This window comes from Aquimarina sp. EL_43 (genome assembly GCF_943422735.1).
GTDB lineage: Bacteria > Bacteroidota > Bacteroidia > Flavobacteriales > Flavobacteriaceae > Aquimarina > Aquimarina megaterium.
The window spans coordinates 1,384,116-1,499,458 of record NZ_CALSBR010000001.1; the positions used below are offsets into that span (position 1 = coordinate 1,384,116).

The window sequence follows — 115,343 nt, forward strand, 5'->3', positions numbered from 1 at the left end:
TGTGTTTTGTTTCATTACAAATACAAGCGCAAAAAGTAATCCAAAAAGAACTTACCACTTCTGCTGATCTAATCAAGGTAGAATTTAAATTTGCCCAAGACATCGTTATCAAAACATGGGATAAAAGCAACGTATCATTAAAAGCCAATGTAAGTATTAATGGCGGGGAATTTGACGACTATTTTAACTTAAAAATAGACAACACTTCATCGGTTCTGGATATATCATCAGACTATGGTGACCTATTCGACAAGTGGAAGAAAGAACGAGGATCAAACGATAAAAACAATTGGGGTCCTTGCAATAATTTAGACATTGATGCAACATATACCATGTATCTTCCGAAAAATTCTACACTAAGAGTAAAAAGTATTTCTGGAAATGTTGAGTCTGAAAATTATCAGGGAGAACTAATTGTAGATATCATTAGCGGAAATATCGATATCAAAAACTATAACGGAGATCTTAATCTTAAAACCGTAAGTGGTGACATTGATATTAATGTTTCAAAATCGAGATTAAAAGCAGAAACGGTTACTGGAATGATTTATTCTGATAAAGACATGAAATTTGATCATGGTAAAAATAGGATAGTAGGGAGCAAAGTAACCGGTACTTTTGGGGATGCAAGAAGTGAACTAAAGCTTGGAACCGTGAGTGGTAGCATATTTATTAGAAAACAATAGCTAAGTACTTAAAATAACATAGAAATAGTTGCCTTGCTTCTATGGCAGCTATTTCTTGTTGTAAAACTTAAACCTATGAAACTTGATTCAACTAGGCTAATTTATTAAAATGCAGGTGAAATAAATAGTAGGTGAATCAGAATACGAGAAATTATTTATAAATCTAGAATTGTTACAGATAAAAGTAAAAAAATAAAAGCCAACTTGTAACAAACTATATGATTAATAGCTACCCCATCGCGATGACTACATAATCCTATAGCAAGCGTTCTGCAACATAAACAGATACAAAATGAACAGAATACATTTAATAATTTTACTTTTAATTCAAAACATTGCTTTATTTGGTCAAGAGTTATCCGAAATTGAAAAAAAATATGATTTTGTAGAAGTCTGGGGATTAGAAAACCAATCAAAAAAAGACTTTTTAACAGAAATAATGTCTTATCCCGAAGGAATTTGTGAACAATCTTTAATTAAAATGGAGATTATGGAAGGTAATAAATTACCAATTCCATTTTCAAATAAAATAATAATTACCATTAGAAATACTCCCAAATATGTTTCTAAAAATAATATTAAGCCCATTAACAATAAAGAATTAAAGAAATGGAAAAAATTCAAGTCTGTTTATGAAAAACTTGGATTTTATGAAAGACAGCAAGTACCTATTTTTAAAAACTCATTTATAGATAATAATGAACCGAAAATAGACAGTTTGTTTAATAATTTACATTCTGAATTTAAAAGTTATGGAATAGATTTAAAAAAAGCCAAAATCCTTCAATCACTAGATGTCTATAAAAAGTATTCAAATCAATTTTCTAAAATAGATGTTTTATCTGCACTTTATCACTCCAAAAATAAAGATTCTATTCGTGAAACGGCAATGTTTATTGCTCCTAACTATCTTAAAAACCATAATGATTTAATAGAATTTTTACCATTACTTTTAAAAAAAAACAGTGGAGTTCAACCTCTCCTTGCTTCATTCATAAAAAAATACAACGGGAAAATTGATTGGAATAGTAGGATGGACTTGCTTACAAAATTGGTAAACAACCCAAATCCATATCAAAGTATATTAGCACTTCGTATTGCTGACAAAACTGGGTTTACAAAAAATAATATGAAAATTCTTTTATCTTCTGAAATGAAAACAATAAAAGAGATACTTCAATCAAAGTATTTACCAAAAGAACAAATAGATTTTCTTATTGTTTTTCTAAATAAATATTCAGATGTACCGATCGAGCAAAACAAAGAAATGTTAATTAAACAATTGGATTAAATACGTCACACAACACTTTCCGTTTCTTTTCAAATTAGATCTGGTCATTTAGGGTATTGACACATCAATGGATCAAATAGGTTGAAAAAATACTAAAAGAAGACTAGTCATAATTTTTATCTTAATACTGAACAAAAGTTCATAAATCTTGTAGCTAAAACAATAAGTATCTATAAAACAAAATAAAACACTATTTTTGTCCGTCGCTTTTAACAGCCAAGCAAATTAATACTTATATGTCTTTAAAGAAATCTATTTTAGTTATAATTTTAGTGTTACTTATTGATCAGATCACCAAAATTTATATTAAAACTCATTTTACTCTTCATGATAATGTAGAGGTATTTGGTTGGTTTCGTATCATATTTGTAGAAAATAAAGGCATGGCCTGGGGATTTGAACTTCCTGGGAATTATGGCAAACTGGTTCTTACCCTATTTAGATTGGTAGCCATCACTGGTATCGGATATTGGTTGTATGATTCTGTTCGTAAAAACAGTCCCACTATTCTTACTTTTTGTATTGCATTGATTTTTGCCGGTGCTTTTGGAAATATTATTGATTCTATATTTTATGGTATTTTATTTAGTGAAAGTACACCTGTAGAGATTGCAACTTTCTTACCAGAAGGCGGTGGTTACGAAAGTGTTTTTTATGGTAAAGTGGTCGATATGATTCAGTTTACTTTCTATGATGATATTTTACCAGATTGGATTCCGTTTATGGGAGGCAAACATTTTTCATTCTTTGATCCTGTATTTAATATTGCCGATTCTGCAATAAGTATTGGTGTATTTTTATTGATTGTTTTTAACAAAAAAGCATTTCCAAAAAAATAAAACAGATCTTAAACTCTAATTAGATCAATATCCTCTCGAAGTCATTTAGCTTAATAGGTTTGGTAAGATAATCAGATACTATATCAATAGATTTGGCACGTTCTATATCTCTAGAGTCTATTGAAGAACTCACTACATAAAGGTCAATTTTTTTTCTAATTTGATTTTTGATTTTAGAAAACTCATTCAAAAATTCCCATCCATCCATCACTGGCATGTTAAGGTCTAAAAAGATAATCTGTGGTATATCTTCGTTTTCTTCTTGCTGCAAAGATTGTAGAAAAAAATCTAAAGCTTCTTTACCATTGTTAAAAACTAAAACAGATTCTGATAGTTTTTTTAGTTCAATGATCTTGCTTACTAGATTAATATAAATAAGATCATCATCAATGATACAAACACTTTCTATATTTTGGGGCATTTTTTATAGAGTACAAAATTAAAGATATCGAAATATACAAAAGTATTTCTTAATTCAGTAAACCTCTATTTATTTCTTAATCGAATACACTTTTGTTGGAGTAACACAAAAATCCAGCGGTATATCTGCAGTAGTTACATTTTCTATTTCTTCTTCAGCAGAAAAAAAAGAAAGACCAATTTTTAAAGTATTGGGATTACATTTTGCCAAAAACTTATCATAAAACCCTTTTCCGTAACCTACTCTATTTCCATTTTGATCAAATGCAAGTAATGGTACAAAAACTACTTCTATTTTATCTTCGGGAATCGGGATGCCATCAACTGGCTCAGGAATTCCCCAAGAATTTACTTTTAATGCAGTAGTATCTGTGAGTAAAAAATGCTGCAATGTATTGTCTTTAAAATTACTTTTTGACACGATTACGTTTTTATCCTTTCCCAGAAGAATATTCAACAAAAACTCTGTATTGATTTCTTTCTTTTGATGAATAGATAGAAAAATATGATAATACGACTTTTCCCAAACAGGTAGCTCGAGTAATCGGTTTGCTATATCAATGCTTAAGTTCTCAACTTCTTCGTTACTTAAATGAGATCTAAGGGCTTTATATTTAGCACGCAGTTCTTTTTTATTCATTTACTAATTCTTTGGTTATACGAAAAATAGCATCTCCTTTATACACAATTGAGGACTCATTTACATTTATAATATATCCTTCATTATTTGCTTTAACCACATGTCTCATCTTACCATAAGGATCTGTAATTGTTGCCATAACCTCTCCTTTTTCTATATGTTTACCAATGGGTACTTTAATATGTAATAAACCACTATATTTTGCGCGCATCCATACACTTTTTATAACAATCTGAGTGTCAGAATCGCGAACTGGAGCTTCGAATTCTGCTTTGAGCATTCCCAGATAGTCCAAGATTCGCATGGTCCCCTGCACTCCTTCTCTTGCTATTTCTTTGCTACTATTTTGAGATTTTCCTCCTTCAAACAATAATATGTCTTTTCCTTTCTTGGCACAAGTAGCTCGATATGACCCCTCTAGATTCTTAGAAAAAAGAGTAAATGGAGCATTAAAAATCTTTGCTAATTCTATCAATCTTTCATTTTTGGGATCCACTCTAATGTGCGGAGCATTAAATCTACTGGCTCCCCCAGTATGAAAATCCAAACAAAAATCTACTGCAGGTAAAATATCATTTATAAATTGATAAGCAAAACGACTTGCTAGAGACCCATTTTTGGTTCCTGGAAAAACCCTGTTAAGATCTCGACCATCGGGAAAAAAACGATCCATACTTAAAAATCCAAATACATTAAGTACGGGGATACATATAATACTACCTTTTGCGGGCTTATTAATTTTTCTTGCAATGATTTGCCTCACAACTTCTACTCCATTGATCTCATCTCCATGAATTCCTGCCGTAATAAGTACTGTAGGACCTGGTTTTTTTGATCTTTCTATAATTATTGGTATTTCTACTTTGGTAGAAGTATATAACTTGGCGATATTAAAATTTATAGTTGTACTCGTGCCAGGCAATACGTCTTTGCCAAGAATATTAAGTATATTTTTTTCTGTTACTTTGGTCATTGTGTTATAAACTTCTTTCAATATAACGAATAATGGTTTTTGCTATATCTTTTCCTGTAGCGTTTTCTATACCTTCTAATCCGGGAGAAGAATTAACTTCGAGAATAAGAGGTCCTCTATCACTTTGTAGCATATCTACACCTGCCACGCCCATTTTTAAAGCTTTGGCCGCCTTTATAGCTGCCTGTTCTTCTTCTTCACTAAGGGTAATCACTGATGCACTACCTCCTCTATGCAAATTAGATCGAAATTCACCTTCTTTCCCTTGTCTTTTCATAGCTCCAACGACTTGTTCATCAACAACAAGAACTCTAATATCTGCTCCTTTGGCTTCTTTTATAAATTCTTGTACAATTACACGAGCTTGTAGCCCATTAAAAGCTTCTAACACAGATTCTGCAGCTGTCTTCGTTTCAGCCAATACAACTCCTAATCCCTGAGTACCTTCTAGTAATTTAATAATTAGAGGGGCTCCCCCTACGTGAGATATCACCTCAGAAACATCTTTAGAATAATTGGTAAATACTGTTTTGGGGAGTCCCAATCCCGCTTTAGATAATATTTGTAAACTTCTTAGTTTATCTCTCGATTGCAGTAATGCTTGTGACTTAAGTGTGGTAAATACATTCATTAACTCAAACTGGCGTACTACTGCAGTCCCATAAAAAGTGATAGAAGCACCAATTCTGGGAATCACAGCATCTACATGATCTAATTTTTTACCTCGATAATAAATTTCAGGCTTTTGTTTTTCAATAATAATATCACAATTAAGAGGGTCTATCACTTGTACATTATGCTTGCGCTTTACTGCTGCTTGAACCAAGGCATTAGTAGAATACAAACTCGTACCACGAGACAAGATTTTAATGTTCATTACAAATTTTGATTATAAGACTGATTTTCTAATTGGGGGTCAACTAAAAACTTACCGCTTAGAAATTTACGTCCAATCAATACCGGAAAACGCATATCATCGCGGGAAGATAATGTGAGGGTTATGGGGTATGTTTTATCAAATACAATAATCTGCGTTCTAATGGCATATCGTACTTCTACTTTTCCAATATTACTTTTTACTGCAGTAATATCGTAATTTTTAAATGTAAATTTTTTACCGTTATATTCTGAATGCGTTGCATCAAGAAGATTGCATTGCAATGTTTGATCAACCTCTCTTATATCGATACAATGAATAGACGAAGTATATGCTCCTGTATCGATTTTGGCATCGATACCTTTTAGCTCTAAAAGAGGAAAATCCACTTTATCAGTTCTGCCAATTATTTTCTTTTCTTTCTCCAAAAGATATGATTGATATTCGCTACTAATGTAATAAAAATCAATAAGCATTGTATTACATCCTCTCTATTTAATAGAAAACCATAACACGAACAGTAATTAACAAAAATTTAAACCCCTAATATTTGCATTACAATTCAGGTAAACCCTTAACTTTACCATTAGAATATGCAAGAAGCTACTTTAGACATACAAATTAAAATATTACCTACCAGTCCTGGAGTGTATCAATATTATGATAAAGACAACACATTACTTTATGTAGGAAAAGCAAAGAACTTAAAAAAAAGAGTCTCTTCTTACTTTACAAAAAATCATGATAACTATAAAACCAAGGTTCTTGTAAAGAAAATTCATACCATAAAACATATTGTTGTCGAAACAGAAACAGATGCTCTGTTACTAGAAAACAATCTGATTAAAAAATATTTGCCCAGGTTTAATGTCATGCTCAAAGATGATAAGACGTATCCATGGATTTGTATCAAAAAAGAGCGTTTCTCAAGGATATTTCTTACTCGCAATCTTATCAAAGATGGCTCAGAGTATTATGGCCCTTATACTTCGGTAAAAACAGTACATGTGCTTTTGGATCTTATCAAGGAACTTTACCAGCTTAGAACTTGCAGTTATGATTTATCTCAGGAAAAAATAAACAATGGAAAATATAAAGTTTGTTTAGAATATCATCTGGGTAATTGCAAAGGGCCTTGCGAAGGATTACAAGATGAAAAAGAATATCTCGAAAACCTTGAAGCTATTCGTCAAATTGTGAAAGGAAATTTTAAAGATTCTCTAAATCGTTTTAGGAATCAAATGATGGTTCATGCAGAGAAAATGGAGTTTGAAGATGCCCAGCGGATTAAGGAAAAAATACAAATACTAGAAAACTATCAGGCAAGATCAACTGTAGTGAATCCAAAGATAAGTAATGTTGATGTGTTTTCTATCATATCAGATGAATCCTATGGGTATATAAATTTTCTTCAACTGTCCTATGGTGCTATAATTAGATCTCATACTACAGAAGTTAAAAAGAAATTGGACGAATCTGATAAAGAACTTTTAGAACTTGCCATTATCGAACTCAGACAACGTTTTAACTCTACATCTAAAGAAATATTTGTTCCTTTTAATGTAGAAGTAGGAGAAGGTCTAAAAATCACAGTCCCACAATTAGGTGATAAAAAAAAGATCGTAGACTTATCTCTAAGAAATGCAAAATACCATAGACAAGAACGTTTTAAGCAAATCAAGATCATGGACCCAGATCGGCATATAAAACGTCTGATGGCACAAATGAAAAAAGACTTAAGACTACCAGAAGAGCCAAGACATATCGAATGTTTTGATAATTCGAATATTCAGGGAACTAATCCTGTTGCCGCCTGTGTAGTATTTAAAAATGGAAAACCCAGTAAGAAAGAATATAGAAAATTTAATATAAAAACAGTAGAAGGTGCTAATGATTTTGCTTCGATGGAAGAAGTCGTATATCGACGTTATAAACGATTAACCGAAGAAGATCAACCATTACCACAACTAGTAATTGTAGACGGAGGAAAAGGGCAGCTTTCTTCAGGATTAAAAGCTCTGGACACATTAGGTTTAAGAGGAAAAATAACTATTATTGGTATTGCCAAGCGACTAGAAGAGATTTATTATCCCGGAGATTCTATACCACTATACTTAGATAAAAAATCAGAATCCTTAAAGGTTATACAACATTTACGAAATGAAGCACATCGATTCGGAATCACCTTCCATAGACAAAAAAGAAGCAAAGCTGCTTTAGATACCGAATTAGATTTAATTCCTGGAATTGGAGAAAAAACCGTTATAGAATTATTAAAAACCTTTAGATCTGTAAAAAGAATAAGTGAAGCTTCTAAACACGAATTAAGTGAAGTGATTGGAGATTCGCGCGCAACCAAAGTGTACAATTATTATCTTTCTAAAAAAGAATAAGCGTGGCCAGACACAATACATTAAGATTTTTTTTATCTGGGATACTACTTTTAGTGTTCCTTATTCCTGATATAATTTGGTCGCAAGAAAAACAACTCTTAGAGACTCATGATGATCCCGCTATAGAAGATATAAAAATAGGATTAGTCTTAAGCGGAGGTGGTGCAAAAGGACTTGCTCATATTGGCGCTCTAAAAATAATAGAAGATGCGGGAGTACGTATCGATTACATTGGTGGTACCAGCATGGGAGCTATTGTAGGAGGTTTATATGCTTCTGGATATCGTGCAGCAGAACTCGACTCTATCTTTAGAGCTGTTGACTTTGATGCATTTATACAAGATGAACTTCCTAGAAGTGCCAAAACTTTTTATGAACGAGAAGACTCAGAAAAATATGCAGTAACTCTTCCTTTTGATAAATTTAAAATCGGTTTACCCAAAGGGTTATCTAAAGGGCAGAATTTTTATAACCAATTCTCGCGATTTACAGCTCATGTAAGTGAAGTACGCGATTTTAACAATCTCCCAATCCCTTTTTTCTGTATGGCTACTAATATTGAAACCGGAGAACAAGTACTTCTGGACAAAGGATACTTGCCCGATGCTGTTGCTGCCAGTGGTGCATTACCTTCTGTTTTTAGCCCAGTAGAATTAAATGGAATTTTAATGACAGATGGAGGAGTGACCAACAACTATCCTGTTAAAGAAATTAAAGAAAAAGGAGCCGAAATAGTTATAGGAATTGATGTACAAGACAGTTTAATGTCTAGAGACCAACTAACTTCGGTAACTAATATCATGCTTCAAATAAATAACTTCAGAACTTATGAAGCTATGAAAAATAAAGTTCCTGAAACAGATCTATACATTAAACCTTCGATAACAGATTTTTCGGTAATATCTTTTGACCAGGCTGATAAAATCATTGCCAATGGAGAAAAAGCTGCATTTGCAAACTATGAAAAACTCAAAGCAATTGCAATGCGTCAAAAACCTGGACCAAAGAGTCCTGTAATTGCTAAAAGCTCAGAAAACATATTGGTGAGCAGTTTAGCCATTTCGGGAAATGAAAGATACACAAGAGCCTACATCAAAGGGAAGCTAAAACTAAAAACCCCTAGTATTACCACCTACAAAAAATTAAATGAAGGTATTAACAACTTATCTGCAACAGGAAACTTTGATCGTGTAAGTCACAAACTCATTGATACTAAAGACGGTAAACATCTAGTACTTAATGTAAAAGAGAGTGACAACAAAATGTTACTACGTTTTGCACTTCATTATGATGACCTATATCAAACCGCAGCCTTAATTAATGTTACCAGAAAAAGTCTATTATTTGACAATGATGTATTTTCTGCCGATGTAGCTTTAGGTGATAACATTCGTTATAACCTGGACTACTATATTGATAAAGGTTTTTATTGGAGTACTGGAATAAAATTTCGTTATACTAATTTTAAAAAAGCAATTGATTTTGATTTTATAGGAAGATTTGGAGAAATCCCGGATTTAGATATTAATACCATTGATGTAGACTATACCGACTATAATGCGCAAATCTATGCAGAAACCTTATTACAACAAACCTTTTCTGTTGGCTTGGGTGCAGAATATAAACGCCTTAGTATTATTTCTGAAACATTTGGAGAAGACGAAAATCAAATTCCAAGAACTGTATTTGATGATAGTGATTATTGGAGTGCCTTTGGGTATATTAAATTAGATACATATGACAATAAATATTTTCCGAAGCGAGGATTTTTATTTGAAGGAGATATCCACACTTATCTTTTTTCTTCTGACTTTACTGAAAGTTTTGATGAATTCTCAATTACCAAAGCGCAACTAGGGTTCGCTACACCTTTATATAATACACTTTCTATGAATATTAGCCTGGAGGCGGGTACTAAAATTGGAAATACTTCCCTAAGTTCTCTCGATTTTCTACTTGGAGGTTTTGGCGCTAAAACTATTAATAATTTTATTCCTTTTTATGGATATGATTTTTTCGGAATGACAGGGCAAAGTTTTGTAAAAGCTTTACTATCTGTAGATTATGAGATATTTAAAAAGAACCATATTAACGCATCTGCCAACTTTGCAAATGTAGGCAATAAACTATTTAGTACCGGAAAATGGTTTGAAGATCCAGAATTTTCTGGATATGCCTTGGGGTACGGCCTGGATACCTTTGCCGGACCAATACAAGTCAAATATTCTTACTCTCCAGAACTAGACGAAAGTAACTGGTTTTTTAGCATCGGTTTTTGGTTTTAAAAAATTATACTGCAAAAGAATAGAAATATTTACGATATTTGTAATGTTATGAACTTGTTTTGGCAGGATTTATTATTACTACTACACTACCTTATTAAGCGTAATCCCGAATAAGGTAGATCTGCTGTTTATTATTGTCTTATTAAAAAAAGTAGTTAATATTTTAAATTTGCAACATCATGCCTTTTTATCATACTCTTGGGGAAATCCCTCCGAAACGTCACACCATCTTTAAAAAACCAGATGGTAATTTATATTATGAACAATTATTTGGAACAATAGGTTTTGACGGAATGTCAACCAATTTATACCATTGTCATAGACCAACACAAGTAAAAGAAATTAAAGGAAGTTATAGTGTAGCTCCCAAAGTAGCTATAAAAAACAATATCAAATCTTATAGATTTCACGGTTTCAAAGTGGACCCAGAAAAGGATTATCTACAAAGTAGAAAAAATGTATTAACCAATAGTGATGCAAGCATTATTTTATCTGCTCCGCAGGAATCCACTACCGATTATTTTTATAAAAATACTGATGCCGACGAATTAATTTTTATTCATCGTGGAAGTGGAAAGTTTCGAAGTCATTTAGGTAATCTCGATTTTAAATATGGAGATTATATATTAATTCCCAGAGGAACTATTTACAAACTCGATTTTGATACTTCTGATAATCGTTTGTTTATTGTAGAATCAAGAAGACCAATTTATACTCCAAAAAGATACCGTAACTGGTTTGGGCAATTATTAGAACATTCTCCGTTTTGCGAACGTGATATCAGAGCTCCTTATGAATTAGAAACTAATGATGAAAAAGGAGATTTTCTAATTAAGGTAAAAAAGCAGGACGAAATTTTTGATATGATCTATGCGACACATCCATTTGATGTAGTAGGATATGATGGATTTAATTTTCCTTATGCTTTTTCAATACACGACTTTGAACCTATTACTGGTAGAATACATCAACCACCACCAGTGCACCAAACATTCGAGACCGATGCTTTTGTAATTTGTTCTTTCGTACCAAGATTATATGATTACCACCCAGAGAGTATTCCTGCACCCTATAATCATAGTAATATAGATAGTGATGAAGTGTTATACTATGTAGATGGTGATTTTATGAGTAGAAATGATATTGATGCAGGGCATATTTCCTTACATCCTGCCGGGATACCACACGGTCCTCATCCCGGGGCAGTAGAACGAAGTATTGGAAAAACCAAAACCGATGAATTAGCTGTTATGGTAGACACCTTTAAACCTCTTATGGTTACCGAAGAGGCTATGAAAATAGCCGACGAAGATTATCACAAATCCTGGCTTGAGTAACCATTAGAAAATGTTTTATAACCAAAATAGCTTTAAAAAAGATAATTTGTTATGCTAAATTACAGGAAAGATATTACAGCGCATCTAAGAGCCATGTGGTAATGTTTTTAAACTAACCTATTCGAGAAAATTATAAATACCTTTTTCTCATTGATTTATTTTTTAACTATATTATTTAAAAACATTATGTCGACCAATATAACACCTCAGAACTTAGAAAAAGTAGTTCCTCAAGCAGAAGATTTTTTACCGCTATTAGGAACAGATTATGTAGAACTCTATGTAGGTAATGCCAAACAAGCTGCCTATTATTACCAAGCAGCATGGGGTTTTCAAATTATAGCCTATTCTGGATTAGAGACAGGGCGCAAGGATAGCGTTTCTTATGTACTACAACAAGATAAAATACGATTGGTTCTTACCTCTCCTCTACAACCAGATGGAGATATTAATAAACATATAAATGCTCATGGTGATGCCGTAAAAGTAGTTGCTCTATGGGTTGATGATGCTACCAAAAGCTATCAAGAAACTGTAAAAAGAGGTGCTAAATCTTATATGGAACCCACCGTTGAAGAAGATGAAAACGGTCGTGTTGTATTCTCAGGAATCCACACTTACGGAGAAACTGTACACGTTTTTGTTGAACGAAAAAACTATAACGGAGTATTCTTACCCGGGTATATAGCCTGGAACAAACCCTACAAAACAGAAACTACAGGTCTTAAATACATAGATCATATGGTAGGTAATGTAGGATGGAATGAGATGAACAAATGGTGCGAGTTTTACGCCAAAGTCATGGGGTTTGCACAATTAGTATCTTTTGATGATAAAGATATTTCTACAGAATATACAGCCTTAATGAGTAAGGTAATGAGCAACGGTAACGGACGTATAAAGTTTCCTATAAACGAACCTGCCGAAGGAAGAAAAAAATCTCAAATTGAAGAATATATCGATTTTTATAATGGTGCCGGAGTACAACACATAGCATTAGCTACCGATAATATTATTGAAACCGTTTCTGCACTTCAGAGTCGAGGAATAGAATTTCTTACTGTTCCTGCCAGTTATTATGAAACTGTTTTAGATCGAGTTGGTGAAATCGATGAAGATCTTGCACCGCTTAAAGAATTAGGAATTCTTATCGATCGGGATGATGAAGGATATCTGCTTCAGATTTTTACCAAACCAGTCTTAGATCGCCCAACAATGTTTTTTGAAATTATACAGCGTAAAGGAGCTCAATCCTTTGGTAAAGGTAATTTTAAAGCATTGTTCGAAGCTATCGAGAGAGAACAAGAGCAAAGAGGTACCCTATAGAATACTTTAACATCACATTTTAAGAAAATAGACTTATTATTTTCTTGCCATTTATATACCAATTATTTAGAACTCATCTTTTAATTGGTGTATAATGTATGGTATAATATCTCTAAAAATCAAACAAAAGTTTCTCATAAAAATAGCTTTCTGAAAAGTAAATTATTATGAGTTATAAACTTTCAAGAAAAACAATACAATGAAATTAGCAACAATAAAAAATAATAGCCGAGACGGACAACTAGTTGTAGTAAGCAGAGATCTAACCAAAGCTGTAAAAGTTCCTGAAATTGCTCAAACCATGCAGGAAGCTTTGGATAATTGGGATGATATCTCTCCTAAACTAGAAAAGGTGTATGACCAGTTACAAAATAATACATTACCAAATACTTTCGATTTTGATTCTACAGAAGCCATGGCTGCAATCCCCAGAGCGTATCATTGGGCAGATGGTAGTGCCTATGTTACTCACGTAGAATTAGTAAGAAAAGCAAGAAATGCCGAACTACCAGAGACGTTCTGGACTGATCCCTTAATGTATATGGGCGCTTCTGATGCATTTATTGGAGCAAATGAAGATATCAAAATTGAAAAAGAAGAATGGGGAATAGATTTTGAATCTGAAGTCGCTGTAATAACAGATGATGTTCCTGCTGGTGTAAGTGCAAAAAATGCTCAAAAGCACATTAAACTTGTGGCAATCATTAATGATGTTTCATTAAGAAATCTAATTCCTAACGAGTTAGCTAAACAATTTGGATTTTATCAATCAAAACCATGGACTACATTTTCTCCAGTAGTAGTTACACCAGATGAACTAGAGGATGCCTGGAGTAATGCTAAAGTACATCTACCATTAATCTCTACACTAAACTCTAAAGTTATAGGATCACCTAATGCAGGAATAGATATGACTTTTGATTTTGGTCAATTAATTGCTCATGCAGCCAAATCAAGGTCTTTAATGGCCGGATCTGTAATAGGGTCTGGTACTGTTGCAAATCAAGGTAGTCCTAATGGATCAAGCTGTTTGGCAGAAGTTAGGTGTTTAGAAATTATAAAAAACGGGGAACCATCTACTCCTTTTATGAGTTTTGATGATCGTATAGAAATCGAAATGAAAAATAAAGAAGGAGAGACTATTTTTGGAAAAATAGATCAGGTAGTAAAACAATACGAGCCTATAAATTAAGTAAATTATAGATATACTATTTTTAATCAAAAAATAAATCAGTCTATCCTGTGAGAAATAGATCAAATCTTTTTTCAGATGTATAACAGTTATTGGTTAAAAAAGCAGCCGAAATATACTTTTTTTATTGATTAAAGCTATTTTTTGATTTTTGAGAAAAATGCATTTTTCACAGCAAACGATATAAACTTTTGTTAAATTTCATAATAAAAAAACGTTTTCGTTTGATAATTATTCAAAAAAAGTTCATTTTTGCATTTATAGGTGGAGTGGTTACTGCCTATATCTAAAACAATAATTATTCTCATAATTTAAGTTTTTAGTTGGTTAATAAAAGTAAAGAAGAGAGCTGTGGTGGCTCTCTTTTTTTGTTTATATTTTTAGATTAGATAACAACATTCATTTTTATCTCTTCATATTAAATAGTATTTTTGGAATGGATATTGTAATTAATATGTATATCAAATAATAACAATGCCCTAAACTATGAAAAAGTGTATTATCATATTGCTTTTGATAACAAGTATAGTTCCTGCTTTTGCTCAAGATAGCCATAAAGCATTCGATTCTGGAGAATGGTTTAAGTTTAGAATTCATTATGGCCTTTTTACAGCTAGTTATGCTACACTTGAAATTAAAAAAGAACAGTTAAATGGTAAACCGGTACATCATATAATTGGTACAGGTAAATCATCTGGTTTTTTAAGCGTCTTTTTTAAAGTAGAAGACTATTATGAAACTTATATTGATATCGATAGAGTAAAACCTTATCGTTTTATTCGAAAAATAAATGAAGGAGGACATACTAAGAATATAGAAATTAACTTCGATCATAATGAAAATAAGGCATTAGTTTTCAACAAAAAGCACAATACAAAAAAGTCTTACCCTATACAATCTGATGTACAGGACATGATGTCTTCTTTTTACTACTTGCGTAATAATATTAATACATCTTCTCTAAAAAAAGGAGACGAACAGTATGTAAATATGTTTTTTGATAATGAAAGCTATCGTTTTAAGTTAAAGTTCTTAGGACGAGAAGTAATTAAAACCAAAATGGGTAAAATTGCATGTTTAAAATTTAGACCCTATGTTCAAGCAGATAGAGTTTTTAAAGAAGAAGAAAGTATGACTGTATGGGTTAGTGATGATGACAATCGAATGCCTGTAAGAATAAAAGCTGATATCCTAGTTGGCTCGATAAAAGCAGATTTAGATGCATTTAAAGGACTTAAACACCCATTTAAAATTATAGTAGATTAATGAATGAATCTATACAACCAGAGATCGCCGAAAAAATAAAGCAACTAGAAAAAAAATTTAAAAATTCTGGCCAGGATTTGGGATCATATTTAGATGGCCTGCTTCATGATCGATATTTAACCTATTGGGATTATATACATTTAGACACTTTATTAAGTTTACAAATCCCTAGAACACATTTTCCCGATGAAGAAATTTTCATCACTTATCATCAAATTACAGAGCTCTATTTTAAATTAATCATACACGAGCTAAAGCAAATTATTGATGATAAATTACAAAATGCAGCATTTTTTACTGCTAAAATTGATCGGGTAAATCGTTATTTTAGAGTCCTGATCAATTCTTTTGATGTTATGATTAGAGGAATGGACAGAGAACAGTTTCTTAAATATCGAATGTCTCTTCTACCTGCAAGTGGTTTTCAATCTGTGCAATTCAGGTTGATCGAGATATATTCGACCCCTCTGGCAAATCTAGTGAGCACAAAGGAAAGAAGTATGTTTTCTGAAAAAGACGTTCTCGAAGATGTATTCGAACATTTATACTGGAAATCTGGTGCTACCGATAAAGAAACCGGTGAAAAAACACTTACACTTAAGCAATTCGAATATCGATATACACCAAGAATGATGCGTATTGCTCACCAGGTACAACACAGCACTATTTTTCATAAATATCTCGAACTACCAGAAAAAGAGCAAAATAATGTGCTCCTTATCGAAGCATTACGTACTTTTGACACTAATGTGAATGTTAATTGGTTATTAATGCACATGGGTGCTGCCTATAGGTATCTCAATAAAGAGAAAGGTGAAGTTTTGGCTACAGGAGGAACGAACTGGAAAAGTTTCTTGCCTCCAAGTTTTCAAAGGATTATGTTTTTTCCTAATCTTTGGACTAAGGAAGAAAAAGAAAACTGGGGTCAACAATGGGTTACTCATCAATTTAATACCGCAAAATAAAATAGTCGTCAGTTGAAGCAAATAGGTTATTTACTACTTATAGCGGTAGTATTATTTTCATGTAAGAAAGAAACAAAAGAAGCAAAAATTATTGTTCCCGAAGTTATCGAGGAAGAAAAAGCACCCCCTATTATAACCGAATTTGGTTATGTCCTAAATGATTTTAATGTTGTGAAAGACACCATACGTCCCGGAGATAGTTTTGGTGCTATTATGGATACTCATGGCATAAGCAGAACTAAAGTATTCGAGATCACCAATACAATTAAAGACACTTTTAATGTAGCCAGGATTCAGGCAGGAAAACCTTATATGCTTCTTAAATCAAAAGATACTACAGAAAAAGCCCAGGTATTTGTATATCAAAATAATAAAATCGATTATACTGTGATCGATTTTAGAGATAGTATTATTGCTAAAAAAAGCAAAAAACCGGTTACACTGGTTGAAAAAACTGCTTCAGGAACTATAAACAGCAGTTTAATGCAAACATTTGATGATATGGATCTCAATTTTCTGGTTGCATATAACATGGCAGATATTTATGCCTGGACTATTGATTTCACAAGATTACAAGCCGGAGATAGATTTAAGGTAGTTTATACAGAGAAATTTATTGATGACACTATTCCTGCTGGAGTTGACCAAATTAAAGCATCATATTTTGAGCACAGAGGTAAACCAATCTATGCTTTTAGATTTATAGATGATTCTATCAATAATTCTGCAGACTACTATGATGAAGAAGCTAATAATTTGCGTAGAGCATTTCTTACTGCTCCTGTGAAATTTAGTAGAATTTCTTCTCGATACAACCTTAAACGTAGAATTAAATACTATGGCTACAAAATAAGACCACATAGAGGTACTGATTTTGCTGCTCCTATAGGCACTCCTATACTAGCCACCGCAGACGGTATTGTAACCAAATCCGAGCGCAAAGGTGGAAACGGTAAATATGTAAAAATAAGACATAATGCCACTTATGACACTCAATATCTACACATGAGCAGACAAGCTGTAAAAGTAGGTGAATTTGTAAAGCAAGGAGATGTTATAGGGTATATTGGAATGACCGGTAATACAGGAGGTCCCCATGTATGTTACAGATTCTGGAAAAACGGAAAAGAAGTAGATCCATTCAAACAAGATTTGCCAGCTTCAAAACCATTAGCCGACAGTCTTAGACAAGGATTTTATAACCACATCGAACCTTTAAAGACCGAACTAGATAGTATTTCTTTTAAACCACAAAAACCACTGGAAATTTTATAAATCATGACATTACCAACCATTAACCCAACCACCACAAAAGCCTGGGAAGCATTACAATCTCATTATGAAACTATAAAAAAAACACATCTTAAAGATCTTTTCGAACAATATCCAGATCGTGCTACTGACTTGTCGATTGAATGGAAGGATTTTTATGTAGATTATTCTAAAAACAGAATAGATAAGACTACAAAAAAATTATTATTAGATCTGGCTAGAGAAGTAAAACTTGATGAAGCCATACAATGTTATTTTGACGGAAGCACTATCAATGAAACAGAAAATAGAGCTGTTCTACACACTGCTCTTAGAACACCATCAACACATCAAGTCACCATTGATGGGAAAAATATAATTTCGGAAGTTACAAACGTAAAAGAAAAAATAAAGTCCTTTAGCCACCAGGTTATTTCAGGAAATCTTAAAGGATATACAGGTAAAGCTTTTACAGATATTGTAAATATTGGTATTGGAGGGTCTGATCTTGGCCCTGCTATGATTACAGAGTCCTTAGCTTATTATAAGAATCATCTTAACCTACATTTTATTTCTAATGTAGATGGAGATCATGTTCATCAAAACTTAAAAAATTTAAACCCAGAGACTACTTTATTTGTAGTTGTATCTAAAACTTTTTCTACTCAAGAAACGATATCCAATGCTACAACAGCAAGAAATTGGTTCACCAAAAATGCACCAAAAGAAGCTGTAGGAAGCCATTTTGTAGCCGTGTCAAGTAATATTTCTAATGTGACCAACTTTGGGATTGCAGAAGAAAATATCTTCCCACTATGGGATTGGGTTGGGGGTCGCTTTTCTTTATGGAGCGCAGTTGGATTATCTATATGTTTATCTATAGGTTATGAAAATTTTGAAGCTCTGCTAGTAGGTGCTCATGAAATGGATGAACATTTTAAGAACACTCCTTTTGAAGAAAATATTCCAGTAATTTTAGGAATGCTTAGTATATGGTATAATAATTTTTTTAATGCAGAAAGTGAAGCTATCATCCCATATTCTCAATATTTGCATAGATTACCGGCATACCTGCAGCAAGGTATTATGGAAAGTAACGGAAAAAGTATCGATCGCAATGGTAACCCTATTAACTATCAAACAGGTACAATTATCTGGGGCGAACCAGGTACCAATGCCCAGCATGCCTTTTTTCAATTGATTCATCAAGGGACAAAATTGATTCCAGCAGAGTTTATTGGCTTTAAGCACTCTTTATTTGGAGATCAGGATCATCAAAATAAATTAATGGCCAACTTTTTTGCACAAACAGAAGCCTTGATGAATGGTAAAACACAAAAAGAAGTGCTTCAGGAATTAAATGCAATAAATACTTCTGAAGAAACACTGAAAAAACTATTGCCTTTTAAAGTTTTTGCAGGTAACAAACCTACTACTACTATTTTAATTGATACCCTTACCCCAAAAAGTTTAGGAGCACTAGTATCAATGTATGAACAACGTATTTTTGTTCAAGGTATCATATGGAATATTTTTAGCTATGACCAATGGGGTGTAGAATTAGGTAAGCAATTGGCTACTACGATCTTATCAGAAATCGATACTCATGAGGTTAAAAAACATGATTCGTCAACAAATACGCTTTTACAACGGTATTTAAAGAAATCTGAATAATAAATCTATTTTCAGAAAATAAAAAAATAAGTTTCAAATCAATTTATGATTACAAATTGATTTGAAACTTATTTTTTGGTGCCAGTAATATGTTAATATTAATCTATTTAGCATCTATTTTTCATACTCTGGACGTTTTTTTTACCCAATGTTGCAAGATTCTATCAATTTTTAATTAACAATTTCTTAGTTAATAACTTTTTAATATCTTCAATTAATTAATAATCAATCTGGTACAAAAAAAAATTATCTTAAAAACTATAATACAAATCTGTATAAAATTTAACATTTTAATAAACTATGCACGCATAAAGATTCGTTCTTTTGCGAAGATTATTAACTCTATCAAATATTTACGAAACTGGATACGATTTAAATGATTTTTAAACCTTATAGTGTTATTATTTTAATCGTTAAGAGTTTCATGAGACAATTAAAAACAACTAAAACACACTCATGAAAAAGATTACATTTTTATTTGTTGTAATCCTTATGGCAGTCGTTGGGGAAACGTTTGCGCAAGGGGTAACCAAATCTTCCATTAATGGTAAGATAACTGATAATACAGGACAAGCTCTTCCTGGTGCCAATGTAGTTGCGATCCACACTCCATCTGGAACAAAATATGGTGCAATTACCGATTTTGATGGCTTTTACAGAATAGCAAATATGAGAACTGGTGGACCATACAAGGTTACTATTTCTTATGTTGGTTTTAAGGATTATGTAAAAGACAATACTTTTCTTCAATTAGGAGATTCGCAAAATATCAGCACTCAAATGATTGAAGAGGCTAGTGCTCTTGAACAAGTTATAATTACAGTAACTAACAATAGTGTTTTTGATTCTGGTAAAACAGGTACAGAAACTACGGTGACAGAGAGACAAATTAATTCTTTACCTTCGGTATCAAGATCTGTTGCCGACTTTGTAAGAATTACACCTCAAGCTCAAATAACTGAAGGAGACGATGGTTTTTCTGTTTCTTTAGCTGGGCAAAATAACAGATACAATGCCTTATATATTGACGGAGGGGTAAGTAATGATGTATTTGGTCTTGCCGGATCAGGTACCGATGGTGGACAAACAGGGGTAAATCCATTCTCAATCGATGCGATTGAAACTTTTCAAATTAACATAGCTCCTTTTGATGTAAGACAATCAGGATTCTCTGGAGGTGCTATAAATGCAATCACTCGATCAGGAACAAATACCATAGAAGGATCTGCCTATACCTATTTTAGAAACGAAAGTCTTGCAGGAAAAACTCCTCCAAGTTTAGTAGGAACTGGTGAATCAAGAGAAAAATTATCTGATTTCTCTGCAAAAATTTATGGAGCTCGTATTGGTGGTCCAATTATAAAAGACAAATTATTTTACTTTGTTAATTACGAGAGAGAAGAACAAGAAACTCCACAGCCATTTAATTTTAGCAACTACCAAGGAAATGCTACTTTGGCTGATATCCAAAATCTATCTAATTTCTTACAGACAACATATGGTTATAATCCTGGTGGGTTTGACAATAATACAAGAACATTAGACAGTGATAAATTAACCGTTAAATTAGATTGGAATATTAATGACAACCATCAATTAAGTCTAAAGCACAATTTTGTAAAAGCTGAAAATTTAGAAGCAAGAAATAGTGGTAACAGAAATATTGGTTTTATTAATGGTTCTGAGCTTTTTGAAAGTACTAAAAACGAAACTACTTTAGAATTTAGTTCTTCTATAGGAAGTTGGGCTTCTAACAACTTACTTATTGGTTATAAATCGGTAAGAGATGATCGTGATCCTTCTGGTAACCCATTTCCAACTGTTGATATTCGTGATGGTGGAGGAACAATTTCTTTTGGAGCAGAACCTTTTTCTACTGCAAACCTATTAGATCAGGATATTGTTAATATAGCCGATAATTTTGAGATTTACAGTGGTAAACACACAGTAACTATAGGTACTCAACATGAGTTTTCAAAAATTAAAAACTTATTTTTTGCTTTTAATTACGGAGATTACACCTTTAATAGTTTAAGTGATTTCTTTAATGGTATTATTGATGAATATCAAAAAGGATATTCTCTAGTAGGAGGTAATGCCGTAGGTGATGAGTCTTCTGGAGCATCTGAATTTAAATTATATCAACCAAGTTTTTATGTTCAAGATGAAATAAGTGTAACTGATAATTTTAAATTAACAGCTGGACTAAGAGTTGATGTTCCTATTTTTGATGCGGGTGCCGAAAATGCTGATTTTAATGATAGAACTATTCCTCTTCTTGAAGCTGCAGGAAAAGATCTTCAAGGTGCAAGAGTAGGTAAAAAAATAAGACCTTCTGCACATTTATCTCCTCGTGTTGGATTTAACTGGGATGTAAAAAATGATAAGACTACTCAAATACGCGGTGGTTTTGGTATTTTTACTTCAAGAATCCCATTAGTATGGCCAGGTGGTTCATATAACAATAATGGTATTACTGGTGGATTTACTGGTGGATTTAATCTAGATCCTTCTACAATAACTTTTAACCCAAATATCAATCAACAACCTGTAGCCGTAGCACCAGGAACTGGAGAAACAGCAGGAAATATCGATATTTTTACTCCTGATCTAAAATTACCTCAGGTAATGAAATATAATATCGCCGTTGATCAAAAATTACCACTTTGGGGATTAATTGCAAGTGCAGACTTTTTATACACAGATGTTATTACCAATATTTATTATCAAAACTTAAATATTCGCGGACCAGAAGGAACTTTAAATGGTGCTGATAACAGACCATACTATAGTGATAGTTTCGGAGATCGAATCGATAACACTTATGGAAGAATAATTCTTGGAACCAATACTGGTGAAGGATTCTCTTATAATACATCTTTTACCCTAAGAAAACCTTTTGATAACGGATTTCAAGGAAGCGTATCCTATTCTTATGGTGAATCAGAATCTATTTTTGATGGTACTTCTTCACAAAACAGTTCACAGTGGAGAAATATTCAAACGGTAAATGGTAAGAACTCTAACATCCCAAGATCAAGATCTGATTTTTCACAAGGGTCTCGTTTTTCTGCTAATGTTAGTTATGAAAAAGAATACCTAGGGTTTATGAAATCGACAATTGCATTATTTTATGAAGGTACACAAGGTACACCTCACTCTTTTGTTTACAGAGAAGGTAGAGACCTTTTAAATGATGATTCTAGAGATAATGCTCTTATCTACATCCCTTCAAACGCAAGTGAAATTAACCTTGTTCCTTTTAGAGATCGCGACGGAAACATAATCCCGGGATCAGCTACTCCTGCAGAACAGTGGGCTTCATTAGATGCTTTTATAGAAGGAAATGATTATTTAAGAAAAAGAAGAGGTGGATATGCAGAACGTAATGGAGATAGAGGTCCTTGGAGTCATGCTATTGACTTAAAATTCTTACAGGATTTTTATATCAATACTGGTGATAAGAAAAATACGCTTCAGCTTTCTCTTGATATTTTCAACTTTACTAATCTTTTAAATAAAGATTGGGGAAAACGTAAATTTATCCCTGGAAATATTGCATTAATTGAAACAGTAAGAGGAGGAACAGCAGATCCTGAGTTTACTTTTGACGCTAGTTCTTTTGAAGACGGAATTGAACAAATAGATGACAATGGTCTTCAATCATCTAGATGGCAAATGCAAGTAGGATTACGTTATATATTCAATTAAGAGAATTTATAAAACAAATATCAAAAACCTCATTCGAAAATCGAATGAGGTTTTTTTATGCTCTCAATTTCTGGTCTTTATTATCTATACTTAAACGAATAATAAACCATCATAAACTTCGTTGTAAATTTCTGATATTTAAGAAATTACAGCGGCTTATTTTTTTCAAAAAAAAACACTGTTTTATTTGTAAGTATCCCTATATGATAACGACAGTAAAAAATCCAACTTTAACATATATATATTAACACAAAAACAATACTATGAAAAACTTACTTCAATGGGGGTTAGTCCTTGCAATATGCGTAGGGTGTAAAAACGATTCTAAACAAAAAGATAAAGATTACATTCCTGTTTCCTCAATCGGAAATAAAGCGGTTGCAGTATCAGAACTTGACAAAACAGCTCGAAAAACTTTTGGTGTATTACCCAAAATAGCAGAAAATCAAGAAAATCCTATAACTCATGAGAAAGTAACTCTAGGTAAAACACTTTATTATGACAAACGACTTTCTAAAGACAATACACAAAGTTGCAATACCTGCCATAATCTAAAAACATATGGAGTTGACAATCAACCTTTTTCGATAGGTAATGATGGTAAACCAGGAGGACGTAACTCTCCTACAACTCTAAATGCCGCACTACATATGGCCCAATTTTGGGATGGGCGAGAACCCGATGTAGAAGCACAAGCCGGAGGCCCTATATTAAACCCAATAGAAATGGCAATGCCCAGCGAAACAGTAGTAGTAGATCGAATATCAAAAATCGAAGAATATGTTGAGCTTTTTGCCAAAGCTTTTCCAGAGGAAAAAACTCCTATAACCTACAGAAACATAGAAAAAGCCATTGGTGCTTTTGAACGAAAGCTAATCACTCCTTCTAAGTTTGACAAATATATGGCTGGCGATGGTTCTGCATTAAATAAATATGAAAAGAAAGGCATGGAAACTTTTATAAGTGTTGGTTGTATTACCTGTCATACAGGAGCACTACTAGGAGGTAATATGTATCAAAAATTTGGGCTTACTGTAAATTATTGGGACTACACAAACAGTGAAAAAATAGATAACGGTAGATTTGATCTCACCAAAAATGAAACCGATAAATATGTCTTTAAGGTTCCTTCGTTACTTAATATTGAAAAAACAGCACCTTACTTTCATGATGGCAGTGTTAAAGATCTTAAAAAAGCCATTTCAATTATGGGAGAAACTCAGTTAAATCAAAAATTAAATCCACAGCAAATTAACGAGATTCATTTATTTTTAGAAACCTTAACAGGAGAGGTTCCGCAGGAAGCTTTAGAATAAAACTGATATATCATATGTATCTAAACTTATTATGAGTAACAATAAGCACAAATAGCTCATACACTTCGTAGAATAAGTCTAAATAAAGACTCCTATCCTACTAGGGTGAGGCTTTTTTATGCATTATATGTACCTTTGAATAAACTAAACACATCATTATGTACGAAGCTATTCAAATCGTCCATTCGTATTGGGCTTACCTTGTTGTTCTTATCGTTACACTAGCAACTATTAATGCCCTTGCTGGGTTTTTTGCCAAAAGAGAATATGCTCCTAAAGACTTTAGAGTCTCTCTATTTGCACTTATTGTTACTCATATTCAGCTTTTAATAGGTATTATTATTTTCTTTGTATCTCCTCTGGTCGTTTGGTTCTCAGGAACTCACAAAATGGGAGAAATTATGAAAGATGCTACGTTACGATTGTATAATGTAGAGCATCCTACAGTGATGATCCTAACCATTGTTTTTATTACAATGGGATATTCTAAACATAAAAAGAAACTTACTTCTACACCTAAATTTAAAACATTGGCTATTTTCTATACCATTGCCTGGATTCTTATGCTATCGAGAATACCTTGGGCACAATGGTTTTAGGATCGTAAAGTATTTTAGTTATAATACTAGATTAGACTCATAAAATCTATGATGCTTGTCATTCTGGTTTGCACTAGAATGGCAAGTTTAATTCGTATAAAAGCAAAATCGTCTTTTATATAATCTCTATACTCCATAAACTGTTAAAACCAGTTTTCTCGGGCCTCCGTAATCTCTATGCTCACAGAGATAAATACCTTGCCATGTTCCTAGATTTAATTCTCCCTTAGTAACAGGAACCAAAACAGAAGTACCCATCAATGAAGCTTTAATATGAGCAGGCATATCATCAGGACCCTCATAGGTATGTATATAATAAGAAGCATTTTCTGGAACCATAACATTCATATGACTTTCAAAATCCTGTCGTACCGTGGGGTCTGCATTCTCATTTATAGTAAGACTAGCAGATGTATGCTTAATAAACACCTGTAACTGACCTATCTGTATTTCTTTTATTTCATTTATTTCGGCAAGAATTTTAGGCGTAATCAAGTGAAATCCTCTGGGATATGACGGTAATTGTATCTCTTTTTGAAAAAATCTCATGGTATTATCCCGGTACAACTCGGGGTTCCTTTAATTAATATTCAATCTGTTTTGAAAGGTATTATCAAACCGATCAAAGCTCTTTATTTACCAGCAATTTAATACAAATTTTACAGTTATAATACCTTGTATTTACCCTAACTCTAATACCTTTACAATTTAAAATTATAAATTACTATGGATCTATCACAAATCAAAATGGTTGCTACAGATATGGATGGCACACTTCTTAATACTAATGGTGAAGTTAGCCGTCGTTTTTTTGAACTTTTTGAAGAGCTAAATAACCTGGGTGTAACCTTTGTTGCTGCTAGTGGAAGACAATACTATAGTATTATTGACAAACTAAAACCAATTAAAGATGATATCTATGTCATTGCCGAAAACGGAGCTTTGACTATGCAACAAGACAAAGAACTCCAGACTACAGAAATCGATCGCGAAACGTATCTGGAATTACTTGATATCTCTAAAACATTACAAGGTTCTCAGGTAATAGTTTGTGGAAGAAAACGAGGGTATATTGAAGATTACGGGCAAGATTTTATCGATATGTTTAATGAATATTATTATCGATATGAAATTGTAGAAAATCTTGCAGAAGTAATCGATGATCAATATCTCAAAATTGCGATTTGTAATCAAAAAGGAGCAGAAGAATACCTCTATCCTGCTTTAAAACATCTAGAGAACAAATTGAAAGTCAAAGTATCTGGAGAAATCTGGCTAGACCTTTCTCATAACCTTGCCAATAAAGGCCATGCACTACAACAATTGCAAAAAAACAATAATATATTACCAGAAGAGACTATGGTTTTTGGAGATTACAACAATGACCTCGAAATGATGACCAGAGCAACGTATAGCTTTGCTATGGAAAATGCCCATCCAAACGTAAAAGCAATTGCCAATTACTCAACAAAAAGTAATAATGATAATGGTGTAGAATATATGCTACACAAGATGATTGAAGCTAAAAAAGCTAGTTAAAATTAGCTATTTTATGTCTTGCTGCGAGATTTCAATCTCAAGCGTAGCTCTTTCTCCTGTCGCCTGCCAAAAGTTAAAGAAAAAACTACCCCAATCAGGAGTTCCTTTTTTAGTAAAATTATCTAAATCTTTATTGATAGATGTAACCTTTTCATCATCTAATTTCGAAGTAGAAATAACCACTGTAATTCCTTTAAAGCTTTTTTGAGAATTCTCTTCAGAAGGTACACGAGCTCCATTTTTTGTAATTAAATCTGCCGCTGTAAAAGTTGTGACTTTATCTGCCGTAAACTTACCTCCGGCTGCAACTGCCTGCGGGTTTTCTGCTACCTGAACCGATTTAAGTTCACTTTCTTTTATTAGTCCCATAAGGTACAATTCTAAATTACCATACGCAAGCGTGTTTCCTCCATTGGCAAAAGTGCCAAACCCATCTTCACCATCTATCTTTCCTTGATAATTACCACCTCCTAAATCAATAAGCTCATCAAAACCACCAAGTTGCCCTCCTACACTAGAATACCCCCAGTGACCACCAACTGTGGTTGGGATAAAATCATAATTTGCCCAATAATGCATGATTTCATGTAAAAAAGGGCCATTTTTAATATATTCTGCTCTAGGCATGTGAATAACACTCTTTAACACACCTTTAGAACCATATGCCGCGGTATTATCATAAATAGATGACCCTACACCCTGAACATCGTTTTTAACTTTCTGATTTACTCCATAATACAAACCATTAGGTTGTTCGGTTTCAACAGAGAGTATAAAAATAAAATCAAAATTGTCATTTAAATACTCATATACCTTTTTAGACACCATAGCAAAATCACCATTCCCGGCAATAAACTTATTGTAATCTGCTTCCGATAAAACATAGTTTATAAGCTTACTGTCTTTACCTAAAATAAAATCTTCTGCAAAAACAGTCTGTTCTCCCGAGGGATCCGGGTCAACTCCAGTATCAGTAGTATTTGTAGTATCATCATCTTTGCTACAAGAAAGAAAACAAAAAACAAAGAAAGCTATAAAAGATAAGACCTTTAGACTCTGCTTTAATTGGGGCTTTAGCATGGGTATATATTCTTAGATTATAAAAAAACAACGCTATAATAAGCACTTTATTTGAATTGCACAACAAATAAATTAAACCTATCATAAGGAACTAATAATCAAATCTCTAATCATTTAATTTTAATACCGCCATAAATGCTTCCTGAGGAATCTCTACATTACCTACCTGGCGCATTCGTTTCTTTCCTTTTTTCTGCTTTTCTAATAATTTACGTTTACGAGAAATATCACCACCATAACATTTGGCTGTTACATCTTTACGAAGAGCTTTTACGGTTTCACGAGCAATAAATTTTGCTCCAATTGCTGCCTGTATTGGGATATCAAATTGTTGGCGAGGGATCAGTTCTTTTAATTTCTCACAGATCTTCTTACCTATATTATAAGCATTATCTTTATGTAATAATGCCGATAATGCATCTACAATATTTCCATTAAGTAAAACATCTACTTTTACCAGCTTAGAAGAGCGCATACCAATAGGTGTATAATCAAAAGATGCATATCCTTTTGATACTGTTTTTAAGCGATCATAAAAATCAAATACGATCTCTGCCAATGGCATATCAAAGGTAAGCTCTACTCGCTCTGTAGTCAAATAGGTTTGGTTTGTTATTTCTCCTCGTTTCTCGATACATAAAGACATTACGGATCCTACAAAATCAGATTTGGTAATAATAGAAGCTTTGATATACGGTTCTTCTACTCTGTTCATAGAAGAGGGATCCGGTAAATCAGATGGATTATTTACAATTATAATATCATCAGGATTTTTATTGGTAAACGCATGATACGACACATTGGGTACTGTAGTGATAACGGTCATGTTAAATTCACGCTCCAATCGTTCCTGAATAATCTCCATATGTAACATCCCCAGGAATCCACATCTAAAACCAAAACCTAGTGCTGCCGAACTCTCTGGTACAAACACCAAAGAAGCATCATTAAGTTGTAATTTTTCCATAGAATTACGAAGCTCTTCATAATCTTCTGTATCTACAGGATAAATCCCAGCAAATACCATAGGTTTTACATCCTCAAAACCTTCAATGGCATTTTGTGTAGGTGTTTTGGCATCTGTAATAGTATCTCCTACTTTTACTTCGCGTGCATCTTTAATACCTGTAATAAGATATCCTACATCTCCTGTTTTGATTACCTGTTTAGGTTCCTGATTTAATTTCAATGTTCCTACCTCATCAGCAGAATAGTTTTTCCCGGTAGCCACAAACTTAATCTGTTGCCCTTTTTTAATTTCACCATTAACTACCTTAAAATATGTTTCTACACCTCTAAACGAGTTATAAACCGAATCAAAAATCAGAGCCTGCAAAGGTTCTTCAGGATTTCCTTCTGGTGGAGGAACACGTTCTATAATGGCAGTAAGAATTTCTTCTATACCTATCCCTGTTTTAGCACTTGCAGGAATTACTTCTTCGGCATCACATCCCAAAAGATCTACAATATCATCGGTCACTTCTTCTGGATTAGCACTTGGTAAGTCTACTTTATTGAGTACCGGAATAATTTCCAGATCATTTTCGAGAGCCAGATATAAATTAGAAATTGTCTGCGCCTGTATACTTTGTGCTGCATCTACAATTAGTAGTGCTCCTTCACAGGCTGCAATAGAACGAGAAACTTCATAAGAAAAATCAACATGACCAGGAGTATCAATAAGATTAAGGATATACTCCTCTCCTTTGTGTTTATATTCCATCTGGATCGCATGACTCTTGATCGTAATCCCACGTTCACGCTCCAAATCCATACTATCAAGTAATTGTGCTTGCGCTTCACGAGCGGTTACTGATCCGGTAAAGTCCAATAATCGATCTGCCAGTGTACTCTTACCGTGATCAATATGTGCAATAATGCAAAAATTTCTAATATTTTTCATGTAGTCTCTCTCTTGTATACCATCAAATCAAACATAATCATTTATAAAGGTATATCAATCATTTTTAAATACCCATTATGGGTTCCATTCTTCTTTTTCAATACGTTTTGGGGCGTGACCCGTCATTACATTATGGGTCGGACTATTCGCGCTACACGGTAGCTCGCTTCTATCCCTCACGCAATTTTCATGCTCTTAATGACTTGCAAATATAATTGATTTTAGAAGCTTTATACTATCTCTCCCAGTATTTTTAGATTTCGTTCATTTCAAAAAAAATTAGACCTCACAGGTCATAGAGATCTGCGAGGTATTAAAGAATTTGTATTTTTGCCAAAAAAAAGATTCGCCGTGGCCAAGATAGGAGATATAGATGTAGGAGAATTCCCATTATTATTAGCCCCAATGGAAGATGTAAGTGATCCTCCTTTTCGTGCATTGTGCAAAGAGCAAGGTGCCGATGTAGTGTATACAGAATTTATTTCTAGTGAAGGGCTAATTCGTGACGCTGCCAAAAGTGTTATGAAGCTTGATATTTATGAAAAAGAACGTCCGGTTGGTATTCAGATTTTTGGAGCCAACCTGGATTCTATGCTTAAATCTGTTGAGATTGTAGAAGCATCGGGCCCTGATATTATTGATATTAATTTTGGGTGCCCTGTAAAAAAAGTAGTAAGCAAAGGTGCCGGAGCAGGGATTCTTAAAGATATTGATCTTATGGTTTCTCTTACCGAAGCTATGGTTAAACACACCAAATTACCCGTTACTATAAAGACACGATTGGGTTGGGACCATAACTCTATTAGAATTGTAGAAGTTGCAGAACGGCTACAGGATGTAGGAGCCAAAGCTATTTCTATTCATGGTCGTACCCGGGCACAGATGTATAAAGGTAATGCAGATTGGAAACCCATTGCCGAAGTAAAAAACAACCCGAGAATGCACATTCCTGTATTTGGTAATGGCGATGTAGATACTCCCGAGCGTGCTATGGAAATGAGAGATCAATACGGTCTTGATGGTGCTATGATTGGTCGTGCCAGTATTGGTTACCCCTGGTTTTTTGCAGCAGTAAAACACTTCTTTAAAACCGGCGAGCATTTACCACCACCAACCATAGAAGAACGAGTAAATGCAGCTCGCAGACACTTACAAATGGCAATCGATTGGAAAGGCGAAAAATTAGGTGTTTTTGAAACCCGCAGACATTACACTAATTATTTTAAAGGAATACCTCATTTTAAAGAATACCGAACCAAAATGGTAACCAGTGATCTCTCCCAGGATGTATTTGCTGCTTTTGATGAAGTGCAATCAACATTTTCTGGATTTGAATTCGTATGATTTTTTTGTTACTCCGAACTTAATTTATGAAATATTTTAGTTTACTTGTATAGTATAGTTATTCAGAAAAATACAACCGTATTACTTTAAACCCAAGAAGAGTCAACTCACTAACTTCTGATTAATTCTACTAGAAGCCAATAAAGAAGCTATAAAACCAATAATAGTAATCGTAAAAAACACTACAACAAAGCTAATTAGAGTAATACGAGTCGGATACGGTAATGAGGGCGTAATCATTAATAATCCAAATTGCTGTTGTAATATGATAACAATGAACCCTAATAATAAGCCTAATACCGTGCCTAAAACAGTCATAAGCGAACCTTGAAACAGAAATATTTTTCTAATACTCGGTAGAGAAGCCCCTACATTATAGAGTGTTTTTACATTGCTTTTCTTATCGATAATCATCATAATAATTGCTCCGGCAACATTAAACAAAGCAATAATAGCAATTAACGTGATCACCAGGTAGGAGACTAAATTCTCGGTATTTAACATTTTATACAATGTATCATTAAGCTGCATCCTGTTTTTTACAATCACATTATGATCAAAAATCTGTTGTAATCCTTTTATCACCACTTCTTCATTAGCTTGTGGTAATAGTTTAAGCTCTATATGAGTCACTTTATCTTCTGGTAATTTCAACAATTTGCGTACTAATCCTGTAGTTGCAAAAATGTATTTTTTATCAAGTTCTTCATTTACGCTATACACCCCAATATTTACAGCTTTCTCTGATCTAAATGCTTTTGAAGGATCACTGGGAATACCTTTACCTGGCTTTGGCACATAAATACTAAGCAGATTTGTATAGGCTTGCTCTACTCCCATATTAAGTTCTCTGCTAATTCCATTACCCGCAACGATCTGGAAATCATTATCGGTTAACCAATCTCCAAATACCAGTATACTATCGGTATGAATAACATTGTGATAATTAGCATCTACCCCTTTGATATAGGACATCTTTTGTTTACCCACAAACTCTAAGAAAACACGTTCTTCTACTATTTCAGAAAAATGAGCAACTCCTTCAAGTTTAGCTAGCTTTTCTTTTTGAGTATCGGTGAATGTAAATGTCTTTCCGCTTGACGGAAAAATCTTAAGATCGGGATCAAAATATGAAGAAAATTGAAGGCTAAAATCCTTAAGCCCCGCAAATCCTGATAACACAAGAAATAATGCCATTGCTCCTATAACCACGCCAGTTGCAGCAATAATTGTAATAATATTAATGGCGTTGCTACTACCAGGAGAAAACAAGTATCGCTTTGCGATGTAGTATGAAAAATTCAAATCCTTATGATGAGCATTAGATGTGTATGAAATTTTAATTCTGCAATAAAGATAAGAGAAAAGAAAATTCTATTTCTTCTACTTTCTATGATTTTTCTATTTGTAAGGACCGCTAAAGATTACTTCTTTTTACGTTTTTCGAGAAGTTCGGGATTATTTATAGGATCTTCTTTACCCTTTACAGCTTCTTCTATATTAGAAATATACTCAAGAGAATCATCAATAAAATAGGATAACTCTGGCATACGGCGTAACTGATTTTTGGTGCGCTGCGCTACCTGATGTTTTATTTGTGATTTTACCTGGTTTACTTCTTTTAATACTCTTTCTCCTTCCTGATGCGGGAAGACGCTCATATATACTTTTGCAATAGAAAGATCTGTAGTTACGCTTACTTTGGTAACGGAAACCAAAATCCCCTGTACTCCCGCTTCACGTAATGCAAGTTGTATCACATCGGCTACATCGCGTTGTAATACTCCTCCAATTTTTTTCTGTCTGTTTGTTTCCATGGTGCAAAAGTACAATTTATATGTATTTTTGCGACATAGTGATAAAAGTATATTATGAACCACATCAATAAAATAGAACACCTGGGTATTGCAGTCAAAGATATTGAGCAAGCAAATACATTATACGAGAAACTTTTGGGAGTTGCTCCTTATAAGCAAGAGGCCGTAGAAAGCGAAGCTGTAATCACTTCTTTTTTTAAGGTTGGAGATAGTAAAATAGAATTACTGGCCAGTACCCGAGAGGATGGACCCATCGGAAAATTTATTGCCAAAAAAGGAGAAGGTATTCATCACATCGCTTTTGATGTCGATAATATCGAATTAGAACTGGATCGATTAGAAAAAGAAGGGTTTCAATTAATCAATAAGGTACCTAAACCTGGCGCTGATAATAAATTAGTTGCTTTTTTACATCCTAAAAGTACAAATGGGGTCTTAATAGAGTTATGCCAGGAAAAACCTATTGATCAGGTTATTACAAAATAAATTTTATCGTTTTTATAGCTCTTTTTTCCTTTTTTAAAGAAGAATCAAAGCCTTTATACGGCTTAAGAATAAAAGACAATTAAAATAATAGAAAAAAATGTTGGCGCGTTTATATCAAATCCTTAAATTTGCCCTCCGTTTTAGGTCCCATAGCTCAGCTGGTTAGAGCACCTGACTCATAATCAGGGGGTCCTTGGTTCGAGCCCAAGTGGGACCACCTAGTTAAAAAGCTGTTTCTTGTATTAGAAACAGCTTTTTTTGTTCACTCAAGATACTACATCGTTATTTTAATCCAATTTCGATATCAAAATCACATTACACTAATTTCATCTCCCACAGCAATAGTATAATCTTTGCTATCAATAAGCTTAAGATATCTTCCAAACCAGATTTTTCGCTCTGATAATCGATATTGTGATAAGGTTTTTAAAGGTTCTTCACCTTTTTCTCCCGTTTCTTGATTTACCGTTGTTACTGTACACCGAGCACATGATTTGGTGATTTCGAAAGTAGTCTCGTTAATTTTAATCTTTTTCCATTGATCTTCAATAAACGGGCTTCCTCCTGTAAAAACAATATTGGGTCTAAATCTGTTCATTTTAATAGGAGAAGGCAACTTACTATTTAAATCATCCAAAGAACTATCTCCTATAATCAAGTACTGAGCACCATCCTGAAAAAGAATTCGTGCCTCATTATTTTGCTTAACCCATCTTTTTTCGGTACTCGATTGCCGAACCAGGTATACTTGTTTTCCTAAAAGGTCCGAAAACCATTCATTCACCACCTGTTCTTCTTTTATAGCCTCTACTTTTTCTTTAAAAACAGAAACCAAAATTGGTTCTTTTAACGTTGGATTCTCTAGCTTAATCTCAATAGTGCTTTCTTTATAGGTAACCAATAATGAATCCTGTGATAATGCTACCTGAAACAATGCCAATTTAGGTTCTTCTCGTTGGGTAATATGTTTTCCGTTTTTATCGGCCAGCATCCAATACCGGTCATACTCAAAACCTGTTTCGGATAAAGTAGCACTTTGTAATTCAATTCTGCCCAGTGATTTAACCGGGTACACATATAATTCTGAGATTTTTAGCATCTTTTTGCTTTTAATATTTGTTGTCTATCGATTTAGAAACAGTATTATTTTGTAAAGTTCAGCTTTTCTTTTTAGTAAACCCAAATAATAACAGGCCAATAATTACCACACCTCCTCCTATTAGTTGCTCGGCATACAAAGTTTCCCCAAAAGGAAATGCAAGTAACACCGTAAAAAACGGAATAAGATTCATAAACAAAGTCGAGGTTGTTGCTCCCAATTTAACGACACAGAAATAAAATGCAGTATATGCGATTCCGGTTCCTAGTATCCCCATAAATAAGATACTACTCCAAAAAGATATATCGGCAGGAACATCGGTTGTTATAAATTCTGGTAGTGAAAAAACCGCAAACAAAACAAAGGCCATGAGCGAAGTAATCGTGGTCATCACAACAGCATCTACATGAGGAAGGTATTTACTTACAATGACCTGAGAAAGCGAAAATACAATAGCCATACCCATGATATAAACATCTCCAATTTCGAACTGCAATTCTGCCAGCTTCCCAAAATCTCCTTTTACCAAAATAATGGCCACTCCAAAAAAGCTAATCGCAATAGCAATCCATTGTATTAATTTCACTTTTTTTCTTTGCAATAAAAAAGTGAAAACAGCAGTAATTGCCGGGCTAGTTGCAATAATAAGAGATCCATTTACAGCACTGGTAGTTTTTAGGCCTAGATTAAAAAAGTATATGGTTAAAAAGATTCCGAAAAAGGAAGTAAGAAACATATACCACCATTCTTTTGCAGAAAATCTGAGTTTGAATAATGAATTACCAAACCTTATATACACAAGAAGAAATAACGAGAGAACTCCAAAGAAAAATCGCAAAGCAGCCACACTTACAGGAGAATAAAACTCTAAAGTTATTTTTACCACATGAAAATTAGCTGCCCAAAAAAGCATGGTTAGTATTAAAAACAGAAACGTAATTATTTTAGTCATTATAGATATATATTATTTATGGTTCGGTTCATTAAGAAGTTTTTTAATCTGAAATCATCCTTTATTTTAAAAAACAAACGTTTCAAAATGTTGCACTTCTTCTTCAAATTCAAGAAGAAAATCCTTATCTCTATCATAATATTTCGCTTTGGCATAGTTTTCTCCAGCGAAAGTTTTAATACTCTCATAATCTTTCCATTTGGTCACTGTCCATAAATGGCAGATATCATCTTCAAATCTTCTTAAAATTTCTACACCTAGTATTCCATCAACAGATTTATAATCTGCAACACCACTTTCTATTAAGTATCGCAAATATTCCTCGGCATCTTCGGCATTAATTTTCCCATGCCATTTTCTTGTAACTATACTCGATTTACAATTCATACTACTAAAATTAATTACACTGGTGCAAATATAAGATAATATTTTTACTACCAAAACTTGTTTTACTGGTTATAATTATTTTACTTTGCACCATGAATAATGTAGAACATATACAAAACAGCCTTTTAGACGGAGGAAATCTATCTCTCAATTTTATCAATACGATTAAAGACAGACTGGTTGCAGATCCTATAGACTACCTTACCGGGAAAGAGGAATGGATTACCTGGTTAAAACACGTTGATATTTTAGAAAATGAAACATCAAACTTTGATGAAGCTAGTTTTAATCTAAAGGAAGTTATAAGGAAAAGAGAATTTTTGCATCGTGTATTTCAAGGACTTGTTTTTCAAAGAGAAATCAAAGAAAAAGACCTTAAATGTTTTGACACACTTTTACAAAAAATCAGAAGATCCACTAAAATTTTTGTAGTAGACAATAAGCCTCAAGAACACTTGGAGATAGACCCAAATGATCTAAATAGCTATATCTTAAAAATTGGAAAAGCAGCTCACGAACTATTGATGTCTGAAGAAATAGACCGAGTAAAAGAGTGTGGCAATTGCGGATGGATTTACTTTGATTCTAGTAAAAACAGATGTAGAAAATGGTGCAATATGGATACTTGTGGTAACGAGGTAAAAGCCAGAAAGTATTATGAAAGTAAAAAAAATAAAGTATAAAACCATATAAAAATGAAAAACAGAAAAAATGTTTCATCTGGTAGCCCATGGGAAGATATCGTAGGGTATTCTAGAGCCGTAAAAGTAGGGAATATCATCGAGGTTTCTGGTACTACTGCTACCGGTAAAGATGGTAATATTATCGGTATAGACAATCCTTATCTTCAGACCAAAACAATTATAGAAACTGCTAAAAATGTTCTAGAAGAGATGGGGTATAGCTTAGACAATGTTATACGAACAAGAATTTATACTACAGATATATCTCAATGGGAAGCTATAGGAAAAGCACATGGAGAATATTTTGGCACCATAAAACCCACTACCGCAATGGTAGAAATAGCCAAACTAATTAATCCTGATATGCTAGTAGAAATAGAATTTACTGCTATAGTGGATTAATTATAGGAAAATGAATTAAAAATTATTACTAATCTTTAAATACTTATAGTTATGAATTGTAATGTAGAATGTTTACCAAATGATTGTTCAGAAGTAAGAGAAAGGAGTACTATCAAAATTTCTACTCAATCTATTACTGATTGGTTAAAAACCTTTAGTATCCCGGGAGCCGAAGATGCCTCGAGGTTTAAATAACATCTATTTCAATAATCTGTATGATATGAAATAGACCACACAAATCATCTTAATTTATAAAAAAAGAGATCAAATAGATGGTCAAAAATTAGAGATCATGAATCTGCCGAGTCATTATATTTTAGAGATCCTGATAAAAAATTTAACTGAAACAAGTATTTATGAAAGATAAAATCTACAGCTCAAAAACTCTATTATACAGGTCAGAAATGATGGCAGCATACAAGAAAGAGATCTCACTACCATATCTGTCGGATTTTGATATAGTATTAACTTCAGATCAAGCCTATCAGATTCAGAAACATTTGGTGCAGGAAGCATCAGAAAATGATGCTATTATTGCTTACGAAGCAGGTATGACTTCTAAAGGTTCTCAGAAAAAATTTGGTGCAACTCAACCACTTGCGGCAGCACGATTTGCTTCTGGACTTTATTTCGACACTACAGAAATTAAACTCTCTGAATTTCAAAATCCAATTCTCGAAACAGAAATCGGTTACCGAATGAAATCAGCAATCACAAAAAAAGTAACCTTAGGTAGCGTAAAAGAATTGGTAAAAGAAATTATACCTATGATCGAAATCCCGGATATTAAACATCCAGATATGTCCAGGTTAACTCAGAAAGATATGATAGCTACCAATGGTGCTGGTGCAGTAATTATCCAAGGCAAACCAATGAATCCCAATGTAGATATTAATGAAGAAATCATAACCCTAGCATTGGGTGAAGAAGAAATTAGCAGAGGAAAAGGAAGTGACGCTATGGGAGATCAATGGACATCATTAGTATGGTTAATCAATAAGACCTTGGATCAAGGATACCCAATTACTTCAGAACATACCCTTATGACTGGTACAGTTGGACAAATAGTACCACTAACCAAAGGTTCTTATACTGCTTTATACGGATCTCTGGGAATGATCAAGTTTATAGTAGTCTAGACTAAAGAATTTCTAACACATAAAAAATGAACTGGGAAAAGTATCGTCAGGAATTTCCTGCATTAAACACCTATACATATCTAAATACTGCGGGAGGATGTCCTTTGGCAACATCGGTAAAAAATGCTGGTATTCAGTTTTATAAAGACATGGAAAAGTATGGGGATACTCCTTGGGACAAATGGATGGTTAAGATAGAGGAAACGCGTCAAAAATTAGCTCTGTCTATAAATGCAGATGTAGATGAAGTTGCATTTCTTTCGACAGCTACACAGGCCGCTAATTTGGTTTCCCGAATGCTTCCAAAAGGAGGAGTACTTATGTTACATAAAGAGTTTCCATCTACTAGTTTACCCTGGCTACACCAAAACTATCCGGTAACTTTTGTTGACTTCCCAAATGATCAGGATGAATTATATACCAATTTAAAAAAAGCAATACAACCAGATACTCATTATCTAGTTACAAGCCACACCCATTACATGACTGGTTTTAGGCATGACCTAAAAGAACTTTCGGCATTTTGCAGAGAGTATAATCTAAAACTTATACTAGACGCCACACAATCTTTTGGCTCTACACCTATTGATGTAAAAAGCGATTGTATTGATATTCTATGGTTTAGCGGATACAAATATGCACTTGCAGGATATGGAATTGCCGCTTTATATATCAATCGATCTTTTCTAAACAACATGGAAATTTCAGAGGTTGGTTGGCATAATATAGAAGATCATGGAGAGATGTGGTATGATCGTATAGCCATAAAAAAGGGAGCAGCTGCACTAGAAACAGGGCACCCACCTTTTGCCGGAATCTTTGCCCTAAATCAAGGTCTTAATATTCTAACTGAAATATCTACAGAAGCTATTCATAAGCGTTTAACAGAACTTACTGATTATTTGGTATCCTGTTTGGTTAAAAACGAAATGGAAATAACCTCACCAACATCAGAAAAATATCGATCTCCAATTGTTATAATAAAAGTAAAAGATGCCAATCAAATTGAAAAGAAGCTTATACAGCATAATATATTTGTAGGAAAACACAGCAACCGATTAAGAGTTTCTTTGAATTTCTATACTACTCAAAAAGACATTGATCACTTTATAGCGATTTTAAAAAAAATAAGAGCATGAAAAAATTCACTGTATATCAAATAGATGCTTTCACCAAAGAAAAATTTAAAGGAAATCCTGCAGGAGTTGTAATTAACGCAACAGGATTAGATGATACTCAAATGCTGGCCATCGCACGAGAATTAAACAACTCTGAAACAGCATTTATTTTTCCTTCTGATAGCAAAGACAATGATGGTGTTATACGATATTTTACACCTACAGTAGAGGTTCCTATTTGTGGTCATGCAACTATTGCTGCTATGTATGCCAAAGCCATATCCGAAAATCTTAATTCTTGCGTATTAAGGATGAAAACCAAAGTAGGTGTTTTACCATTTACTATCTATAAAAAAAATGATGATTATAAAATAGAAATGACACAGGGCCCTATCAGTTTTGAGCCACCTTTTAGTAAAGAAATTCAACATCAAATTATAGCTGCACTTGGACTAAAAAGTACCGATATAGATGAAAAATGTCCTATTCAAATTGCTTCTACAGGGCATTCTAAAGTAATGATAGGCATCAAAAACAATAAAACACTTAATGCCCTTAAGCCCAATAATAGTAGACTTAGTGAACTCAGTAAAATAATTGGATGTAATGGGTATTATGTTTTTACGTTTGATTCTACCGATAAGGATTGTTTGATCGATGGGCGCATGTTTGCTCCGGCTATAGGCATAAATGAAGACCCCGTTACTGGTAATGCTAATGGTCCTTTAGGCGCTTATTTGATTCATCATGAATTGGTTTCATATAATGGTAAAGAATTTACTTTTAAAATCAAACAAGGTGAAAAAATGAAGCGTACAGGTTATATGAATGTTCATGTGACCTGTGCACATAATCAACCAAAACAAGTACAAATTACAGGCAATGCAGTAGTTGTATTTAAAACCACAATAACCATATGAAAACAACAAAAATTCAAAAAATAGCGGCTTTCTCTTATAACAATACAGGAGGAAATCCTGCAGGTGTTGTAATAACAGATAAAATGCCGAAAGAAGAAGAAATGTTTAGCATCGCTAAAGAAGTGGGATTCTCTGAAACTGCTTTTTTACATCCCAAAGATGACGGGTGGCGTATTCGGTATTTTTCTCCTGAAATAGAAGTTGATTTTTGTGGTCATGCTACCATTGCCACAGGAGCAGGTTTGGGGCAAAGTCATGGAGAAGGAACATACAAACTGTTTTTAAACAATGGAGAAATTAGTGTTGCCGTTAAAAAAACTACAGGAAATGATTTTAAAGTAACATTGCAATCGCCCGAAACTTGGTCAAAACCAGCACCGCAATCGGTTATAGATGATGTTCTTAGTTTATTCAACCTTCCTGTTACGGCACTTCATACAGATTTCCCGATTCGATATGCTTTTGCAGGAGCCAAACACCTTATTCTTGTTGTAAACGATCGAAAAACAATAGCCGATATGAAGTATGAATTCGAAAAGACCAAAACTCTTATGCTTAAAGAAGGCCTGGTCACTATAAGTTTACTATGGTTAGACACCAATAATGTATTTCATTCCAGAAACGCATTTGCTTCAGGAGGAGTATATGAAGATCCTGCTACGGGAGCTGCCGCTGCCGCCCTAGCTGGCTATTTGCGTGATATACATTGGAAAGGAAATAATAAATTCGAAATCATCCAGGGAGAAGATATGGGATCTCCATCACGACTAATGGTAGAATATACTTCCGTTATCGGATCTAGTATAAAAATATCAGGAAGTACCCGGAATATTTAGATAGAATTTTGAACAACCGGCTCAAATAAAAAACATGAAGACAAATGAAGCAGTACACATACCCAAAAGTAATGGACACTATGCTATGTGGGTAGAACATAAAGGGACTCTTTATTTAAGCGGACAATTACCGATACATCCAATTACCAAAGAAGTTCCTGTAGGTATTGAAGCACAAACAAAATTGCTCCTACAGAATATAGAACTCACGCTAAAAGAAGCTGGAAGCAGTAAAAATCATATCATTAGAAATGAGATTTTTATTAATGATGTTGCCCATTGGGTAACAGTAGACAAAGTATATGCTGATTTTTTTGGAGATCACAAACCCGCTCGAGCAGTGGTTGGCAATACCGAATTACATCTCGGTTGCCTCATTGAAATCGTAACAACAGCAGCAATAATCGAATAATTAATACTAAAAAAATGAATTCATCTATATTAAAAAAATACGCAGATCTATTGGTACATTACTCCCTTGATATACAACCAGGAGATAAATTATTTATTCAAACTACAACACTTGCAGAACCATTAGTGCGAGAAGTTTTTAGAACTGCTATCAAAGCCGGAGCACATGTAGAATACCAATTGGAATTTAGTGAAGCTCATAAAATTAAAATTGATAATTCTGAAGAAAAGCAATTAAATCAACCTCCTGTATTGTATGCGCATGCGATGGAGCATTTTGATGCTTATCTTAAAATTATGGCTCCCCATAATCTTATCGAAAATCAAAATATAGATGCTCAAAAACAACGAAAGCATAAAGAGACTTTAAAACCAATAACAGAACATTATTATAAAAGAACCGCCAATGGCAGCTTAAAACGAACTTTGTGCTTATATCCAACACAAGCGGGTGCACAAATGGCAGGCATGTCACTAGAAGAATATTCACATTTTGTCTTTAATGCTTGCCATCTATTTGATGAAGACCCTAAAACATCCTGGCTGCACATACGAAAAGAACAACAAAATATTGTTGATTATTTAAACAAGGTAGATAAGATACAGTATATCACCAAAGGAACCAACATACAGTTTAGTGTTAAAGGACGAAAATGGATAAACTCTGATGGACGAACAAATATGCCCAGCGGAGAAGTATTTACCGGACCAATTGAGGATAGCGTGAACGGAACAGTATATTTTAGTTTACCTTCTGTCTTTGAAGGTCATATTGTAAAAGGAATTACACTAACGGTTAATGATGGTAAAATTATAGATTGGAAAGCAGAAGAAGGACAAGAATTATTAGACGACATATTTAAAGTTCCGGGAGCTAATTATTTTGGAGAAGTCGCTATCGGGACCAATTACAATATACAGCAAGCTACAAAAAACATCTTATTTGATGAAAAAATAGGAGGCACTATACATATGGCGGTAGGACAATCGTATTTTCAAACCGGTGCCAAAAACAAATCTATTATTCATTGGGATATGATTACAGATATGACACAAGGAGGCAAGATATTGGCAGATGGAAAATTAATCTATGAAAATGGAAAATTTCTTATATAATGCACAAACGATTGGCAAAATTAATCTTAAGTAATTTTTATTAATATTATATTCAATAAATTCTCTGGGATGAGCCGATTATAATCAAATCTAAACATCATGTAAAAAGGGATATTTAACTTATATTGTTTCGGGTGAATGTTTCAAAAACAGGAAATTAAACATTTTTTTTTGAGGAAAACCCATAATCAGGCACTTCAATTAATATATACTATAGCACTTTTTTATTCACGTTTTAGAAGAAATAAAACTATACCAACTTAATATCCTCTTTAAATAACATATGAATATATTCGGCATGCACTTCTGCATGGTGTTGATTTTCTAGGCAATGAAATAGTAGATGAATCAATCCATAATCACCCAAACTATCCCTATACTCATATCTGGCCTTATTTTTTACCCATAAAATAAAACAACATAAATGACCTATCTCCCCCAACTTTTGAGGATCTTTTAAGCATTCTCTAAATTCGTCTAATGTCATATGAGCATATTCATCATACTTTTTTTTGCAAAAGTCATAATCAAAAGTATGCTTATACGATTGTAATTTTCGGTTTTGTATTTCGTAGTTAATACCACTCATAACATAAGAGTAATTTACATCAGGTTAAGTATTCATATCCTCATAAATATACGATTTGAAGTTATCTCTGTTTTTACAAAACGCATGCCAGGACTTTAAAAAATTAACCCAAAAAGCTTAAGTAAATCTTAAAATTTTAATTAATAGTTTATATTTTTATTTTTTGGAATAATTCCAATACAAAAATACAAAATTTGGAATGATTCCAATAAAGATATTTCGTTTTTGTGCCTTAATTTTTCAACTTATTACTAGAAAAAGCAAAAACACAAAGGAGACAAACCAAGGTATAACTTATTGTTTTACAGGTTTTTAAAACCAAACACTCATAGATTTTGTTAATAAAACCTGATAAGTTTATTTTAAAAAATCAAACATGTCTATTAAATTTACTCTTGAATTTGATACGATATGGTATGTTTTTTGGGGAAAGAACTACTATAACGAAAAATTGGGAAAATAAATCAAATCTAGAATTATGCAGTATAAAGTAATTGATGCAAAAAGCCAGTATTTTGGCAAAGTATTGGATTTCGAATCCTGCTCCACTTTAAGCGATCTGGGAGGAGTACTCTTAAAGATCGAAAGAAACAGGGTTTCACTTTTTAAATTTAACGAAGTAGAACTGGTATAATTGCCATTCTACTTCTTTATATTTTCCTTACTTATTTTTACTACATCCTTAAGATGTTTATAAGTTAAGCTATCTTAGTTCTGTAATTCGTTTTACATATTTACCAATTACATCAAACTCGAGGTTAACAACACTTCCTTCTTTAAAAGTGTTAAAGTTTGTATGCTCATAAGTATATGGAATAATAGCAACACTAAATTCGTTCTTTTTAGAATTAACTACAGTCAAACTAACTCCATTAACCGTTACCGATCCTTTTTCTATAGTGATATTATTTAGTGAAGGATCATAATCAAAAGTAAAATACCAACTTCCATCAGCCTCTGTGATTGCTGTGCAAATTGCAGTTTGATCTACATGTCCTTGTACAATATGCCCATCTAACCTATCACCTAATTTCATTCCTCTTTCCAGGTTTACTATGTCATCAACCACAAGGGTATTAAGATTAGTCTTATCCAGCGTTTCTTTGATCGCCGTAACTGTATACATATCTTCATTAATAGATACCACCGTCAAACAAACCCCGTTATGCGCTATACTTTGATCGATTTTCAATTCTGAAGTAAAATTCGCGCGTATAGTAATATCCAGATTTTCTTTATTAGTTTGTAAAGAAGTAACAATTCCTAATTCTTCGATGATTCCTGTAAACATAAATGCGAATTATTTAATTAAATTTGTGACCTTGAAGTTTGAAGTCTGATTTTAGATTTCAAAAATACTGATAAAGTAGTTTATATAATGAAGAAAGAAGAAAAAATAAGATTAGGGATTTCTATTGGTGATCTTAACGGAATAGGAAGTGAAGTTATCCTTAAAACTTTTGAAGATTCGCGAATGTTAGATTTTTGTACTCCGGTAATTTTTGCTTCGGTAAAAATTCTTTCTTTCTTAAAAAAACAATATAAAAGCAACATAAACCTTCATGGTATAGATAAGACATCTCAGATTCTGGATGGTAAAATAAATGTTCTTAATGTTTGGAAAGAAGCCGTTAGTCTTAATTTTGGAAAAGAAGATGAAAAAGTAGGAAGCTATGCGATCAAATCACTTAAATCTGCAACCGAAGCTTTAAAAAACAATCAAATTGATGTACTGGTTACCGCACCTATTAATAAACATAGTATTCAATCTAACGAATTTAAATTCCCAGGACATACCGATTATCTGGATCAGGAGTTAGAAGGAAATAGTCTTATGTTTATGATCACCGATGATTTAAAAGTTGGATTACTTACCGATCATGTTGCTGTTAAGGATATAGCCGATACCATTACACCAGAATTGATTGAACAAAAAATAGATACTATTCATCATGCGCTTAAACAAGATTTTGGTATCTCAAAACCAAAAATTGCAGTACTAGGAATTAATCCACATAGTGGAGACAACGGTGTAATTGGTAAAGAAGATGAAGATGTATTAAAGCCAACAATCCAAAAAATTAATGAATCTGGTAAATTAGTATACGGTCCCTACGCAGCAGATAGTTTTTTTGGTTCTAATAATTATAAAGCCTTTGATGCAATTGTAGCTTCATATCATGATCAGGGATTAATTCCTTTTAAAACACTCTCTTTTGGCAAAGGAGTAAATTATACGGCAGGCCTACATAAAGTTCGTACTTCTCCAGATCATGGTACTGCTTTTGAAATTGCAGGAAAAAACCTAGCCGATAATAGTTCATTTAAAGAAGCTGTTTTTGCGGCATTAAAAATTTTTAAAAATAGAAATGAATATAATGAATTAACTCAAAACCCTCTAAAAAAACAACCTCGTAAACCGCAAAATAAGTTATGAGAGGTTAGGAATTAGGTGTAAAAACGATCCTCAAACCTATTACCTTGATCCTTAAACCTAATTAATCACTAACAATCTGATATAATTTTGTTTACAAAAATACTTTCATAACGAATTTTTATTATCTTTGCACCCGCCTTTATCAAATTGATAGGCACTTGAAACTGATGATGAAATGATACAACTTAAAGAGTATACTATTCCTTTCGTTGGACTGAAGCAAGGATTACACCAGTTTGAGTATCAAATTGACAATACGTTCTTTGAACATTTTGAGTATGATGAGTTTAATTCATCTGCAGTAAAAGTTGATATGGAGTTTAATAAAAAAACAACTTTATTAGAACTTCAATTTAAAGCAACCGGAACTGTAAATGTAAATTGTGATCTCACCAATGAACCTTTTGACTTACCTATTAAAAATGAATTCTTTTTGGTAGTAAAGTTTGGAGATGAATATAATGATGAAAATGAAGAGCTTCTTATTCTTCCTCATGGAGAATATGAAGTTAATGTTCAGCAATATATTTATGAGCTTATTGTTTTGGCTATGCCATCTAAAAGAGTTCATCCAGGTGTTGAGAACGGAACATTACAATCAGACATACTTGAAAAACTAGAAGAATTAAGTCCGAAAGAAAAAACAATAGTGAACAACAATGAGGAAACAGATCCTCGCTGGGATAAATTAAAAAACTTATTAAACGATAAACAATAGCTAAGCAATGGCACATCCTAAGAGAAAAATATCGAAAACAAGAAGAGATAAAAGAAGAACGCATTATAAAGCTTCTGTACCACAAATAGCTACTGATCCAACTACTGGAGAGGCGCATTTATATCACAGAGCACACTGGCATGAAGGTAAATTATACTATCGTGGTCAGATTGTTATCGACAATACTGAAGAAGAAGTAGCGTAAGGATACTGTTAAAATTTTAATGAGAGCTCTCACAAATGTGAGAGTTTTTTTGTTTTTAGTTGAATATGTGTCAAAATCCCGTTATTTTGCGCCATATTTGTGTATAATTTAGTAATTTCGACAACTTTTTGAACGCATTTTTATGCTATAGTTTGTGAAACTAAAACTAAGATATGAGTAAAATCACAGCCGCTATCACCGCTGTAGGTGCATACGTGCCAGACTATGTGTTAACTAATGATATATTAGCAACAATGGTCGAAACTAACGACGAATGGATAACCAGTCGTACAGGTATCAAAGAACGCAGGATACTAAAAGATAAAGATAAGGGAACATCTTTCTTAGGTATAAAAGCGGCAGAAGATCTAATCGCTAAAAAAAATCTCGACCCTAAAGAGATTGATATGGTGATTTTTGCAACTGCAACTCCAGATCTTCCAGTTGCTGCAACCGCAGCATACACAGCTTCGAAGATAGGGGCCGTTAATGCTTTTTCCTACGATTTACAGGCAGCTTGTTCCAGTTTTTTATATGGAATGTCTACTGCTGCCAGTTATATAGAATCAGGAAGATATAAAAAAGTGTTAGTAATAGGAGCAGATAAAATGTCCTCTATTATTGATTATACCGATCGTACCACTTGCATCATTTTTGGTGATGGTGGTGGTGCAGCTCTTTTTGAACCCAATTATGAAGGTTTAGGACTTCAAGACGAATACCTACGTACCGATGGTATCGGAAGAGAGTTCTTAAAAATTGAAGCCGGAGGATCTATTCTACCTCCATCAGAACAAACTGTAGCCAAAAGGCAGCACTTTGTTCAACAAGACGGAAAAACTGTATTTAAATATGCAGTTTCTAATATGGCAGATGCCAGTTCTAAGATTATGGAACGTAATAGTTTAACAGGACAGGATGTAAACTGGCTTATTGCACATCAAGCCAATAAACGTATCATCGACGCTACAGCCAAAAGAATGGAGCTAGATGAAAGTAAAGTTCTTATGAATATCCAACGATATGGTAATACAACCTCAGCCACCTTACCATTATTGTTACACGATTACGAGAAACAACTCAAAAAAGGAGACAACATAGTATTTGCCTCATTCGGTGGAGGCTTTACTTGGGGATCCATTTATCTTAAATGGGCCTATAATTCCTAAACAACTAAAACACACAATACCCACATTATGGATTTAAAAGAAATTCAGAATTTAATTAAATTCGTAGCCAAATCAGGAGCTAGCGAAGTAAAGTTAGAAATGGATGACATTAAAATCACCATTAAAACAGCATCAGAAGATGGTAAAGAAACCACAATTGTACAACAACTACCAGCAACTCCTCAAGTGGTAGCTCCCGTACAACCAACACCTCCTGCAATTACACCTGCAGCAGTTGTAGAAGAAAAAAGTGCTTCTGACGATAATTCAAAATACATAACCATCAAATCACCTATAATAGGTACTTTATACAGAAAACCATCACCAGACAAACCTACATTTGTAGAAGTTGGTGATTCTATAAAAGAAGGAGATGTACTTTGTATTATTGAAGCGATGAAACTCTTTAATGAGATCGAAAGTGAAGTCTCTGGTAAAATTGTAAAAGTATTAGTTGATGACTCTTCTCCAGTAGAATTTGATCAGCCACTATTCTTAGTAGACCCATCATAATTAAACTCATAATTTCAAACCTTTAAATTTCAAATCAAATATCAAGAATTGAAATTTATTGTTTTGAATATTGTAATTTCTAAGAAGTTATGTTTAAAAAAATTCTAATTGCAAATAGAGGTGAGATTGCATTGCGTGTAATCAGAACCTGCAAAGAAATGGGGATAAAATCTGTTGCGGTATACTCTACAGCAGATGCAGAAAGTTTACATGTACGTTTCGCAGATGAAGCCGTTTGTATCGGACCTGCACCCAGTAATGAATCTTACCTTAAAATGTCTAATATTATTGCTGCTGCAGAAATCACAAATGCAGATGCAATACATCCAGGCTATGGTTTCCTTTCAGAAAACGCTAAGTTCTCTAAAATTTGTGAAGAGCACGAAATAAAATTTATTGGTGCCAGTGCCGAAATGATTGATAAGATGGGTGATAAAGCTTCTGCAAAAGCAACTATGAAAGCAGCAGGAGTGCCTACAATCCCTGGTAGTGAAGGTATTTTGGATTCTTTTGAAGAAACCGAAAAGCTTGCCGATGAAATGGGATACCCTGTAATGCTAAAAGCTACGGCTGGTGGTGGTGGAAAAGGTATGCGCGCTGTATGGGCAAAAGAAGACTTGAGAAAATCATGGGATAGTGCCCGCCAGGAAGCAGCAGCCTCATTTGGTAATGACGGTATGTATATGGAGAAACTCATCGAAGAACCACGCCATATAGAAATTCAGATTGTAGGAGATAGCAACGGAAGAGCTTGTCATTTATCTGAAAGAGATTGCTCGGTACAACGTAGACACCAAAAGCTTACAGAAGAAACTCCTTCGCCATTCATGACAGATGAGTTGCGTAAAAAAATGGGAGAAGCTGCAGTAAAAGCTTCAGAATATATCAAATATGAAGGTGCAGGAACAGTAGAGTTTTTGGTTGACAAACACCGTAATTTCTACTTTATGGAAATGAATACTCGTATCCAGGTAGAACACCCTATCACAGAGCAAGTAGTTGACTATGATTTGATTAGAGAACAAATTCTTGTTGCTGCGGGAGTACCAATTTCAGGTAAAAATTATTTCCCACAATTACATTCTATAGAATGTAGAATCAATGCCGAAGATCCATATAAAGATTTTCGACCTTCACCTGGTAAAATTACCAATTTGCATATACCAGGAGGTCATGGTGTACGAATAGATACTCATGTATATAGTGGATACATTATTCCGCCTAATTACGACTCCATGATTGCCAAATTAATAACCACTGCACAAACACGTGAAGAGGCGATTAATAAAATGAAGAGAGCATTAGATGAATTCGTAGTAGAAGGTATAAAAACTACCGTTCCCTTTCATAGACAACTTATGGATGATCCAGATTATATCTCTGGAAATTATACCACTAAGTTTATGGAAGATTTTGAAATGGAAGACCCAACTGAATAACAACCAATTAAGCCTCAGCAATGAGGCTTTTTTTATGCTTTTTACTTCCCTATCAAAATTGCATCTTCGAATAGGCTATATTCTTAATCCTCTTTTAAGAAAGCTGTTTTAAAAATGTATTTTCTGCTATAGTAACTATACAAGAAATCATAAAATCTCTTTAGGAACAACTATATTTGTTTTCTAACATATAATACCTGTTGTACTTTGAATTTTAGTTATTGGGAGCATAAAACTTGGTTATCTAATATCGATTTTACTGTTATCGGAAGTGGAATTGTAGGACTTACTTGTGCATTAAGATTACAAAACAATTTTCCGAAAGCTAAAATTCTTATTCTGGAGCGTGGTATATTACCAAACGGAGCTAGTACCAAGAATGCAGGTTTTGCTTGTTTTGGAAGTCTTTCAGAAATTCTAGACGACTTAAATTCGCATAGCGAAGAAGAAGTATTACAACTTGTCAAAAAAAGACACAATGGACTTCAGTTATTAAGAAAACACTTAGGAGACCAGACCATCGGCTATTTTCAAAATGGCGGTTATGAACTTTTTACCAAAAATGACCAAGCTCTATATGAAGACTGTTTTTCAAAAAGAGAGCAAATAAATACGTTATTAAAACCAATTTTTGAAGATGATGTTTTTAGTACAAGTTCTAATATTTTCAATTTTGAGAATATCCAGCCTCAATACATCGTTAATCAATTTGAAGGTCAAATCGATACCGGAAAAATGATGGAAGCATTACTAAAAAAGGTTCGAAATTCTGGTATTAAGATTCTAAATAATTGTACAGTCGAAGCTATTGATGATGACCATACTTCTGTAAAAATAAAAACCAATCGGTTTACGTTTTCTACACACAAAGTATTGATCGCTACAAATGGTTTTGCTTCTCAATTAGGAATTCGGGAAGTAAAACCCGCCCGTGCTCAGGTTTTGATTACCCAACCCATAGATAATTTACATATTAAAGGAACGTTTCATCTAGATAAAGGATATTATTATTTTAGAAATATTGATAACAGAATCCTATTTGGCGGAGGCCGAAATTTAGATTTTAAAGCTGAAGAAACTACAGATTTGGCTCAAACTGAATTGGTACAACAAAAATTAGAAGAAATTTTACGGGATGTCATTTTACCCGATATTAATTTTGAAATCAATCATCGCTGGAGCGGAATTATGGGAGTAGGAAATCAAAAACAATCTATCGTTAAACAATTATCTCAAAACGTATTTTGTGGTGTACGACAAGGCGGAATGGGCGTTGCTATAGGAAGTCTGGTAGGTACAGAATTAGCTGATCTTTTATAAGTCATTCCTGGTGTTATGAAATGAGTTTTAACAATTAATGTTGACACCAAACAAAATCTTCAATGGTGAATTCTATCTGACAACTAAAAAAACAATAAAAAAGAACAGATGAAAAAATACCTTCATTTTATACTTAAAAGCAGTATCACATTTATCATACTAAGTGTGTTGTGGGTATGTATGTATATATGGGTTAATGTTCCTGTCACCCCGTTAATGGGAATTCGAAAGTTACAATCCAAAAATGAGTATACAATTCGACATCAATGGGTACCGTTATCCAAGATTTCTAACGCTTTACAACTTGCTGTAATTTGTAGCGAAGACCAACGATTTATCGATCATCATGGTTTTGATAAAGAAGCTATCGAAAAAGCAATGGCAGCCTATAAATCTGGGAAACGATTGCGAGGTGCAAGTACGATTTCTCAACAAACCGCCAAAAATGTTTTTTTATGGCCACATCGCAGCTGGGTACGAAAAGGGTTCGAAACTTATTTTACATTTTTGATAGAGACTTTCTGGAGTAAAGAACGTATTCTAGAAATTTACCTAAATAGTATAGAAATGGGAGATGGGATCTACGGGGCCGAAGCTGCTGCCCAGTTTTGGTTTAATACCTCTGCCGCTGCTCTTAATACAGACCAGGCCGCAGCTATCGCAGCAATACTTCCTAATCCCATACGCTTTTTGGCAAATCCGCCTTCGGCATACACCAAAAAAAGAAAAAAATGGATTATGATACAAATGCGTAATTACGGTACTTTAGTATTTGATAAGAAATAGAGAAATATGAATCCACAGAAAACCAAAGAAGAAATACTAAATCAATGCCAAAATTATGTAGATCAAAGACTACAAAGAATTCAAAATACTATTGCTGGTATTCAAGAATCTTTAACTTCTGAAACCAAAAGTACTGCTGGAGATAAACACGAAACTGGGCGAGCTATGTTACAATTAGAGCGTGAAAAAGCAGGAAAACAATTAGCCGAAGTACAGAAACTGCAGGAAATCTTGGCAAAGATTAATATTTCTCCTTCAGAACATATTCACCTTGGTAGTCTGGTGATTACCTCACAAGGTCATTACTTTATTAGTATCTCTGTCGGTAAACTCTCTATAGGAAATAAATCCTATTTTGCCATAGCTGCTAATTCTCCTATTGGTAAATTACTATTAGGAAAAACCATCGGTGATCGTTTTAGCTTTAATGAAAATGAAATTGTAATCAAACAAGTTTCTTAACTAATACCTTTTGAACATGATGGTATTTTGTATGACTATTTAGTTTTTTAAAAATTCTTGAAAACTGTAATATTTAATTGCTTCTTGTTTTAATGGGTTTCGACTCCAATCTTCCCATTTATTTATATATGGATCATAACCACATTTTAAAGGTTTGGAATATAGATCTTCTGGATTATCTACATATGCTCTGCAATCAGTACAAACCCTACGATACTCACAATCTTTACAAGTGTCTATCAAATCCTTATGTATATTCCAGCTTTTTTGAAAATTTAATGATTTTGCAATCGTTTCTATATCATGCGTTTTAATATTTCCAAAAACATTTGACATAGAAGGGCAATTTTTGATATTTCCATTACTATCAATACTTAATTTTTTATTCAAACATGAATTAAATTTAAGGGATTCTGTAAAAACAGGTATTTTAATTGAAAATAATTTAGGATCAATAATCCCACAATGATCTTGATGATCTATAACACGAGAAATCATCTGGATTTTAGGATTATCAGTCTTTATTGTGGCGTTTTTTTCTTTGACAGAATGTACTATAAAAAGAACGATCCTAGGGTATTTAATTGACAATCTCTCGATCTCTTTAGTATCTAATTCACTAGTGAAGGGTAAAAAAACAGTTATGCTTCTAATCACAGATTTAGCACAATGCCCTGCAAAAAATGCCAGTTTATCCAAATCTATTGTCTTATAAAATCGGATTTCTACAAATTTGCATAATAAATTGGTTAGAGCAGTAGTTATTTTTTGTAAATCATCATTATTCAACTGCTCCATTTCTATAATAGCATTATTGATATGTTCTGGTGATTTCCATTGTAGATTCAAATCAGGAAATCTATCTGGTTCATCTGTCCAAAAACCAAGCTCATTTTTTTCAAGATATTCTAAATATTCCTGTACAGTCTCCCGATCTTCCTGCGAGAATTTTTTAATATCTTCTGGGGTATCACTATTCTTAGTTTTTTCAAGAAATTCTGCCAAGGGGAGTGGAATAGAATACACTTTACCTCGATGAAGATCACAAATCGTTGCCGAAGAAGCCCCTTTAACAATGATGCAATTAGCAAATAACTTAAAACTTTTTTTGTTCATCAAATGTTAATAGTTTTGAAATAGGTTTTAAAGGCAACGTGCATTCTACTGTTTCAGAATGATATGCTGAGATATGATCAAAATACGAAACTTTTACTTCTTCAGGGTTTTTAGAAACCTGCAACTCTTTTATCTTGTGATTTCTAAAGAAAAAAGGAAGGTTGTCCATCTTATCTTTAAAAAAAATCTCTTTTTTATCTGTCATGTTGTATTAATGTGTTTGCGATTACGTCTTCCAGATAGTAATTACAAGGTTTTGATGTAAAGCCAAATTGTCCTGTAGGGTTTACCTCTAAGAACACGTATTTCTTATCAGGTGTTTTTATTAAATCGATTGAACCAGTATTTAGCTTCAACTCGGTCATAAATTTTATTATTTTTTCCTCTATCTCCTTTGGTAATAAATAAGGAACTCTTCTGTTTGGTCTTTCGTCATTATAATTTCTAAAATCAGTTTTGGTTTGCAAGTCTAATTGAGAAAACATAGCCATAGTATAAAACTTACCTTCTAAATAAAAAACTCTAAGCTCGATATCTTTTTCTACATATCCTTGAAAAAAAGATGGAAAAAAAATGGATGGTAATTCTTGTAACTGTTCAGGATTTACTTTTTCTGTTAGAAAATCAATTACACAATCTTTTTCTTGAAAAGAGATACCCTCATATAGTGGTTTTGCTATTATTTCTTTATGTTTTTCAACAAAAGACAGTAATTCTTTCTTTGAGTTTGTAAGTAAAGAATCGGGAATCTCTAATCCTATTTTTTTTGCCAAACGAAGATTCGCAAACTTATCTACTTTTATAGCCTCAGGACTAGGAAGTTGATACGAATTTTTAAAATTATAAAAAATCTGTGTATTGATTTTTCCTATTTCTTGACTAAGACACCATCGTAATTCAATAAGACTAATATTAGTGCAATTAATATCTTCAAATATTGAAGAAAACTGAGTTTTATGTTTTAAAAAACTTCGAAACCATACACTTTTATATGTATTTGTTTTATTTGAAGAATTAATCTGGGAATTACCCAACTGCATAGACCAATCATTACCTGAATCATAAAAGTTTTCTCCTGAAAAAAATTCAAATTGGGCATTATTATAAAGCAACCAATCAATTACTTCTTCATAGCTTTCGTTTTCTTCTTTGTAATTTTTACAAATTAATATCATATATAGTTGTAGTACTATAAAATTTCGGATTGTAAAACTCCCTCCTTTTATTTAAGTTGTAACTTTTCTAGCAACTGTTCTACATTTTCTTCATAGCTAATTGCATGTGGGTGACTTTCCCCATATTTCATAATATGCATCTTATTAAGTAAAAAAGAAAAACGTTCACTATTTATAAAGCCATCATTATAAGCCTTATATAGGTAGGGAAACAATTCTAATTGTTTATCAAAAGATTGGTGTAAACAAATAAGTCGAATTGCTGAAATTGAATTATCATGCTTAGGTTTAAATATTGGGTATCTATGAATTTCCAGATACTTTTTTATTTTTTTAAAATTGATAGCATCTGTATATATACATCTTTCTACAAATTCCTGATATTGTTGAGATTGTGTATTATAATTATTCCTCTTCAAAATCTCATGCTCTCTATCAGAATTTCTTACATCTTGATCTTTATCGTGTAAATCAATAAGAAACTGTTCTTTCTTTTCTTGAGTATCTAATGATAGAATTAAAGAATCTAAATCTTCTATTTCGGGTTTATTAACCTTTAACCTCGGCTCTTTATTACAGGATAGCGTTGTTATAATTACAAGTACGATAAATATATTAATCTTTGATAACATAAAAACAAGGGTCATTTTTTTGAATATTTATTTCTCATAATAGTATAAAGACTAAGAACTAAATATCTCAAAAAATTCAGCTCTTAGTACTTTATTATTTATTAACAACAATTATCATCTTCCCAATCACCATATTCGCGACGATTAAACAACCAGTCTCCCGCTGAACTTTTCCAATGACTTGTTTCTCTACCACACCCAGCTTTAACAGTTAAAGCACTGTTATCTTCAATAACATGTACATCTAAATCTTTAAGTTTTTTCATTTATGAAAATTTTAATTAGTATTACCTACTCTATCAAGGCTTTTCGGTTTCCGCCATAAAATATAAGTCAATAGTATTGCATCGCTTTAAAAAAGCTTAACTAAAAAAATTATGTTTATGTAAGAAAATTCAATAGAATAGGGTAGGAATAATTCTATCGTCTTAAAATCAATACTAATATATAAAAAAAAAATTATCACCTCATAATAACTTTTAAGATAATTTAATTCTTTTTGCAATGGGTATATAAAAAGAATATACATATCTGTTGTGCATTTCGAGTTAAAACAGTTTTCAAAATGTCTTATTCGAGTGATTTTTTGATAAAAAAATTGTACTTCGACTTCGCTCTGTAGGGCTATCGAGAACCTTTTAAAAGTTAAAATTCTTATTCTCGATACAAATTTTACTCATTTCAATCGTAAAATTTACTCGAATTGACAGAATTTTATCTAAATACACAACGGGTATACATTTAAATTTTCAACCGCATATAGCATACAAAAATGATTTTAAGTAAATTGCCAGTTCATAAATCATCTTTTTACCATGAAGAAATTTTTTGTGCTTACCCTAATAGGGGTATTGCTCTTTTCGTGTAAACCATACGAGAATACCAAAATCAGAAAAAACCAAATTACTTACGAAGATTTTAGATCTGATCAAAGATTATATCCTACAGATGATGGTTTACTAAAATATATAGATAAAGGAAAAGGGCCAGCAATTGTATTATTACATGGTGTACCTACCTCGGGATGGTTATATCGTAAAATGATCGATCCTTTGGTTGCAAATGGATTTAGAGTGATTGTACCCGATATGTTGGGGTATGGTTCTAGTGATTCTCCCGAAGGTTTTGAAATCTACAATGCAGAAAATCATGCCAAACGCTTGTTAGAGCTTATGCAAGCATTAGGGATCGATACCTGGTCTCATGTAATGCATGATGCTGGTGGACTATGGACCTGGGAGCTTATGAAACAAGCGCCCGATAAAATTGAAAAACTTATTGTATTAAATACCATTATTTATGACGATGGATTTTACCCTCCTGTACGTATGAAACCAGGAGGTCTTGCCAAGACAGCAATGTGGGGCTATAGAAATGGTGTTACAACCAATACTTTGCTTAAAAGCCTATTTAACCAAGGATTGAAAGAAAACGTCTTAAATTCTCTTGATGTAGAAGGATACAAAACTCCTTTATTAGAAGGTAAAACACATGCTATGTATTATTTCTATAGCCAGACCTGTAATGAATTACCAGACTACTCAGAGGTTTTCGAAAATGTAAATATGCCTGTTACGGTTATATGGGGCATACATGATACAATGTTACAATGGCCTCCGCAACAAGTGCGTGCAGCTAATGCACTAAAGGTTAAAAATGAAGACATTCATTTTATAGATGAGAAACATTTTTTACAAGAAACAAAAGCAAAAGAAATCACATATAAAATTGTTGAGTTTTTGTATAAAAAAGAGTAAAACCATTTCTCACATGAAATAGATTTTCTAATACATAAATCCAAGTAATTACTTTAAGGTTCAATTAAGAGATAGATTCCTTACCCAGTCTTTTAATTCTACTCTAAAAATAGTACCCTTGATTAGTTCCTGAATTTGATGAACCTCTTCTCTACTTACTGCTAAATCAATCTTATCAGAAGGTGTTCTCAATAATAATGATCTACACTGTTGCGAATTTTTGCATTGTCTACAGCATTGAGATTCTATAGTGGTAGTACAAGAATTTGAAAAATCCTTTAATTCATTTAACGTAAGTAAAAATCCAATATCTCTAAATACCAACTGAACTCTAGGCATTGAAATATGCTTTTCTTGTTTCCAAAAGAAAGAAATACCTAATTCGTTACTGTATATTTTATCTATAGCGTTCATCCTGAATACATATTTGAATCAAAAATAATAACTATTTATAATAAATCTAAATAAAAATAAGTTAATTTATATCTTTCAATTTTAATTGAAGCGATACTTCTCCATTCCATTCGTTTTCATCGATAGTATACGCAGCTTTAAAATATTGCCCTTCGGTTATCAAATTGTATTTAGAACCAAGATTAAAGCCAATAGCACCTATAGCAACTCCATTTTTTTGCGCTCTACATTTTAAATGTTTCTCATCGGCTCCTACGCATTTTCCGTATCCGGTATCATTTAATCCTTCTGTCATAAAAACCGGAGCCATATTTCCTGGGCCATATGGAGCGAATTGTTTTAAAATACGATAGAATTTAGGGGTGATTTGATCTAATTCTAGAGAGGCATCAATAGATATTTCGGGGATAAGCATTTTTTTATCGATAGTAGCAGATACTACTTCTTCAAACTTTTGCTTAAACGGCAGGTATTGCTCTTCTTCTAATGTTAACCCTGCAGCATATTTATGGCCTCCAAACTGTTCTATATACTCTGAACAGGCTTCTAATGCATTATACACATCAAACCCTTTTACAGATCGTGCAGAAGCTGCTAATTTCGAGCCACTTTTTGTAAAAACCAAAGTCGGGCGATAATACGTTTCTGTTAATCGTGATGCGACAATACCTATTACTCCTTTATGCCAATTTTCTTCATACACCACTGTGGTATATCTATCCTCTTCTTTATTCTGAAGTATCTGTCCCAATGCTTCCTGGGTTATGTTTTTATCTGCCTCTTTTCTATTGCTGTTATAAAGTTCTATTTCTGCCGCATATTGCAGTGCAATATCAAGATTTTCTTCTGTTAACAAATTAACCGCATGTAATCCATGTTTCATTCTTCCGGCTGCATTAATCCTTGGTGCAATGATAAATACCAGATCTGTTATCGTTAAAGTTTCCTTTTTTACTTCAGACAACATTGCTCTAAACCCAATTCTGGGATTTGCATTAATAACCTGTAAGCCAAAATATGCCAATACACGATTCTCACCTGTTATTGGTACAATATCTGCACCAATTGCCGTAGCCACCAGGTCTAAATATGGCAATAAATCCTCTATAGTTTGATTTTGATGAACGGCCAATCCCTGGATCAATTTAAATCCTACTCCACAACCGCATAATTCTTTATATGGGTACTCACAATCTTTACGTTTTGGATCCAAAACCGCAACTGCATCAGGAATCTTATCTCCCGGTCTATGGTGATCACAAATAATAAAATCGATTCCTTTTTCTTTGGCATATGCAATTTTCTCTATAGCTTTAATTCCACAATCTAAAGCAACAATAAGAGAAATATCATTGTCATGAGCATAATCAATTCCCATATACGATATCCCATATCCTTCATTATATCGATCAGGAATATAGGTAGCAATTTGATGAGATAACGTTTTTAAATAAGAGGAGAGTAACGCCACAGATGTGGTACCATCTACATCATAATCCCCGTATACCATTATGTTTTCGCCATCAGTAATTGCTTTTAGGATTCTGGCAGTTGCCTTATCCATATCTTTCATCAAAAAAGGATCATGTATATCATCTAAAGACGGTCTAAAAAACTTTTTGGCCTGATCAAAAGTTGTTATCCCTCTTTGCACTAATAACGAAGCAATTATTGTATCTACATTAAGAGTTTTTGCCAAATTTTCTGTTGCTGAAATATCAGGCTTTGGTTGTAGTGTCCATCTCATTCGTGTGGTAAATTCCTATATTAAAAAATCCAAAGTACAAAAAACATCCTGACCTCTCTTGATTTGACATTAGTTTTGTATTTTGCTTTGCTAAAAATTATACGTTTAAACTAAAAAAATACATACTATGGCATTAGTCACTCCATTATCGGCTGATCATGATCCGGAAACCAGAGAATTAGCAGAATTCTTTAATGAAACTTTAGGATTTTGTCCTAATTCTGTACTTACCATGCAAAGAAGGCCTGCTATTTCTAAAGCATTTATTAATCTTAATAAAGCCGTAATGGCAAATGAAGGTCGAGTAACCTCTGCATTAAAACGTATGATTGCCTGGGTAAGTAGTAATGCTACAGGGTGTAGATATTGCCAGGCACATGCTATTCGTGCAGCCGAAAGATATGGTGCAGAACAAGAGCAATTAGATAATATATGGGAGTATAAAACACATCCCGCTTTTAGTGATGCAGAACGTGCAGCACTTGATTTTTCTCTTGCTGCATCGGTAGTCCCAAATGCTGTAGACGATACTATCAAAGAAGAATTGTATAAATACTGGAATGAAGGAGAAATTGTAGAAATGTTAGGAGTAATTTCTTTATTTGGGTATCTAAATCGCTGGAATGATTCTATGGGTACAATGGTAGAGGAAGGAGCTATTGAATCTGGTGAAAAATACCTAGGAAAACACGGTTGGGAGAAAGGAAAGCATATTTAATATTTTCTAGAGCTAGAGATTATAATAGAATATTTCGTACTATAAAACCTGTCAGGATTTTAAAACCCTGACAGGTTTATTTTTACTTTCCAAAATGATCTAAACAGAAATGATTTTCTCTTTAACTGCTTTAATAACTAAACCGGCCGTATTTTTCACACCTAATTTACCCATTAAATTTTTGCGATGCCCTTCAATTGTTCTTACGCTTAGAAAAAGTTGTTCTGCAATTTCTGCAGTTGTAAACTCTTGAGTAATCCCTTCTAACACTTCTAGTTCTCTAGAAGTAAGATGATAATCTTTTCGTATCGCAGGAGGTTTTGAGGTTTTATGTTTCAACCCTTTTAATAACGCTTCTGATACAAAGGAATTAAAATAAAATCCATTTTCGTATGTAGATCGTATTGCTATTTCTAACTCATGCTGGGTAGTATCTTTTAATAGATATCCATTCGCTCCCGCTTCCATCAAATAAGAGATCATTCTTTCTTCTGTATGCATTGTTAGAATAATAATTTTTAGATCGGGATACAATTCTTGTAATTTTAGAGTTGTATCTACACCGTTCATATCTCCCATCTCTAAATCCAAAAGGATTACATCCGGAACCACATTATTCAACTGTGCTAATAGGTCTTTACCACTCACCGCTTCTAATACCAAAGAAATATTGGTCATTCTTTTTAACAGTGATTTTATACCTTCACGAAATAAGTTATGATCATCAATCAGTCCTAGTTTTATAGTCTCCATGATTAATTGTGATTAAAATTGTTAATGCTTCTTTTTATCTAGGGGTTTTTTTACTGTTTTTATGGTCAAACTCGTATTACAATTTTCACTTTCATACCAGAGCTCTTTTTAAAAAAATGTATCTTTCCAGAAAGTACCGACAATCTACTTTCTATGTTTTTGAGTCCTAGCCCTTTTTTATGCAAAAGGTTTTTTTGTTTCAAACCCTTCCCATCATCTTCATAGAGTATAATTAACGAATTTCCTTCATTTTTTAACTCAACATATATTGCAGAAGCTTCTGCATGTTTAAGTGTATTCGTAATTAATTCCTGAATAATTCTATACAGGTTAAGTTCTTTTGATTTGGCAATCGTTTTTATAGTATTATTCTTAAAATGCACTTTAATCTTTCCCGAGTCATTTATGGTTTGCACCAAACTTTGTGTTGCCTCTACCAGCCCTAACTTTTCCAGAACCACTGGTCTTAGGTCTTGAGAAATGCTACGTACACTTTGTATCATATCATCAAAAAAAGAGCTCATTTTTTCGGCAATCCCTTTAAGCTCTTCCGGAGGCAATTCTGGTGTAATTTGCCCAAAATACAATTTGGTTGTAGTTAGCATGGCTCCCACATCATCATGCAATTCTTTGGCAATCCTACTCCGTTCTTCTTCCTGACTAATAATCGAGGTTTTTAGTAATTCTTTCTGATAATCAGACTCTATTTTTTGATGTTTCTCTTGTTGTGCCAACAACCTGCGCTGATAAAGAATAAAAAATATAATTACCGATAACGATAGTAAAAAAATCACCACCATACCAATGATTATAACCTTTAACGCAACAGCTTCTTCGGGTTCACCCATAAAATAAATAGTATAAAAAACAGTAAAGAGTTACATCAAATACAATAGTTATACTTCTTGCTTTTTATTAGTAACATGCCATATTCTATAGCTCTTTACTTTTTAATTAATTATCTTTTCCAGACTAGTCTATTATCAGTGGGGGTATAAGATTTTGAATGCTCATAAATAAACGGCCCTATTTTAGTCTAATTCTAATAAAAACCAAACATCATGACTTCTGGGTCTACTTTTTTCCAATTAAGTATTGGTTTTTTGTTCTCTATTATCTGGAGGTGCTTCTTCTTGTCTAGCAATAAATGAATTCGATGAGGTTAAAAATAATAAACGAATTGTTTTCATGTTTTTAGGTTTTAAAAGTTTACATAAATATAGCTCAAAAAAACAGTAAAACCAGCACTTAAGACCAAAATCATTCGATCAAAAAATCATTATTTTCATTAATCTCTTTTTGGGGTTTTACCCATATAGCCACCGTATAAAAAATAGTTAATACAATATTTATCACAGCATGTAGTCCCCAAAGAATATGACTAGCTTCAGTAACTCCTTTAAATAAGGTATTATTCATAAAAAACAAGATTAAACTACTGGAAAAATAAATCAAGAACCCTGAATTGATCCAAAACATAGGATTCGTTTCCAGGGTACTATATTTTACTTCTTTAAGTAATGCATAAAAATAACTTAGAGACAAAAAGATAATTATCGCTCCCATAAGTGTTGTTGCATTAGAATTAAAAGTTAATAAATCTTGAAAGAATACAATATTTACAATAGCAAATACAACAAAACCAATACTTAAACTAGTAAAGAAATATTTTGAAAATGTTTGTGATAACGCTCTCCTATAAATATTAACAATCAATAAAAAATGAATTACCGTAAAAAAATGATATACTGGTAAATTATTTATTTTTTTGTACCAAAGTATATTCGATATAGATTCTACTATTAATACTATTATTAATAAGTACAGTAATTTTTTCTGTACAATATTTAGTGATTTAAATTTATATCCCGATAATATTAAAGGGACAATCACTATAAAAGATGAAATATTACCCAAAATATCAAAAAGCTCTTCACTCATTAGTCTCTAATTAAGTAAATCATTCTCCTGTACAGGTAGGTGGACAAGGTTTAGAATATTCAATAAACACTTCATTATCTCCATATTCGATAATCCCGGCTCGTTGCATCATGTTTTCTACTGGTTCTTTGGGTGTGATCCCAATAACAGGAGTAAACGATATCATATCCTTATACTGAAATTTGTTCATATCTAATCCAGGATAAAATTTTATTTTTTCGATACCATTTGGCAGATAAGGATTGATCAAATCTGCTGTTACCGTATAAAAAAGTACTCTCTCCATTGGCTTTTTCTTTTCCTTTACGGTAAACAAGTCATCAACCAGGCTCATATCTACCTCTTCCCAATTATCATGAATCATTTGCTTAAAGGTAAGGGGGACAATTTCTGATCCCAGTTCGGTTTCTTTAATTTGTGGTTTTTTGATTTTAGGTTTTTGAAAAGCTTCCAGGCCAAAGTATTGTATATTTCCTTCTATATCAACAATCTTAAAAATTGGAAAAAATGTAAACTTTTCTTTATATCCACGTTTCAAGGCCATGTACATAGTAAAAGTCTTAATCTCTTGTATATCATTAAAACGTTTAACATCGTCTTTGCTCATACTAAAATAATATACGCGTTCATATTGCCCTATAGCAGGATCTAGTTTATGAAAATGATGTGTTAATTGTAGTACATCTGCATTTCTCCACAGCGTGGTAGATTCTTTAAAAATTTCTTCTGTAATTAGGGTGTTTTCTTGTGTGATTACGTTTTCCATGTGATACTATATTTATAAGTTAATAATTAGTATTAAAGTTAATCAAAAAAAACCTGCACGCTTTGTTGCAAAAGGAATTTACAGGTAATTACCATATAAAAACACGTATTTACCACGTATTTCAATTTCTCGATTTTTTTCGATTTTTTATATGTCTTTTTTAAGAAAACATCAAGACACTACTAACTTGTAAAACGTAAGTGATTTACACAAAAAACAATGTTTGCCACAACATCATTTTCTTAGATAATATCGATAACTTTTATACAGCAGGTAAATGGAAATTAGTAGAATACATATGGCCCACATCCAATAAGTGCCAGGCAGGTAAGCCGCAATCATTTGTGTGTCAGAATACTGAATTTTCCCGTCTCGTTCGAATTGTTTTGTAAACAGGTACCCTATTTGTAGATATGAACTTAATACACATTGAGTTCCTAAAAACAAGAGTGTAAAAGCTTCGAGTTTTCTTACTCTAAGAATTGCAATAAAAAAGAGAAGTGCAGCAAAAACGCTTAGGATAATTAATGCCAGCAGTTCATGAATCCACAAGCATAATGATAGTACCATTATTATAATTAGTGACCATAGTGCAATTTTAGAGCTTATTTTATTTCTGGCCGAAGCTATAAGTATAGCTCCCGAAATTGCCGGACCCAACAAACCTCCCGCTGCAGTAATACTTCTGGCGATACTAAAAGGCAAGTAACTGGTCGAAACATTAGAGTACGCTACACCTCCTCCGTTTTCGTATATTTCGAGGTAGATAAACTTACCTCCCACCAATATTGCTGTTAAGCCATGGCCCATTTCATGAAACCAGGTACCTAATAGTAATAACGGGTATTGTATAAATCCAAAATAAGGTAGTTGCCATAATAAAAAAACAAGCAGACTAATTCCTAGTATAGAGAGCAAGGGGTAGTTTTTCATGCAATCAAAGTTTTACACTTAAAATACATAACGATTTTTATGGCTAAAAATTGAAGTGCTCTATTTCTTACCTTTTACAATAATTACAATTTCGCCTTTTGGAGGCTTATTTTCAAAATGCTTTATGACTTCTGCTGTGCTTCCTCGTATAGTTTCTTCGTGAAGTTTACTTAGTTCTCGTGATACCGAAACTTGTCGATCTACACCAAAATAGGTTGCAAAATCTCTCAAAGTTTTAATCAGTTTATGTGGAGATTCATAAAACACCATCGTTCTAGATTCTTCGGATAAAAATTTTAACCTGGTTTGTCTTCCTTTTTTTACGGGTAGAAATCCTTCAAAGATGAACTTATCATTAGGTAAGCCACTATTAACCAAAGCAGGTACAAAAGCTGTTGCTCCAGGAAGGCATTCTACCGCTATTCCTTGCTCTACACATGCTCTGGTGAGTAAAAATCCAGGATCACTTATTGCGGGAGTACCTGCATCACTTATTAAGGCAATAGTTTCTCCAGCATTTAATTTCTGAATAATACGATCCACCATTTTATGCTCATTATGCATATGATGACTTTGCATAGGGGTTGTTATTTCAAAATGTTTCAACAATTTTCCGCTGGTTCGGGTATCTTCGGCTAATATCAAATCTGCCCCCTCAAGAACTTTTATAGCTCTAAAAGTCATATCATCAAGATTCCCAATTGGCGTAGGTACGAGGTATAATTTTGACATTAAGGTCTTATTTTTTTACCAATAGCGTAGGAAACGACAAGGATTAAAATTGCATATACAGATAACCCTATGGGGTGCTCTGCATGATAATGTGCTAAAGTAGCCAATACCAAATCAAAGAAGAAACCTGCATATGCCCACTCTTTGAGCCATTTTATTTTATTTGTTAGAATAGCTGTTATCCCTAACACTTTAGCCACTGCCAGGGGAATTACTATATATGTAGGGTAATTAAAACTTTCGAAAAAACCTTTTACCATTTCAGTTTTAAAAAAATACATCTGGGCAGAATACAGCATTATAGCGCATAAAGCAATCGTGGCAATCCAATATATAATTTTCATAATCTTTATTTAGTGATCAAATTTACTAAGAACAATATCCATAAAACGCTCTTCATACTCTTCTTTACCTTCCCAATTTTGATAATCGGGCTTTATCATAGTTGTGATAAATTCTTCTGCTTCACTTTTACCTCTTAATGTATTTAATTGGGATAATACACGATTATAATCAGGAGCACTCCCCCCAAAAAGGTATTTTATAAATGCTAAACGATCATTAAGCCCGATATGAATTTCTTTTCTTAATTGATCATTAAGAGATTTAGGCCGATCATTAGCATCTGATATATCTTCTACAGTTGGAGTAATATTCTCCTTATCATTTTTTTCATATGTCGATTGAGGAGGGATCGAATCTGAAAAAGAAACCGATTCTTCTGCTACTTTAGTACTTGCAGGTACAAAAAGATCTTCGGTAACCCTCGCATTAATTTCTTCAATAATAATCTCAGGTTTATTTTCTATAGTATCAATACTAGCCTCTTTTTGTTCCTGATCACTCTTTGGCGAAGAAAATTCCTCGGGGATAGATTCTTCCTTTTTGTCAGAAATTGGTTTGGGATCAATAATTGCTTTGATTTTTTGCCTTACTTTTTTTAATTCGTCTGATTCATTTGATGTATCAGAGGCATCTGGTTCATTAGTATCCAGAGCTTCTTTAATCTGACCAATAGTAGGCTGTGGCCCTGCAAAATGAGATTCAGAAAAATTAAGAATAGTTAACTTTTCATATAACTCACGGGCTTCTTCCTGTAACTGAGATAAGGTAGTCTTATCCTTAAGTTGTAATATTCTATGGGCAATACTTATAAGTTCCGCTTCCAATTTCTTCTTCATAACTTTCTTATTCGTTTACAATACTGCTTTTTGTTTTTTAATAAATTTACCTCATCTTTAGAGTAAGGAGAAGGGATTTCTTTAATTGATGCTGAAAAATACAAAATGTTTCTCGAAAATACGGTAAATCATAAAGAGCAATTTGGGTGGATAGAAGTAATCTGTGGTTCTATGTTTTCGGGTAAAACCGAAGAATTGATTCGCAGATTAAAACGTGCACAATTTGCCAAACAAAATGTTGAAATTTTTAAACCTGCAATTGATGTTAGGTATAACGATGAAATGGTAGTCTCTCATGACGCTAATGAGATTCGTTCTACTCCTGTTCCTGCAGCAGCTAATATTAGAATTCTGGCCGATACCTGTGATGTTGTTGGTATCGATGAAGCACAATTCTTTGATGATGAAATTGTATCGGTCTGCAATGATTTGGCGAATAAAGGAATTCGCGTTATCGTTGCAGGGTTAGACATGGATTTTAAAGGAAATCCTTTTGGCCCCATGCCCGCATTGATGGCTACAGCAGAATATGTAACCAAAGTACATGCCGTTTGTACCAGGACAGGAAATCTTGCTCAGTTTAGTTATAGAAAATCTACCAAAGATGATTTGGTTTTATTAGGAGAAACAGACGAGTATGAACCTTTAAGTCGAGCTGCATACTATAAAGCCATGCTGAAAGAAAAAGTAAATCAAATGGAGGTTAAAGATCCTAAAGAAGTATCAAAAAAAACTGAAAAAACTGATGAGTAGCGTAAAAGAAACCGTTTTGCAGATCAACCTGGCTCATCTTACTCATAATTTTAATTATTTAAAAAGCAAGGTTAACTCTAATGTTAAAATCTTAGCTGTAGTAAAAGCTTCGGGATATGGCAGTGATGCTTCTGTAATTGCAAAACACTTAGAAAAAATAGGAGCCGATTATTTTGCCGTTGCTTATGTTTCAGAAGGTATTGCACTTCGAGAATCAGGAATAAAAACTCCTATTCTGGTATTGCACCCGCAGCCTATAAATTTTCAAAAATTAATCGAATATCAATTAGAGCCTAGTCTATATAGCTTAAGAGTTCTCAAAACATTTATAACAACAGCTACTACTTTGGGTCAAAAAGAGTATCCGGTTCATATCAAATTCAATACAGGGTTAAACCGAATCGGTTTTTGGGAAAATGATATTGACCATATTATTGAAAATCTCAATACAACTGAAGCGATTAAAGTAGTTGCTCTTCTTTCTCATCTGGCGGCTAGTGAAGATGCTTCAGAAAGAGATTTTACGATACAACAGATCAATTCTTTTAATAAAATTGCTAATCATATGATTGATAAGTTAGGGTACACACCCATACTTCATCAATCTAATACCTCTGGGATTCTTAATTATCCCGAAGCACATTTTGGTATGGTAAGAGCCGGGATAGGATTGTATGGATACGGAAACGATGCAAAATACGATGCTGCATTAAAACCTGTGGCAGGATTAAAATCGGTAATCTCGCAAATTCATGAGTTAGAACCTGGAGAATCATTAGGGTATAACCGAGCATTCATTGCTTCAGAATTTACAAAAACCGCTACCATACCTATCGGGCACGCCGATGGGATTAGCAGACAGTATGGAAATAAAAAAGGATTTGTAACCATACATAATAAAAAAGCTTATGTTATTGGTAATGTATGTATGGATATGATCATGGTAGACGTTACCTATATTGATTGTAAAGAAGGAGATGAAGTGGTTATTTTTGATGCAGATTCGAGTGCAGCCACAGTAGCCGAAAATTCTGGAACAATCTCTTATGAACTACTTACTGCAATTTCTCCTAGGGTAAAACGTGTTGTTGTCGACGATAATTGATTTTTAACGAAAAACGAAACGTATTAGACAGAACCATTCTTATAATTATTTTAATTTTTCGTTAAATTAGTGCATTACTAACTATCTAAATAAAATTAATTATGGGGTTTTTTAAAGATTTTAAATCTTTCTTACTAAAAGGAGACATCGTTGCGCTAGCTACTGCTGTTGTAATCGGCGGCGCATTTAATAAAATTGTTGGTTCTGCTGTAGCAGATATTATAATGCCTATTGTTGGTGTTATAACTGGTGGAACAGATTTTACTCAAAAGTTTATTGCTCTCGATGGTGGAGAATACGCTACTCTTGCTGCTGCCCAAGAAGCAGGAGCTGCCGTTATAACCTATGGTAACCTGATACAGGCAATAATTAATTTTATTATTGTAGGTTTATTTATCTTTATGGTACTTAAAGCATATGAAAAATCTAAAAAGAAAGAAGAAGAAGCTCCCGCAGCACCAGCCGGACCAACTCAAGAAGAGTTATTAGCAGAGATACGAGATTTATTAAAAAAATAAAATGCTCAATAGTATAACGAATTATCTATAGCTACCGCTATACTACATATTCTAACACACTAAACCGCCCAAATTAAGGGCGGTTCTTTTTTACACATTGTTATATAATAAACAAATGGTACAAATTTTTATATTTTCAATATAAATGCTTGTCGTCTAGGAAATATTCCTCAAATTTGTATGAAATTAAAAAGTGTATGACTTTCGCTATGCGAAAATGAAAACAAATATAAACTGATGAAAGTAGCTGTAGTAGGTGCTACCGGTCTGGTAGGAACCGTAATGTTAAAAGTATTAGAAGAAAGAAATTTTCCGGTAACAGAATTAATTCCTGTAGCGTCAGAACGATCTATTGGGAAACAAATTTCATATAAAGGCAAGGAGTTTTCTGTAGTAGGACTTGCTACTGCTATAGAAATGAAACCAGATGTTGCCTTATTCTCTGCTGGAGGAAGTACTTCTCAAGAATGGGCTCCAAAATTTGCAGAAGCAGGAATAACTGTTATCGATAACTCGTCTGCATGGAGAATGGATCCTACAAAAAAACTAGTTGTTCCAGAAATCAATGCTAAATCGCTGACCAAAGAAGATAAAATTATTGCTAATCCTAATTGTTCTACTATACAATTGGTTATGGCTTTGGGTCCATTACACGATAAATATAAGATAAACCGTGCTGTGATTTCTACGTACCAATCTATAACAGGTACTGGAGTAAAAGCAGTACAGCAATTAGAAAATGAATATGCTGGTGAAAAAGGAGAAATGGCATATCCATATCCTATTCACCGTAATGCCATCCCACACTGTGATGTGTTTCAGGAAAACGGGTATACCAAAGAAGAAATGAAGTTGGTAAACGAAACTCAAAAAATCCTTGATGACCGCACTATCGCAGTAACAGCAACAGCAATTCGTATTCCTGTAGTTGGTGGGCATAGTGAGAGTGTTAATATCGAATTTGATAGTGATTTCAATGAAAATGAAATACGACAACTTCTAAACGAAACATCTGGAGTTACTGTACAGGATAATCCTGATACCAATACGTATCCTATGCCAATCTATGCCGAAGGCAAAAACGATGTTTTTGTAGGCAGAATTAGAAGGGATCACTCTAGAGAGAATGCTCTTAATATGTGGATAGTATCAGATAATCTGCGTAAAGGAGCTGCTACTAATGCAGTACAAATAGGAGAATACCTGGTCGAAAACGAGCTTATAGGGTAGTCTATCGCAACAAAATGATAAAAAAAAACCCTTGCTTTCTTAATGTAAGCAAGGGTTTTTTTATCTAATTACAATAATTTCGTCATTCTCTCACTTTAGGCACAGATATATGATTTCCTAAAAACAATGCATTCAAAAATAGACGATTGGTGCCATACCAAGAACCCCTAAAATTGGGGTTATCAGCAAATAGAATTACACGTCCACTGCCTAACTTACTTACAATTAGCGAAGCCGAAGGTTTTAAGTAATTTTCATAGTTATCAGCAGAAATATAACCATCAATATGTGCGTTTTCTGTATATTTTGCAATCGTAGAATATGGGTTTTTACTGGGCGCAATAAACACTTCATTATTTTTATATACCGGAAGAGAAGTATCACGATACCCAAAACCTAAAGGATGAGTGATATCCAGATCAACTTCAAAAATAGCTCCCCCCAAACGTTCACGACCAATATGCTCCCCTGCATCAACATATGATAATCGTTTTATTACTTTATTCTTTGTCGTATCCTTTGGTTTTTTGATAAGTTTCTCCTTTACAATTTTCTTATCAATCGCCCATTTTGAAGCCCTTGCAATAGTAATTAAGGTATTTCCTTGTGATACCCAATCTTTTATTTTTTTCTGATGAAGAGAATCTAGTGTATTATATCTTCCCGAAACCATAACCAACATATTATATTTCTTTAGAGGTACATTGCCAAAACCACTCATTTGTAATTTTGTTATAGGCATATGCACTCGTGTATCCAGCAAATGCCACACCTCTCCTGCTTCATAAGAACTAACGCCTTCACCAACTAGTAATAATGCTTTTGGTTTATCCAACTTCTGAAAATTTCTGCTTCCTAAATCAATTCCTGATACGCTAAAACCAGAATCTACTGAATATATGGGCACATCATATTTATCCTGTGCTTCTTTAATGATTGCATAAACCTCGTCATTGGTTTTCTTCTGCTTACTTACCGGTACCATCACACTACCATAATTAAAGCTTTTATTCCCTTCTGAAGTTATACTACTAAAAGGTTTAAATGCTGAAGCTACTTTTAATCCTTTAGACTGCATAAAATATAAAGCTGCCGGGGCATTATAATCATCCCAATCCATGATATATGCATAGTCAGATTTTGATACTTTTGAAACATTCACCAATCCATCTGTTGAGAGAATTTCCTCGCTTATATCAGCAGATTTTATGCCTTTATATTTCATATTATAAAAATTGGCTATACTCCAGGCCGAAGCATCATAAAACACACTATCACGATACTTATTATAGGTTTCAAAAACCGTTTGTACCATACGCTGTTGAGGCTGCTTTACAGGCACAACAAAACGCGATCCTTTTTTATAAACCTTTATATGATGAAGTAATAATTTATCTATAAAAGCTTTATTTCTATTATGATCGTAAGCATCCCCAAACTCATACGCCTCATTTCCTTTTTTGAAAGTATTACTAACTGCTGATTTAAAAAAGTCTTGTTGGTATTTACGTAGTTTGCTCTTATTATCAACTGCAGCTTTAATAGTGGCGATACTAGATACATATTGATTACGAATCGTAAATGGAAACGATATGGTTCCATAATCTGTATCCTGTAAATGTCCGCGAGAACTAGCTTGTTCAAACAATAGTGCTAATGCTCCTTGTAAATCAGGATAAGAAGAACCATATCCAGGATAGGTGCCGTCAAAAGCTTCTTTGGTAAAATAAAATGATCCAATATTATCCAGAGCTTTAGAAAAATAAGGAGCAAACAAATTGTTTAGGTCTTCATAATTCTCTTTAGGCATAATAGGGTCCTGAGAACCAATGGGTTTCATAGGTTCAAAAAAATAGGTGCTATTCGTTCCCATTTCATGAAAGTCGGTCACCACATTAGGATACCACTCATGATACCATTGTAATTTTCCTCGACTCTCTGGATTAATACCTAGCAACCAATCACGATTAAGATCAAACCAATAATGATTCGTACGTCCCCGAGGCCACATTTCATTATGCTCTGCATCATAATTATCACTTACCAAAGGAGTTCCTCTAAATTGGTTTGCCCATTGCGTATGTCTGTCACGCCCATCTGGATTGATTGTCGGATCAATAAATATTACAGCATTTTCTATATAATTTTTCACTTCTGCACTAGTAGATGCCACCAGTGTATATGCTGTTAACATAGCAGCTTCTGAACTAGAAGGTTCATTACCATGTACGTTATATCCTAATTGAACAAAAATAGGTATTGCATCATAGTTAGCAGATGTCTCAGAAGGATTGGTGAATGCCAAATGCTGCTGTTTTAGCACAGAAAGCTTATTTAGGTTCTCTGGATTAGAAACAGTAAGTATTACTAATTTTCTGTTTTCATGAGTTTTTCCATAGCTAGTGATCGTTGCCCGATCAGAAGTTTGTGCAAGTTTAATAAAATATGCTACAATTTGATCATGGCGCGTATGCTGCTGCCCAATAGGATATCCAAGAAATTCTTCGGGTGAAGGGATTTCTGAATTAAAAGGTGCTTTGTCTTTAAGAAAATAATCCTGCGCAGTAGCAGAAAAAACAGAGAATACACAAACCAAAAAGTTGATTTTTAGCAAGTTAATTAGTTTCATTAGTTGTTAGATTAAATAGATTAGCCACATAAAAATAATTGAAGTCACTTATAATAAAGAGACAGATCAATGTATAATCTCGAAAGGTATTTTTTTAACTCTGGTTTTCCTTGATATTTGTAAGGTTTTTAACATTTCTCCCTCTAATACAGCAATTTAATCCCTTAAAAAATATTAAAAATGAATAAATTGATTTTAATCTTAAGAATACTATTGGGAGCGATGTTAGTCGTTTTTGGAAGTAATAAATTTTTTGAATTTATGCCTGCTTTTGAATTTGCCAATCCCGATGCTGGTATTTTTTTTGGTGCATTAGCCAATAGTTATGTACTAAAAGTAGTAGGAATCATCGAAGTGATTGTTGGACTTTTGCTTCTTACAAATAAAGCCATTCCCTTTGCCTTGATATTATTAGCCCCTATTTCTGTAAACATTATTTTATTTCATGCCACATTAGATCCCGCCAATATTGGTCCCGGAGCATTAGTCTTCCTTATAAACGCTTTCTTAATATTTAAATATTGGGACAAGTATAAAACACTTTTCTAAAACCAAAATTTTTCGTTTCTTACAGAAAATTCTGACTGCTCCTACATATTAATCCTACATAGTGCTATACCCCAAAGCAATATGGTAGAAACCTTACTTTCTTTACAGGTTAATTGCGGAGCAGTCTTTTTTATATTTTCTTTAGCATTTATACCCACATCTTTTGATAGATTTGTGAATCTAACGCATTACATCATGAAAAAAGCAATCCTTGTATTATCCATCATTACAGTAATGGTGGCTTGCAAAAACGAAACTAAAGAAGAAACCTCTAAAACTACCATTGCATTGAACTATCCTGAAACTAAAACAGTAGATACAGTAGATACGTATTTTGGTACTCAAGTAGAAGATCCATATCGTTGGCTAGAAGATGATCGCAGCAAAGAAACCGAAGACTGGGTGGCTACGCAAAACAAAACTACTTTTGGATATTTAGAAAATATCCCTTTTAGAAAAGATCTAAAAAAAACGCCTATCCGATCTTTGGAATTATGAGAAAGTTGGCGCTCCTTTTAAAGAAGGAGATTATAGCTATTTTTATAAGAATGACGGACTTCAAGATCAATATGTTCTCTATCGTTTTAAGAATGAAGGTGATGATCCCGAAGTTTTTCTAGATCCTAACACCTTTAGTAAAGATGGTACAACATCTTTGGGTGGAGTATCTTTTTCTAAAAACGGAAAACTCATCGCTTATTCTATTTCTGAAGGAGGTAGTGACTGGCGTAAAGTAATCGTTAAAAATGCTGAAACCAAAGAGATCATAGAAGATACTATTGTTGATGTTAAGTTTTCTGGAATATCCTGGAAAGGCAACGAAGGGTTTTACTACTCTAGCTACGATAAGCCAGAAGGAAGTGAGCTTTCTGCCAAAACAGATCAACACAAGGTATACTATCATACCCTGGGTACTTCTCAAAAAGACGATGCCCTAATTTTTGGAGGTACTCCAGAAGAAAAACATAGATATATTGGTGCAAGTGTTACCGAGGATGATCAATATCTTATTATTTCTGCAAGTGTTTCTACTTCTGGAAATAAGTTATTTATCAAAGATCTTACAAACCCAAATAGTAAGCTCGTTACAATTATGGGTACTACAGATAGTGATACTTATATTATAGAAAATGTAGGTTCTAAGCTCTATCTTGTTACCAATCTAAATGCGCCTAACCAGAAAATTGTAACGGTAGACGCCTCTAACCCGACCCCAGAGCATTGGAAAGACTTTATTCCTGAAACCGAAAATGTATTAAGCCCTAATACAGGAGGAGGATACTTCTTTGCAGAATATATGGTTGATGCTGTTTCTAAAGTATTGCAATATGATTATGATGGTAAATTGATTCGTGAAGTAGCGTTACCTGGAGTAGGAAGTGCAAATGGATTTGGCACTAAAAAGGAAGAAAAAGAATTGTATTACTCCTTCACCAACTACAAAACACCTAGTAGTATTTATAAATATAATATTGCCGAAGGCACATCAGAATTATATCGTAAACCAAAAATCGATTTTAATCCAGAAAATTACGAAAGTAAACAAGTTTTTTATACCTCTAAGGATGGCACAAAAATACCAATGATTATTACCTACAAAAAAGGGATAGAGCTTAATGGTAAAAATCCAACTATCTTATATGGATACGGAGGGTTTAATATTAGTCTTACTCCAGCGTTTAGTATTGCCAATGCGGTATGGATGGAGCAAGGTGGAGTATATGCAGTACCTAACCTAAGAGGTGGTGGTGAGTATGGTAAAAAATGGCACGTTGCTGGAACAAAAATGCAAAAGCAAAATGTATTTGATGATTTTATTGCAGCAGCAGAATATCTTATAGAAAATAAATATACATCTAGTGATTATTTGGCTATTCGCGGTGGATCTAATGGAGGATTACTTGTTGGTGCTACGATGACACAGCGGCCAGATCTTATGAAAGTGGCATTGCCAGCTGTTGGTGTTTTAGACATGTTGCGCTATCATACTTTTACAGCAGGAGCAGGATGGGCTTATGACTATGGTACATCAGAAGAAAGTAAGGAAATGTTTGATTACATAAAAGGATATTCTCCTGTGCATAATGTAAAAGCAAATGTACAGTACCCTGCTACCCTCGTTACTACAGGAGATCATGATGACCGCGTAGTACCGGCACACTCATTTAAGTTTGCAGCACAGCTACAGGCCAAACAATCAGGAGATAATCCTACATTGATTAGAATTGAAACCAAAGCAGGGCATGGTGCAGGAACACCGGTAAGCAAAACTATCGAACAATATGCCGATATTTTTGGTTTTACACTGTATAATATGGGATATGAAGTATTACCAGAAAAAGTTACCGACGAAGTAAAAGGATAGTCTTTTTAACTTAGAACTCGTCTCAAAAAAATAAAAAATCCGTTTTCTGAAAAGAAGCGGATTTTTTTGTTAAAGTTCAATATATTTGAGTAATGTTAAAAGTAGACAATATATCCTTCGCGTATGATAAACTTCCCGTTTTAAAAAACGTTAGTTTTACTATTGAAAAAGGGCAGCATATTGCCTTAATTGGTGCCAGTGGTTGCGGAAAAAGCACCTTGCTTAAAATCATTTATGGTCTTTTACATGTACAGGAAGGAGAACTATCCTGGGAGGGTACTAAAATATTAGGACCGAATTTTAACCTTGTTCCTGGCGAGGAAAACATGAAATACCTCTCGCAAGGCTTTGAGCTGCAATCCTATCGAAGTGTTGCAGAAAATATCGGGCAATACTTATCTAATTTTCAGCCAGAATTAAAACAAGGCCGGGTAGATGAGTTACTCGACATTGTAGAAATGACTGATTTTGCCAATGCCAAAGTCGAGAACCTGAGTGGTGGTCAAAAACAAAGAGTAGCACTAGCAAAAGCATTGGCCAAAAGACCAGAATTATTACTCCTTGATGAGCCTTTTGGTAATATTGATAACTTCAGACGTAGTTCTTTAAGAAGAAATCTGTTTAGATATCTAAAACGTAATAAAATTACAAGTATCACCGCTACACATGATAAAACAGATATTCTCTCTTTTGCAGATCAAACCATTGTTATTCGACAAGGAAAAATTTTAACTCAAGAAAATACGATCACTTTATATCAAAATCCTACTGATTATTATATTGCTTCTCTTTTTGGCGAAGTGAATGAAATACAACTTTCTTCATTTACAACATCTGATAGCCAGGATACGATTTTGGTCTATCCTCATGAGATCGAAGTTAATCCTAATTCTATGACAAAGGCACGAGTAAAAAATGCGTATTTCAATGGAGGGTATTACTTGATTGAAGCTATACTCGACAATACCATTCTTTTTTTTAATCATCATAGTAAATTAACTGCTCCCAAAATGGTCGGGATTACAATTCCTGAAGAAATCATTGAGAAAAGAAAACCAATTTAGTTGTTGTAGTGTACTAACTCAAGCTTATTTCCGTCAAAAACACCATACGTATAATGAGTAATCCAATCTCCTAGATTTATGTATTGAGATTGCTGGTTTAATTGTATTTCCATAGGAAGGTGTCTATGTCCAAACACAAAATAATCCCTGTGCTTACTTTCTAGTTTTCTTTTGCAATATTGTACCAACCACTCGTTATCTTCTCCTAAAAAAGTCACATCTTCATCTCCCGAAATCAATTTATTTTTTACAGAAAGATATTGTGCCAGTTTTACTCCAAGATCTGGATGTAGCCATCTAAAAAACCATTTTGCTACAGGATTGGTAAACACTTTTTTCATTCGTTTATACCCCTTGTCTCCCGGGCCTAAACCATCACCATGGCCGATAAAAAAAGTAGTGTCGTTAAAAGTGAACTCCTGAGGTTTATGATACACGGGAATATTTAATTCTTCTTCAAAATATCCATTCATCCATAAGTCATGATTTCCTACAAAATAATAGACTGGGATTCCAGAATCTGTAATTTCTGCTAATTTCCCCAATGTTCTGGTAAATCCTTTGGGAACCACAGTTTTATATTCGAACCAAAAGTCAAAAAGATCTCCTAACAAGAAGATAGCGCCTGCATCTTTTTTAACTTCATCTAACCATTTTACAAATTTTTGCTCTCTTGGGAAACTCTTTTCTGATGTTGGAGCCCCCAAATGATTATCACTGGCAAAGTATATTTTTTTCCCTTCAGGAAGGTTCATAGGTATAATTTAAAAGGTAAAGGTAAGAAAAGGACCTAAGATTTAAATGATCTATTCATTATCTGATGCATACCACTCTGCAAATGATGTTTCGGTTTCTTGAAGTTTTAAAGAAAATAATGTAATCCCTTCGGGCAATCGAGAGGTAATCTTTTTAGCAAAATCAATTACCATATTCTCACTGGTAGGTTGATAATCTACCAAAATTACATTATGCCCTCTGTCTTTTAATTCTTTTGCAAGTTCTATATGTGGTGTGTTTTTGTTAAATACTGTTGCATGATCAAAAACATCTTCGATATCTTCTTTTACAATTTTTTTAAGGTCTCCAAAATCAATTACCATTCCTAGTTTTACATGCGAAGTATCTGTAATCGGTGTCCCGATTACAGTCACACTTAGTTTATAACTATGACCATGAACATTTCTACATTTACCATCATATCCATATAAAGCATGTCCGGTTTCGAAAGAAAATTGTTTCGTGATACGAATTTTACTCATCGTTTACTTTGTGATTTTTGGCAAAGTTACGGAAGATTATCGTCTCTTTCTCTTATTTATAAAGTAAACCACAACCAGAACAATTCCTAATACCAGAAACAATCCATTGCCTCCTAAAAAGTTTAGTATATCCATTATTAATTTAGACTTTTAATTTATAATCCAGATCTACACTAAAGAAACAACGCCTTTTTGAATGTTTTCTTATACTAAACTAATAAAAGCGGGAAAACCCGCTTTATAATTCACAATATTTAGTAAAATACAATCTTTAAAAAAGTAAATCACAATATACAAATATTAACATGCAGATCTACATGCAATGTAATCTGCCAGACAGTTAGAACCTCCACTACTTAGACAACTAACATAGTCTTGTCTGCAAACAAGAAAACAACTGCTTCCTCCATTAATACTTGATTGTTCTGTTTTGTTTAATGATTTAACATCATTACGGTTTAAAATGTTTTTTAACATAATTAAAGGTTTTAAATTTGTAATGATGTAATGTAAAGAAAATAACAAAGGCAAAATTGAGGTTTACCGTAGACTCTGTTATTTTTTAAATTTTTCTAATGCTTTTTTAGTAAATTCTGAAAGTACTAACTCTCCAGAAATTGCTGCCCTTTCTAAAAGAAGTTCTTCCCAGTACTCTGTTCCTCTCCAGTTTACTTTTTTCATTTGTTGTATTGCTTGTGGATTATAACTAGCCAGTTTTTCGGCAAATAGTTGTATTTCTTTATCCAACTCTGTTATAGTTTCAAAAACACGGGCATACAATCCTTGTTCTTTTGCCCAATATGCATTTTTCCACTGTGATGCATCCCATGCAAGAGCTTCAAAAGCAGCTAATCCTATTTTTCTTGATACTACTGGTTCTATTACAAATGGACCTATACCAATGGTTAATTCACTTAATTTAATTGATGCAGCTTCTGTAGCCAGGCAGTAATCACAAGCAGATGCTAATCCAACTCCTCCTCCTACAGTTTTACCTTGTACTCTTCCTATGATTGGTTTTTTACATTTTCGCATGGCATTAATCACATTTGCAAACCCAGAAAAAAATTGTTTTCCTTCCTTTAGATTTGTTATTGCCATTAGTTCATCAAAAGAGGCTCCTGCACAAAATGCCCGGTCTCCTTCTGATTTAAGAATGATTACAGATACTGATGTATCCTTTGATAATTCATCAAAAGCTTTAGCTAATCTTATTAATAATTCTGAAGGAAAAGAATTACTGGCATGGTGGCCAAATTCTATCGTTGCAATGGTGTTTTCGGTATGAGTATATAGACTTCCGTTAGATCTTGGTATCATTATTGTTATAACTTTTATAGTAAAAGTAACTAATACCAACTGAAGATTAAAATACCACACATAATTATTTTGGTTGGTATCATTCACCCATCTGGTGACCTCTGTATTAAAATTGTTTAACAAATAATCTTAATACAATCAAATGGCTTATTTCTTAGTAAAAATTAATTGTAATTATCTAAAATATAACGCGTTTATATTTATAGAGATGGTTCATAAAAAATATATAAAGAAGATGTTAGAAGAGTTTTTTGAAAAAAACAGATTACGAATAGGGATTTTATTAATTCTTATCTATGCTCCATTACTATTTGTTCTTATTTATCCTTTTTAAGAAATCAAGGGCAAAAACTTATTTCTAAACTTTATGACTAGTGCTACTCCTCTAAAAAGAGCCCAAACCGTAAATGCTATCCATATCCCATATAACTTTAAATCAAAAAAGTTACATACATAAAGAGTAGGTATAAACCCTAAGAATGTTGCTCCCAGCAATACATTTCTTAAATACCTCATTTCACCTAGGCCTTTAAAAATTCCATCAAAAACAAAAGCCAAACCGTTAATGGGCTGCACAATCAAAACAATAAAAAAGACACTGTAAAATGTTTCTAGCACTATGGTTTCACTTGTAAATACTTTTCCTATTGTGTCATAAAATATAAACCCAAATATTGCCAAAATCAAACTCACACCAATACCATAAGTACTTACACGTTTTCCTAATTTCCAGAGGGATTTATAATCTTTTGCACCTAATAGTTTTCCGCCAAGGATATTACCTGCTCCGCCATAACCATCAATAAAAAATGCAGTAAACATCCAGATATTCATTGCTATCGTATATGCTGCTATATATTCATCTCCATATCCTGTAGCATTAGATGTTGCAAAATATAATGCTGTATTTAATGCAATAGATCGTACAAACAAATTAAGACTCATTGTAACCAGTCTACCTAATTCCTTATTTAATGGGAAACGTAGCTTAAGACTTACATTGGTTTTGGTCAACAATAATATAAAAACGATGACCGCCATTAAGAATTGTGAAATTAAACTTGCCCATGCTGCCCCGCTAATTCCCATCGGAGTAATAAAACCTTCGACACCATATACCAGGAAAAAATCTAAAACAATATTAGCTACTGCACCAATTACGGCAACAATCATTGGCCAAAATGTATTTTGCAGTCCTCTAAAAATACCAAAAACAGCAAATGTAAATAAGGTTAAAGGAAATCCCCAAACTCTGATATCATAGTAAACCACGCAGTATTCTAAAATTAAGCCTGAAGCATTGTATAATTTAAAAATCTCTTCAACAAAGAAAACAGTAGAGATCAAAACAAAAATACTAAGAGCTACATTAAAAAAAATAGCTTGTGCAGGTAACGTTTTTACTTCTTCTATTTTACCTGCTCCCAGGTATTGAGAAATAATAGCAGATATTGCACTTCGGGTTTGCCCGAGAATCCATATTAATGCAGACAAAAACGACCCTACAATACCTACTGCTGCAAGGGATTCGGTACCATATTCGGGAATATTACCCACGATAGCGGTATCGGTTATCGATAGTAATGGCTCTGCAATACCAGCAACAATAGCCGGGATTGCCAGTCGGTTTATATTTTTAAAACCAATTACCTTGCTCATAGAATGAGTTCATAACAGTGAAATGGGTGTTCGCTTTGTTTCGGGAAATAGATATCATCCAAACGTTGATACCCTCTGATTTCATAAAATTTCTGGTTTCTTTTATTTTGACTAAAGGTGTCTAATCTTACCGATTGATATTGATTTTTTTTAGCATAGTCTTCACCAAAATCCATTAGTTTTTGAGCATATCCCTTTCCCCAATATTCTGGATCAACTGCTACACGATGTATATAAAGATTATTGGTATTGGCCGTTAACCATGTTACAGGAATATATTCTTCATCCATTAGGTCTGTTAGTACAATAATCCCTTTGATGTGGTTCTCTTCCTCCAGAACATACAATTCTTGTAGTTCTACATCTTTTTGAAAACGTTCTTGGGTAGGATAATGCTCATTCCATTGATAGATGCCATTAGCTATCATTGCTTTGGCACAAGCTCTAGTCAATGTGTAAATAGCATCCAGATCAGATAATACTGCTTTACGAATCATATTTTTTGGAAAGCAGCAAAAATACTAACTTTATATTGCAGTTAATAATCAAAGGTTATATTTAAAAAAACTTTAAGAAAAAAGCTGTTTTAGATCGTCAGAAGAGCTTTAAAAATAATATTATATCAAGAAATGAGTTAGTAAAAGGTCTAAAATTGTAATTTTACACACTGAAACACAAATCATAATAATTAATGAAGAATATATTGGTTCCCTTGGGGTTGTCTGAGCATTCAATTAGCATGGCCAGACTTCAATATGCTATTGATTTTGCAAAAGAACTCAAAGCAAAAGTTTATGTAGTAGAGGTTTTTAAAGAATTACCTAGATCTGGTAGTCTTCCCTCTGTAAACAAAACATTAAAGGAAATCACCGCTTCTTCTATTGAAGAAAAAGTTGCAAAAATTGATAAAAAAGGAGTAGAAGTAATTGCTTTACCATTAGAAGGTGAACTTCTTGAAGCTATCCCTAAATTTAATTTACAGCACTCTATAAATTTACTCGTTTTAGGAGCAGAAGTTAAGGATATTAAAGATCCTTATTTTCTTGGTTCGATTTCGGGAAGTCTTGTAAAAAATACAGAAATCCCGGTATTAATCATTCCTCAAATGTATACTTTTTCGCCTATCAAAAAGATACTAATGGCGGTTAAATCAGGTATCGTAAAAAAGAAAAATGCATTAATTCCCGTAAAAGAAATTTTAAGTACTTTTGATGGTGATTTAAAATTGCTTCAGGTAAAAACAGCAAATTTCTTAGCTGAAGATTCTAAATTTGACAAAGATTTAGGAGAGATTACCTCATCCTATAAATCGTCTGAAAATGCTACCTTATTTCAAGGAGTTTTAGAACATCTTAATGAGAATTATCCAGATCTTATTTGTGTTTTTAGACGAAAACGAGGATTCTTTGCGAAGCTTTGGGAAGAAGATGCTGTTCTCAAAAAAGATTTTGACAGTAGGATTCCTTTATTAGTTTTAAGAGGATCGGATTAAAAATACAGGGGATGTAGCTTCCCAAAAATGCTACACTCATCGGGACAGGCGCTTCGCTACATCCCCATGAGAAAAATTGGGGATGTAGCTCAGCTGGCTAGAGCGCTTGACTGGCAGTCAAGAGGTCGTGGGTTCGAGTCCCATCTTCTCCACTTATAAAAGAGGCTTCAAGGAATAAACTCGATGAAGCCTCTTTTTGTTTATCCCAAAAGAGTTTCTTAACCCAGATTCAAAAAAACTCGACACCTTTATCTCACCAACCATATTGCACAATATTTTACGGCAAGACCCTAATTATTTGAATGGTTTTAAGTATACAACAATCAATAGTTTGTGTGTAGATTTGTATGAAATATTAAAAACAACTTAAGGGCTTACTCAACCTAAGTAATTAAAAAAAGAACGACCTGACATTTCATTTCTTACCCCTATTTGTCAGTAATGAGAATCCAATTTCACCCTAAATATTCTCATATTATCGGTATCGAAACAAATTTTAGCACAAACAACTAAATTAAAACTTTATGAAAAAATTAAATCTCATACTAATTATAGTATGTATCCTTTCGTTAGGTTCCTGTACAAAGGAAGAATTACCTGAAAATCGAAATCAGATTCAAAACACAGAAGGTGATAAAGAGACACTATCCAGTCCCGAGAAAAAAGAAATTCTAATTACGATGGGATTTCAAGAGGATAAAATTGAGGAGTATAAAGATTACTTTTTGGTGGATAATGACTTGATTGTCCATAAAAACACCATCTCCAAGGAGTTAATCAATCCACTTGCACCTGTTAATACATCTAAGCAACTTCGTAATAGTTTTTTTGTAAGTGATAATATTGTAACTAATATTAGAGTACGTATTGATCCTAATTTTAATTCGAACTGGAATGGTTTAATACAACAAGCATTAACCGCTTGGAATAATGCTGGCTCTATGGTGTCTTTTACAGTAGTAACCTCAAGCCCGCACATCACTATTTATTCAGACACATCTCTTGCCTGCCCGGTAAGTCATCGTAATTTGAGCTCTAATGTATGTGGTCGAGGAACTTTTCCTTCTAATGGCAACCCGGGAAGTGTCATTTCTATCAATACAAATTCTCCTCATATTAATACAAATGCAAAAAGATTACGAACCATTACACATGAATTCGGACATAATGTAGGATTGATGCATACCAATCAGGGCAGTGGAGGAATTCATATCCCAGGTACTCCTAGTTCAGATCCCGATTCCTTAATGAATGGCGGAGAATGCGGACAAGTAAAACCATTAAGTCCAAATGATATATTGGCGATACGAATCATGTATTCTGAAGCAACCTGGACAAGGGCAGGCGTAGATTTCTCTAAAGGTGGATGGCATATCGGTGATTATAACGGTGATGGTAAAGACGATATTTTTAGATACAGACCAGGAATATCTGGTGCAGAAGTATTTCTTTCTAACGGAGTAGATTTTATATATTCGGGAAATTGGACAGGAGCAGGTGTAGATTTCTCTAAAGGTGGATGGCATATCGGTGATTATAATGGAGATGGCAAAGATGATATCTTTAGATACAGACCAGGAATATCTGGTGCAGAAGTATTCTTATCAACAGGAAGTAGCTTCAATAATAATGGAAGCTGGACAGGTGCAGGTGTAGATTTCTCTAAAGGCGGATGGCATATCGGTGATTATAATGGTGATGGCAAAGATGATATCTTTAGATACAGACCCGGAATATCTGGTGCAGAAGTATTCTTATCAACAGGAAGTAGCTTCAATAATAACGGAAGCTGGACAGGTGCAGGTGTAGATTTCTCTAAAGGTGGATGGCATATCGGTGATTATAACGGCGATGGCAAAGATGATATCTTTAGATACAGACCGGGAATATCGGGTGCAGAAGTATTCTTATCAACAGGAAGTAGCTTCAATAATAACGGAAGCTGGACAGGTGCAGGTGTAGATTTCTCTAAAGGTGGATGGCATATCGGTGATTATAATGGCGATGGCAAAGATGATATCTTTAGATACAGACCAGGAATATCTGGTGCAGAAGTATTTCTATCAACAGGAAGTAGCTTCAACAATAACGGAAGCTGGACAGGTGCCGGCGTAGATTTCTCTAAAGGCGGATGGCATATTGGAGACTATAATGGAGATGGAGATACTGATATATTTCGATACATTCCAACCATAGCAGGAGCAGATGTATTTATATCTACAAGTTCTTCTTTTTCTCATTAAATCAATAATCTAAAGCAAGCTCATCAGATATATTTTCTAAAAAAAGATATAGGCTACATGAGTTAGATTATATATTTTTTCTTGTAACCAAAGGCTTCATGAGATGTATCTCATGAAGCCTTTGGTTACATCTATTAATCTATACTATTTTTATACTTATTAAATATCTCTAGACTAACAGCAAGTGGATCATCAAAAGGTATAATTTGAGATACTCCTGGAGTTGTAATCCATTGTTCTTCCCATTGACGCATATCTTCTTTACTTTGGCCATCACCTTGATGATAATTAACCCATCTGGGTACATAATAATCCCGAATAAGCCCTGTCCAGACTCTACCAGAATAATCATTTACCGGATCACCTCCCCAAGTGGTTAATAAACGTTTGGCATTAGATTCGTAATAGTCTTTTTCATTAGGGTTATCTCCCCATTTTCTAGCATAATCTACCCATTTTTGGAGATTATGGTTAGGGTGTGAAGCCAGTAGCCTATCCATTGTTAACAGTATTTGCATTGTCTCCTCTAAAGTAACTGGTTCACCCTCTTCTTTAGCATCCAAAAAATCCAATAGCTGCTGATCAGCTACAAGTCCAAGATATTGTACTACCATCTCTATGGCATCAACAGTATATAATTCACTGTTTTTTAGTTCAGATGCATTATCTAAAAATGCTCCTACGGCTTCTTTAAATTTTACAGAGCGATGCACTGTGGCATGATCTTCTACTCCTTCTGGTTTCTTATAAGGTCTAAACTGATATCTATGCATCGGATGATCTGTAAATGTCCCAAAAGCAGATTCGTTTAATAGATCAAAAGCTTTTTTCATCCCCTCGGGAAATGCCCCATATCGTTGTATGTTGTATTCTACTATCCAGGAGTCTAAATCAATTTTTTCTTTTCGCCACGCTACATCCGATAAGAGTTCGTAGATGATTTCGTTATTCTCTATTCCTTCTGGAGCAAAACCAAAACCCACCAGGTTCTTTTTGTTTTCATACTGCAATGCTTCAATAGGAATAGATGCATATACATCTAGCTTACCATTAAGAGATACTTTTCCTCCCATATTTGGGATAAAAGAGTAGATCCATTTTTTTCCAAAGAAACCATCATACATCTTCCACGAAGGGTCTATTTTCCAAAATACATGATTGTATTCATTAGCCAGATCGAGTATCAGTAATTTATCATCCGGTACTTTAGAGACCAAAGCTCCTAATCGTTCTGGAGTCCAGAATAATTTGCCGTTTTCATCTTTATGATAAGGAAAAGTCCATCCCTGCATCACCCATGTAGCATCCGGATTGGCTTCTTTTATAGATTTATATACCGACGCTCCATATCCGGATAGTTCGGTTAAAGCCACTTCTGGATCTTCAGAGAGTGGTGCATCCATTTCATTAAAACTATCTGCAAGATAGTATTCCCCTTTTCCAAATTCTTTTTCCCACTCTTGTATATAAAGCGTACCAATTTCGATAAAAAGATCACTATCGGGAGATAATATAAATGCATTATTCTCTAGGGGTAATCCACCTCCCCATCCTAATTCCCGGACTTCTATATCTGGATATATTCTGGTAATATCTTTAGGGACAAAACCTGCAAACGCATGAATTATGGGGCTCATTCCTAATTCTTTCATACGATCCAACATCTGATGGGTAAGTTGTACTTGTTTTTGAAAATAAGAATCGGGTAGTGGTCCATCCCATCCATTTAAATTTCCCATTCTGTTCCATGGAAAATGAGCCGGACCAGAAAAATACTGATCTATTTCGGACTTAGTTAGTCCTAGTTTTTGAAATACTCTCGATAAAATCGCTTCATGAGCACCTCCAATTAAAGGCATATTGATTCCATGGATAGCCATCCAGTCGATTTCTTTCTCCCAGCGTTTCCAATCCCAATATGCTGTCGTATACCCATGAGTAACTACATTAAAATAATATCGGTATTGGTAAGGGCTTTCTACTTTTTTGTTTACCGAAGGTAATTCTGCCGGAATATTTATTTTAGAGCCAGACCAACTGTAGATACTCTTGCACTCACTTTTTAAATAATCGTATACCCCTCGACAAAGCGCTATCTGCGAATTTCCTTTGATTAGAATTTTATCCTCTTTTTTTTGTAATGAAAACCAATCTGGTATCGTGTCATTCTCTTCTAACTGAAATTTAAAATGATTAGTATTTTCTTTTCCTATAGTTCGCTCTAACACATCTCTTGCAGGGAGGTTTTCTCTTTCCTTTTCTTTAGGAGCAGTACAGGAAAGTATACCAAGTAAAGTGATTAAAACAAGTGTACTACCATTATTGCCTAATATTAATTTCATTAGAATATAATTTTAAAGGTTTTAAAATAAATCTCGAATCAGGAATTCTAAAATAGGTTTTATCGGTGATGATTCATTTAATTGAATAACTATCTAATCTCTCGTTGTTTCTTCCAAAAAGAACCACTTTCTTTCCTTTATATGTAAACGGACGTATTGCTTTTACATCTCCTTTAATTAAGATGCCACTTTTAGCTGCCGGAACAGGAACAAAACTATTCCCTCCATTATTTTTAAGTAACAATCCGTAACCGGCATCATTTCTCGGAGTTTCAATTTCTGATTGATATAAGTTTCCGGCAACAAGAATATCCTTTAATCCATCATCATCAAAATCATCAATATGAATATCGTTTATAGAAGATAGTTGTGCTTGTTTTGGAAGTTCTATAATGTTGAATTTTCCATCTCCTAAATTTTCTATAAAAACAGAAGCAAATGTATACGCTTTGGCATGTAAAGCCTTCTCTAGTTTTTCTTGCCCATATACCTGAACTAGGTCTGCAGAACCAAAACCTTCATAGGTTGGAAATTTTTCTTTTATAAATGGCATTTGAAGCGAGGTACATTCTCGACCACGAAGCGGAAACAAATCTCCATTGTTATAATACCCTAATACAATATCATTGGTCCCATTATCATCAAAATCATGTGCATAAATCTCGAAAGGTTCTTTGGCAGACGCTTTATATTTATAATTTAATCCTAAGTTACCTACTACATAATCCATATCTCCATCCTGATCAAAATCAGCACTATTAATCGAATTCCACCAACCATTAGTATGCTCAAACAAGGTGGTATCTTTTTTAAAAGTCTTATCTGTATTTCTAAACACCGTTATTGGCATCCATTCTCCAACTATAACCAAATCAGATAAGCCATCCTGATCAATATCTGTCCATGTTGCATCTGTGACCATACCAATTTCAGACAATTCTGGAGCAATCGTTTTGGTAATATCTTTAAAAACACCATTGTTGTTTTCTAATAGATAATTTGCTGCAGGATAAGGATATTTTTGTGGTGTATGCCTACTCCCAACAAATAGATCCAGGTCTCCATCCTGATCATAATCAAATGGTTTTATACAGCTACCACTGGATGCTATCTTTGGTAATCTATTATTTTCTTTAACAAAATTTCCATTCGTATTTATATATAAACGATCCTGATACATCCTATGATTTGCTGGCCATTCATTCCCGCCACTTACCACGTATAAATCTAAATCGTTATCACCATCTACATCAAAAAATTGGGCAGATACATCTTCAAAAACTTTTTCTTTTTCCCATAACGTCCTGCCCAAAGATTGAAAAGAACCATTAGGTTGTTGTGTATATAATGCTGCCGGGTGATCTTTTGCTCCACCAATATAAAAATCATCCAATCCATCCATATTTATATCCCCAACAGCAAGTGCAGGACCAAACTGAGACATTTTATGTGGTAATAAACTTTCTTTTGCATAGTCATCATACTCATTTTCGACATGCTTATGGATTATATTTATGTCTTTTGTACTATTTGTAAATAGTGCTGCCACAGCATCTTTCTTTTTTTTATTTGTAAGAGTAGCATCGTTGTGATTAATAATAATTCTTTTATTAATTTCTGGATGGTTAATCACCTCAACTTTGTTATCTGGCCAGGTTATCGTGACTTTCTGTACCTCGATATTATTATCCAATCCGACATGTATAACAGGTGCTACTGCAGATTGATATCCTCTTGTGGGATAGTTTTCGAATATTTGAGTTGTTTTTTCTGTTTGTATTGTAATACGCGTACCTATTCCAAAGGGGTTTTGGGAGTTTCCTTTAAACTGAAACTGAACATAATTCTTATTCCTGGTATTATTTTGTAGAATAGTAGCTTCCTGATCAATATTATTAATAACCAGATCTAGATCTCCATCGTTATCTAAATCTGCATAAGCTGCACCATTAGAAAAAGTAGGACTATCAATTCCCCAGGATGTTGATGTTTTTGAAAAAGTTAAATCCCCGTTGTTTTTAAAAAAATAATTTCGGGTTTTTCGTTGTGGCGTTTTACGAACTAATTCTTCGATTACTTTTTTTATGCTTTCTTTATTTTTCTTTGCTTGCTCTAATCGTTTTAGTTTATATTTTCTAAAATCATTATTTCTAAAATCTCTCTTAAGGCCATTGGTAATAAACACATCTTTTAATCCATCATTATCAAAATCTGCAAATAGTGGTGCCCAACTCCAATCGGTATTTGATATTCCTGCAAGGTGTGCGATTTCACTAAAACATTCATCAGAATTGTTAAGCTGTAATGCATTAAACATATATTGATAATGAAATCCATTATCGACAGCATGGTTAAATGCTTTTGGGTTCATCCCACTCATACTGGTTTTGATGCCATAATTATCTTCGGCTACCATATCTAATGAAATGATGTCTAACAGCCCATCATTATTAAAATCTGCAATATCGGTTCCCATCGAAAAATTAGAAGTATGCCCAATAGATGATTTTATTTTTTCTGTAAACGTGCCATTTCCAGTATTAAAATAAAGGTAATCATGTTCGATATAATCGTTTGCTACATATATATCGGGCCACCCATCTTGATTAAGATCTCCAATAGAAACTCCTAAACCAAAACCTAGAGCATTTTGTATGATTCCTACCTGATCAGAAACATCGGTAAATTTTCCTAAATTATTTTGATACAATCGATCTCCTACCAAGTCATTCTTTTCACTTTTATAATCTTCTGGAGTATTGGTGTTAACAGGGGATACATTATGATTTAATAAAAACATGTCGAGATCACCATCTTTATCATAATCAAAAAATGCAGCTTGTGTACTATATCCCGAAAAATTAAGCCCATATTGGGCCGCTGCTTCTGTAAATGTCCCGTTTTGATTATTTATAAAAAGCTCATTTTCCCGATTTTCAGCCTTTCCTTTGCCCGATTTGCACACATAAATATCTAACCAACCATCGGCATTGATATCTACCATGGTCACTCCTGTTGTCCATCCAAAAGAACCTTTTACTTTTGCTTGTTTTGTATGGTCTTCGAATCTAAAATCACCCTTATTGATATAGAGCTTATTTTCTTTAAGATTGGAAGTAAAATAAATATCGGATAATCCATCATTATTAATATCTCCTATAGCAACGCCTCCACCATTATAGAAATATTCATATACCATACTATTCATAGCACTACTCTCGGGTATTTGGTTTATGAAATGAATCCCCGAATGATCTGATAAAACCGAAGTAAATAATGGTTTACTTATTTCAGAATGCGGGTTTTGTTGAGTAGTTTCATTGTTGCGACATGATATTATTAAGGATATACTTAATAGTACTCCAAGTATTTTTATTCTTTTATTATCTGCGATCATGACATATATTGTATAATAGCATAAACACCTAAAAATAATAAAATTTTTAGGTGTTTACTAGTTCTAATAACTAACTCAACTTTCGGGGGATTTTTACCATCCAGGATTCGGTTTAAGATTTGTATTAATATTTATTTCCTGTAATGGTATGGGGTATAAAATATGTTTATCCTGAAAATTCTCTGCAAATGGTTTGTTGTGATTTTCTAGTGTTGTTTTTATAGATTCTGTGGCTGTGCTTCCTCTTTGCCATCTATAAAGATCAAACCAACGAATACCAAATTCCATGGCTAACTCAACTGGGCGTTCATGATGTCGAATTTGATCTCTTAGCTGGCTTTGAGTCATTGTTCCTAATGGAGCAGCTTTGCCTCGTTCTCTAACTTTATTGATCTCTACTATCGCTTGATCTGTTTTCCCATTTTCATTCAAAGCTTCGGCATACATTAGTAAAACATCGGCATATCGAATTAAAGCAATGTTTGTTCCATTATAAAAGCTTACATCTTGATTAAAAGCATACTTTTTGAAGTATTTAGGGTGGTTAAGATCACCAGATACAGCGCTATATGCAACAACTGCATCGGCGTCTCTACTATACATTTCAGAATTAGGATCGTCAAAGAAAATACTTTCGTATACTCTTTCACTAATTTCTCCTCCGGTAGTTAAATCTGTTTTCATTTCTTCAACCAACCAATCAGAAGGGTAGAATAATTCCCACCCACCAAAGGCATAAGGAGAAACCTGAAAGTTAAAAACTTGTCGTTCGTCATTCCCATTAGCACGATCTCCAGAAAACTGAATCTCAAATATACTTTCATTTCCATTTTCGGCAGCCCCATTAAAATTATCTGCATAATTCGTTAATAAAGAATATCCCATACCGGTTACTTCTCCTAATTTGACTTCTGCCTGGCTCCATTTTTCTTGAAACAAATATGCTTTACCCAATAATGCTTTTGCAGCACCTTGTGTAGCTCTTCCTTTCCATTCTGATGAATGTTCTGTCAATAAATTTGGTTCTGCTTCTGTAAGATCTTTTTCTATCTGCTCCCATATTTTATCTGGAGTTACCTGAGACACAAAAAGACGATCTAATTCTGTTTCATAAGTGGTTACCAAAGGCACATTTTCAAAACCGGTTACCAGCCAAAAATAGTATAGTGCTCTTAAGAATTTTGCTTCGGCTACAATCGTATTCTTATCTTCCTGAGATAGCGCTTGCATTTCTGGAATTCTTTGTATGATCTGATTGGTACGCCCTATACCTGCATAGCTACTTTGCCATATATTGTATGGACCCGTATCTTCTGTGGTATTAGAGAAACTTGCAAGGGATCGGCTATATGTTTCTGCTGTATTATTGGTCACATCATCGGCTCGGTATGCCATTGCAGTATACACTTCTTCGAAGAAAGCCCATTTACTCCCACTCGCGCTATGCATTGCTCCATAAGCAGTCGTTAGAGCCTGTAACGCATGTTCTTCTGTCTGCCAAAAACTAGAATCGGTTAAATTCTCCTTATTAGCAACATCTAAAAAATCATCACTACAAGAATGTAGTATTCCTATACCTAGAACTATAATTAATAAATAACTAATTTTTTTCATTGTTCTGTTTTTTAATTTTTTTTCTAACTATTACATCGATACGTTAATACCGAAAATAAAGGATCTGGTTAGTGGGTAGAACCCTCTGTCAACACCTCTATTAAATGTTCCTCCATTTCCCAGACCTGGATCAAAACCTGAATAATCTGTAATGGTAAATAGATTATTGGCAGTTGCATAAACTCTGATTCTCGAAACAGGAATCTTACTTATTGCAGATTCTGGAATCGAATATCCTATTTGTAAATTCTTTAATCTTAAGTATGATCCATCTTCTAGAAAATAACTAGAAGGTCTAATGTTATTATTAGGATCACCAAATGCATTTCTTGGAATATTGGTATTTGTATTCTGTGGTGTCCAGGCATTAACTAAATCAGAAGACACATTATTCCTATCTGTTCTATACAACCACATTTTTACACCATTGTAGATTTTATTTCCCTGGGTTCCCTGAAAGAATACACTAATATCAAAGTTTTTATATTTCGCATTAAGAGTTAATCCATATTCAAAATCAGGAAGTCCACTTCCCATATATTTTTTATCATCATCGTTTAATTCACCATCTCCATTTACATCGGTAAATCGTAAATCTCCCGGAGCAGCATCTGGTTGAACTCCATGTGCATCAATTTCTGCTTGATTTTGAAATATTCCATTGGCTTCAAACAAATAAAATCGACCGATTTCTCCTCCTACTTCGGTACGAGTGGTAGGGAAATTATTAAATTCTATAAAACCATCAGTACGAGCTTCGCCCTCTACTCCAAGCTTTGTAATTTTATTTTTTGAAGTACTTAGGTTTGCGGTAACATCAAAAGAAAAATCTTTGTATTGTTTACTACTATAGGTAGCAGAAAACTCCCATCCTTTATTTTCTAAATCTCCTGCATTAGTCAAAGGGTCTGTGGTAATTCCTGAAGTACCAGGAACTTTAGTAAACACCAACATGTCTGTAGTCTTGGCATTAAAGTAATCAAAAGAAGCCTTGATTCTATTATCTAATAAACCAAGGTCAATACCGACATTGGTAGTTGCCGTTTCTTCCCATCTAATATCCGGTGTTGGTAGCGAAGTAGCAATTGCACCAGATAATATCGCTTGTGTTACATCCTCTCCAAATGGATAGTTTAATTGCTGTCCTCCAGAACCAATCCTTGCCAAAAATAAATGATTAGGGATAAGTTGATTTCCTAATGTACCATAGCTAAAACGAGGTTTTAGTTGAGTAAACAAATCCGACTTAAAAAAGTTTTCGTTATGAACTGCCCAACCCAATGAAACCGAATAGAAAGTACCATATTGATTCTTAGAACTAAAGCGTGACGAACCATCTCTTCTGGCACTGGCCTGCACATAATATCTATTGGCATAATCATAACTTAGACGACCAAAAATAGATTGTAATGTACTGGAAAAATTTCGACCAAAAGAAGAAGCATCTCCTATCCCGGCGCTTAGCGCTTGTATTGCATCAGATGGTAATCTATTATTGCTACCTCCCGCCGAGTTAAACACATTTTCTTCTTTAGAACCACCGACAAGGACATCAAAATCATGATCTCCAAATGTTTTGACATAATTTAACGTATTGTTTAATGTCCAACTGGTAGTCCTTGATCTGGTTTCAGATAAAAAAGGATCTTCATTAATAGACTGTGGTCCAAAATTATATGCTGGCTGAAAGAAAAAGAAGTGCTCGTTTTCTACATTTAATCCATATTGAAATTGATAACTTAAACCATCAAATAATTTTAAGTTGGCTGCAATATTAAATTGAGTGTATTCATCACGATCAATACGATCGGTTAATTCTCCCTGACCTATTGGATTTCCCGAACCTAAACCAGTTGCTGGTGTAGCAAATCCATTTAAAGAATTTGCATCATAAATTGCTTTATGAGGTAATTGCGAATAGATGTTTAGAAATGGAGAAAAGCTAGCGTTACCTCCATCAAGGGGTTCAAAAATACTTCGTCTTTTTTCTTTGGCATAGGCCAAACCAGGAGAAATCTTCAAACGGTTATCCAACAATTTGATATCCATATTTAATCGGGTATTAAACCTATTGAAATCTGTATTAATCACAGTTCCTGAATTGGCAAAATAACCTGCAGAAAAATTATAAGTTGTATTTTCAGAACCTCCAGAAATTCCAATATCATGTTTCTGCTCAAAAGCATTTTTGTAATAGGCGTCAGCCCAATCAGAATCTGCATATTGTTCTCCATTGGTAAGGTATGGAGCAGGTGTTTCTCCTACATTAGCGTATGCTTCTAATTTTATCTGATCGTGTTGAGCTCTATTTGCTACCTTTATATTATCATCAATAGAGTGTGTACTTATGTATGAATTTACAACAACCCGAGGGTCTCCTCTTTTTCCTCTTTTTGTTGTAACGATAACTACTCCATTAGAAGCTCTAGAACCATAAATGGTAGCAGCAGATGCATCCCTAAGAATACTAATGTTTTCGATATCTGCAGGATTTACATAAGATAAATCTCCCGGAACTCCATCAATTACAAACAAAGGGTCATTATTATTTACAGTACCCATACCACGAATCCTAATTACCGGAGCACTCCCTGGGGCGCCACTCGCTATTGCTACATTAAGCCCAGCTACTTGCCCCTGCAAAGATGTTGCTATATCGGCAGTAGGTATTTTTTGTATCTCTTCAATATTTACTGAAGTAATTGCTGCAGTTAATTCTGATTTTTTTTGTGTCCCATAACCCACCAAAACAACTTCTCCTAAGCTCTGGGCGTCTTCTTCAAGGCTAATGTTAATTATTGTTTGGTTTCCGACCAGAACTTCTTTAGTTACAAATCCTAAATATCTATATACTAATGTTGTTTGCGAATCGGAAACTTCAATTGAATAATTTCCATCAAAATCAGTTTGTGTTCCCTGAGTTTCGTTTCCTTTAATTGTAATTGTAACTCCCGGTAAAGGAGAACCGCTACTATTTTCTGAAACATTACCTGTTATTACTGCATTTTGCGCATAAGTATTTGCGAATCCAAATAGAGTAAGCCCAAGCAGAGTTAAAAGAAATGAATAGCATTGGTTTTTCTTTTTTTTTGCTTCCATAATCACATTGTTTTTTGGTGATAACCCCCCATTTTACGAGGGGTTTAACGTAAAATATTGACGCAATATAGAATTTTAGTTTTTAAAAAGGCAACTAGTACCTACCAGTTTTTTAAAAGAAAAAATATGATATATTTGTAACATGAAAACAATTAATGTCGTAGATAATATAGGTGTACCTAAATACAAACAGATCATTTCATCAATTGAAAGTGCTATTTTATCTGGGGAGTATAAACGTGGAGATAAACTACCATCAATTAACAGTGTAAAGCTTCGGTTCTCCCTTTCGAGAGATACAGTATTACTCGCCTACAATGATTTAAAAGTAAGAGGAATTGTAAATTCTGTTCCTGGTAAAGGGTACTATGTGAAAAGTGAAAGTATAGAAATCGCCCAAAAGATTTTTTTACTGTTTGATGAATTAAATGCCTTTAAAGAAGATTTGTATAATTCTTTTTTAAAAAGCTTAAATAACAATGTAGAGGTAGACATTTATTTTCATCATTTCAATTATGATGTATTTAGTAAATTGATTTATGACAATATTGGTAACTATAATTATTATGTTATCATGCCTGCCAATCTAAATGATATTCCATCTGTCTTAGATATACTGCCTCAGGACAAAGTGTATATACTGGATCAAACTCGTCCCGAGCTTGCTCAATACCCTGCTATTCATCAAAATTTTAAGAAAGACATTCTAACTGGTTTGGTAAAGGGACTTCATCTCTTAAAAAAATATCAAAAATTAGTACTCCTTTTTCAGGAAAAGAAACAACCTTCGGGAATGTTTGAGGGTTTTGAAATGTTTTGCAATACGTATCATTTTAACAGTGAAGTAATTGATTCTCTCGAAGAAAGAACATTAACCAAGGGAGAAGTTTACATAATTCCAGACGATAGAAGCCTTATTCGTATCATAAAAAAAATCAAAGAGGTAGAGTTTACTCTTGCAAAAGATATTGGTATCATATCCTATAATGATACACTTCTTAAAGAAATTGTCGAAGGAGGTATAACCACTATTTCTACCGATTTCAATAAAATGGGAGAGCGCTTAGCCGAAATGATCATGAATAAAGAACAAATTAGAATCGAAAACATAAATAATCTAATCTTAAGAAACTCTCTTTAGCTTTTGTATCAAATAAATCACATAAAAGAACAAATACATCCTAAGCATCATATTGAACTTTTAACCGCAGATCAAAGTTCAAGCGCTATAATAGCTTTAAATTTAGGAGGAAGCGTACAAAGACTATCCATTAAAGGCAAAAGTATAATAGCTGGATTAGAATTATTAGATTATAATACTACCTATGCTTCTGCTGTTTTATTTCCTTTTGCCAATAGAGTAAAGAATGGAAAATATAGTTTTGAAGACAAACAGTACACCTTAGACTTAAATGTAAAAGAAGAAAACAATGCTTTACATGGCCTAATATATAATAAAACCTTTCAATTTATAAAGGAAGAAACTTGTGTTGATCATGCCACCGTAACCATTGGGTATGAAGAAACTAAAAGAGTAAAAGGGTTTCCTTTTAAATACACTATATATTTAACATACACTTTATCTGCCAATGCCTTAGAGCTCTCTGTAGCCGTAATCAATACTGACAAAACTCCTTTTCCTTTTACTATTGGCTGGCATCCATATTTTTTAAGTAGTGATTTACACGAGAGTTTTCTTACGGTTGAAAGCAATAAAAAATTAGTATTCGACAAGGATATGATTCCTATGAAGATTAAAGATATTACTATAAAGGGGCCTATCCAGATCAAAGACAGACTTTTTGATGATTGTTATATTCTTAACACTAATTCAGCAAAATTTAATACTCCAGACTATTGTTTGATGCTTGAGTCTTCTTCTGAAGAAAATTATCTGCAAGTATTTACACCTGAAAAAAGAAATATAATAGCTCTCGAACCCAAAACAGGGCCATCTAATAGTTTTAATAACAAACTTGGATTAAGCACCCTTAATCCAAAAGAAACCTATAAGATAAATTGGAAAATTAAACTTCAGAACAATGAATAAAAATGCTCTATTTATACTAATTTCGGTTCTCATATCGTGTTTTGGTTGTAAAAAACAAACAAAAGCAACACCAGCCGTCGTTACCCCAAAAAAATACCTCTCGTATAGTAAAAACATCCTAAACTATAGCGTTACTCCAAAAGATTCTATAGATAAGTCTGGTTTGATGTTTTCAGATCAGGGAGCATGGTTTGCCTACAGTTTTCCTGATTCTATTAGCCCTTCTCCCGGGTTCTCTGGCCCATTTTTAATGACTCAGCAAAATGGAATTTGGAGCAGCAAAATGCTTGTAAAATTAAATATTGAAGGCATTTCATGGAGTGCATATAAAACAACCGCATATAACAGTCATTTAGAACAAATCCTTACAAACAATGATCTAATATTAAAACAAAAACTGGTATTTGCCTCTGGACACTCGGCATTAATACAGTATACGCTTACCAACAAGACCGATAGAACCATCGACTTGACGTATAATTGGAAAAACCAGCAGCTTTTAACAAAAACCCTAAGGTTAGAATCGACAGAAAATAAAATTACTATACGCTCCTCAAAATCAAATGCTATGGGGTATATTGTATTTCCTGATGAAACAAAAATCACAAATACCGATAGCTCTTATGTTACCAATAATCAACAACTACAATTAAAACCAAAAACCAGTAAAGAGATTGTGGTTTCTCAGACTTTTATTTTTCCCGAATACTCCTGGGAAGAAGAACAAAAAACGATCACTACTATTGATTTTGATACTACCTTACGCAAGCGCAGTATAGAAAAAGAAACACAGTTAACATCTTTGATCGACGCAAGAAAAGAAAAATATCAAGAGGATAAATATGCCAAATTAATGGCCAAAGCGCACCTTACCTTACAAAACAATTGGCGTATTGCTGCAGGAGAAATACAACACGAAGGATTGTTCCCTAGTTATCACTACAAGTGGTTTAACGGGTTTTGGTCATGGGATTCGTGGAAACACGCTGTTGGATTATCTTATTACAATACAGAATTAGCCAAAAAACAGATGCGGTTAATGTTCGAGTTTCAGAATGAAGATGGTTTTGTAGCAGATTGTGTATACAGAGATACAAGCATAGAAGATCATAACTATCGAGATACAAAACCACCATTATCTGCATGGGCGGTAGTTAAAATTTATGAAAAAGATCATGATCTTGATTTCGTAAAAGAATTGTATCCTAAGCTTAAAAAATATCATTATTGGTGGTATCAAAAACGAGATCATGATAAAGACGGACTATGCGAATATGGATCTACCGATGGAAGTCTTGTTGCTGCCAAGTGGGAAAGTGGTATGGATAATGCCATTCGTTTTGACGATTCAAAAATTCTTAAAAACGAAGAAGGAGCCTATTCTTTGGATCAGGAAAGTGTTGATCTTAATGCATATCTCTATGCAGAAAAACTGTATTTAGAAAAACTGGCAGAAGCTATTCAAAAAAATGATGATGTAAAACAATATCTGGCAGAAGCAAAAAAACTAAAAGAAACAATTCAGAATCAATTCTATGACCCTGCAGATGGTTGGTTTTATGATACAAACCTAGACGGAACAACATTTATAAAAGGAGAAGGTAGCGAAGGATGGACACCTCTTTGGGCAAATGTAGCAACCCAAAAACAAGCAGAAGCCGTAAAAAACAAGATGATGAACCCCAATAAATTTTATACCAAAATGCCTTTTCAGACCATGTCTGCAGATCATCCAAAGTTTGATCCCTTAAAAGGGTATTGGAGAGGCCCTAATTGGCTGGATCAATCTTATTTTGGTGTAAAAGGATTACGCAATTATGGATTCGATAAAGAAGCAGATCAGGCTACTGCGCAAATCATCGAAGGAGCAGAAGGGTTATTGGAGAAAGGAAAAGCAATTCGAGAAAATTATCACCCATTAACAGGCCAAGGCTTACATGCACAAAATTTTAGCTGGAGTGCAGCACACATTATAATGCTATTAATAAAAGAATAGATGATGAAATATTCGACCTTACAGGTAACTACTAATCAGGCAGAACAAATACTACAACAATTGTTCGGCATTACAGGAAAAGCCTCTTCTCTTCCTGGAGAAATTGATTTTAATTTTAGAATCAAAACTGAACATGGAGATGGTTATATTCTAAAAATATCAAGACCTGACGAACATATTCATTATCTGGAGTATCAACAACAGCTATTAGAATACGTAGAGAAAAACGGAAAAGACCTTATAGCACCAAGAGTAATTAGAGATAAAGAAGGCAATGACATATCCGAAATTATAGATGAAAATAATGCGGTTAGAAAAGTACGTCTATTATCCTGGATAAGTGGTAGGGTATGGAGCAGTGTTAATCCGCAATTAGACACGTTGCGATACAGTTTAGGAGAACAATGTGGCTTACTTACAAGTGCTTTACAAGGGTTTGATCACCCCGAAGCATATCGGGAATTTGTTTGGGACATCGCACAATCTTTATGGACCAAAGAACATGTACACCTCTTTGAAGGAGAAGAAAAGGATATCATTTCTTTCTTTCAAAATAGATTTGAAGACATTCAGGATTCATATGGTACACTAAGAAAATCGGTAGTCCACAATGATGCTAACGATAATAATGTTATTGTTTCAGAAGACTTGATTCATCCCAAGGTTAAAGCAGCAATAGATTATGGAGATGCGATACACACTCAGATCATTAATGATGTAGCTATTGCCTGTGCGTATGCTATAATGAATCATAACGATCCGCTAGAAGCGGCTTTACCAATACTGCAAGGATACCATGCTACTTTTCCGTTAAAAGAAGATGAAATCAAGTATCTATATGTAGCAATAGCTATGCGCCTGGTAATTTCTGTTACAAAATCAGCTATTAATAAAATCAAGGAACCCGATAATACATACTTATTAATTAGTGAAAAACCGGCCTGGAAAGTACTAAAAAAATGGAGGCTAATTAGTGAAGAGTATGCTCATTATAGTTTTAGGCATACCTGCGGATACTCTGCTCATCCTAATGAGAAAGCCTTTAGCGTTTGGGTAGAAAATAATAACTACTCCTTATCAGAACTATTTCCTACGGTTCAAAAAAACGAGGTGTGCCTTTTAGATTTGAGCGTATCCAGCAAATGGGTTGGGCATCAACAAGAATTTAATGATTTAGACATATTTCAGTTTAAAGTAGATCGCCTTCAAAAGGAAAATACAGATAAGATTATTGCAGGCGGGTATTTAGAACCCAGAGCACTATATACATCAACCACCTATGATAAAACAGGAAATAGCGGACGAGAAAGTAGAACGGTCCATCTTGGGATAGATTTTTGGCTCCCTGCCAATACTCCGGTTCATGCCGTATTAGACGGAGAAGTTGTAACCGCATTTAACCATGCCGGAGACAAAAACTACGGAGGGTTAATTATACTTAAACATCAAACTGGTTCATTAGAATTCTATACACTATATGGGCATTTAACTGTTGATAGTACGACACAAAAACAGCCCGGAGATAGTATAAAAAAAGGAGAGTGTATTGGGTATCTTGGTGATCCGGCTCAAAACGGAAATTGGGCTCCACATCTACATTTTCAGATTATGCTTTCTATGCTGGATTATACAGTAGATTTTCCTGGAGTAGCCTATTACAATCAAATAGAAGTGTGGAAAGACCTATGCCCGGATCCAAACTCATTATTCAAATTAGAAAGTCTGAATTCTCAAAGTGATACCACTAATGAAGAATTGATCACTTACCGAAAAAAACACCTTGGTAAAAGCCTGAGTTTACAGTATAAGGTGCCTATTAAAATGGTGCGTGGATCTGGGCAATATCTAATAGATCAATATGGTAAAAAGTATTTAGATACCGTAAATAATGTAGCTCATGTAGGGCATGAAAATTATGATGTAGTTAAAGCTGGGCAAGAACAAATGGCCTTGATTAATACTAATTCTCGCTATCTACACGACAATATTAATCAATTAGCCAAGGAGTTGATAGAAACTTTACCTCCAGAGCTAAATGTATTGCATTTTGTTAATTCTGGAAGTGAAGCTAATGAACTAGCCATTAGAATGGTTAAAGCTGTAACAGGAGAACGTGATATCATAGCTTCAGAAGTTGGGTATCATGGAAATGCCAATATGTGCATCGATATTAGTTCATATAAATTTGATGGTAATGGTGGTCACGGAGCCCCAGAGCACACCCATATATTCCCCTTACCCGATGCGTATAGAGGAAAATACAGGGGAGAAAACACAGGAGAACACTACGCTTTAGAGGTTCAGAATTGTATTGATGATGTACATAAAAAAGGAAGAGGAATTGGTGCTTTTATCATAGAACCCATTATAAGTTGTGGTGGCCAGATCGAATTACCAGACGGTTTTTTGCCTAAAGCCTACGAATATACCCGTGCCGCAGGAGGACTATGTATATCTGATGAAGTACAGGTAGGATGCGGAAGAGTAGGAAAAACGTTTTGGGGATTTCAATTGTATGGTGTAACTCCTGATATTGTAACCATAGGAAAGCCTTTAGGTAATGGGCACCCACTGGCAGCCGTTGTTTGTACGCAAGAAGTAGCACACAAATTTGCCAATGGAATGGAGTACTTTAACACCTTTGGCGGAAACCCGGTTTCTTCGGCCATAGGAGCAGCAGTTCTTAAAACCGTAAAACGTGAAAATCTACAATCCCACGCTTTAGAAATTGGAGAATTTTTAAAAGAAGAATTAAAAAAACTAGCCATAAAATATCCAATCATAGGAGATGTTCGGGGACAAGGGTTATTTCTAGGTTTTGAGCTTGTAGATGATAATATGAATCCTTTGGCAGATCATGCTGATTATTTGGCCAACAGGATAAAAGGTCACGGTATCTTAATGAGTACAGATGGCCCGGATCATAATGTATTAAAAATTAAGCCTCCCATTATTTTTACTAAAGAAAATGCAGAAGAATTAATTTTTTATCTCGATAAAGTATTTGCAGAAGACTACATGCAGAGTATTAAAGAAATATAACACAGTCATGAAATTAAAACATCTAATCATATTAGCAGGGATAATAGGGATATATAGTTGTACTAAAGAGCCTTTACAACCTGTTTCAGAACAGACCAATCATTTTAATCATAAGGTATTCGAAGAAAATAAACTGCCTCCCAGAGCTACGTTCTTTGGCTTTGAATCCAAATTGATAAAACAAAAAGAAAAATCAAAACGGTTTTTAAGTTTAAACGGAGACTGGAAATTTAATTGGGTAAAAGATCCTAAGCAGCGCCCAACAACTTTTCAACATAATGAATATATAGATCATGATTGGGGTACAATTCCTGTACCTGCAAATTGGGAAGTTCAAGGTTACGGAAAACCAATCTATCTCGATGAGAGATATCCTTTTACAACCAAATGGCCTAATGTTCCCGAAGATTATAATCCTGTAGGAACGTACAGAAAATTTATTCACTTAGATGAAAATTTTCTATTAGAGGATGTTATTCTTCATTTTGCAGGAGCTAAATCTGCCATGTATGTATATGTAAATGGTCGGTATGTAGGGTATTCTCAAGGAAGTAAAACACCTGCAGAATTTAATATAACCCAATACCTTAGCAAAGGTGAAAATCTTATAGCATTACAACTTTTTCGATGGAGTGATGCCAGCTATGTAGAGAGCCAGGATATGCTTAGAATGAGTGGTATAGAAAGAGATGTGTATTTATATACACAACCCAAAGTATTTGTTTCTGATTATTATACCTACACCAACTTAGATGAATCCTATACCAAAGGAGTTTTTAAAGGAGCTATATCTATCACCAACAGCCTTGAAGATGCTGCAACCAGAACAGTATCTGTTAAGGTTTTAGATGGAGAAAATACTATTTATACTACTTCAGAAGAGATAAAAATACCGGCACAATCAAAAATTGATTTTACTACAGAAAAAATAATAGACAACGTGAAGAAGTGGTCTGCCGAAATTCCGAATCTATATAATTTGGCGATCACCTTAGAAAACCCTGATCAGGATAATAGTAATCAATATATTAATCGACATGTTGGGTTTAAACGCGTAGAAATTAAAAACAGTCAGGTTTTAATTAATGGTAAAGCCGTTTATATACGTGGTGTAGATCGACATGAGACCGATCCGTTTACAGGGCATGTAATCTCCAGAGCTTCTATGGAACAAGATATCAGGTCGATGAAACAACATAATATCAATGCAGTACGAAGTGCGCATTACCCTAATGATCCTTATTGGTTAGATCTATGTGATCAATATGGATTATATGTTATTGATGAAGCCAATATAGAAAGTCACCCATTAGCTATAGACGAAAAAACTCAAATCGGTAACGAAATGAGTTGGTTGCCTGCACATATGATGCGAACACAAAGAATGTTCTATAGAGATAGAAACCACCCATCTATCTATTCCTGGTCATTAGGAAATGAAGCGGGAGAAGGAGAAATTTTTAGAACCACTTATAGATGGTTAAAAGAACACGATGATAACCGAATTGTACAATATGAACCCGCCGGTAAAGAAGAGTATACCGATGTGTATTGCCCGATGTATCCAAAACCAGAATACCTGATTCATCATGGCCAATCTGATTCTGATAAACCTTCGATCATGATCGAATATGCACATGCTATGGGTAATTCTGTTGGCAATCTACAGGACTATTGGGATATTATTGAAAAATACCCGAATCTTCAGGGAGGGTTTATCTGGGATTGGGTAGATCAAAGTTTAGAATATAAAGACGAAAACGGGAACCCCTATTTAGCATACGGGCATGATTATCATCCTGATCTGCCCACAGATGGTAACTTTTTAAATAATGGGTTAGTAGATCCGTATCGAAATCCGCACCCCCACTTATCCGAAGTAAAAAAGGTATACGAGCCTGCACAATTTTATTATAAAGGAAAAGGAGCTATAGAAATAGAAAACAAAAACTTCTTTGAGGATTTTACCGATAAAAGTATTTCATGGAAAGTATTAGAAGGTGGCGCTAAAATAGCAGAAGGTAATGAGATTTCGGCATTTATATTACCTGGAGAGAGAAAAGCAGTAACACTAGAAAAATTCCCTAACGTTTTAGACAAAAACAAAGAATACATTCTAGAAGTAAGCTTGCTTCAGAAAGAGGCAAACTCATTACTTCCTAAAGGACATGAAATCGCGTGGGATCAGTTTGTTATTCAAAAAGGAACTGGATTTACAAATACACCTTCAGTTTCTAATGATTTAAAAATCACCTCTAAAGATCAATCTATAGGTATTCAAAATAAAATAGTAGCTCTAAAAATTGACAAAAAAACCGGTGAAATCATTTCCTGGAAACATCATGGAATTGTGATTACCAATCACCCTATTAAACCTAACTTTTGGCGCCCTCCTACAGATAATGATCTAGGTAATGGTATGGATAAATGGGCCAAAATATGGCAAGATGCTTCTTATAATTATAAAGCAAAACTTGTCGAAAATCCTGTAACAAAAAATTCTGGTGTTTCTTATAAAGTAGCCTACTCACTTCCTGCAAACGAAGCAAATGTAGCCGTAACGTATCATATTAATGCCAATGGAGAAATGACGGTAGATTTTAGCTTTGCTCCAAACCAAAGTGATTTACCTAACATCCCAAGATTAGGAATGTACCTTACCGTACCCAACACATTTCAGAAAGTATCCTGGTATGGTAATGGTCCAGAAGAAAGTTATTGGGATCGCAAAACGGGAGTAAAAGCAGGGGTTTATACAGGTACTATAGATTCACAATTTCATACCTACTCCAGACCACAAGAAACGGGGAATAAAACAGATGTAAGATGGATGAAAATAGCTTCGAATACAGTAACTGTTAAGGCTAACAGCTCATCATCATTACTCAATTGTAGTGTATGGCCTTTTGCTATGACCGAATTAGATTTTAATAGCGAAAAAGATGGAGCTGCTTCGGCCTCGGGATTAGTTCCGGTTACTAAGAAACACGGAGCAGATATTAAAAAAGGAGAAACGATCCAATGGAATATCGACTACCAACAAATGGGAGTAGGAGGAGATACTTCCTGGGGACGCTTGGTACATGAAGAATACACTATAAAACCAACAAAACACAACTATTCATTTACAATACAACCAATTAAATAAGAAACTATGCAGTTCATCACATTTATAGGGTTTACATTATTAGTAGCAATAATAGCGTATATAAAAAGCAGAAAAACAGATGAATCTTCTTCTGATGGATATTTTCTGGGAGGAAGAAGTTTAACCGGAATCGTTATTGCAGGATCGTTATTATTAACCAATTTATCAACCGAACAAATCGTAGGGTTAAACGGAGCTGCTTTTAAAGAAGGAATACTGGTTATGGCATGGGAAACACTGGCTGCAATCGCCATGGTAGTTACCGCAGTGTTTTTATTACCCAGATATCTAAAAGGAGGAATAACCACCGTTCCTCAATTTTTACAAAGACGATACGATAAAACTACCAAAACAATCACCTCTGCATTATTTCTAAGCGGATATGTGGTGGTGTTATTACCTATCGTTTTATACTCTGGAGCATTGGCCATTAATACAATGTTTGATGTTCCTGACATATTAAATGTTAATGAAACTACTGCTTTATGGATAACCGTTTTCGGAATCGGTATCATAGGATCGATTTATGCCATTTTTGGTGGTTTAAAAGCAGTAGCAGTATCCGATACCATTAATGCAGTAGGGTTACTGGTCGGGGGATTATTAATACCAATATTTGGATTGATAGCCATTGGTGATGGTAGTCTTTTTGAAGGAATTACTACACTAACACAATCTCATCCCGAAAAATTCAAAGCATTAGGAGGGCCAGAATCTTCAATTCCGATAGGAACTATATTTACCGGTATGATGCTGGTTCAATTGTTTTATTGGGGAACCAATCAGGCAATTATACAAAGAGCTTTGGGAGCTAAAAGTCTAAAAGAAGGACAAAAAGGATTGCTATTAGCTTCGTTTATAAAAATACTAGGCCCACTAATCGTTGTATTACCGGGGTTAATCGCTTTTCATATGTTTGGGAACACACTAGACAACCCAGATGAAGCATACCCTATGTTAGTGACCAAGGTACTACCTGCAGCTTGGGTAGGTTTTTTTGCAGCAGTATTGTTTGGCGCTATTTTAAGTTCTTTTAATTCGGCTTTAAACAGTTCGGTTACCTTATTCGGAATTGATATATACCAATCCCATTTTAAACCAGATGCTACAGAACGACAAACAGTAAGGGCCGGAAAAAGTTTTGGCATCATATTAGCAATTTTGGCTATGTGTATTGCGCCGTTAATTGCATATGCACCTGATGGCTTATTTGGGTATTTACAAAAAGTAAACGGGTGTTATAGTATTCCTATTTTAACTATTATTGTAGTGGGATACCTCACCAAATATGTTCCTGCAATTGCCGCAAAAATTGCTATTATTTCTGGGGTTGTTTTATATGTTGCTTATATCTTATTAGATGAATTTGTTTTTGTTGGGCAATTTCCTCACTTTTTACATGTAATGGCTATTCTGTTTGTACTTAATGTACTTATCATGTTACTTATAGGTAAATTTAGACCCCGAACAGAAGCTTACGAGCAACACTATACAGAACAAGTTGATATTACTCCCTGGAAACATCTTAACACTGTAGGAATTACGATCTGTTTGATCGTTCTAGGAATCTATATATACTTTGCATAAATGACAAATGAATCATTACTAGAAAAAGTAAAATCTACTTTTCTGAAACGATTTGATACTAAACCGGTATTATCTTTTTCTCCCGGCAGGATTAATCTAATTGGGGAACATACCGATTATAATGATGGATTTGTCTTTCCTGCAGCAATTAACAAAGGGATCGTTTCGGGAATCCAGAAAAATAACGCTATGTATTGTTCTGTCTATGCTATAGATACCGATGAGGTTTTAGAATTTTCGTTGCAAAACATACAACCTATCAAAAATGGAGGATGGAAAAATTATGTATTGGGAGTCGTTGCCGAAATTCTTAAAAGAGACAAAACAATCTATAATTTTGATTTGGTTTTTGCAGGTAATATCCCTCTGGGAGCCGGGCTATCCTCCTCTGCTGCCCTAGAAAACAGTGTCGCTTTTGGGTTAAATGAATTGTTCGAACTGGGGTTGACCAAAGAAGAAATGATTTATATCTCTCAGCAAGCAGAACACAATTATGTAGGAGTACAATGTGGTATTATGGATCAATATGCCAGTATGTTTGGAAAAGAAGGCAAAGCTTTATTATTAGATTGCAGAGATCTTAAAGCAACTTATTTTTCTATTGATTTTAAAGAATATGATATTGTTTTAATCAATACCAATGTAAAACATAGTCTGGCAGAAAGCGCATATAATGAAAGACGTTCGGTATGTGAGACGGTAGCAAAACACCTAGAAATATCTACGCTAAGAGATGCTACATATGAAGTCTTATTTGCCATTAAAGAAGAAATCAACGAAGATCATTACCAAAAAGCTTTATTTATCATACAAGAAAACGAACGAGTTTTAAAAGCTGCTATTGCTCTAGATAAAAAGGACTACACAACTTTTGGTGAACTACTTTTTGAGTCGCATAACGGATTACAAAATCAATATAACGTAAGTTGTGTAGAATTGGACTTTTTAATTGATCAGGCAAGGCTAAATCCCAATATATTAGGTGCACGAATGATGGGAGGTGGATTTGGCGGTTGTACTATTAACATCATTAAAAAAGGAACTGCTGATGCATTTATGAATACCATTGCACCCTTATATCATAAACAGTTCAACAAAACTTTAAGCCGATATGATGTACAAATTGCACAAGGAACGTATAAAATCACATAATATGATCACAAGATATCTATATATATTAGGAATACTAATAGGGTTAACCAGCTGTCATCAGGAAATAACAGTAGATGAGAAAGCCGATAAACAGCAAATTATTAAAGTACTGAAAGCACAGGAACAATCCTGGTCAAATCATGATCTCGAAGGGTATATGCAAGGGTATTGGAAATCGGATTCTTTAAAGTTTTACGGGAGTAGAGGATTAACCTATGGTTGGGATAATACATTAGCTAATTATAAAAAAGGATACCCAACTAAAGCCCATACAGGTACATTAAACTTTGTCATTAGTGATATTTCTCGAATTGATGACGAGTCTTATTTTGTGATGGGAGAATATCATTTAGTACGCAGTGTAGGCAATGCCGATGGTACTTTTATGATCATTTTCAAAAAAATAAATGGTAATTGGAAAATTGTAGCAGATTCCTCATGTTAGATACAGCATTACGAGACTATTCCCACAGGCGCTATAATCCACTTAGAGGAGAGTGGGTATTGGTATCCCCGCACAGGGCAAAAAGACCCTGGCAAGGCCAGGAAGAAGAAATCAATGCACAATCATTACCTTCTTACGATAAAGATTGTTATTTATGCTCGGGAAACATGAGAGCAGGAGGAAAGAAAAATCCAGACTACCAGGATGTTTTTGTTTTTGAAAACGATTTTGCAGCATTGCAAAACGAATCTCCTTCTTTTGCGATAGAAGAAGAACTGTTTAAAGTAAAAAGTGAAACAGGAATCTGCAAAGTAATATGTTTTAGCCCGGATCATTCTAAAAGCTTAGCCAATATGCCTGTAGACGCTATTGAAAAAGTGATTGAAGTATGGCAAGAAGAATATCAAAAATTAGGTGCGTTACCAGAGATTAATTACGTACAGATCTTTGAGAATAAAGGTGCCGTTATGGGATGTAGCAACCCGCATCCTCATGGGCAGATATGGAGCCAGTTTCATCTACCCAATGAGATCTTAAAAAAAGATGATAATCAACGGCGCTATTTTTCTAAACATGGTACATCGTTACTAGAAGATTATGTGATCCTGGAATTAGAAAAGAAAGAACGTATCGTATTTCAAAATGAACACTTTGTTGTATTAGTTCCTTTTTGGGCTATTTGGCCATTTGAGACAATGATTATTCCAAAAAAGAGACAATCCTCTATTTTAGAAATGAGTCGAAATGAGCGAATCGCTTATGCAGCATGTATTTCTGTATTGACCCGGGCGTACGATCAATTATTTAATTGTTCTTTTCCTTATTCTAGCGGGATTCATCAGGCACCAACTCATAATCTTGATCATACGCACTGGCATTGGCATATGAGTTTTTATCCTCCATTATTACGAAGTGCTACTGTTAAAAAATTTATGGTTGGCTATGAAATGTTTGGAATGCCCCAACGAGATATAACCGCAGAAACCGCTGCAACAATGCTTTATGAATTAATCTAACATAAGTTCGGTATACCTTTATAAAATTACAAAAACCGTCATCTTTGCGCTGCAAAAACACTACCATTGACACTGATGACGCGGATTTACAATCCGTGCTTTTAAAAACTATAAAAATAAATTTATTTATAGCGATATTATCAATGATTAACTATAAAAAAAACAGCCATATTAAAGTGACTGTCTTTATATTTCGGTATGTTTCACGGATTACAACCTTAAATCCGCGCTATCTTGGTACTTATGATAAGACATTAATGGAGAAGCTCAGGTTACTGGATTCTCTGGAAGAAGTAGAAAAAGTGTCTATCTATAACCTTATTGATTCCCTTATCTCTAAGAAAAAACTAAAAGATAATCTTACAAACCTGATTTCTTCGTAAGTATATTGTATAAAAAAACAGCTACAAACCAAAGGCCTGTAACTGTTTATTATATGTATTACTTATTTACCGCTATGAAGTCACAGAAATTCGCAGAGTAATCGCTCTTTGGAGAGCGAGTAAATCATCGAAATTAGTCACTTCAATTACATCATTTCTCTCTTTAAATGATTCTTCAAGAGTAATGTTATTTTCTGTTTTATTAAAAACACCTATTAATTTATACTTCATTTTTTCGGTGTCTAATAAGTTTTCTAAATACTCTAATTGTTGTACAGTTCTAGGAAAACCTAATAGTATATAGTTTTCAATAGTGTTTTCAACAAACTGTTCCAAAATTAGATTGCAAATATCTTCATCCTTTATAGGTTTACCAGATAATATGTCATTGTTAATTGAAGTCCATAAACTGCTTTTATTTGACACATTATTTCTTATCAATTCAGAAAAATAAATGATTTTATAACCTTCAAATAAATTGTTCAATTTATTATATAATGATTTTGAAGGAGTTGAAACTACTGAAATTATATTCATAATATTTTAAATTATTTTGTGAAATCAAAACTAACAACTCCATCAGGACTTGTATTAATACTAGTATTAGTGAATCCTGCTTTTTGTGCTGCTTTACCAGTAGGAGTATTTAATGCAGCTTGAGAAGGAGACATAGTTTTTAAATTTTCTTGATATACTTTATAATTAATGGAATCACCGCCATTAAAGCTTTTTTTCCAAGTACCTCTTATTACAGATGGATTAAACTTATCAACACCACTTTGAATAACATCAGTGAGTATTCCATTTCCCCCGCTCCCGCTAGCGTCTCGCTAGTGGCATCAATGTTTTGTTAATCCAAATAGGTATCCATCGCTATCAATCTCTAATACTGTATGGTCATCCTGATAATTTCTAGCACTACTATATTTCCAATTTACCGAATTGGTTACAAGACCTGATTCAACAGGATTATTGTGAATATAATCTATTTTTTGTTGAATCACTTTATCACTCCATAATTCTATAGGTTTATTGTGCTGCTGCCAAAATTGCATTCTGCTTACAGTAGCATTCTTTTTACCAGCCTTCTCAAACATCCATAACAACCATTCTTTCCTACTTTCCTGAGGGTTGTTCTCTATTTCTTTTAACAACTTTTTTGAAGTATATCCCTTAAAATCCCTAATCAATCCTGAAGGGTCATCATTTGAAGAACGAAATACCAAATGTACATGACTAGGCATAAAACAATACGCATAAACCTCCATACCTTTTTCTGATCTGCAATATGTAATACTTTCTGACAAAACAGATAAATATTGTTCTCGTATAAATACATCGATCCAATACACTGTAGCAAAACTTATAAAGTACAAACCTGATCTATTATGAAATTTATAATTCCTGCTCATTTTGCCAAAATACAATAGTATAGTTTCAAAAAATGGAACCAGAATATTTTAATCCTAATAAAAAAACCAGCTACATCACTGTAACTGGTTTTTTTATAATTAATCTTAATTATTAAACTAGTTTAAAGATTTCTCCTCTTCTACAATTAGCTTTTTAAACTCATTACTAATTTCATTAGATTTTTTTACAAAGACGCCTTTTAAAACCATATCAGTCCCTACCATTGATGATTCGTAATAATATTTATCTCCTTCAACAAAGGTTATCTGTGTAAGAATTTTTTGTTTCTTATCAAACTTAGGAAGTTTACCTAATTTTAACTGTTTATAAAGAGTTAAAAGATACTTACATTCATTTATCTTTTCTATTTTACTAAGACTAGCGGTTTGGTATTCCTTAGTTTTTTCTAATTGCCAATTACCACTTCTTTCCACCATGACTTCGCCATATTGATATTTCATTTCAAAAGTGCCATGCATAAAACCTTTACAATCTTGCGCCTTAATTGACAAACAAGAAATAAACAGTATTAATAATATATTTTTCATTTTATTTTATTTAAAATTCTTTTATTATCATAATAATTCCTCCAATAATAGATGCTATTCCAACACCTACAATTTTTGAAGTAAGACTTCCTCTTTTTTCTACATAATTTTGATAATAAATTAAAAGAAGAATACCGCATATTATAAATAAAAAACCTAAAATTATATTGATAAAGTCTATTGCCATATTATTCTTTACACATCATTCCGTCAATCCTCTCACTAGGATCTATTTTAATATAAGAAGTATAATAAAAACAAGTTTTATCTACCTTTATGATTTCAACGACAATACCTCCACCTTTATTAATTTGTTTTTGAAAATCAGTTAGAACCATTTTGTTTTCATCCAATAGTAATATATAATTACAATCATTTAACCATTCTATGTTAGAATATATTATTCTTCCCTCAACGATTTCTTTTTGAAATCTTCCATTTCTAATAACTTTATAAGGAGAGTTCCCTGCTGTATCTTTTGATACAACAAAATTGCCTTCCTTGATTTCTGTACAATCTAACTTTTGAGAAGAGCAAGAAAATAAACTAATTAAAAAAACTATAACGACTAAAATTCTATTCATTGTTTTTATATGTTTTTAATTCTCTTATAAATATAAATGATATTATAATAAAAAGGCCATCTCAAAAGATGGCTTTTCTACTATTTAAAATTTACATTTATGATTGTTTTAATTTATCATAAATTTCTTCAATATCATTATCAGACCACCCCATATAATTAGGGGTGATTTTTGTAATTAAAATATTATCCATATCATATATTCTAAATTGTTTTTGTTTAATTCCTCTTGGCCCAACTTCATTTTTATAAGTACATCTTATATTATTAAATAAATATATTTCTTCTTTTCTTATCATTAAAAATTTTGTGTAGAGTAACATAACTCTTTTTTCTTTTTCATGAATCTTAATACTTATTATTCGTTTCTTTGAAAAAAAGAGGGAAATTACATAAAAACTCATAACAACAAAAATCATGAGACCTATCTTAACAGTATTATTACTTAAAAATAAAATTATTAATATCGACATAATAACTAGTATCATATTCCAAAAAATATTGATTGTTTTCGGTCTATATGTAATCATAATTAATTTTGTAAAAGATTATTTCCTTTTAAATCAGAAGAAACAGGTGGAGCTACTGGAACAATGTTGTTCACTTGTGTATTATTATCAGTTGAAAAAAATGTGTTAACTGCATCATCAATAGCTAAAGCCATTTCATATGTATCCATTGTTGCGTCTATCATTTCTGCTGCTCCAAATAATGTGCCTTTTCCTACTAACAAACTGCCTCCTTCGGTAATAATTGTTCTTAGATTACCTCCTGAAAGCGTTCCTGAAACAAATTGTCCTCCAGTATCAATTAATGAAGCATATTTACTATCGTTTTTATTTGCAATAAATCCTGGAATAGAACTAGAATTTTGCAAAACTGTGTTTCCAGAATTATTTGTCAAAGCATCTCCAATTTGTCCAATTCCAATACTAATTTCACCTATTGATAATGTAAAGGCAGCAGCTCCTCCTGCTGCTACTCCTATACCTCCTGATCCAATTGCATAAGCTCCTGATCCAATAGCTCCAACTGTACCCATAACAATGTTTTTTGTACCATTAATAGCATTGTCCATATTTGCTATTTTTTGCTCATCTTTTCCTCCCGGGATAACAAACTCTGAACTAAAAGCTCTTGTTATGCCTTCACCAATACCGCTAACAGGATTCCAACTACCAACTTCTAATCCTTCTAATTCAACACCTAGACCCATTTTATTTTCTTGAAAAGCATAGGTAGCATTATATGTATAATCCTCTGATAATGGATCGATCTGCCAGAACCTACCAATACTACGATCACTCATACGATAACGCCACTCATGAGTATTTAACCCTAAATCCTCGGTTAACCCCCGCTCCCGCTAGCGTCTCGCTAGTGGCATCAATGTTTTGTTAATCCAAATAGATATCCATCGCTATCAATCTCTAATACTGTATGGTCATCCTGATAATTTCTAGCACTACTATATTTCCAATTTACCGAATTGGTTACAAAACCTGATTCAACAGGATTATTGTGAATATAATCTATTTTTTGTTGAATCACTTTATCACTCCATAATTCTATAGGTTTATTGTGCTGCTGCCAAAATTGCATTCTGCTTACAGTAGCATTCTTTTTACCAGCCTTCTCAAACATCCATAACAACCATTCTTTCCTACTTTCCTGAGGGTTGTTCTCTATTTCTTTTAACAACTTTTTTGAAGTATATCCCTTAAAATCCCTAATCAATCCTGAAGGGTCATCATTTGAAGAACGAAATACCAAATGTACATGACTAGGCATAAAACAATACGCATAAACCTCCATACCTTTTTCTGATCTGCAATATGTAATACTTTCTGACAAAACAGATAAATATTGTTCTCGTATAAATACATCGATCCAATACACTGTAGCAAAACTTATAAAGTACAAACCTGATCTATTATGAAATTTATAATTCCTGCTCATTTTGCCAAAATACAATAGTACAGTTTCAAAAAATGAAACTAGAATATTTTAATCCAAATAAAAAAACCAGCTACATCACTGTAACTGGTTCTTATCATTTATATATTCTTAGCCTCCAAGCTTTGACGTCACTAGCGAGACGCTAGCGGGAGCGGGGGAATTAGTTAAATCTGTTGAAGTTTCTTTTCCATAACCAAAAACAAAGAAATTGGCAGAGTATCCCTCTGTAGCTTGAACAGATGTTCCATCTTGAATGCTTCCGCTATATGAAGTAGTTCCTCCATCATAACTTCCACCTAGTTCTAGTCCAAATACTTTTCCACTTACCCCAAATGTCTCTCCAAAACCTATAGTAACTCCAACATCAACACTTTTCACAACATCTACAGCAGACATTCCTTTTCTAGGAGAATTCTTTACTGGTTCTTGACTAACTACATCTACTCCAGCTGTTGGTTCTCCTTCTAACCCCTCGATTTCGATTTTCCATACAGGACTATTATGAGCAAATTGATATGTAGAAATAGACATATAATCCTCACTTACAGGGTCAACCCCAAAGAATCTACCTATTTCTGGAATATAATTTCGATATCTAAAAGTGAGCCAATTTAACCCAAGTTCTTCTTGTCGTTCTTGACCTAAATAGTCATAATTATGCTTTCTACCATTAACCTTAGAGTTGGGATGATCTATCCCATATTCCATTTCTAATCCAAAAGGGTAATAATCTTTAACTTCCACGATCTCAGAAGTACTGATAGAACCATTCTTATCAGCATCTTTATATGATAGTCTGATATTTCCTAAGTGATCTTTAAACTGATATACATATTTATACCCATCAGCTTCATGTTCTACGATTCCTTCTGTATGGTTAAAGAATTCTAGTGTACCATTCTTATACACATAATTCCCGGCATACTCAGTTGTTAATGAACTTCCCTCTGTGGTAATCTTTTTTAGTTTTACCCCAGTGGCATCGTAAATATAGGTAATATTTCTAATGGTATTGACTATAAAAAATCCACAACATTAATGCTGTGGATTTGATATAATTTATCTCTTACTCATACCCCTCACTCATAAACGCCACTAGCCGGAGGCATAGCGGAAGCAATCAATTACTCGCTAGGAGCAGCGGGGGAAACTAGAATATTTTAATCCAAATAAAAAAACCAGCTACATCGCCGTAACTGATTCATATCATTTATATATTCTTAGCCTCCAAGCTTTGACGTCACTAGCTAGACGTTAGCATGAGCGGGGGAGATATTACTCATAAAATACTTCTGATATTGAATCGATTATTCTTTCAATTCTAATACCTGTACTAGTTAAATTGTCATTATTATCAAAACCTTTGTCTGCTAAAACATCTGATAATCTATCTAGAAGAATCTCAGTTGTTTTATTATCAGCCTCAAAAGTTATATTGAACTGATCATCTTTGATATAGTTTAAGTCTTTTGGTAAAGATTCTATAATCTTGATAATAAATTCAAAATCTTTCCTTTGCAACTTAAATTTCATAATTTTTATTCATTCAATTATTTATACTTTGACTATCACTAAGTACGGGTTGTGATATTACATTCATCTCAAAA

The 115,343-nt window shown here is 33.7% G+C and carries 110 protein-coding genes, 2 tRNA genes and 1 pseudogene (2 of these 113 cut by a window edge); 60 read left to right on the forward strand and 53 right to left on the reverse strand.

Annotation, left to right across the window (positions count from 1 at the left end; genetic code table 11):
- The 3 genes from NNL09_RS06400 to NNL09_RS06410 all read left to right on the forward strand — a co-directional run.
- Positions 1-686, forward strand: partial view of a hypothetical protein gene (locus NNL09_RS06400; RefSeq protein WP_025664554.1) — the 3' portion only. The gene continues 28 nt to the left of window position 1, outside the view; only the last 686 of its 714 coding nucleotides appear in the window; its start codon lies beyond the left edge, outside the window; its stop codon occupies positions 684-686.
- 292 nt (positions 687-978) lie between these two features.
- The gene (locus tag NNL09_RS06405; RefSeq protein WP_196911833.1) at positions 979-1,977 is read left to right on the forward strand and encodes a hypothetical protein; all 999 of its coding nucleotides are present in this window, start codon (positions 979-981) and stop codon (positions 1,975-1,977) included.
- Between the two features lie 236 nt (positions 1,978-2,213).
- The gene (locus NNL09_RS06410; protein ID WP_025664556.1) at positions 2,214-2,816 is read left to right on the forward strand and encodes a lipoprotein signal peptidase; all 603 of its coding nucleotides are present in this window, start codon (positions 2,214-2,216) and stop codon (positions 2,814-2,816) included.
- 19 nt (positions 2,817-2,835) lie between these two features.
- On the opposite strand, the gene NNL09_RS06415 is transcribed toward NNL09_RS06410, so the two are convergent.
- The 5 genes from NNL09_RS06415 to NNL09_RS06435 all read right to left on the reverse strand — a co-directional run bounded on the left by NNL09_RS06415 (position 2,836) and on the right by NNL09_RS06435 (position 6,202).
- Positions 2,836-3,237: a response regulator gene (locus tag NNL09_RS06415; protein ID WP_025664558.1), complete on the reverse strand. Its 402-nt coding sequence runs from the start codon at positions 3,235-3,237 to the stop codon at positions 2,836-2,838.
- A gap of 69 nt (positions 3,238-3,306) precedes the next feature.
- Positions 3,307-3,876: a 5-formyltetrahydrofolate cyclo-ligase gene (locus tag NNL09_RS06420; protein WP_196911834.1), complete on the reverse strand. Its 570-nt coding sequence runs from the start codon at positions 3,874-3,876 to the stop codon at positions 3,307-3,309.
- On the reverse strand, positions 3,869-4,849 hold the full coding sequence (locus tag NNL09_RS06425) for a succinylglutamate desuccinylase/aspartoacylase family protein (RefSeq protein WP_025664560.1): 981 nt from the start codon (positions 4,847-4,849) through the stop codon (positions 3,869-3,871). Before NNL09_RS06425 ends, NNL09_RS06420 begins: the two co-directional genes overlap by 8 nt.
- Positions 4,850-4,853: 4 nt before the next feature.
- Positions 4,854-5,726: a 30S ribosomal protein S6--L-glutamate ligase gene (gene rimK, locus NNL09_RS06430; protein WP_025664561.1), complete on the reverse strand. Its 873-nt coding sequence runs from the start codon at positions 5,724-5,726 to the stop codon at positions 4,854-4,856.
- Positions 5,726-6,202 (reverse strand): RimK/LysX family protein, encoded by a 477-nt coding sequence (locus tag NNL09_RS06435; RefSeq protein WP_051476005.1) that lies wholly within the window; start codon positions 6,200-6,202, stop codon positions 5,726-5,728. Before NNL09_RS06435 ends, rimK begins: the two co-directional genes overlap by 1 nt.
- A 117-nt stretch (positions 6,203-6,319) precedes the next feature.
- Here NNL09_RS06435 and uvrC point away from each other — a divergent pair, with 117 nt between their 5' ends.
- From uvrC to NNL09_RS06495, 12 genes are all read left to right on the forward strand, one after another.
- Positions 6,320-8,119 (forward strand): excinuclease ABC subunit UvrC, encoded by a 1,800-nt coding sequence (gene uvrC, locus NNL09_RS06440; protein WP_025664563.1) that lies wholly within the window; start codon positions 6,320-6,322, stop codon positions 8,117-8,119.
- 2 nt (positions 8,120-8,121) lie between these two features.
- On the forward strand, positions 8,122-10,404 hold the full coding sequence (locus NNL09_RS06445) for a patatin-like phospholipase family protein (protein ID WP_196911835.1): 2,283 nt from the start codon (positions 8,122-8,124) through the stop codon (positions 10,402-10,404).
- Between the two features lie 179 nt (positions 10,405-10,583).
- Positions 10,584-11,741, forward strand: coding sequence for a homogentisate 1,2-dioxygenase (locus tag NNL09_RS06450; RefSeq protein WP_025664565.1), 1,158 nt, complete (start codon positions 10,584-10,586; stop codon positions 11,739-11,741).
- A gap of 186 nt (positions 11,742-11,927) precedes the next feature.
- The gene (gene hppD, locus NNL09_RS06455) at positions 11,928-13,067 is read left to right on the forward strand and encodes a 4-hydroxyphenylpyruvate dioxygenase (RefSeq protein ID WP_196911836.1); all 1,140 of its coding nucleotides are present in this window, start codon (positions 11,928-11,930) and stop codon (positions 13,065-13,067) included.
- A 199-nt stretch (positions 13,068-13,266) separates the two neighbouring features.
- Positions 13,267-14,259 (forward strand): fumarylacetoacetate hydrolase family protein, encoded by a 993-nt coding sequence (locus tag NNL09_RS06460; RefSeq protein ID WP_025664567.1) that lies wholly within the window; start codon positions 13,267-13,269, stop codon positions 14,257-14,259.
- Positions 14,260-14,745: 486 nt separating this feature from the next.
- Entirely contained in the window at positions 14,746-15,525 is a 780-nt protein-coding gene (locus NNL09_RS06465) for a DUF3108 domain-containing protein (RefSeq protein WP_025664568.1), read from the forward strand.
- A complete protein-coding gene (locus tag NNL09_RS06470) occupies positions 15,525-16,490 on the forward strand; it encodes a tryptophan 2,3-dioxygenase family protein (protein ID WP_025664569.1) in 966 nt (321 codons plus the stop codon). Before NNL09_RS06465 ends, NNL09_RS06470 begins: the two co-directional genes overlap by 1 nt.
- Before the next feature lie 12 nt (positions 16,491-16,502).
- Positions 16,503-17,765, forward strand: coding sequence for a peptidoglycan DD-metalloendopeptidase family protein (locus NNL09_RS06475; protein ID WP_196911837.1), 1,263 nt, complete (start codon positions 16,503-16,505; stop codon positions 17,763-17,765).
- A gap of 3 nt (positions 17,766-17,768) precedes the next feature.
- Entirely contained in the window at positions 17,769-19,415 is a 1,647-nt protein-coding gene (gene pgi, locus NNL09_RS06480) for a glucose-6-phosphate isomerase (protein WP_196911838.1), read from the forward strand.
- Between the two features lie 456 nt (positions 19,416-19,871).
- Positions 19,872-23,126 carry a TonB-dependent receptor gene (locus NNL09_RS06485; RefSeq protein WP_196911839.1) on the forward strand — a complete coding sequence of 1,085 codons (3,255 nt, stop codon included), beginning with the start codon at positions 19,872-19,874 and terminating at the stop codon, positions 23,124-23,126.
- Between the two features lie 263 nt (positions 23,127-23,389).
- Entirely contained in the window at positions 23,390-24,442 is a 1,053-nt protein-coding gene (locus NNL09_RS06490; protein WP_196911840.1) for a cytochrome-c peroxidase, read from the forward strand.
- Positions 24,443-24,600: 158 nt separating this feature from the next.
- Positions 24,601-25,041, forward strand: a complete 441-nt coding sequence (locus NNL09_RS06495; RefSeq protein ID WP_196911841.1) for a hypothetical protein — start codon at positions 24,601-24,603, stop codon at positions 25,039-25,041.
- A gap of 126 nt (positions 25,042-25,167) precedes the next feature.
- On the opposite strand, the gene NNL09_RS06500 is transcribed toward NNL09_RS06495, so the two are convergent.
- On the reverse strand, positions 25,168-25,590 hold the full coding sequence (locus NNL09_RS06500; protein WP_196911842.1) for a secondary thiamine-phosphate synthase enzyme YjbQ: 423 nt from the start codon (positions 25,588-25,590) through the stop codon (positions 25,168-25,170).
- Between the two features lie 177 nt (positions 25,591-25,767).
- On the opposite strand from NNL09_RS06500, the gene NNL09_RS06505 reads away from it, so the two are divergent.
- Entirely contained in the window at positions 25,768-26,580 is an 813-nt protein-coding gene (locus NNL09_RS06505; RefSeq protein WP_025664577.1) for a Cof-type HAD-IIB family hydrolase, read from the forward strand.
- Positions 26,581-26,586: 6 nt separating this feature from the next.
- On the opposite strand, the gene NNL09_RS06510 is transcribed toward NNL09_RS06505, so the two are convergent.
- Together NNL09_RS06510 and lepA are read right to left on the reverse strand one after the other, a co-directional pair.
- Positions 26,587-27,660 carry a hypothetical protein gene (locus NNL09_RS06510; RefSeq protein ID WP_196911843.1) on the reverse strand — a complete coding sequence of 358 codons (1,074 nt, stop codon included), beginning with the start codon at positions 27,658-27,660 and terminating at the stop codon, positions 26,587-26,589.
- 106 nt (positions 27,661-27,766) lie between these two features.
- On the reverse strand, positions 27,767-29,563 hold the full coding sequence (gene lepA, locus NNL09_RS06515) for a translation elongation factor 4 (protein ID WP_025664579.1): 1,797 nt from the start codon (positions 29,561-29,563) through the stop codon (positions 27,767-27,769).
- Between the two features lie 351 nt (positions 29,564-29,914).
- Between lepA and dusB the strand changes: the two genes are divergently transcribed.
- On the forward strand, positions 29,915-30,907 hold the full coding sequence (gene dusB / locus NNL09_RS06520; protein WP_196911844.1) for a tRNA dihydrouridine synthase DusB: 993 nt from the start codon (positions 29,915-29,917) through the stop codon (positions 30,905-30,907).
- A 102-nt stretch (positions 30,908-31,009) separates the two neighbouring features.
- Here dusB and NNL09_RS06525 read toward each other — a convergent pair whose 3' ends face one another.
- Entirely contained in the window at positions 31,010-32,212 is a 1,203-nt protein-coding gene (locus NNL09_RS06525) for an ABC transporter permease (protein WP_196911845.1), read from the reverse strand.
- 119 nt (positions 32,213-32,331) lie between these two features.
- A complete protein-coding gene (gene rbfA / locus NNL09_RS06530) occupies positions 32,332-32,724 on the reverse strand; it encodes a 30S ribosome-binding factor RbfA (protein ID WP_025664582.1) in 393 nt (130 codons plus the stop codon).
- A 63-nt stretch (positions 32,725-32,787) separates the two neighbouring features.
- On the opposite strand from rbfA, the gene mce reads away from it, so the two are divergent.
- Complete coding sequence (mce, locus tag NNL09_RS06535; RefSeq protein ID WP_196911872.1) at positions 32,788-33,210, forward strand: methylmalonyl-CoA epimerase; 423 nt, start codon at positions 32,788-32,790, stop codon at positions 33,208-33,210.
- 143 nt (positions 33,211-33,353) lie between these two features.
- Positions 33,354-33,427, forward strand: a tRNA-Ile gene (locus tag NNL09_RS06540).
- A 93-nt stretch (positions 33,428-33,520) separates the two neighbouring features.
- Here NNL09_RS06540 and NNL09_RS06545 read toward each other — a convergent pair.
- The 3 genes from NNL09_RS06545 to NNL09_RS06555 form a co-directional block, all read right to left on the reverse strand.
- A complete protein-coding gene (locus NNL09_RS06545; protein ID WP_196911846.1) occupies positions 33,521-34,309 on the reverse strand; it encodes an MOSC domain-containing protein in 789 nt (262 codons plus the stop codon).
- Between the two features lie 58 nt (positions 34,310-34,367).
- Entirely contained in the window at positions 34,368-35,261 is an 894-nt protein-coding gene (locus NNL09_RS06550; RefSeq protein WP_081748233.1) for a DMT family transporter, read from the reverse strand.
- Between the two features lie 66 nt (positions 35,262-35,327).
- On the reverse strand, positions 35,328-35,648 hold the full coding sequence (locus NNL09_RS06555) for a hypothetical protein (protein ID WP_196911847.1): 321 nt from the start codon (positions 35,646-35,648) through the stop codon (positions 35,328-35,330).
- Between the two features lie 92 nt (positions 35,649-35,740).
- Here NNL09_RS06555 and NNL09_RS06560 point away from each other — a divergent pair, with 92 nt between their 5' ends.
- The 9 genes from NNL09_RS06560 to NNL09_RS06600 all read left to right on the forward strand — a co-directional run bounded on the left by NNL09_RS06560 (position 35,741) and on the right by NNL09_RS06600 (position 42,273).
- Entirely contained in the window at positions 35,741-36,331 is a 591-nt protein-coding gene (locus NNL09_RS06560) for a CGNR zinc finger domain-containing protein (RefSeq protein ID WP_196911848.1), read from the forward strand.
- A gap of 12 nt (positions 36,332-36,343) precedes the next feature.
- Positions 36,344-36,733, forward strand: coding sequence for a RidA family protein (locus NNL09_RS06565; RefSeq protein WP_196911849.1), 390 nt, complete (start codon positions 36,344-36,346; stop codon positions 36,731-36,733).
- A 51-nt stretch (positions 36,734-36,784) separates the two neighbouring features.
- Positions 36,785-36,928: a hypothetical protein gene (locus NNL09_RS06570; protein ID WP_160112040.1), complete on the forward strand. Its 144-nt coding sequence runs from the start codon at positions 36,785-36,787 to the stop codon at positions 36,926-36,928.
- Positions 36,929-37,089: 161 nt separating this feature from the next.
- Positions 37,090-37,872 carry a 2-keto-4-pentenoate hydratase gene (locus NNL09_RS06575; RefSeq protein WP_025664589.1) on the forward strand — a complete coding sequence of 261 codons (783 nt, stop codon included), beginning with the start codon at positions 37,090-37,092 and terminating at the stop codon, positions 37,870-37,872.
- A gap of 26 nt (positions 37,873-37,898) precedes the next feature.
- Positions 37,899-39,011, forward strand: coding sequence for an aminotransferase class V-fold PLP-dependent enzyme (locus tag NNL09_RS06580; RefSeq protein ID WP_196911850.1), 1,113 nt, complete (start codon positions 37,899-37,901; stop codon positions 39,009-39,011).
- Positions 39,008-39,910, forward strand: coding sequence for a PhzF family isomerase (locus NNL09_RS06585; protein WP_196911851.1), 903 nt, complete (start codon positions 39,008-39,010; stop codon positions 39,908-39,910). The genes NNL09_RS06580 and NNL09_RS06585 overlap by 4 nt, the downstream gene beginning before the upstream one ends.
- Positions 39,907-40,746 (forward strand): PhzF family phenazine biosynthesis protein, encoded by an 840-nt coding sequence (locus NNL09_RS06590; protein WP_196911852.1) that lies wholly within the window; start codon positions 39,907-39,909, stop codon positions 40,744-40,746. The genes NNL09_RS06585 and NNL09_RS06590 overlap by 4 nt, the downstream gene beginning before the upstream one ends.
- A 34-nt stretch (positions 40,747-40,780) precedes the next feature.
- A complete protein-coding gene (locus NNL09_RS06595) occupies positions 40,781-41,158 on the forward strand; it encodes a RidA family protein (protein ID WP_196911853.1) in 378 nt (125 codons plus the stop codon).
- Positions 41,159-41,172: 14 nt separating this feature from the next.
- Entirely contained in the window at positions 41,173-42,273 is a 1,101-nt protein-coding gene (locus NNL09_RS06600; protein ID WP_196911854.1) for an aminopeptidase, read from the forward strand.
- Positions 42,274-42,523: 250 nt separating this feature from the next.
- On the opposite strand, the gene NNL09_RS06605 is transcribed toward NNL09_RS06600, so the two are convergent.
- Entirely contained in the window at positions 42,524-42,862 is a 339-nt protein-coding gene (locus tag NNL09_RS06605) for a hypothetical protein (protein ID WP_025664595.1), read from the reverse strand.
- A gap of 478 nt (positions 42,863-43,340) precedes the next feature.
- Here NNL09_RS06605 and NNL09_RS06610 point away from each other — a divergent pair, with 478 nt between their 5' ends.
- Positions 43,341-43,496: a hypothetical protein gene (locus NNL09_RS06610; protein WP_159099330.1), complete on the forward strand. Its 156-nt coding sequence runs from the start codon at positions 43,341-43,343 to the stop codon at positions 43,494-43,496.
- A gap of 69 nt (positions 43,497-43,565) precedes the next feature.
- Here NNL09_RS06610 and NNL09_RS06615 read toward each other — a convergent pair whose 3' ends face one another.
- A complete protein-coding gene (locus NNL09_RS06615) occupies positions 43,566-44,153 on the reverse strand; it encodes a riboflavin synthase (protein ID WP_196911855.1) in 588 nt (195 codons plus the stop codon).
- 87 nt (positions 44,154-44,240) lie between these two features.
- Between NNL09_RS06615 and pdxA the strand changes: the two genes are divergently transcribed.
- From pdxA to NNL09_RS06660, 9 genes are all read left to right on the forward strand, one after another.
- Positions 44,241-45,299: a 4-hydroxythreonine-4-phosphate dehydrogenase PdxA gene (gene pdxA, locus NNL09_RS06620; protein ID WP_025664597.1), complete on the forward strand. Its 1,059-nt coding sequence runs from the start codon at positions 44,241-44,243 to the stop codon at positions 45,297-45,299.
- A gap of 175 nt (positions 45,300-45,474) precedes the next feature.
- Positions 45,475-46,017, forward strand: coding sequence for a DUF177 domain-containing protein (locus tag NNL09_RS06625; RefSeq protein WP_025664598.1), 543 nt, complete (start codon positions 45,475-45,477; stop codon positions 46,015-46,017).
- A 7-nt stretch (positions 46,018-46,024) separates the two neighbouring features.
- Complete coding sequence (gene rpmF / locus NNL09_RS06630; protein WP_024768393.1) at positions 46,025-46,222, forward strand: 50S ribosomal protein L32; 198 nt, start codon at positions 46,025-46,027, stop codon at positions 46,220-46,222.
- Positions 46,223-46,395: 173 nt separating this feature from the next.
- The gene (locus NNL09_RS06635; protein ID WP_025664599.1) at positions 46,396-47,391 is read left to right on the forward strand and encodes a beta-ketoacyl-ACP synthase III; all 996 of its coding nucleotides are present in this window, start codon (positions 46,396-46,398) and stop codon (positions 47,389-47,391) included.
- A 27-nt stretch (positions 47,392-47,418) separates the two neighbouring features.
- Positions 47,419-47,904, forward strand: a complete 486-nt coding sequence (gene accB, locus NNL09_RS06640) for an acetyl-CoA carboxylase biotin carboxyl carrier protein (protein WP_025664600.1) — start codon at positions 47,419-47,421, stop codon at positions 47,902-47,904.
- 89 nt (positions 47,905-47,993) lie between these two features.
- On the forward strand, positions 47,994-49,343 hold the full coding sequence (accC, locus tag NNL09_RS06645) for an acetyl-CoA carboxylase biotin carboxylase subunit (RefSeq protein WP_025664601.1): 1,350 nt from the start codon (positions 47,994-47,996) through the stop codon (positions 49,341-49,343).
- Positions 49,344-49,550: 207 nt separating this feature from the next.
- On the forward strand, positions 49,551-50,663 hold the full coding sequence (locus tag NNL09_RS06650) for an FAD-binding oxidoreductase (protein ID WP_196911856.1): 1,113 nt from the start codon (positions 49,551-49,553) through the stop codon (positions 50,661-50,663).
- 108 nt (positions 50,664-50,771) lie between these two features.
- Positions 50,772-51,449: a monofunctional biosynthetic peptidoglycan transglycosylase gene (gene mtgA / locus NNL09_RS06655; protein WP_025664604.1), complete on the forward strand. Its 678-nt coding sequence runs from the start codon at positions 50,772-50,774 to the stop codon at positions 51,447-51,449.
- 6 nt (positions 51,450-51,455) lie between these two features.
- Entirely contained in the window at positions 51,456-51,911 is a 456-nt protein-coding gene (locus tag NNL09_RS06660; RefSeq protein WP_025664605.1) for a 3-oxoacyl-ACP synthase, read from the forward strand.
- A gap of 39 nt (positions 51,912-51,950) precedes the next feature.
- Here the strand turns inward: NNL09_RS06660 and gwsS are convergent, their stop codons facing one another.
- The 5 genes from gwsS to NNL09_RS06685 all read right to left on the reverse strand — a co-directional run bounded on the left by gwsS (position 51,951) and on the right by NNL09_RS06685 (position 55,100).
- Entirely contained in the window at positions 51,951-53,027 is a 1,077-nt protein-coding gene (gene gwsS / locus NNL09_RS06665; protein WP_196911857.1) for a grasp-with-spasm system SPASM domain peptide maturase, read from the reverse strand.
- Positions 53,008-53,232 carry a hypothetical protein gene (locus NNL09_RS06670; RefSeq protein WP_196911858.1) on the reverse strand — a complete coding sequence of 75 codons (225 nt, stop codon included), beginning with the start codon at positions 53,230-53,232 and terminating at the stop codon, positions 53,008-53,010. Before NNL09_RS06670 ends, gwsS begins: the two co-directional genes overlap by 20 nt.
- Positions 53,222-54,202, reverse strand: a complete 981-nt coding sequence (gene gwsG / locus NNL09_RS06675) for a grasp-with-spasm system ATP-grasp peptide maturase (protein WP_196911859.1) — start codon at positions 54,200-54,202, stop codon at positions 53,222-53,224. Before gwsG ends, NNL09_RS06670 begins: the two co-directional genes overlap by 11 nt.
- Positions 54,203-54,249: 47 nt before the next feature.
- On the reverse strand, positions 54,250-54,834 hold the full coding sequence (locus NNL09_RS06680) for a hypothetical protein (protein ID WP_196911860.1): 585 nt from the start codon (positions 54,832-54,834) through the stop codon (positions 54,250-54,252).
- A 101-nt stretch (positions 54,835-54,935) separates the two neighbouring features.
- Complete coding sequence (locus NNL09_RS06685; protein WP_196911861.1) at positions 54,936-55,100, reverse strand: hypothetical protein; 165 nt, start codon at positions 55,098-55,100, stop codon at positions 54,936-54,938.
- Between the two features lie 549 nt (positions 55,101-55,649).
- On the opposite strand from NNL09_RS06685, the gene NNL09_RS06690 reads away from it, so the two are divergent.
- Positions 55,650-56,591, forward strand: coding sequence for an alpha/beta fold hydrolase (locus tag NNL09_RS06690; protein ID WP_196911862.1), 942 nt, complete (start codon positions 55,650-55,652; stop codon positions 56,589-56,591).
- A 60-nt stretch (positions 56,592-56,651) separates the two neighbouring features.
- Here the strand turns inward: NNL09_RS06690 and NNL09_RS06695 are convergent, their stop codons facing one another.
- Together NNL09_RS06695 and recJ are read right to left on the reverse strand one after the other, a co-directional pair.
- Positions 56,652-57,005 (reverse strand): hypothetical protein, encoded by a 354-nt coding sequence (locus NNL09_RS06695; RefSeq protein WP_034240053.1) that lies wholly within the window; start codon positions 57,003-57,005, stop codon positions 56,652-56,654.
- Between the two features lie 61 nt (positions 57,006-57,066).
- Complete coding sequence (recJ, locus tag NNL09_RS06700; RefSeq protein ID WP_196911863.1) at positions 57,067-58,752, reverse strand: single-stranded-DNA-specific exonuclease RecJ; 1,686 nt, start codon at positions 58,750-58,752, stop codon at positions 57,067-57,069.
- Positions 58,753-58,879: 127 nt separating this feature from the next.
- On the opposite strand from recJ, the gene NNL09_RS06705 reads away from it, so the two are divergent.
- A complete protein-coding gene (locus NNL09_RS06705) occupies positions 58,880-59,470 on the forward strand; it encodes a carboxymuconolactone decarboxylase family protein (RefSeq protein ID WP_025664609.1) in 591 nt (196 codons plus the stop codon).
- Between the two features lie 99 nt (positions 59,471-59,569).
- Here the strand turns inward: NNL09_RS06705 and NNL09_RS06710 are convergent, their stop codons facing one another.
- From NNL09_RS06710 to NNL09_RS06745, 8 genes are all read right to left on the reverse strand, one after another.
- Positions 59,570-60,223 (reverse strand): response regulator transcription factor, encoded by a 654-nt coding sequence (locus NNL09_RS06710; RefSeq protein WP_025664610.1) that lies wholly within the window; start codon positions 60,221-60,223, stop codon positions 59,570-59,572.
- A gap of 65 nt (positions 60,224-60,288) precedes the next feature.
- Complete coding sequence (locus NNL09_RS06715; RefSeq protein ID WP_196911864.1) at positions 60,289-61,071, reverse strand: sensor histidine kinase; 783 nt, start codon at positions 61,069-61,071, stop codon at positions 60,289-60,291.
- A 412-nt stretch (positions 61,072-61,483) separates the two neighbouring features.
- Positions 61,484-62,164: a hypothetical protein gene (locus tag NNL09_RS06720; RefSeq protein WP_025664612.1), complete on the reverse strand. Its 681-nt coding sequence runs from the start codon at positions 62,162-62,164 to the stop codon at positions 61,484-61,486.
- Between the two features lie 19 nt (positions 62,165-62,183).
- The gene (locus tag NNL09_RS06725; RefSeq protein ID WP_025664613.1) at positions 62,184-62,930 is read right to left on the reverse strand and encodes a hypothetical protein; all 747 of its coding nucleotides are present in this window, start codon (positions 62,928-62,930) and stop codon (positions 62,184-62,186) included.
- Positions 62,931-63,164: 234 nt separating this feature from the next.
- Positions 63,165-63,863 carry a M50 family metallopeptidase gene (locus NNL09_RS06730; RefSeq protein WP_196911865.1) on the reverse strand — a complete coding sequence of 233 codons (699 nt, stop codon included), beginning with the start codon at positions 63,861-63,863 and terminating at the stop codon, positions 63,165-63,167.
- A gap of 60 nt (positions 63,864-63,923) precedes the next feature.
- A complete protein-coding gene (gene rsmI, locus NNL09_RS06735; protein ID WP_025664615.1) occupies positions 63,924-64,595 on the reverse strand; it encodes a 16S rRNA (cytidine(1402)-2'-O)-methyltransferase in 672 nt (223 codons plus the stop codon).
- Positions 64,595-64,939, reverse strand: coding sequence for a DoxX family protein (locus tag NNL09_RS06740; RefSeq protein WP_231389280.1), 345 nt, complete (start codon positions 64,937-64,939; stop codon positions 64,595-64,597). Before NNL09_RS06740 ends, rsmI begins: the two co-directional genes overlap by 1 nt.
- Before the next feature lie 9 nt (positions 64,940-64,948).
- The gene (locus NNL09_RS06745) at positions 64,949-65,776 is read right to left on the reverse strand and encodes a hypothetical protein (RefSeq protein ID WP_196911866.1); all 828 of its coding nucleotides are present in this window, start codon (positions 65,774-65,776) and stop codon (positions 64,949-64,951) included.
- Between the two features lie 105 nt (positions 65,777-65,881).
- Here NNL09_RS06745 and NNL09_RS06750 point away from each other — a divergent pair, with 105 nt between their 5' ends.
- From NNL09_RS06750 to NNL09_RS06765, 4 genes are all read left to right on the forward strand, one after another.
- Positions 65,882-66,529: a thymidine kinase gene (locus NNL09_RS06750; RefSeq protein ID WP_025664618.1), complete on the forward strand. Its 648-nt coding sequence runs from the start codon at positions 65,882-65,884 to the stop codon at positions 66,527-66,529.
- Complete coding sequence (gene alr, locus NNL09_RS06755) at positions 66,522-67,634, forward strand: alanine racemase (RefSeq protein WP_025664619.1); 1,113 nt, start codon at positions 66,522-66,524, stop codon at positions 67,632-67,634. The genes NNL09_RS06750 and alr overlap by 8 nt, the downstream gene beginning before the upstream one ends.
- A gap of 101 nt (positions 67,635-67,735) precedes the next feature.
- Entirely contained in the window at positions 67,736-68,152 is a 417-nt protein-coding gene (gene mscL / locus NNL09_RS06760) for a large conductance mechanosensitive channel protein MscL (RefSeq protein ID WP_196911867.1), read from the forward strand.
- A 237-nt stretch (positions 68,153-68,389) separates the two neighbouring features.
- Positions 68,390-69,382, forward strand: coding sequence for an aspartate-semialdehyde dehydrogenase (locus NNL09_RS06765; RefSeq protein ID WP_025664621.1), 993 nt, complete (start codon positions 68,390-68,392; stop codon positions 69,380-69,382).
- A gap of 82 nt (positions 69,383-69,464) precedes the next feature.
- On the opposite strand, the gene NNL09_RS06770 is transcribed toward NNL09_RS06765, so the two are convergent.
- A complete protein-coding gene (locus tag NNL09_RS06770) occupies positions 69,465-72,011 on the reverse strand; it encodes a M14 metallopeptidase family protein (protein ID WP_196911868.1) in 2,547 nt (848 codons plus the stop codon).
- Between the two features lie 180 nt (positions 72,012-72,191).
- Between NNL09_RS06770 and NNL09_RS06775 the strand changes: the two genes are divergently transcribed.
- The 3 genes and pseudogenes from NNL09_RS06775 to NNL09_RS06785 all read left to right on the forward strand — a co-directional run bounded on the left by NNL09_RS06775 (position 72,192) and on the right by NNL09_RS06785 (position 75,989).
- Entirely contained in the window at positions 72,192-72,560 is a 369-nt protein-coding gene (locus NNL09_RS06775) for a DoxX family membrane protein (RefSeq protein ID WP_025664623.1), read from the forward strand.
- Positions 72,561-72,755: 195 nt separating this feature from the next.
- A pseudogene (locus NNL09_RS06780) lies at positions 72,756-74,925 on the forward strand (prolyl oligopeptidase family protein).
- A 92-nt stretch (positions 74,926-75,017) separates the two neighbouring features.
- Complete coding sequence (locus tag NNL09_RS06785; protein WP_196911870.1) at positions 75,018-75,989, forward strand: ABC transporter ATP-binding protein; 972 nt, start codon at positions 75,018-75,020, stop codon at positions 75,987-75,989.
- On the opposite strand, the gene NNL09_RS06790 is transcribed toward NNL09_RS06785, so the two are convergent.
- The 6 genes from NNL09_RS06790 to NNL09_RS06815 form a co-directional block, all read right to left on the reverse strand.
- Entirely contained in the window at positions 75,986-76,744 is a 759-nt protein-coding gene (locus tag NNL09_RS06790; protein WP_025664626.1) for a UDP-2,3-diacylglucosamine diphosphatase, read from the reverse strand. The two genes, NNL09_RS06785 and NNL09_RS06790, sit on opposite strands and share 4 nt — an antisense overlap.
- 51 nt (positions 76,745-76,795) lie before the next feature.
- Positions 76,796-77,248, reverse strand: a complete 453-nt coding sequence (locus NNL09_RS06795) for a 6-carboxytetrahydropterin synthase (protein WP_025664627.1) — start codon at positions 77,246-77,248, stop codon at positions 76,796-76,798.
- A gap of 300 nt (positions 77,249-77,548) precedes the next feature.
- A complete protein-coding gene (locus tag NNL09_RS06800; RefSeq protein ID WP_160170068.1) occupies positions 77,549-77,725 on the reverse strand; it encodes a hypothetical protein in 177 nt (58 codons plus the stop codon).
- Positions 77,726-77,803: 78 nt separating this feature from the next.
- Positions 77,804-78,568, reverse strand: coding sequence for an enoyl-CoA hydratase/isomerase family protein (locus tag NNL09_RS06805; RefSeq protein ID WP_231389281.1), 765 nt, complete (start codon positions 78,566-78,568; stop codon positions 77,804-77,806).
- A 330-nt stretch (positions 78,569-78,898) separates the two neighbouring features.
- Positions 78,899-80,227 (reverse strand): MATE family efflux transporter, encoded by a 1,329-nt coding sequence (locus NNL09_RS06810; RefSeq protein WP_025664630.1) that lies wholly within the window; start codon positions 80,225-80,227, stop codon positions 78,899-78,901.
- Entirely contained in the window at positions 80,224-80,724 is a 501-nt protein-coding gene (locus NNL09_RS06815; RefSeq protein ID WP_025664631.1) for a GNAT family N-acetyltransferase, read from the reverse strand. Before NNL09_RS06815 ends, NNL09_RS06810 begins: the two co-directional genes overlap by 4 nt.
- Positions 80,725-80,918: 194 nt before the next feature.
- Between NNL09_RS06815 and NNL09_RS06820 the strand changes: the two genes are divergently transcribed.
- The 3 genes from NNL09_RS06820 to NNL09_RS06830 all read left to right on the forward strand — a co-directional run bounded on the left by NNL09_RS06820 (position 80,919) and on the right by NNL09_RS06830 (position 83,962).
- Complete coding sequence (locus tag NNL09_RS06820; protein ID WP_025664632.1) at positions 80,919-81,719, forward strand: universal stress protein; 801 nt, start codon at positions 80,919-80,921, stop codon at positions 81,717-81,719.
- 78 nt (positions 81,720-81,797) lie between these two features.
- A tRNA-Ala gene (locus tag NNL09_RS06825) sits at positions 81,798-81,871 on the forward strand.
- Between the two features lie 372 nt (positions 81,872-82,243).
- Complete coding sequence (locus NNL09_RS06830; protein WP_254514211.1) at positions 82,244-83,962, forward strand: M57 family metalloprotease; 1,719 nt, start codon at positions 82,244-82,246, stop codon at positions 83,960-83,962.
- A gap of 134 nt (positions 83,963-84,096) precedes the next feature.
- Here NNL09_RS06830 and NNL09_RS06835 read toward each other — a convergent pair whose 3' ends face one another.
- The 4 genes from NNL09_RS06835 to NNL09_RS06850 form a co-directional block, all read right to left on the reverse strand.
- Positions 84,097-86,304 carry an alpha-N-acetylglucosaminidase gene (locus tag NNL09_RS06835; protein WP_196912024.1) on the reverse strand — a complete coding sequence of 736 codons (2,208 nt, stop codon included), beginning with the start codon at positions 86,302-86,304 and terminating at the stop codon, positions 84,097-84,099.
- Between the two features lie 73 nt (positions 86,305-86,377).
- Positions 86,378-89,701, reverse strand: a complete 3,324-nt coding sequence (locus NNL09_RS06840; protein ID WP_196912025.1) for a VCBS repeat-containing protein — start codon at positions 89,699-89,701, stop codon at positions 86,378-86,380.
- A 93-nt stretch (positions 89,702-89,794) separates the two neighbouring features.
- Complete coding sequence (locus NNL09_RS06845; protein ID WP_109098751.1) at positions 89,795-91,315, reverse strand: RagB/SusD family nutrient uptake outer membrane protein; 1,521 nt, start codon at positions 91,313-91,315, stop codon at positions 89,795-89,797.
- Between the two features lie 30 nt (positions 91,316-91,345).
- Positions 91,346-94,414 carry a TonB-dependent receptor gene (locus NNL09_RS06850; RefSeq protein ID WP_025664637.1) on the reverse strand — a complete coding sequence of 1,023 codons (3,069 nt, stop codon included), beginning with the start codon at positions 94,412-94,414 and terminating at the stop codon, positions 91,346-91,348.
- Positions 94,415-94,556: 142 nt separating this feature from the next.
- On the opposite strand from NNL09_RS06850, the gene NNL09_RS06855 reads away from it, so the two are divergent.
- From NNL09_RS06855 to NNL09_RS26175, 10 genes are all read left to right on the forward strand, one after another.
- The gene (locus NNL09_RS06855; protein ID WP_025664638.1) at positions 94,557-95,555 is read left to right on the forward strand and encodes a GntR family transcriptional regulator; all 999 of its coding nucleotides are present in this window, start codon (positions 94,557-94,559) and stop codon (positions 95,553-95,555) included.
- Between the two features lie 3 nt (positions 95,556-95,558).
- Positions 95,559-96,464, forward strand: coding sequence for an aldose 1-epimerase (locus NNL09_RS06860; protein WP_025664639.1), 906 nt, complete (start codon positions 95,559-95,561; stop codon positions 96,462-96,464).
- On the forward strand, positions 96,457-98,460 hold the full coding sequence (locus tag NNL09_RS06865; protein ID WP_196912026.1) for a trehalase family glycosidase: 2,004 nt from the start codon (positions 96,457-96,459) through the stop codon (positions 98,458-98,460). The genes NNL09_RS06860 and NNL09_RS06865 overlap by 8 nt, the downstream gene beginning before the upstream one ends.
- Entirely contained in the window at positions 98,461-101,502 is a 3,042-nt protein-coding gene (locus tag NNL09_RS06870; protein ID WP_196912027.1) for an aminotransferase class III-fold pyridoxal phosphate-dependent enzyme, read from the forward strand. It abuts the gene before it with no gap.
- Between the two features lie 7 nt (positions 101,503-101,509).
- On the forward strand, positions 101,510-104,650 hold the full coding sequence (locus tag NNL09_RS06875; protein ID WP_196912028.1) for a glycoside hydrolase family 2 TIM barrel-domain containing protein: 3,141 nt from the start codon (positions 101,510-101,512) through the stop codon (positions 104,648-104,650).
- A gap of 6 nt (positions 104,651-104,656) precedes the next feature.
- Complete coding sequence (locus tag NNL09_RS06880) at positions 104,657-106,237, forward strand: solute:sodium symporter family transporter (RefSeq protein WP_196912029.1); 1,581 nt, start codon at positions 104,657-104,659, stop codon at positions 106,235-106,237.
- On the forward strand, positions 106,238-107,389 hold the full coding sequence (gene galK, locus NNL09_RS06885) for a galactokinase (protein ID WP_196912030.1): 1,152 nt from the start codon (positions 106,238-106,240) through the stop codon (positions 107,387-107,389). It abuts the gene before it with no gap.
- A gap of 1 nt (position 107,390) precedes the next feature.
- The gene (locus tag NNL09_RS06890; protein ID WP_196912031.1) at positions 107,391-107,834 is read left to right on the forward strand and encodes a DUF4440 domain-containing protein; all 444 of its coding nucleotides are present in this window, start codon (positions 107,391-107,393) and stop codon (positions 107,832-107,834) included.
- Complete coding sequence (locus tag NNL09_RS06895; protein WP_196912032.1) at positions 107,828-108,850, forward strand: UDP-glucose--hexose-1-phosphate uridylyltransferase; 1,023 nt, start codon at positions 107,828-107,830, stop codon at positions 108,848-108,850. Before NNL09_RS06890 ends, NNL09_RS06895 begins: the two co-directional genes overlap by 7 nt.
- A gap of 257 nt (positions 108,851-109,107) precedes the next feature.
- A complete protein-coding gene (locus NNL09_RS26175) occupies positions 109,108-109,233 on the forward strand; it encodes a hypothetical protein (protein ID WP_255518944.1) in 126 nt (41 codons plus the stop codon).
- A 72-nt stretch (positions 109,234-109,305) separates the two neighbouring features.
- Here the strand turns inward: NNL09_RS26175 and NNL09_RS06900 are convergent, their stop codons facing one another.
- From NNL09_RS06900 to NNL09_RS06950, 12 genes are all read right to left on the reverse strand, one after another.
- Complete coding sequence (locus tag NNL09_RS06900) at positions 109,306-109,770, reverse strand: nucleoside monophosphate kinase (RefSeq protein WP_196912033.1); 465 nt, start codon at positions 109,768-109,770, stop codon at positions 109,306-109,308.
- Positions 109,771-109,781: 11 nt separating this feature from the next.
- On the reverse strand, positions 109,782-109,904 hold the full coding sequence (locus tag NNL09_RS26180; RefSeq protein ID WP_255518945.1) for a hypothetical protein: 123 nt from the start codon (positions 109,902-109,904) through the stop codon (positions 109,782-109,784).
- Positions 109,905-110,072: 168 nt separating this feature from the next.
- Positions 110,073-110,645, reverse strand: a complete 573-nt coding sequence (locus NNL09_RS06905) for a transposase (RefSeq protein WP_254514212.1) — start codon at positions 110,643-110,645, stop codon at positions 110,073-110,075.
- 117 nt (positions 110,646-110,762) lie between these two features.
- The gene (locus NNL09_RS06910; RefSeq protein WP_196912078.1) at positions 110,763-111,194 is read right to left on the reverse strand and encodes a hypothetical protein; all 432 of its coding nucleotides are present in this window, start codon (positions 111,192-111,194) and stop codon (positions 110,763-110,765) included.
- A 10-nt stretch (positions 111,195-111,204) separates the two neighbouring features.
- The gene (locus NNL09_RS06915; protein WP_196912077.1) at positions 111,205-111,381 is read right to left on the reverse strand and encodes a hypothetical protein; all 177 of its coding nucleotides are present in this window, start codon (positions 111,379-111,381) and stop codon (positions 111,205-111,207) included.
- A 1-nt stretch (position 111,382) separates the two neighbouring features.
- Positions 111,383-111,778, reverse strand: a complete 396-nt coding sequence (locus NNL09_RS06920) for a hypothetical protein (protein ID WP_196912076.1) — start codon at positions 111,776-111,778, stop codon at positions 111,383-111,385.
- Between the two features lie 97 nt (positions 111,779-111,875).
- The gene (locus tag NNL09_RS06925) at positions 111,876-112,307 is read right to left on the reverse strand and encodes a hypothetical protein (protein ID WP_254514213.1); all 432 of its coding nucleotides are present in this window, start codon (positions 112,305-112,307) and stop codon (positions 111,876-111,878) included.
- Positions 112,308-112,309: 2 nt separating this feature from the next.
- The gene (locus tag NNL09_RS06930; protein ID WP_196912074.1) at positions 112,310-113,086 is read right to left on the reverse strand and encodes a hypothetical protein; all 777 of its coding nucleotides are present in this window, start codon (positions 113,084-113,086) and stop codon (positions 112,310-112,312) included.
- A 77-nt stretch (positions 113,087-113,163) separates the two neighbouring features.
- Positions 113,164-113,736, reverse strand: coding sequence for a transposase (locus NNL09_RS06935; protein WP_254514214.1), 573 nt, complete (start codon positions 113,734-113,736; stop codon positions 113,164-113,166).
- A gap of 108 nt (positions 113,737-113,844) precedes the next feature.
- Positions 113,845-114,645, reverse strand: coding sequence for an RHS repeat domain-containing protein (locus NNL09_RS06940; RefSeq protein ID WP_196911687.1), 801 nt, complete (start codon positions 114,643-114,645; stop codon positions 113,845-113,847).
- A gap of 366 nt (positions 114,646-115,011) precedes the next feature.
- Positions 115,012-115,269 (reverse strand): hypothetical protein, encoded by a 258-nt coding sequence (locus NNL09_RS06945; RefSeq protein ID WP_196911686.1) that lies wholly within the window; start codon positions 115,267-115,269, stop codon positions 115,012-115,014.
- 13 nt (positions 115,270-115,282) lie between these two features.
- A protein-coding gene (locus NNL09_RS06950) for a hypothetical protein (protein WP_196911685.1) crosses the window boundary here: on the reverse strand, positions 115,283-115,343 show its end. The gene runs 356 nt beyond the window's last position; 61 of the gene's 417 nt are visible here — the last part of the coding sequence; its start codon lies off the right edge, out of view; the stop codon is at positions 115,283-115,285.

Coding starts and splice junctions, on each gene's coding strand:
- NNL09_RS06555 (WP_196911847.1), bottom strand. CDS start 35,648: ATGAATTGTAAATCGAGTATAGTTACAAGAAAATGGCATGGGAAAATT.
- gwsG (WP_196911859.1), bottom strand. CDS start 54,202: ATGATATTAATTTGTAAAAATTACAAAGAAGAAAACGAAAGCTATGAA.
- pdxA (WP_025664597.1), top strand. CDS start 44,241: ATGAAGAAAGAAGAAAAAATAAGATTAGGGATTTCTATTGGTGATCTT.
- NNL09_RS06485 (WP_196911839.1), top strand. CDS start 19,872: ATGAAAAAGATTACATTTTTATTTGTTGTAATCCTTATGGCAGTCGTT.
- NNL09_RS06680 (WP_196911860.1), bottom strand. CDS start 54,834: ATGTTATCAAAGATTAATATATTTATCGTACTTGTAATTATAACAACG.
- NNL09_RS06505 (WP_025664577.1), top strand. CDS start 25,768: ATGGATCTATCACAAATCAAAATGGTTGCTACAGATATGGATGGCACA.
- NNL09_RS26180 (WP_255518945.1), bottom strand. CDS start 109,904: ATGTCTCCTTCTCAAGCTGCATTAAATACTCCTACTGGTAAAGCAGCA.
- NNL09_RS06800 (WP_160170068.1), bottom strand. CDS start 77,725: ATGTTAAAAAACATTTTAAACCGTAATGATGTTAAATCATTAAACAAA.
- NNL09_RS06500 (WP_196911842.1), bottom strand. CDS start 25,590: ATGAGATTTTTTCAAAAAGAGATACAATTACCGTCATATCCCAGAGGA.
- uvrC (WP_025664563.1), top strand. CDS start 6,320: ATGCAAGAAGCTACTTTAGACATACAAATTAAAATATTACCTACCAGT.
- NNL09_RS06810 (WP_025664630.1), bottom strand. CDS start 80,227: ATGAGCAAGGTAATTGGTTTTAAAAATATAAACCGACTGGCAATCCCG.
- NNL09_RS06405 (WP_196911833.1), top strand. CDS start 979: ATGAACAGAATACATTTAATAATTTTACTTTTAATTCAAAACATTGCT.
- NNL09_RS06815 (WP_025664631.1), bottom strand. CDS start 80,724: ATGATTCGTAAAGCAGTATTATCTGATCTGGATGCTATTTACACATTG.
- NNL09_RS06545 (WP_196911846.1), bottom strand. CDS start 34,309: ATGCTAAAAATCTCAGAATTATATGTGTACCCGGTTAAATCACTGGGC.
- NNL09_RS06775 (WP_025664623.1), top strand. CDS start 72,192: ATGAATAAATTGATTTTAATCTTAAGAATACTATTGGGAGCGATGTTA.
- NNL09_RS06570 (WP_160112040.1), top strand. CDS start 36,785: ATGAATTGTAATGTAGAATGTTTACCAAATGATTGTTCAGAAGTAAGA.
- NNL09_RS06410 (WP_025664556.1), top strand. CDS start 2,214: ATGTCTTTAAAGAAATCTATTTTAGTTATAATTTTAGTGTTACTTATT.
- NNL09_RS06510 (WP_196911843.1), bottom strand. CDS start 27,660: ATGCTAAAGCCCCAATTAAAGCAGAGTCTAAAGGTCTTATCTTTTATA.
- NNL09_RS06870 (WP_196912027.1), top strand. CDS start 98,461: ATGATGAAATATTCGACCTTACAGGTAACTACTAATCAGGCAGAACAA.
- NNL09_RS06875 (WP_196912028.1), top strand. CDS start 101,510: ATGAAATTAAAACATCTAATCATATTAGCAGGGATAATAGGGATATAT.
- NNL09_RS06495 (WP_196911841.1), top strand. CDS start 24,601: ATGTACGAAGCTATTCAAATCGTCCATTCGTATTGGGCTTACCTTGTT.
- NNL09_RS06820 (WP_025664632.1), top strand. CDS start 80,919: ATGAAGAATATATTGGTTCCCTTGGGGTTGTCTGAGCATTCAATTAGC.
- NNL09_RS06925 (WP_254514213.1), bottom strand. CDS start 112,307: ATGATTACATATAGACCGAAAACAATCAATATTTTTTGGAATATGATA.
- NNL09_RS06895 (WP_196912032.1), top strand. CDS start 107,828: ATGTTAGATACAGCATTACGAGACTATTCCCACAGGCGCTATAATCCA.
- NNL09_RS06575 (WP_025664589.1), top strand. CDS start 37,090: ATGAAAGATAAAATCTACAGCTCAAAAACTCTATTATACAGGTCAGAA.
- NNL09_RS06910 (WP_196912078.1), bottom strand. CDS start 111,194: ATGAAAAATATATTATTAATACTGTTTATTTCTTGTTTGTCAATTAAG.
- rpmF (WP_024768393.1), top strand. CDS start 46,025: ATGGCACATCCTAAGAGAAAAATATCGAAAACAAGAAGAGATAAAAGA.
- NNL09_RS06460 (WP_025664567.1), top strand. CDS start 13,267: ATGAAATTAGCAACAATAAAAAATAATAGCCGAGACGGACAACTAGTT.
- NNL09_RS06565 (WP_196911849.1), top strand. CDS start 36,344: ATGAAAAACAGAAAAAATGTTTCATCTGGTAGCCCATGGGAAGATATC.
- NNL09_RS06635 (WP_025664599.1), top strand. CDS start 46,396: ATGAGTAAAATCACAGCCGCTATCACCGCTGTAGGTGCATACGTGCCA.
- recJ (WP_196911863.1), bottom strand. CDS start 58,752: ATGAGATGGACACTACAACCAAAGCCTGATATTTCAGCAACAGAAAAT.
- NNL09_RS06610 (WP_159099330.1), top strand. CDS start 43,341: ATGCAGTATAAAGTAATTGATGCAAAAAGCCAGTATTTTGGCAAAGTA.
- NNL09_RS06900 (WP_196912033.1), bottom strand. CDS start 109,770: ATGAATATAATTTCAGTAGTTTCAACTCCTTCAAAATCATTATATAAT.
- NNL09_RS06660 (WP_025664605.1), top strand. CDS start 51,456: ATGAATCCACAGAAAACCAAAGAAGAAATACTAAATCAATGCCAAAAT.
- NNL09_RS06685 (WP_196911861.1), bottom strand. CDS start 55,100: ATGAAAAAACTTAAAGATTTAGATGTACATGTTATTGAAGATAACAGT.
- NNL09_RS06585 (WP_196911851.1), top strand. CDS start 39,008: ATGAAAAAATTCACTGTATATCAAATAGATGCTTTCACCAAAGAAAAA.
- NNL09_RS06615 (WP_196911855.1), bottom strand. CDS start 44,153: ATGTTTACAGGAATCATCGAAGAATTAGGAATTGTTACTTCTTTACAA.
- NNL09_RS06880 (WP_196912029.1), top strand. CDS start 104,657: ATGCAGTTCATCACATTTATAGGGTTTACATTATTAGTAGCAATAATA.
- NNL09_RS06835 (WP_196912024.1), bottom strand. CDS start 86,304: ATGAAATTAATATTAGGCAATAATGGTAGTACACTTGTTTTAATCACT.
- NNL09_RS06765 (WP_025664621.1), top strand. CDS start 68,390: ATGAAAGTAGCTGTAGTAGGTGCTACCGGTCTGGTAGGAACCGTAATG.
- NNL09_RS06805 (WP_231389281.1), bottom strand. CDS start 78,568: ATGATACCAAGATCTAACGGAAGTCTATATACTCATACCGAAAACACC.
- NNL09_RS06725 (WP_025664613.1), bottom strand. CDS start 62,930: ATGGAAAACGTAATCACACAAGAAAACACCCTAATTACAGAAGAAATT.
- lepA (WP_025664579.1), bottom strand. CDS start 29,563: ATGAAAAATATTAGAAATTTTTGCATTATTGCACATATTGATCACGGT.
- NNL09_RS06785 (WP_196911870.1), top strand. CDS start 75,018: ATGTTAAAAGTAGACAATATATCCTTCGCGTATGATAAACTTCCCGTT.
- NNL09_RS06600 (WP_196911854.1), top strand. CDS start 41,173: ATGAATTCATCTATATTAAAAAAATACGCAGATCTATTGGTACATTAC.
- NNL09_RS06905 (WP_254514212.1), bottom strand. CDS start 110,645: ATGAGCAGGAATTATAAATTTCATAATAGATCAGGTTTGTACTTTATA.
- NNL09_RS06935 (WP_254514214.1), bottom strand. CDS start 113,736: ATGAGCAGGAATTATAAATTTCATAATAGATCAGGTTTGTACTTTATA.
- NNL09_RS06670 (WP_196911858.1), bottom strand. CDS start 53,232: ATGACAGATAAAAAAGAGATTTTTTTTAAAGATAAGATGGACAACCTT.
- alr (WP_025664619.1), top strand. CDS start 66,522: ATGAGTAGCGTAAAAGAAACCGTTTTGCAGATCAACCTGGCTCATCTT.
- NNL09_RS06595 (WP_196911853.1), top strand. CDS start 40,781: ATGAAGACAAATGAAGCAGTACACATACCCAAAAGTAATGGACACTAT.
- NNL09_RS06720 (WP_025664612.1), bottom strand. CDS start 62,164: ATGAGTGAAGAGCTTTTTGATATTTTGGGTAATATTTCATCTTTTATA.
- NNL09_RS06470 (WP_025664569.1), top strand. CDS start 15,525: ATGAATGAATCTATACAACCAGAGATCGCCGAAAAAATAAAGCAACTA.
- NNL09_RS06715 (WP_196911864.1), bottom strand. CDS start 61,071: ATGGGTGAACCCGAAGAAGCTGTTGCGTTAAAGGTTATAATCATTGGT.
- NNL09_RS06695 (WP_034240053.1), bottom strand. CDS start 57,005: ATGAACGCTATAGATAAAATATACAGTAACGAATTAGGTATTTCTTTC.
- NNL09_RS06490 (WP_196911840.1), top strand. CDS start 23,390: ATGAAAAACTTACTTCAATGGGGGTTAGTCCTTGCAATATGCGTAGGG.
- NNL09_RS06550 (WP_081748233.1), bottom strand. CDS start 35,261: ATGACTAAAATAATTACGTTTCTGTTTTTAATACTAACCATGCTTTTT.
- NNL09_RS06865 (WP_196912026.1), top strand. CDS start 96,457: ATGAATAAAAATGCTCTATTTATACTAATTTCGGTTCTCATATCGTGT.
- NNL09_RS06710 (WP_025664610.1), bottom strand. CDS start 60,223: ATGGAGACTATAAAACTAGGACTGATTGATGATCATAACTTATTTCGT.
- NNL09_RS06740 (WP_231389280.1), bottom strand. CDS start 64,939: ATGAAAATTATATATTGGATTGCCACGATTGCTTTATGCGCTATAATG.
- NNL09_RS06420 (WP_196911834.1), bottom strand. CDS start 3,876: ATGAATAAAAAAGAACTGCGTGCTAAATATAAAGCCCTTAGATCTCAT.
- mscL (WP_196911867.1), top strand. CDS start 67,736: ATGGGGTTTTTTAAAGATTTTAAATCTTTCTTACTAAAAGGAGACATC.
- accB (WP_025664600.1), top strand. CDS start 47,419: ATGGATTTAAAAGAAATTCAGAATTTAATTAAATTCGTAGCCAAATCA.
- NNL09_RS06840 (WP_196912025.1), bottom strand. CDS start 89,701: ATGATCGCAGATAATAAAAGAATAAAAATACTTGGAGTACTATTAAGT.
- gwsS (WP_196911857.1), bottom strand. CDS start 53,027: ATGAACAAAAAAAGTTTTAAGTTATTTGCTAATTGCATCATTGTTAAA.
- NNL09_RS06915 (WP_196912077.1), bottom strand. CDS start 111,381: ATGGCAATAGACTTTATCAATATAATTTTAGGTTTTTTATTTATAATA.
- NNL09_RS06855 (WP_025664638.1), top strand. CDS start 94,557: ATGAAAACAATTAATGTCGTAGATAATATAGGTGTACCTAAATACAAA.
- pgi (WP_196911838.1), top strand. CDS start 17,769: ATGACATTACCAACCATTAACCCAACCACCACAAAAGCCTGGGAAGCA.
- NNL09_RS06690 (WP_196911862.1), top strand. CDS start 55,650: ATGAAGAAATTTTTTGTGCTTACCCTAATAGGGGTATTGCTCTTTTCG.
- NNL09_RS06415 (WP_025664558.1), bottom strand. CDS start 3,237: ATGCCCCAAAATATAGAAAGTGTTTGTATCATTGATGATGATCTTATT.
- NNL09_RS06465 (WP_025664568.1), top strand. CDS start 14,746: ATGAAAAAGTGTATTATCATATTGCTTTTGATAACAAGTATAGTTCCT.
- NNL09_RS06795 (WP_025664627.1), bottom strand. CDS start 77,248: ATGAGTAAAATTCGTATCACGAAACAATTTTCTTTCGAAACCGGACAT.
- NNL09_RS06750 (WP_025664618.1), top strand. CDS start 65,882: ATGTTTCTCGAAAATACGGTAAATCATAAAGAGCAATTTGGGTGGATA.
- NNL09_RS06450 (WP_025664565.1), top strand. CDS start 10,584: ATGCCTTTTTATCATACTCTTGGGGAAATCCCTCCGAAACGTCACACC.
- NNL09_RS06845 (WP_109098751.1), bottom strand. CDS start 91,315: ATGAAAAAAATTAGTTATTTATTAATTATAGTTCTAGGTATAGGAATA.
- NNL09_RS06435 (WP_051476005.1), bottom strand. CDS start 6,202: ATGCTTATTGATTTTTATTACATTAGTAGCGAATATCAATCATATCTT.
- NNL09_RS06920 (WP_196912076.1), bottom strand. CDS start 111,778: ATGAATAGAATTTTAGTCGTTATAGTTTTTTTAATTAGTTTATTTTCT.
- mtgA (WP_025664604.1), top strand. CDS start 50,772: ATGAAAAAATACCTTCATTTTATACTTAAAAGCAGTATCACATTTATC.
- NNL09_RS26175 (WP_255518944.1), top strand. CDS start 109,108: ATGGAGAAGCTCAGGTTACTGGATTCTCTGGAAGAAGTAGAAAAAGTG.
- NNL09_RS06425 (WP_025664560.1), bottom strand. CDS start 4,849: ATGACCAAAGTAACAGAAAAAAATATACTTAATATTCTTGGCAAAGAC.
- NNL09_RS06730 (WP_196911865.1), bottom strand. CDS start 63,863: ATGAAAAACTACCCCTTGCTCTCTATACTAGGAATTAGTCTGCTTGTT.
- NNL09_RS06580 (WP_196911850.1), top strand. CDS start 37,899: ATGAACTGGGAAAAGTATCGTCAGGAATTTCCTGCATTAAACACCTAT.
- rimK (WP_025664561.1), bottom strand. CDS start 5,726: ATGAACATTAAAATCTTGTCTCGTGGTACGAGTTTGTATTCTACTAAT.
- NNL09_RS06705 (WP_025664609.1), top strand. CDS start 58,880: ATGGCATTAGTCACTCCATTATCGGCTGATCATGATCCGGAAACCAGA.
- rbfA (WP_025664582.1), bottom strand. CDS start 32,724: ATGGAAACAAACAGACAGAAAAAAATTGGAGGAGTATTACAACGCGAT.
- rsmI (WP_025664615.1), bottom strand. CDS start 64,595: ATGTCAAAATTATACCTCGTACCTACGCCAATTGGGAATCTTGATGAT.
- NNL09_RS06625 (WP_025664598.1), top strand. CDS start 45,475: ATGATACAACTTAAAGAGTATACTATTCCTTTCGTTGGACTGAAGCAA.
- NNL09_RS06930 (WP_196912074.1), bottom strand. CDS start 113,086: ATGAGTGATCGTAGTATTGGTAGGTTCTGGCAGATCGATCCATTATCA.
- NNL09_RS06560 (WP_196911848.1), top strand. CDS start 35,741: ATGAATAATGTAGAACATATACAAAACAGCCTTTTAGACGGAGGAAAT.
- NNL09_RS06945 (WP_196911686.1), bottom strand. CDS start 115,269: ATGAAATTTAAGTTGCAAAGGAAAGATTTTGAATTTATTATCAAGATT.
- NNL09_RS06590 (WP_196911852.1), top strand. CDS start 39,907: ATGAAAACAACAAAAATTCAAAAAATAGCGGCTTTCTCTTATAACAAT.
- hppD (WP_196911836.1), top strand. CDS start 11,928: ATGTCGACCAATATAACACCTCAGAACTTAGAAAAAGTAGTTCCTCAA.
- NNL09_RS06890 (WP_196912031.1), top strand. CDS start 107,391: ATGATCACAAGATATCTATATATATTAGGAATACTAATAGGGTTAACC.
- NNL09_RS06790 (WP_025664626.1), bottom strand. CDS start 76,744: ATGAACCTTCCTGAAGGGAAAAAAATATACTTTGCCAGTGATAATCAT.
- NNL09_RS06850 (WP_025664637.1), bottom strand. CDS start 94,414: ATGGAAGCAAAAAAAAAGAAAAACCAATGCTATTCATTTCTTTTAACT.
- NNL09_RS06830 (WP_254514211.1), top strand. CDS start 82,244: ATGAAAAAATTAAATCTCATACTAATTATAGTATGTATCCTTTCGTTA.
- accC (WP_025664601.1), top strand. CDS start 47,994: ATGTTTAAAAAAATTCTAATTGCAAATAGAGGTGAGATTGCATTGCGT.
- NNL09_RS06605 (WP_025664595.1), bottom strand. CDS start 42,862: ATGAGTGGTATTAACTACGAAATACAAAACCGAAAATTACAATCGTAT.
- NNL09_RS06770 (WP_196911868.1), bottom strand. CDS start 72,011: ATGAAACTAATTAACTTGCTAAAAATCAACTTTTTGGTTTGTGTATTC.
- NNL09_RS06745 (WP_196911866.1), bottom strand. CDS start 65,776: ATGAAGAAGAAATTGGAAGCGGAACTTATAAGTATTGCCCATAGAATA.
- galK (WP_196912030.1), top strand. CDS start 106,238: ATGACAAATGAATCATTACTAGAAAAAGTAAAATCTACTTTTCTGAAA.